Annotated in this window: 105 protein-coding genes and 2 tRNA genes (1 of these 107 running past the window's edge); 41 read left to right on the top strand and 66 right to left on the bottom strand. The window is 64.7% G+C overall.

Annotation, left to right across the window (positions count from 1 at the left end; all coding sequences use genetic code 11):
- Positions 1-631, top strand: partial view of a calcium/sodium antiporter gene (locus J2W49_RS11430; RefSeq protein WP_310315750.1) — the 3' portion only. It extends 344 nt beyond the left edge of the window; 631 of the gene's 975 nt are visible here — the last part of the coding sequence; its start codon lies beyond the left edge, outside the window; it ends in the stop codon at positions 629-631.
- Between the two features lie 18 nt (positions 632-649).
- Here J2W49_RS11430 and J2W49_RS11425 read toward each other — a convergent pair whose 3' ends face one another.
- On the bottom strand, positions 650-1567 hold the full coding sequence (locus J2W49_RS11425) for an SDR family oxidoreductase (protein WP_310315748.1): 918 nt from the start codon (positions 1565-1567) through the stop codon (positions 650-652).
- Positions 1568-1649: 82 nt separating this feature from the next.
- Between J2W49_RS11425 and J2W49_RS11420 the strand changes: the two genes are divergently transcribed.
- The gene (locus tag J2W49_RS11420) at positions 1650-2681 is read left to right on the top strand and encodes a CDP-6-deoxy-delta-3,4-glucoseen reductase (protein WP_310315746.1); all 1032 of its coding nucleotides are present in this window, start codon (positions 1650-1652) and stop codon (positions 2679-2681) included.
- Between the two features lie 44 nt (positions 2682-2725).
- A complete protein-coding gene (locus J2W49_RS11415; RefSeq protein ID WP_405001011.1) occupies positions 2726-3703 on the top strand; it encodes a Bug family tripartite tricarboxylate transporter substrate binding protein in 978 nt (325 codons plus the stop codon).
- A 166-nt stretch (positions 3704-3869) separates the two neighbouring features.
- Here J2W49_RS11415 and J2W49_RS11410 read toward each other — a convergent pair whose 3' ends face one another.
- From J2W49_RS11410 to J2W49_RS11390, 5 genes are all read right to left on the bottom strand, one after another.
- Positions 3870-4472, bottom strand: coding sequence for an SCO family protein (locus J2W49_RS11410; protein ID WP_310315744.1), 603 nt, complete (start codon positions 4470-4472; stop codon positions 3870-3872).
- A gap of 12 nt (positions 4473-4484) precedes the next feature.
- Entirely contained in the window at positions 4485-5390 is a 906-nt protein-coding gene (gene cyoE, locus J2W49_RS11405) for a heme o synthase (RefSeq protein WP_310315742.1), read from the bottom strand.
- Complete coding sequence (locus J2W49_RS11400) at positions 5387-6541, bottom strand: COX15/CtaA family protein (RefSeq protein WP_310315739.1); 1155 nt, start codon at positions 6539-6541, stop codon at positions 5387-5389. The genes cyoE and J2W49_RS11400 overlap by 4 nt, the downstream gene beginning before the upstream one ends.
- A 158-nt stretch (positions 6542-6699) precedes the next feature.
- Positions 6700-7374: a hypothetical protein gene (locus J2W49_RS11395; RefSeq protein ID WP_310315737.1), complete on the bottom strand. Its 675-nt coding sequence runs from the start codon at positions 7372-7374 to the stop codon at positions 6700-6702.
- Positions 7358-8041 (bottom strand): SURF1 family protein, encoded by a 684-nt coding sequence (locus J2W49_RS11390; RefSeq protein ID WP_310316318.1) that lies wholly within the window; start codon positions 8039-8041, stop codon positions 7358-7360. Before J2W49_RS11390 ends, J2W49_RS11395 begins: the two co-directional genes overlap by 17 nt.
- A gap of 99 nt (positions 8042-8140) precedes the next feature.
- Here J2W49_RS11390 and J2W49_RS11385 point away from each other — a divergent pair, with 99 nt between their 5' ends.
- Complete coding sequence (locus J2W49_RS11385; protein WP_310315735.1) at positions 8141-8386, top strand: twin transmembrane helix small protein; 246 nt, start codon at positions 8141-8143, stop codon at positions 8384-8386.
- Between the two features lie 105 nt (positions 8387-8491).
- Here the strand turns inward: J2W49_RS11385 and J2W49_RS11380 are convergent, their stop codons facing one another.
- From J2W49_RS11380 to J2W49_RS11345, 8 genes are all read right to left on the bottom strand, one after another.
- Positions 8492-9373 carry a cytochrome c oxidase subunit 3 gene (locus tag J2W49_RS11380; RefSeq protein WP_310315733.1) on the bottom strand — a complete coding sequence of 294 codons (882 nt, stop codon included), beginning with the start codon at positions 9371-9373 and terminating at the stop codon, positions 8492-8494.
- Between the two features lie 61 nt (positions 9374-9434).
- Positions 9435-9656, bottom strand: a complete 222-nt coding sequence (locus J2W49_RS11375) for a DUF2970 domain-containing protein (protein ID WP_310315731.1) — start codon at positions 9654-9656, stop codon at positions 9435-9437.
- Positions 9653-10261 (bottom strand): cytochrome c oxidase assembly protein, encoded by a 609-nt coding sequence (locus tag J2W49_RS11370; protein WP_310315729.1) that lies wholly within the window; start codon positions 10259-10261, stop codon positions 9653-9655. The genes J2W49_RS11375 and J2W49_RS11370 overlap by 4 nt, the downstream gene beginning before the upstream one ends.
- A gap of 34 nt (positions 10262-10295) precedes the next feature.
- Positions 10296-10409 (bottom strand): cytochrome oxidase small assembly protein, encoded by a 114-nt coding sequence (locus tag J2W49_RS11365; protein WP_310315726.1) that lies wholly within the window; start codon positions 10407-10409, stop codon positions 10296-10298.
- A 26-nt stretch (positions 10410-10435) separates the two neighbouring features.
- Complete coding sequence (gene ctaD / locus J2W49_RS11360) at positions 10436-12055, bottom strand: cytochrome c oxidase subunit I (RefSeq protein WP_310315724.1); 1620 nt, start codon at positions 12053-12055, stop codon at positions 10436-10438.
- A 41-nt stretch (positions 12056-12096) separates the two neighbouring features.
- A complete protein-coding gene (gene coxB, locus J2W49_RS11355; protein ID WP_310315723.1) occupies positions 12097-13272 on the bottom strand; it encodes a cytochrome c oxidase subunit II in 1176 nt (391 codons plus the stop codon).
- A gap of 140 nt (positions 13273-13412) precedes the next feature.
- Entirely contained in the window at positions 13413-14045 is a 633-nt protein-coding gene (locus tag J2W49_RS11350) for a DUF2244 domain-containing protein (RefSeq protein ID WP_310315721.1), read from the bottom strand.
- 54 nt (positions 14046-14099) lie between these two features.
- Positions 14100-14969, bottom strand: a complete 870-nt coding sequence (locus J2W49_RS11345; protein ID WP_310315720.1) for a methyltransferase domain-containing protein — start codon at positions 14967-14969, stop codon at positions 14100-14102.
- 310 nt (positions 14970-15279) lie between these two features.
- Here J2W49_RS11345 and J2W49_RS11340 point away from each other — a divergent pair, with 310 nt between their 5' ends.
- The 3 genes from J2W49_RS11340 to J2W49_RS11330 all read left to right on the top strand — a co-directional run bounded on the left by J2W49_RS11340 (position 15280) and on the right by J2W49_RS11330 (position 17000).
- Positions 15280-15867: a ComF family protein gene (locus J2W49_RS11340; protein ID WP_310315718.1), complete on the top strand. Its 588-nt coding sequence runs from the start codon at positions 15280-15282 to the stop codon at positions 15865-15867.
- 190 nt (positions 15868-16057) lie between these two features.
- Positions 16058-16531, top strand: a complete 474-nt coding sequence (gene trmL / locus J2W49_RS11335; protein ID WP_310315716.1) for a tRNA (uridine(34)/cytosine(34)/5-carboxymethylaminomethyluridine(34)-2'-O)-methyltransferase TrmL — start codon at positions 16058-16060, stop codon at positions 16529-16531.
- Between the two features lie 145 nt (positions 16532-16676).
- Entirely contained in the window at positions 16677-17000 is a 324-nt protein-coding gene (locus tag J2W49_RS11330; RefSeq protein WP_310315715.1) for a hypothetical protein, read from the top strand.
- Positions 17001-17033: 33 nt separating this feature from the next.
- On the opposite strand, the gene J2W49_RS11325 is transcribed toward J2W49_RS11330, so the two are convergent.
- From J2W49_RS11325 to J2W49_RS11315, 3 genes are all read right to left on the bottom strand, one after another.
- Complete coding sequence (locus J2W49_RS11325) at positions 17034-17489, bottom strand: MaoC family dehydratase (protein WP_310315713.1); 456 nt, start codon at positions 17487-17489, stop codon at positions 17034-17036.
- Between the two features lie 87 nt (positions 17490-17576).
- On the bottom strand, positions 17577-18194 hold the full coding sequence (locus J2W49_RS11320) for a nucleotide-binding protein (protein WP_310315711.1): 618 nt from the start codon (positions 18192-18194) through the stop codon (positions 17577-17579).
- 58 nt (positions 18195-18252) lie between these two features.
- Positions 18253-19002, bottom strand: coding sequence for a sulfite exporter TauE/SafE family protein (locus tag J2W49_RS11315; RefSeq protein ID WP_310315709.1), 750 nt, complete (start codon positions 19000-19002; stop codon positions 18253-18255).
- 61 nt (positions 19003-19063) lie between these two features.
- Here J2W49_RS11315 and J2W49_RS11310 point away from each other — a divergent pair, with 61 nt between their 5' ends.
- Complete coding sequence (locus tag J2W49_RS11310; RefSeq protein WP_310315707.1) at positions 19064-19702, top strand: trimeric intracellular cation channel family protein; 639 nt, start codon at positions 19064-19066, stop codon at positions 19700-19702.
- Between the two features lie 220 nt (positions 19703-19922).
- Here the strand turns inward: J2W49_RS11310 and pcaF are convergent, their stop codons facing one another.
- Positions 19923-21125: a 3-oxoadipyl-CoA thiolase gene (gene pcaF / locus J2W49_RS11305; protein WP_310315705.1), complete on the bottom strand. Its 1203-nt coding sequence runs from the start codon at positions 21123-21125 to the stop codon at positions 19923-19925.
- Between the two features lie 89 nt (positions 21126-21214).
- Here pcaF and J2W49_RS11300 point away from each other — a divergent pair, with 89 nt between their 5' ends.
- Positions 21215-21649 carry a DUF1841 family protein gene (locus J2W49_RS11300; RefSeq protein ID WP_310315703.1) on the top strand — a complete coding sequence of 145 codons (435 nt, stop codon included), beginning with the start codon at positions 21215-21217 and terminating at the stop codon, positions 21647-21649.
- 282 nt (positions 21650-21931) lie between these two features.
- Here J2W49_RS11300 and J2W49_RS11295 read toward each other — a convergent pair whose 3' ends face one another.
- Positions 21932-22582, bottom strand: coding sequence for a c-type cytochrome (locus tag J2W49_RS11295; protein WP_310315701.1), 651 nt, complete (start codon positions 22580-22582; stop codon positions 21932-21934).
- Between the two features lie 157 nt (positions 22583-22739).
- Here J2W49_RS11295 and J2W49_RS11290 point away from each other — a divergent pair, with 157 nt between their 5' ends.
- From J2W49_RS11290 to J2W49_RS11270, 5 genes are read left to right on the top strand one after another with little or no spacing between them, the layout of a single operon-like run.
- Positions 22740-23582: an AAA family ATPase gene (locus tag J2W49_RS11290; RefSeq protein ID WP_310315699.1), complete on the top strand. Its 843-nt coding sequence runs from the start codon at positions 22740-22742 to the stop codon at positions 23580-23582.
- 11 nt (positions 23583-23593) lie between these two features.
- Entirely contained in the window at positions 23594-24187 is a 594-nt protein-coding gene (locus J2W49_RS11285; protein ID WP_310316315.1) for a GNAT family N-acetyltransferase, read from the top strand.
- A gap of 25 nt (positions 24188-24212) precedes the next feature.
- Positions 24213-25400, top strand: a complete 1188-nt coding sequence (locus tag J2W49_RS11280) for a vWA domain-containing protein (protein ID WP_310315696.1) — start codon at positions 24213-24215, stop codon at positions 25398-25400.
- A gap of 7 nt (positions 25401-25407) precedes the next feature.
- Positions 25408-27453, top strand: coding sequence for an autotransporter assembly complex protein TamA (locus tag J2W49_RS11275; protein ID WP_310315694.1), 2046 nt, complete (start codon positions 25408-25410; stop codon positions 27451-27453).
- Between the two features lie 20 nt (positions 27454-27473).
- Positions 27474-31754 (top strand): translocation/assembly module TamB domain-containing protein, encoded by a 4281-nt coding sequence (locus tag J2W49_RS11270; protein WP_310315691.1) that lies wholly within the window; start codon positions 27474-27476, stop codon positions 31752-31754.
- 380 nt (positions 31755-32134) lie between these two features.
- Here J2W49_RS11270 and J2W49_RS11265 read toward each other — a convergent pair whose 3' ends face one another.
- The 10 genes from J2W49_RS11265 to J2W49_RS11220 all read right to left on the bottom strand — a co-directional run bounded on the left by J2W49_RS11265 (position 32135) and on the right by J2W49_RS11220 (position 41088).
- The gene (locus J2W49_RS11265; RefSeq protein WP_310315689.1) at positions 32135-32548 is read right to left on the bottom strand and encodes an ORF6N domain-containing protein; all 414 of its coding nucleotides are present in this window, start codon (positions 32546-32548) and stop codon (positions 32135-32137) included.
- A gap of 147 nt (positions 32549-32695) precedes the next feature.
- A complete protein-coding gene (locus tag J2W49_RS11260) occupies positions 32696-33829 on the bottom strand; it encodes an ABC transporter substrate-binding protein (protein ID WP_310315688.1) in 1134 nt (377 codons plus the stop codon).
- A gap of 3 nt (positions 33830-33832) precedes the next feature.
- Positions 33833-34819 (bottom strand): dihydroxyacetone kinase subunit DhaK, encoded by a 987-nt coding sequence (gene dhaK, locus J2W49_RS11255; protein WP_310315686.1) that lies wholly within the window; start codon positions 34817-34819, stop codon positions 33833-33835.
- Between the two features lie 16 nt (positions 34820-34835).
- Positions 34836-35465 (bottom strand): dihydroxyacetone kinase subunit DhaL, encoded by a 630-nt coding sequence (dhaL, locus tag J2W49_RS11250; RefSeq protein WP_310315684.1) that lies wholly within the window; start codon positions 35463-35465, stop codon positions 34836-34838.
- Positions 35466-35474: 9 nt separating this feature from the next.
- Entirely contained in the window at positions 35475-36512 is a 1038-nt protein-coding gene (locus J2W49_RS11245) for an ABC transporter ATP-binding protein (RefSeq protein WP_310315682.1), read from the bottom strand.
- Positions 36505-37608, bottom strand: a complete 1104-nt coding sequence (locus J2W49_RS11240; protein ID WP_310315680.1) for an ABC transporter ATP-binding protein — start codon at positions 37606-37608, stop codon at positions 36505-36507. The genes J2W49_RS11245 and J2W49_RS11240 overlap by 8 nt, the downstream gene beginning before the upstream one ends.
- Positions 37609-37614: 6 nt before the next feature.
- On the bottom strand, positions 37615-37809 hold the full coding sequence (locus J2W49_RS11235; RefSeq protein WP_310315677.1) for a hypothetical protein: 195 nt from the start codon (positions 37807-37809) through the stop codon (positions 37615-37617).
- On the bottom strand, positions 37806-38753 hold the full coding sequence (locus J2W49_RS11230) for a carbohydrate ABC transporter permease (RefSeq protein WP_310315675.1): 948 nt from the start codon (positions 38751-38753) through the stop codon (positions 37806-37808). Before J2W49_RS11230 ends, J2W49_RS11235 begins: the two co-directional genes overlap by 4 nt.
- Entirely contained in the window at positions 38750-39763 is a 1014-nt protein-coding gene (locus J2W49_RS11225) for a carbohydrate ABC transporter permease (protein ID WP_310315674.1), read from the bottom strand. Before J2W49_RS11225 ends, J2W49_RS11230 begins: the two co-directional genes overlap by 4 nt.
- Positions 39760-41088: an ABC transporter substrate-binding protein gene (locus tag J2W49_RS11220; RefSeq protein WP_310315672.1), complete on the bottom strand. Its 1329-nt coding sequence runs from the start codon at positions 41086-41088 to the stop codon at positions 39760-39762. The genes J2W49_RS11225 and J2W49_RS11220 overlap by 4 nt, the downstream gene beginning before the upstream one ends.
- A gap of 313 nt (positions 41089-41401) precedes the next feature.
- Here J2W49_RS11220 and J2W49_RS11215 point away from each other — a divergent pair, with 313 nt between their 5' ends.
- Positions 41402-42436, top strand: coding sequence for a LacI family DNA-binding transcriptional regulator (locus tag J2W49_RS11215; RefSeq protein ID WP_310315670.1), 1035 nt, complete (start codon positions 41402-41404; stop codon positions 42434-42436).
- 71 nt (positions 42437-42507) lie between these two features.
- Entirely contained in the window at positions 42508-43491 is a 984-nt protein-coding gene (locus J2W49_RS11210) for a dihydroxyacetone kinase subunit DhaK (RefSeq protein WP_310315668.1), read from the top strand.
- A 208-nt stretch (positions 43492-43699) separates the two neighbouring features.
- On the opposite strand, the gene J2W49_RS11205 is transcribed toward J2W49_RS11210, so the two are convergent.
- Entirely contained in the window at positions 43700-44344 is a 645-nt protein-coding gene (locus J2W49_RS11205; protein ID WP_310315666.1) for an FMN-dependent NADH-azoreductase, read from the bottom strand.
- 163 nt (positions 44345-44507) lie between these two features.
- Between J2W49_RS11205 and J2W49_RS11200 the strand changes: the two genes are divergently transcribed.
- Together J2W49_RS11200 and J2W49_RS11195 are read left to right on the top strand one after the other, a co-directional pair.
- Complete coding sequence (locus J2W49_RS11200) at positions 44508-45434, top strand: LysR substrate-binding domain-containing protein (RefSeq protein ID WP_310315665.1); 927 nt, start codon at positions 44508-44510, stop codon at positions 45432-45434.
- A gap of 43 nt (positions 45435-45477) precedes the next feature.
- Positions 45478-45552 (top strand) — tRNA-Arg (locus J2W49_RS11195).
- 66 nt (positions 45553-45618) lie between these two features.
- Here J2W49_RS11195 and J2W49_RS11190 read toward each other — a convergent pair.
- The 4 genes from J2W49_RS11190 to J2W49_RS11175 all read right to left on the bottom strand — a co-directional run bounded on the left by J2W49_RS11190 (position 45619) and on the right by J2W49_RS11175 (position 50329).
- A complete protein-coding gene (locus tag J2W49_RS11190; protein ID WP_310315663.1) occupies positions 45619-46032 on the bottom strand; it encodes a hypothetical protein in 414 nt (137 codons plus the stop codon).
- A gap of 176 nt (positions 46033-46208) precedes the next feature.
- Entirely contained in the window at positions 46209-47462 is a 1254-nt protein-coding gene (locus J2W49_RS11185) for a nucleoside recognition domain-containing protein (protein WP_310315661.1), read from the bottom strand.
- A 33-nt stretch (positions 47463-47495) separates the two neighbouring features.
- The gene (locus tag J2W49_RS11180; RefSeq protein ID WP_310315660.1) at positions 47496-48890 is read right to left on the bottom strand and encodes a GTPase/DUF3482 domain-containing protein; all 1395 of its coding nucleotides are present in this window, start codon (positions 48888-48890) and stop codon (positions 47496-47498) included.
- Positions 48887-50329, bottom strand: coding sequence for a DUF2868 domain-containing protein (locus J2W49_RS11175; RefSeq protein WP_310315658.1), 1443 nt, complete (start codon positions 50327-50329; stop codon positions 48887-48889). Before J2W49_RS11175 ends, J2W49_RS11180 begins: the two co-directional genes overlap by 4 nt.
- A 203-nt stretch (positions 50330-50532) precedes the next feature.
- On the opposite strand from J2W49_RS11175, the gene J2W49_RS11170 reads away from it, so the two are divergent.
- Positions 50533-50961 (top strand): VOC family protein, encoded by a 429-nt coding sequence (locus J2W49_RS11170; protein WP_310315657.1) that lies wholly within the window; start codon positions 50533-50535, stop codon positions 50959-50961.
- A gap of 52 nt (positions 50962-51013) precedes the next feature.
- On the top strand, positions 51014-51367 hold the full coding sequence (locus J2W49_RS11165; protein WP_310315656.1) for a nuclear transport factor 2 family protein: 354 nt from the start codon (positions 51014-51016) through the stop codon (positions 51365-51367).
- Between the two features lie 56 nt (positions 51368-51423).
- Here the strand turns inward: J2W49_RS11165 and J2W49_RS11160 are convergent, their stop codons facing one another.
- Positions 51424-53031, bottom strand: coding sequence for an ABC transporter permease (locus tag J2W49_RS11160; protein WP_310315654.1), 1608 nt, complete (start codon positions 53029-53031; stop codon positions 51424-51426).
- 199 nt (positions 53032-53230) lie between these two features.
- Between J2W49_RS11160 and J2W49_RS11155 the strand changes: the two genes are divergently transcribed.
- The gene (locus J2W49_RS11155) at positions 53231-54358 is read left to right on the top strand and encodes an ABC transporter ATP-binding protein (RefSeq protein ID WP_310315652.1); all 1128 of its coding nucleotides are present in this window, start codon (positions 53231-53233) and stop codon (positions 54356-54358) included.
- Positions 54359-54405: 47 nt separating this feature from the next.
- On the opposite strand, the gene J2W49_RS11150 is transcribed toward J2W49_RS11155, so the two are convergent.
- The 5 genes from J2W49_RS11150 to J2W49_RS11130 all read right to left on the bottom strand — a co-directional run bounded on the left by J2W49_RS11150 (position 54406) and on the right by J2W49_RS11130 (position 59896).
- On the bottom strand, positions 54406-56892 hold the full coding sequence (locus J2W49_RS11150; protein WP_310315651.1) for a penicillin acylase family protein: 2487 nt from the start codon (positions 56890-56892) through the stop codon (positions 54406-54408).
- A 114-nt stretch (positions 56893-57006) separates the two neighbouring features.
- Positions 57007-58419: a PepSY-associated TM helix domain-containing protein gene (locus tag J2W49_RS11145; protein ID WP_310315649.1), complete on the bottom strand. Its 1413-nt coding sequence runs from the start codon at positions 58417-58419 to the stop codon at positions 57007-57009.
- Between the two features lie 149 nt (positions 58420-58568).
- Entirely contained in the window at positions 58569-59042 is a 474-nt protein-coding gene (locus tag J2W49_RS11140) for a copper chaperone PCu(A)C (RefSeq protein ID WP_310315647.1), read from the bottom strand.
- Between the two features lie 42 nt (positions 59043-59084).
- Positions 59085-59447 carry a hypothetical protein gene (locus J2W49_RS11135; protein ID WP_310315645.1) on the bottom strand — a complete coding sequence of 121 codons (363 nt, stop codon included), beginning with the start codon at positions 59445-59447 and terminating at the stop codon, positions 59085-59087.
- 65 nt (positions 59448-59512) lie between these two features.
- Positions 59513-59896, bottom strand: coding sequence for a DUF2946 domain-containing protein (locus J2W49_RS11130; RefSeq protein WP_310315643.1), 384 nt, complete (start codon positions 59894-59896; stop codon positions 59513-59515).
- Between the two features lie 127 nt (positions 59897-60023).
- On the opposite strand from J2W49_RS11130, the gene J2W49_RS11125 reads away from it, so the two are divergent.
- Positions 60024-60674 carry a glutathione S-transferase gene (locus J2W49_RS11125; RefSeq protein ID WP_310315642.1) on the top strand — a complete coding sequence of 217 codons (651 nt, stop codon included), beginning with the start codon at positions 60024-60026 and terminating at the stop codon, positions 60672-60674.
- Between the two features lie 149 nt (positions 60675-60823).
- On the opposite strand, the gene J2W49_RS11120 is transcribed toward J2W49_RS11125, so the two are convergent.
- Together J2W49_RS11120 and J2W49_RS11115 are read right to left on the bottom strand one after the other, a co-directional pair.
- Positions 60824-62962, bottom strand: coding sequence for a TonB-dependent receptor family protein (locus tag J2W49_RS11120; RefSeq protein ID WP_310315640.1), 2139 nt, complete (start codon positions 62960-62962; stop codon positions 60824-60826).
- A gap of 7 nt (positions 62963-62969) precedes the next feature.
- Positions 62970-65102 (bottom strand): PQQ-dependent dehydrogenase, methanol/ethanol family, encoded by a 2133-nt coding sequence (locus tag J2W49_RS11115; RefSeq protein WP_310315639.1) that lies wholly within the window; start codon positions 65100-65102, stop codon positions 62970-62972.
- Between the two features lie 244 nt (positions 65103-65346).
- On the opposite strand from J2W49_RS11115, the gene J2W49_RS11110 reads away from it, so the two are divergent.
- On the top strand, positions 65347-66651 hold the full coding sequence (locus J2W49_RS11110) for a helix-turn-helix domain-containing protein (protein WP_310315637.1): 1305 nt from the start codon (positions 65347-65349) through the stop codon (positions 66649-66651).
- Here the strand turns inward: J2W49_RS11110 and J2W49_RS11105 are convergent.
- The 7 genes from J2W49_RS11105 to J2W49_RS11075 form a co-directional block, all read right to left on the bottom strand.
- A complete protein-coding gene (locus J2W49_RS11105) occupies positions 66627-67397 on the bottom strand; it encodes a lysophospholipid acyltransferase family protein (RefSeq protein WP_310315635.1) in 771 nt (256 codons plus the stop codon). The two genes, J2W49_RS11110 and J2W49_RS11105, sit on opposite strands and share 25 nt — an antisense overlap.
- Positions 67394-68731 carry a dihydroorotase gene (locus tag J2W49_RS11100; protein WP_310315634.1) on the bottom strand — a complete coding sequence of 446 codons (1338 nt, stop codon included), beginning with the start codon at positions 68729-68731 and terminating at the stop codon, positions 67394-67396. The genes J2W49_RS11105 and J2W49_RS11100 overlap by 4 nt, the downstream gene beginning before the upstream one ends.
- Positions 68728-69828, bottom strand: a complete 1101-nt coding sequence (gene hisC / locus J2W49_RS11095; RefSeq protein WP_310315633.1) for a histidinol-phosphate transaminase — start codon at positions 69826-69828, stop codon at positions 68728-68730. Before hisC ends, J2W49_RS11100 begins: the two co-directional genes overlap by 4 nt.
- A 22-nt stretch (positions 69829-69850) precedes the next feature.
- Entirely contained in the window at positions 69851-70813 is a 963-nt protein-coding gene (locus J2W49_RS11090) for an aspartate carbamoyltransferase catalytic subunit (protein ID WP_310316312.1), read from the bottom strand.
- Positions 70810-71337, bottom strand: coding sequence for a bifunctional pyr operon transcriptional regulator/uracil phosphoribosyltransferase PyrR (gene pyrR / locus J2W49_RS11085; RefSeq protein WP_310315631.1), 528 nt, complete (start codon positions 71335-71337; stop codon positions 70810-70812). The genes J2W49_RS11090 and pyrR overlap by 4 nt, the downstream gene beginning before the upstream one ends.
- Positions 71334-71738, bottom strand: a complete 405-nt coding sequence (ruvX, locus tag J2W49_RS11080) for a Holliday junction resolvase RuvX (RefSeq protein ID WP_310315630.1) — start codon at positions 71736-71738, stop codon at positions 71334-71336. Before ruvX ends, pyrR begins: the two co-directional genes overlap by 4 nt.
- 138 nt (positions 71739-71876) lie before the next feature.
- Positions 71877-72467 carry a YqgE/AlgH family protein gene (locus J2W49_RS11075; protein ID WP_310315628.1) on the bottom strand — a complete coding sequence of 197 codons (591 nt, stop codon included), beginning with the start codon at positions 72465-72467 and terminating at the stop codon, positions 71877-71879.
- 54 nt (positions 72468-72521) lie between these two features.
- Between J2W49_RS11075 and J2W49_RS11070 the strand changes: the two genes are divergently transcribed.
- Positions 72522-74003: a cryptochrome/photolyase family protein gene (locus J2W49_RS11070; RefSeq protein ID WP_310315626.1), complete on the top strand. Its 1482-nt coding sequence runs from the start codon at positions 72522-72524 to the stop codon at positions 74001-74003.
- A gap of 210 nt (positions 74004-74213) precedes the next feature.
- Here J2W49_RS11070 and J2W49_RS11065 read toward each other — a convergent pair whose 3' ends face one another.
- The 6 genes from J2W49_RS11065 to J2W49_RS11040 form a co-directional block, all read right to left on the bottom strand.
- Entirely contained in the window at positions 74214-80309 is a 6096-nt protein-coding gene (locus J2W49_RS11065; RefSeq protein WP_310315623.1) for a hybrid sensor histidine kinase/response regulator, read from the bottom strand.
- 35 nt (positions 80310-80344) lie between these two features.
- Positions 80345-82582: a methyl-accepting chemotaxis protein gene (locus J2W49_RS11060; protein ID WP_310315621.1), complete on the bottom strand. Its 2238-nt coding sequence runs from the start codon at positions 82580-82582 to the stop codon at positions 80345-80347.
- 57 nt (positions 82583-82639) lie between these two features.
- Positions 82640-83173 carry a chemotaxis protein CheW gene (locus tag J2W49_RS11055; RefSeq protein ID WP_310315619.1) on the bottom strand — a complete coding sequence of 178 codons (534 nt, stop codon included), beginning with the start codon at positions 83171-83173 and terminating at the stop codon, positions 82640-82642.
- Between the two features lie 30 nt (positions 83174-83203).
- Positions 83204-83569, bottom strand: a complete 366-nt coding sequence (locus tag J2W49_RS11050; RefSeq protein ID WP_310315617.1) for a response regulator — start codon at positions 83567-83569, stop codon at positions 83204-83206.
- Positions 83569-83964 carry a response regulator gene (locus tag J2W49_RS11045; protein ID WP_370690291.1) on the bottom strand — a complete coding sequence of 132 codons (396 nt, stop codon included), beginning with the start codon at positions 83962-83964 and terminating at the stop codon, positions 83569-83571. The genes J2W49_RS11050 and J2W49_RS11045 overlap by 1 nt, the downstream gene beginning before the upstream one ends.
- A 169-nt stretch (positions 83965-84133) precedes the next feature.
- A complete protein-coding gene (locus tag J2W49_RS11040) occupies positions 84134-84307 on the bottom strand; it encodes a rubredoxin (RefSeq protein ID WP_310316308.1) in 174 nt (57 codons plus the stop codon).
- A gap of 152 nt (positions 84308-84459) precedes the next feature.
- On the opposite strand from J2W49_RS11040, the gene thiD reads away from it, so the two are divergent.
- Entirely contained in the window at positions 84460-85401 is a 942-nt protein-coding gene (gene thiD, locus J2W49_RS11035) for a bifunctional hydroxymethylpyrimidine kinase/phosphomethylpyrimidine kinase (RefSeq protein WP_310315615.1), read from the top strand.
- 182 nt (positions 85402-85583) lie between these two features.
- Positions 85584-86891, top strand: a complete 1308-nt coding sequence (gene hemL / locus J2W49_RS11030; RefSeq protein WP_310315613.1) for a glutamate-1-semialdehyde 2,1-aminomutase — start codon at positions 85584-85586, stop codon at positions 86889-86891.
- 549 nt (positions 86892-87440) lie between these two features.
- Here the strand turns inward: hemL and purH are convergent.
- From purH to dusB, 3 genes are all read right to left on the bottom strand, one after another.
- Complete coding sequence (gene purH / locus J2W49_RS11025; RefSeq protein ID WP_310315611.1) at positions 87441-89027, bottom strand: bifunctional phosphoribosylaminoimidazolecarboxamide formyltransferase/IMP cyclohydrolase; 1587 nt, start codon at positions 89025-89027, stop codon at positions 87441-87443.
- Positions 89028-89206: 179 nt separating this feature from the next.
- Complete coding sequence (locus J2W49_RS11020; RefSeq protein ID WP_310315609.1) at positions 89207-89443, bottom strand: helix-turn-helix domain-containing protein; 237 nt, start codon at positions 89441-89443, stop codon at positions 89207-89209.
- Positions 89444-89618: 175 nt separating this feature from the next.
- Entirely contained in the window at positions 89619-90668 is a 1050-nt protein-coding gene (gene dusB / locus J2W49_RS11015) for a tRNA dihydrouridine synthase DusB (protein ID WP_310315607.1), read from the bottom strand.
- Positions 90669-90804: 136 nt separating this feature from the next.
- On the opposite strand from dusB, the gene J2W49_RS11010 reads away from it, so the two are divergent.
- Both J2W49_RS11010 and J2W49_RS11005 read left to right on the top strand, forming a co-directional pair.
- Positions 90805-91302, top strand: a complete 498-nt coding sequence (locus J2W49_RS11010) for a YqaA family protein (protein WP_310315605.1) — start codon at positions 90805-90807, stop codon at positions 91300-91302.
- An 88-nt stretch (positions 91303-91390) separates the two neighbouring features.
- Entirely contained in the window at positions 91391-92578 is a 1188-nt protein-coding gene (locus tag J2W49_RS11005; protein ID WP_310315603.1) for an MFS transporter, read from the top strand.
- Here J2W49_RS11005 and J2W49_RS11000 read toward each other — a convergent pair.
- Both J2W49_RS11000 and ychF read right to left on the bottom strand, forming a co-directional pair.
- Positions 92563-93336, bottom strand: a complete 774-nt coding sequence (locus tag J2W49_RS11000; protein ID WP_310315600.1) for an RNA pseudouridine synthase — start codon at positions 93334-93336, stop codon at positions 92563-92565. The genes J2W49_RS11005 and J2W49_RS11000 overlap by 16 nt on opposite strands.
- A gap of 9 nt (positions 93337-93345) precedes the next feature.
- Positions 93346-94437: a redox-regulated ATPase YchF gene (gene ychF / locus J2W49_RS10995; protein WP_310315599.1), complete on the bottom strand. Its 1092-nt coding sequence runs from the start codon at positions 94435-94437 to the stop codon at positions 93346-93348.
- A gap of 118 nt (positions 94438-94555) precedes the next feature.
- Between ychF and J2W49_RS10990 the strand changes: the two genes are divergently transcribed.
- The gene (locus tag J2W49_RS10990; RefSeq protein ID WP_310315597.1) at positions 94556-95230 is read left to right on the top strand and encodes a nucleotidyltransferase family protein; all 675 of its coding nucleotides are present in this window, start codon (positions 94556-94558) and stop codon (positions 95228-95230) included.
- 122 nt (positions 95231-95352) lie between these two features.
- Here J2W49_RS10990 and J2W49_RS10985 read toward each other — a convergent pair whose 3' ends face one another.
- On the bottom strand, positions 95353-96252 hold the full coding sequence (locus J2W49_RS10985) for an MOSC domain-containing protein (RefSeq protein WP_310315594.1): 900 nt from the start codon (positions 96250-96252) through the stop codon (positions 95353-95355).
- 61 nt (positions 96253-96313) lie between these two features.
- Here J2W49_RS10985 and J2W49_RS10980 point away from each other — a divergent pair, with 61 nt between their 5' ends.
- The 3 genes from J2W49_RS10980 (at position 96314) to J2W49_RS10970 (ending at position 100189) form a co-directional block, all read left to right on the top strand.
- The gene (locus tag J2W49_RS10980) at positions 96314-97492 is read left to right on the top strand and encodes an FAD-dependent monooxygenase (RefSeq protein ID WP_405001010.1); all 1179 of its coding nucleotides are present in this window, start codon (positions 96314-96316) and stop codon (positions 97490-97492) included.
- Positions 97493-97551: 59 nt separating this feature from the next.
- The gene (locus tag J2W49_RS10975; protein ID WP_310315589.1) at positions 97552-98265 is read left to right on the top strand and encodes a DsbC family protein; all 714 of its coding nucleotides are present in this window, start codon (positions 97552-97554) and stop codon (positions 98263-98265) included.
- A gap of 88 nt (positions 98266-98353) precedes the next feature.
- Positions 98354-100189: a M61 family metallopeptidase gene (locus J2W49_RS10970; RefSeq protein WP_310315587.1), complete on the top strand. Its 1836-nt coding sequence runs from the start codon at positions 98354-98356 to the stop codon at positions 100187-100189.
- Positions 100190-100319: 130 nt separating this feature from the next.
- Here J2W49_RS10970 and J2W49_RS10965 read toward each other — a convergent pair whose 3' ends face one another.
- From J2W49_RS10965 to J2W49_RS10945, 5 genes are all read right to left on the bottom strand, one after another.
- Positions 100320-100862, bottom strand: a complete 543-nt coding sequence (locus J2W49_RS10965) for an outer membrane beta-barrel protein (RefSeq protein WP_310315585.1) — start codon at positions 100860-100862, stop codon at positions 100320-100322.
- Positions 100863-100999: 137 nt separating this feature from the next.
- Entirely contained in the window at positions 101000-101530 is a 531-nt protein-coding gene (locus J2W49_RS10960) for a hypothetical protein (protein ID WP_310315583.1), read from the bottom strand.
- A gap of 145 nt (positions 101531-101675) precedes the next feature.
- Entirely contained in the window at positions 101676-102986 is a 1311-nt protein-coding gene (gene paaK / locus J2W49_RS10955; protein ID WP_310315581.1) for a phenylacetate--CoA ligase PaaK, read from the bottom strand.
- On the bottom strand, positions 102983-103429 hold the full coding sequence (gene paaI, locus J2W49_RS10950) for a hydroxyphenylacetyl-CoA thioesterase PaaI (protein WP_310315579.1): 447 nt from the start codon (positions 103427-103429) through the stop codon (positions 102983-102985). Before paaI ends, paaK begins: the two co-directional genes overlap by 4 nt.
- Positions 103426-104244, bottom strand: a complete 819-nt coding sequence (locus J2W49_RS10945) for an enoyl-CoA hydratase-related protein (RefSeq protein ID WP_310315577.1) — start codon at positions 104242-104244, stop codon at positions 103426-103428. Before J2W49_RS10945 ends, paaI begins: the two co-directional genes overlap by 4 nt.
- A gap of 182 nt (positions 104245-104426) precedes the next feature.
- Between J2W49_RS10945 and J2W49_RS10940 the strand changes: the two genes are divergently transcribed.
- From J2W49_RS10940 to J2W49_RS10900, 9 genes are all read left to right on the top strand, one after another.
- Positions 104427-105215, top strand: coding sequence for an enoyl-CoA hydratase (locus J2W49_RS10940; protein ID WP_310315576.1), 789 nt, complete (start codon positions 104427-104429; stop codon positions 105213-105215).
- 91 nt (positions 105216-105306) lie between these two features.
- Positions 105307-105383 (top strand) — tRNA-Met (locus tag J2W49_RS10935).
- A 45-nt stretch (positions 105384-105428) separates the two neighbouring features.
- Positions 105429-105989, top strand: a complete 561-nt coding sequence (locus J2W49_RS10930) for a YaeQ family protein (RefSeq protein WP_310315574.1) — start codon at positions 105429-105431, stop codon at positions 105987-105989.
- A gap of 84 nt (positions 105990-106073) precedes the next feature.
- Entirely contained in the window at positions 106074-106670 is a 597-nt protein-coding gene (locus J2W49_RS10925; protein WP_310315573.1) for a class I SAM-dependent methyltransferase, read from the top strand.
- Positions 106671-106841: 171 nt separating this feature from the next.
- On the top strand, positions 106842-107273 hold the full coding sequence (locus J2W49_RS10920; RefSeq protein WP_310315571.1) for a hypothetical protein: 432 nt from the start codon (positions 106842-106844) through the stop codon (positions 107271-107273).
- Positions 107274-107387: 114 nt separating this feature from the next.
- Complete coding sequence (gene miaB, locus J2W49_RS10915; RefSeq protein ID WP_310315569.1) at positions 107388-108755, top strand: tRNA (N6-isopentenyl adenosine(37)-C2)-methylthiotransferase MiaB; 1368 nt, start codon at positions 107388-107390, stop codon at positions 108753-108755.
- A gap of 12 nt (positions 108756-108767) precedes the next feature.
- Positions 108768-110186: a sensor histidine kinase gene (locus tag J2W49_RS10910; RefSeq protein ID WP_310315567.1), complete on the top strand. Its 1419-nt coding sequence runs from the start codon at positions 108768-108770 to the stop codon at positions 110184-110186.
- A complete protein-coding gene (locus J2W49_RS10905; protein ID WP_310315565.1) occupies positions 110176-110895 on the top strand; it encodes a hypothetical protein in 720 nt (239 codons plus the stop codon). The genes J2W49_RS10910 and J2W49_RS10905 overlap by 11 nt, the downstream gene beginning before the upstream one ends.
- Positions 110892-112325 carry a sigma 54-interacting transcriptional regulator gene (locus tag J2W49_RS10900; protein ID WP_310315563.1) on the top strand — a complete coding sequence of 478 codons (1434 nt, stop codon included), beginning with the start codon at positions 110892-110894 and terminating at the stop codon, positions 112323-112325. The genes J2W49_RS10905 and J2W49_RS10900 overlap by 4 nt, the downstream gene beginning before the upstream one ends.
- The last annotated feature ends 181 nt before the right edge of the window (positions 112326-112506 follow it).

Genomic DNA, 112506 nt, shown 5'->3' with positions numbered 1-112506 from the left:
CGGCGTGCTGGCCTGGAACGGCTCGCTTAGCCGCATGGATGGCGCCATTCTGCTGGGCGTGTTCGCCCTGCTCATGACCTGGTCGATTGTGGAAGGCATGCGAGGTGGCAACGACGCACTGGCATTTGAAACCTCGACCGAACTGCAAGCCCATGCCATGCCGTTGCCTCGCGCGCTGATGTGGCTGGCGGTGGGATTGATCGTGCTGATTGCGAGTTCGCGGTTGCTGGTGTGGGGTGCGGTGGCGATTGCGCAGTCGCTGGGCGTGAGCGATCTCATCATTGGCCTGACCGTGGTGGCCGTGGGCACCTCGCTGCCGGAACTGGCCTCGTGCGTGGCGGCGGCCCGCAAAGGCGAGCATGACATCGCGCTGGGCAATGTGCTGGGTTCGAACCTGTTCAACACGCTGGCCGTGGTGGGCATCGCCAGCGCCATTGCGCCCGTCGAAGTGGCCACTGAGGTGCTCTCGCGCGACTTCACGGTGATGGCCGGCCTGACGCTGCTCCTGTTCGTCATGGGCTGGGGATGGCGGGGCAGACCTGGCCGGGTCAACCGCGTGGAGGGCGCGGTGCTGGTAGCGATCTACCTGGGCTACACGCTGCTGCTGATGCGTTCCATCGGTGTGATCTGAGCCCAGAGATCAACGCTCCTAGCGCAACCCTTCGTTGACCGTCGGGTAGCGCAGCACGAGTCGAAGCTCGTCCTTCATGCGGCTGTTGGTCAGGCGGCGCGACTCGCTCATGAAGCTCAACAACATCAGCGACAGCTGTTCGCCTGCGCTGACCCGGGGCACGCGGGGCGGACGGGGCAGGCCATACAGGTCAGCAGCAAGATCAAAGTAGTCGCCCATCTTGAGCTGGGTGTCGTCGACCACATTCACGTTGCGCTGCGGCCGCCCGCGCCAGAGTGCCAGCACACAGGCGCGGGCCAGGTCGTCGGCATGGATGTGGTTGGTATAGACATCGTCTTCGGCCTGCAGCACCGGGGTGCCACGCAACAGGCGCTCGCGTGGTGTGCCACCTTCGCGATCCGGGGCGTAGATGCCGGGGATGCGCAGCACCGTGGTCCGCACACCGCTGGCGCGGCCCCAGCTGTGCACCGCCGCCTCTGCGTCCACCCGCCGCCAGGCGCGCGGGGTCAGCGGATGCGCCAGGGTCGACTCGCTCACCCACTGACCTTGCCGGTCGCCGTACACACCGGTGGTGGACCCGTACACCACCGCGCGCGGCGCGCAGCGCTGGGCCAGCGCGCGCGTGAGCGCCCGGGTGCGAGGATCCAGCCGCCAGTCGGCCAGCTCGCCCGAAGGGGGTGGCGCCAGGTGCAGCACGCGCGTGGCCAGGCCCGCCAAGCGTTGCAGGCTGCGCGGCTCATCCAGATTGCCCAGCAACGGTGTGATGCCTTGTGCGCGCAAGCCTGGCGCACGCAGGGACGATGAAGTGAGTGCCAGCAGACGCACCCGTCGGCCCTGGCCCAGCACGCGAGCGGTGCGCTGTCCCACGTCCCCACACCCGATGATCAACACCCGTTCACGCCGGAAGCGTGCGGGCAAAGCGCCAAGAAGGCTCATGCAATTTCCGAATTTGCGACAATGACGGGTTGCCAGGCGCCCGAACGTGCACTGGCGTGCCTGCAACCATTTTTCGTCCAGTATGACATTCACCATCACCGTCGAGCCCAGCGGGCGCACATTCACCGCAGAGCCCAACGAGGCCATGCTGGCCGCAGGCATCCGCCAGGGCATCGGACTTCCCTACGGATGCAAGGACGGCGCCTGTGGCTCCTGCAAATGCAAGCTGCTGAGCGGCTCGGTGGTCCACGGGGTGCACCAGTCCAAAGCCCTGAGTGCCGACGAGGAGGCCGCGGGCTACGTGCTCACCTGCTGCGGGGTGGCGCACACCGACGTGGTTCTGGAGTCCCGGCAGGTGACCGAGGCCGGCGCCTTTCCCATCAAGAAGATGCCGGTGCGCGTGAATTCGCTGGAGCGCGTGTCGCACGACGTGATCGTGCTGAACCTTCAGCTGCCGGCGAGCGACACCTTTCAGTACCACGCGGGACAGTATGTTGAATTCCTGCTGCGCGACGGCGACCGTCGCAGCTACTCCATGGCGAATGCGCCGCACACCCAGGTCGGCCAGCCACGCATGGAACTGCATCTGCGCCACATGCCGGGCGGCAAGTTCACCGACCATGTCTTCAGCGCCATGAAGGAAAAGGACATTCTGCGCATTGAAGGCCCTTATGGCAGCTTCTTCCTGCGCGAAGACAGCGACAAGCCCATGGTGTTGCTGGCCTCCGGCACCGGGTTTGCGCCCATCAAGGCGCTGATCGAGCACATGCAGTTCAAGGGCATCACGCGCGAAGCAACGCTCTACTGGGGCGGTCGCCGCCCCGCCGATCTCTACCAGAGCGCGTGGATCGAAGCCCGCCTCGCCGAGATGCCTAACCTGCGCTATGTGCCGGTGGTCTCCGACGCCCTGCCTGAAGATGGCTGGAGCGGCCGCACGGGTTTCGTTCACAAGGCCGTGCTGGAGGACATCCCCGATCTGTCGGGCCATCAGGTCTACGCCTGCGGTGCGCCCATCGTCGTGGAATCGGCCCGGGCTGAATACAGCACGCTGGCGGGTCTGCCCCCTGAAGAATTCTTTGCCGACTCGTTCACCACCGCTGCCGACAAGCTGTGACAGTGTTCTTGCCGCGCCCCCCTTCACCCCCAGGAGACAACACCATGATGAGACGCCGCCAACTGCTTGCACAGAGCACCCTGCTCGCCGCCAGCCTGGCACTGCCCGGACTGGGCCTGGCCCAGGGCAGCACCACCCGCATCATCGTGCCCTTCGCGGCCGGTGGCCCCATTGACGTGACGGCGCGCGTTTTGGCTGAGGCGGTCAAGGGATCGTTGGGGACCGTCATCGTGGACAACCGCGCGGGCGCTGGCGGGAACATCGGTGTGGGCGCTGCGGCCCGCTCGGCGCCCGACGGCCTGACGTTGGGCATCGCCACCACCGCGTCGCACGGCATCAACCCCTGGCTGTTCAGCAAGCTCCCCTACGACCCGGTCAAGGACTTTGCACCCGTCACCCAGATGCTCCGTGTGCCCAACGTGCTGGTGATCAACGCAGAAACGGCACAACGCCTGGGCATCAACAGCGTGGCCGACCTGATCCGCTATGGCAAGAGCAACCCGGGCAAGCTGAACTACGGCTCTGGTGGCAACGGCAGCGCCGGTCACCTGGCGGGCGAACTCTTCAAGAACCAGGCCGGTATTTTCGCGGTGCACATTCCCTACAACGGCGGCAACCCGGCACAAGCTGCGCTGCTGGCCGGCCAAGTCGACTTCAACTTCGACAACCTCGCCACCGCCGCCGGCAACATCCGCGCCGGGCGACTCAAGGCGCTGGCGGTGACCACCGCGCAGCGCTCTCCCGTGATGCCCGACGTGCCGACCGTTGCGGACACCTTGCCCGGCTTCGAGATCGACACCTGGTGGGGACTGGTGGTCCCCAGCGGCGTGCCGGCAGACACAGTGGCCAAACTCAACGCCGCTTTCACCGAAGCCTTGCGTTCGCCCGAAGTGAAAGCGCGCTTTGCGACGCTGATGGCCGAACCCGCACCCAGCACACCCGAGGCTTTCGACGCTTTCATGAACAAGGAACGCGCCAAGTACGAGCGCATGGTCAAGCTGAGCGGAGCGAAGGTGGACTAACACCCCCGCCGCGCTGTGCGCGACCCCCTCAAGGGGGCGATACCAGAGGCCCGGCAAAGCCGGTTCCTCGGTGCCTGCTGGACGGTGCACGCCTCGCCGGAGGCGGCCTTGGTTTTTTCGCCGTGTTGAGTAGGCTCCGTAACCAGGATCCACTACCTACCGAGCTTCACTGATCCAACAGCAGCTTGACGTCGTTGGCCAGAGCTTGTGCGCCGCTGCCGTACCGGTTGTACAGCCGGATCCGGCCTTGCGGGTCGTACACGTAGCTGCCCGCCGAGTGATCCATGGTGTAGCTGGTAGGCGTACTGCCCTCGACCTTTTTGTAGTAGATGCGAAACGACTTGGCCACGTCGGGCAGGGCTTCTGGTGCGGCGTACAAGGCAAGGAAAGTGGGATCGAAGCTTGCCATGTACTCGCGCATGATCTCCGGCGTGTCACGCTCGGGATCGACGCTGATGAACAGGCCCTGAAACCGGTCGCCATCGGCCCCCAGCAGGCGCTTGGCTTCGGCCATTTCGCTCATGGAGGTGGGGCACACGTCAGGACACTGGGTGAAGCCAAAAAAGACCACCACGACCTTGCCCTGAAAATCGGCGAGGGTGCGTGGCTGGCCATTGTGGTCGGTGAGTGAGAAACCGGTGGCGTAGTCGGCGCCCGTGATATCGATACCGGAGAAGGCGGGCTTGCTGTCGCAGGCTGCCAGGGTCAGGGCGAGTGCGCTGGCGACTGCCAGCAGGGTGCGGCGCCGAATGAAGGTGGGAAGGCCCATGGATGCTCGGATCTAAAGGTAGTGGTCGATCAGCAGCGCGGCAAAAAGCAGCGAAAGATGGATCAGGGAAAAGCGGAAGGTCTTGCGCGCCAAGGCATCGGAATAGTCGCGCCACAGCGCAAAGGCGTAACCTGAAAACCCGATGCTCAGCAGCACGGCAGACACCAGATAGAACCAGCCGCTCATGCGCATCATGAACGGCATCAGGCAGGCGGCGAACAGCACAAAGGTGTAGAGCAGGATCTGCAAGCGGGTGAATTCCGAACCGTGCGTGACCGGCAGCATGGGCAGACCCGACTTGCGGTAGTCCTCGACGCGGTACAACGCCAGCGCCCAGAAATGCGGCGGCGTCCACAGAAAGATGATCAGAAAGAGGATCAGCGATTCGGGTGAAACCACTCCCGTCATGGCGACCCAGCCCAACACGGGCGGCATGGCGCCGGAGGCGCCGCCGATCACGATGTTCTGCGGCGTGAGCGGCTTGAGGATCACGGTGTAGATCACCGCATAGCCCACAAAGGTGGCAAAGGTCAGCCACATGGTCAGCGGATTGACCCAGAAGTACAGCACAGCGGACCCCACTGCACAGAGCAACGCAGAAAAGCTGAGGGTCTGCAGGTTGGTCAGCTGGCCCTTGGCAGTGGGCCGCCACGCCGTGCGCTTCATCTTCGCGTCGATGCGCTGTTCCACCACGCAGTTGAAGGCGGCTGCCGCCCCGGCGACCAGCCAGATACCGAAGCAGGCGATGGCCGCCAGCTGGACCTGAGCCCAGCTGGGCACGCCAGGCACGGCCAGGACCATGCCGATCAAGGCGCAGAAGACGATCAGCTGGATCACGCGCGGTTTGGTCAGGGCATAGAACTGGCGCCACGTGGACGGCATCGCCCCAACAGCGGTGGAGGTAGGCGCGGCGCTCATCGGGACAACTTGGAAATATTGAATTGCGACATATGGAATTTGTCGTTGACCGAATGGCTGCCGGACAGCGCCCCCATGAGCACGATGACCAGCGCAGCCGCGCCGCCCGTGTGGGCCACGGCAGCCACCAGCGGCCACTCCAGCACCACGTTGCTCAAGCCACTGGCCAACTGCCAAAGCGCGATCAGCAGCAGTGAGCTGGCCGTGCTCCGCATGCCGGGCACCGACCACAGGCGCCGGGCCATCCAGAGCAAGGCCAGCAGTACGACATAGGCCGCAAGCCGATGCACGTAATGGATGGCGGTCAAGGCCGGGAAGGCGATGGCATCACCCGAGCGGTTCAGCCCCAGCTCGCGCCACAAGGTAAAGCCTTCGCTGAAGTGCATCACCGGCCACCAACTGCCCTGGCAGGTGGGAAAGTCGCGGCAGGCCAGCACCGCGTAGTTGGTGCTCACCCAGCCACCCAGCGCAATCTGCACCCAGACCAGCGCGAACACCAGCCAGAGCCAGAAACGCAGATTGCCCCCCAGCGGGACCGACATGGGTCCCCGGGGCTGAGCCAGCGTGTAGGCCACCGCCTGCGCCCGCAGCAGGGCGAGCAGCATCATGCCGCCCAGCAGATGGAGGGTCACGATCGCAGGAAACAGCTTCATGGTCACGGTCAGGGCACCAAAGGCGCCTTGCACACACACCCACACAAAAGTGAGAAACGGCCACCAGAACGAGACGGCGACATGCCTGCGCTCAACCCAGGTCACCGCCATGAGCACCATGATCAGCACCCCCACTGCGGTGGCCAGGTAGCGATGGATCATTTCGATCCAGGCCTTGGAGAACGTCACCGGCCCGGTGGGCATGGCTTCCTGGGCTGCTGCAATGGACGCACTCGCGCCGACGGGACTCACACTGCCATAACAACCCGGCCAGTCGGGGCAGCCCAGACCCGAATCCGTCAGCCGCGTGAACGCACCAAACAGCACCAGATCGAAAGTCAGAAACAAGGTGACCAGGGTGAGCATTCTCAGACGGTGCGCGGGTGTGGCATGCCGACTGCGCAACCACACCCAGGCCAGCGGCCCGATCGCAATCACCACACCCAGCAGCATGAGCCGGGCAACGGGTGCGAGGTCGTAAAGGGATTGGGTGTCCATGTCAGGGCATCGTCAATGGAGTGATCAAGACACACCGCGCTTTGCAGGAACGCTGTCAAAGAACACCGCGCGACCGGCTTCGCCGGCGCGCAGGTGTTGCCCCCCTCCCACCGAAGGCGAGAGAGAGGGGGGTGACGCGAAGCGGCGCGGGGGGTGGTTCATGGCCTTCCTGGCTTGTCCCAGAACGCGGACGCCCGCAACAACCGGTCCAGGTCCCGTTTGGCCTGTTTAGGGTCCACGTCGGCAGGAAAGCGCATCATCCAGTTGCCCAGGGGGTCGACCACATAGAGGTGGTCCTCGATGCGCCGACCTTCCGCCGGCGCCAGCCAGGCGGCCAGGGCATCGGCATCCACCAGCAACACCTCGGCCGCCGCAGTGGCCGTGCGCAGTGGTTCAGCGAGCTCGACCGATCCGGTGCGCAGCCAGACCCAGTCCAGGCGGTCTTTCTCGCGCCCCAGCGTCTCCCTGAGTTGGCGCTGCAGGTACAAATGTTTCTGACACCCTTCGTCGCATGCGCTGTCGGCCACACTGATGAGCAGCCACTGATCCTTCAGGGCGGTCAATGGCACCGATTGTCCCTTCGCATTGATACCCGTCAGGGCCGGTATCGGACGCTGCGGATCGATCAGTTCACCATAGTTGCGCCGGCCTTCAGGCCGGATCACGTAATAGGTGAAGTACGAAGCAATCACCGGAGCCGCACAGACCAGGAACAACAGCAACATCTTCCAGCGCCCGCTTCGTGTGCTGGCGGCTTCGCTTGTGCTGGCGGCATCCAGCCTTGGCATGCTGTGCACGGTCAAAGTCAAGGGTTCGTCAGGTGTCTGAGACATGGAGACTGCGCTTTCGGCGGGGGGAAATGAACTGGAACCAGACGTACAGGAAACCGGCAAGAGCGCACAAACCAAACCACTGGAATGCGTAGCCGTGGTGCTTTTGCACGCCAGCGGCAACAACGGGCCACTCCCGCCGCAAGCCATCGTCGGCGTCTCCGGTCTGAACAACCGACAGAGCCAGCAAGGGCACTCCCCATTCCTGGGTAAGCGCCTCAAGGTCGACATTTTGCCGGATCAGACCGGCGCCCGCCTTTCCGAGTTCGTATAGCTTGCCCGGCGGCGGGGCCAAGCGCCCCTCCACGCCAACCCCACCTTCGGGGGTCACCACCTCGGGCACGCGGCTGCGATCCTCGAAGTCCCTGGGTACCCAGCCCCGCTGCACCAGCACCGCCTGCGTGCTGCCCGCCAGGCGCAACGGCGTGATCACGTAAAAGCCCGGGCGCCCTTCCATCTGGCGGTTGTCCAGAAAAAGAGTGGCATTGGGCACCCATTCACCTGAAAGGCGCACCGCACGGTGTAAGCCAGCGTCTGGATCGGCCATCCTCAGCACATCGGCTTCGCTCCAGGCGGGCAGTGCGGCGCGCTCGTCAATGCTGGCCTGGAGGTTCCGCTTCTGCGCGGCACGGTCGAGTTGCCAAAGACCCAGTGCAGCGGTGACCGCCATGGTCAGCAACGTGGCCAAGGTCACCAGCCAGAACCGCCAGGTCGATCCCCTCACAGCGTCACCACATTCGCAATGCGTCGAACATCGATAATTGTGCCCATGAAGTATCTGGTCCTTGCAGGTTTTGTGGCGATCATCGGCAGCCTGGCCGTGGCGCTGGTGTTCATGCTGCGCGGCGACCGGGGTCCCGGTGCCGACCCGACCGACCCGGATGCCCCGCGCAACAAGCACATGGCACGTGCGCTGGCTTTCCGCGTCGGCTTCTCCATCTTGTTGTTTGTGGTGGTGTTGATCAGCTACCGGATGGGCTGGATTCAGCCCACCGGGCTGCCGCTGAGAGGCTGAAATCGGTCAAGCTCGGGAACCCTTCAAAACGTTCAAGAAAAAAAGCGCCAGGAGGCGCTTTTTTTCAAGGAGCTCCAAGCAGGCGATCCGCCGCCGGCGTCTTCATCACATCCAGTACACAAGGATGTACAGCCCCAGCCAGACCACGTCCACGAAGTGCCAGTACCAAGCAGCGCCTTCAAAACCAAAGTGGCTCTTGGCTGTGAAATGCCCCTTCTGCAGGCGCAAGGTGATGAACAGCAGCATCAACATGCCCACAAACACGTGGAACCCGTGGAAACCGGTCAGCATGAAGAAGGTCGAACCAAAGATGCCAGAAGACAGCTTGAGATTCAGGTCCGCGTACGCGTGGTAGTACTCATAACCCTGCACACAAAGGAAGATGACGCCAAGCAGCACGGTCATCCACATGAAGGCGATGGTCTTGGCCCGTTGACCGACCTGCAGCGCATGGTGAGCGATGGTCAATGTGACGCCGGAGGTCAGCAGCAATGCGGTGTTGATGGTGGGCAACCAGAACGGTCCCATGGTCTGGAATGGCTCGACGATGCCCGCAGGCGACGCGGTGGCGCCGGCCTGGGTACTGGGCCAGATGGCAGAAAAATCGGGCCAGATGATCGAGTTTTCGAAGTCGCCCAGGCTGGGGACCGACTGCACCCGGGCCCACCACAAGGCGGTGAAGAATGCGCCAAAAAACATCACCTCCGAAAAGATGAACCAGCTCATGCTCCAGCGGTAGGACAGGTCGATCTTGTGACCGTACATGCCACCTTCGCTCTCACTGACGGCATCGCGGAACCACTGGAACAGCACGACCAACCAGAACGCCAGGCCGAATGCCAGCGAATAGGCGCCCCAGCCCGCGCCATTGACCCACTGACCCGCGCCAAGGATCACGAAAAACAGGCCGATGGCGGCCATCACGGGATGACGTGAGGGGCCGGGGACGTAGTAGTAGGGCGTCGTACCGTGGGATGCTGCTGACATGCTCACTCCTAAATGCAAAGCGCTTGTTTGAATGTCTGAAAAAAGAAAATCGACGGGCGAATCAACCAGCCGAACCTGAGGCCACGACCCAGTTCACAAGAAAGATAAGACCCAGAACAAACAGGAACGCCATCAGCACACCCACGGCAATGATGTGCAGCGGGTTGAGCTTGGCGATGTCGTCCTGGTAGTCTGCATTGCGCCGCACACCCAGAAAGCCCCACAACACCGCCTTGACGGTGCCTGTCCAGGAGCCCTTGCGCTTGTGGATGGGCTGATTCATACCGACCCTGGTGCTTTCACTGCCACACCGTCGGCCACGGGCACATCGACCGGTGCCGCGGGCACCTTGCCCCCGACTTCGAAGAAGGTGTAGGAGAGCGTGATCGTGGTGACATCTTTCGGCAAGCGCGGATCGATCACGAAGGCCACGGGCCAGGCCTTCTTTTCGCCTGCTTCAAGGGTGTACTGGGTGAAGCAGAAGCACTCCAACTTATTGAAGTGGCTGGCCGACTGCCGGGGTGCATAACTGGGAATGGCCTGCGCGGCCATGGTGCGGTTCTGGATGTTCTGGAACTCGTACATCACCGTGGTGAGTTCGCCTGGATGCACCCGCAGCGAACGCACTTCAGGCTTGAAATGCCAGGGGCCACGCACATTGACATCGAATTCGACCGTGATGGTGCGCGACGCGTCGACCTGCGTGTTGGCCGGCAGAGAAGGGCGAACACCAGGCACTTCGCGCTCGGACAGCGCCAGGATGTTGATGCCTGTGACCTCGCAAATGGCACGGTAGATCGGCACCAGCGCATAGCCGAAGGCAAACATGCCCAGCGCGATCACGCCGAGCTTGCCCACCATCTTGAAGTTTTCGCGCTTCAGTCCCATGCGTTGTGCTCAGTAGCCATTGTGTTCAGGTGCCTCAGCCCCCGAGGTACATCATCTTGCCCATGAATCCCAGGAAGAACACCAGCGCCACGGACGCCAAGATCAACCCCAGGCGCAGGTTGTTTTTCTTTTGCTCGGGTGATTTCATGGTTGTGGCTCCGGTCAATGCGGCCATCAGCCAACGATCCTGGAGGCGGTCGCATCGAGCTTGGGTGGCGTCTCGAAGGTGTGGAACGGCGCCGGCGAAGGCACTTCCCACTCCAGACCCTCGGCACCTTCCCATGGCTTCTGAGCCGCTTTTTCCCCCTTGCCCTTCATGGCGGGCAGGATCACGGCGACAAAGAAATAAACCTGCGCAATGCCGAAGCCAAACGCGCCCACCGAAGCAATGGCGTTGAAGTCGGCGAACTGCATGGGGTAGTCGGCGTAGCGCCGAGGCATGCCGGCCAGACCCAGGAAGTGCATGGGGAAGAACGTGATGTTGAAGGAGATCATCGACCACCAGAAGTGGATCTTGCCGCGGGTCTCGCTGTACATCACGCCGGTCCACTTGGGCAACCAGTAGTAGATGCCGGCAAACATCGCAAACAGCGAACCAGCCACCAGCACGTAATGGAAGTGCGCCACAACGTAATAGGTGTCCTGCATCTGGATGTCGATGGGTGCCACCGACAGGATCAGTCCGGTGAAGCCCCCAATGGTGAACACGAAGATGAAGCCGACGGCCCACAGCATCGGGGTTTCGAAGGTCATCGAGCCCCTCCACATGGTCGCGATCCAGTTGAAGATCTTCACGCCCGTGGGCACGGCGATCAGCATGGTCGAGTACATGAAGAACAGCTGGCCCGTCACCGGCATGCCGGTGGTGAACATGTGATGCGCCCACACGACGAAGGACAGGATGGCAATCGACCCGGTGGCGTACACCATGGAGGCGTAGCCGAACAGCTTCTTGCGCGCGAACGCGGGCACGACCTGGCTCACGATACCGAAGGCCGGCAGGATCATGATGTAGACCTCGGGGTGGCCGAAGAACCAGAAGATGTGCTGGTACATCACCGGGTCGCCGCCGCCGGCGGGGTTGAAGAAGCTGGTGCCGAAGTGGCGGTCGGTCAGCGTCATGGTGATGGCGCCAGCCAGCACGGGCATCACGGCGATCAGCAGGTAGGCAGTGATCAGCCAGGTCCAGCAGAACATCGGCATCTTCATCAGCGTCATGCCGGGCGCGCGCATGTTCAGAATGGTGACGATGATGTTGATCGAGCCCATAATGGACGAGGCGCCCAGGATATGCATGGCAAAGATGCCGGCGTCCATCGAGGGGCCCATCTGCAGCGTCAGTGGCGCGTAGAGGGTCCAGCCGGCGGCGGGCGCGCCACCGGGCATGAAGAACGAGGCGACCAGCATGATGGCCGCAGGAATCATCAGCCAGAAGCTGAAGTTGTTCATGCGCGCAAAAGCCATGTCGCCAGCGCCGATCTGCAGCGGGATCATCCAGTTCGCGAAGCCCACGAAGGCCGGCATGATGGCGCCGAACACCATGATCAGGCCGTGCATGGTGGTCAGTTGGTTGAACAGGCCGGGGTTGACCAGTTGCAGGCCGGGCTGGAACAGCTCGGCACGGATCAGCAGGGCCAGCACGCCGCCCACCATGAGCATGGTGAAGGCAAACAGCAGGTAGAGCGTGCCGATGTCTTTGTGGTTGGTGGCATAGACCCAGCGCCGCCAGCCGGTGGGGGCGTGGTGATCGTGGTCGTGATCATGCGCATCGTGGTGGTCAAGAACTGCACTCATGGTCGATTCCTTTGAGACTCAATGTGTTTGGGGCAACCAGGTCACTGGCGGGCGGACTGCACGACGGCAGGCTGCACGATCTGGGCGGTCTGGTTGGACCAGTTGTTCTTGGCATATGTGATCACGGCGGCCAGTTCGGTGTCGGAAAGCTGCTTCCATGCGGGCATGGCACCGCCTGCGGCACCATTGAGCAACACACTGATCATCTTGCTGTGGTCGGCGTCGGTGACCAGTGCTGAACCATCCAGCGGCTTGATGGCGCCGGCACCCTTGCCGCTGGCCTGGTGGCAGGCCACGCAGTTGGCGACATAAACCGATTCACCGCGTTTGACCAGGTCGGCCAGTTCCCAGACCTTGCTTGGGTCGTCAGCGGCTGCGGCCATGGCTTTTTGCTGATCTGCCACCCAGGCGGAATAGGCCTCGGCCGACAACACTTTGACATGGATGGGCATGTAGGCGTGTTCCTTGCCGCAAAGCTCGGCGCACTGGCCGTAGAAGTCGCCGGTCTGTTCGGCACGGAACCAGGTGTCGCGCACGAAACCGGGAATCGCGTCCTGCTTCACGCCAAAGGCAGGCACCATCCAGGCATGGATCACATCATTGGCCGTGGTGATGATGCGGATCTTCTTGCCGACCGGCACCACCAGAGGGTTGTCCACCTTGAGCAGGTAGTCGTCGGTGGCATCCGGGCTGCCGCTGTTGGACATCACGCGGTGATTGTTGTCGAGCGTGGAGAGGAAGCCGATGCCCTCGCCTTCGCCCTTGATGTAGTCGTAACCCCATTTCCACTGCATGCCCGTGGCCTTGATGGTCAGGTCGGCGTTGGTCGTGTCTTTCTGGGCCACCAGCACCTTGGTTGCTGGCAAGGCCATGCCGATCACGATCAGCAGGGGAACGATGGTCCAGCCCAGCTCCACCCAGATGGGCTCGGCGAGCACCTGCGATTTGTGGCCGACCGACTTGCGGTGCTTGAGGATGGAATAGAACATCACCCCGAACACCACGATGAAAATGACGGCACAGATGCCCATCATGAACCAGTGCAGCCAGTGCTGTTCTTCGGCAATGCGCGTGACAGGCGGGGCAAAGTTGAGCTGGTTGACCGCCGGTCCACCAGGCAGGTCGTTGACGCGCTGGGCCGCAGCGCTCAGCCACACGCCGGCACTCAACGTCAACCCTGTCAACGCGGTTCTTGCCGCGCCCAGCTTGTGCCGCATGGAAACTTCTGCACCCGGACCCATCGTTTTCGTCTTACTCACTTTTCCGCCTCGAATATAAGTATTGATTTATATCAATGCCGATTAGAACAAACTTTCCAGCCCCGATCCACTCGGGATTCCATCTGCCTGACCCCCGCTCAACCTTCGCGAAGGGCCTGACGCAACTCTCTCGCCAGCACAGGTCGGAGTTCCGCGCGAACAAACCGCCCCAACCTGACCGAACGTCCGTCACCCGCCAACTCAACCAAGGCATACCCGCTGACAGGCTGCACACGCACCCGGTCAGCAACAAACTCACTCCTGTGAATCCTCCCTGCGGACTCCACTTCCACCACCAGCCGGCCTTCGTGGAGGCTGATTCGTTCTCCATCGGTGGCGTGCCTCGCGGTCGCAAGAAACGCAGCGCCAAGCGCCAGCAGCTCCAATGCAGCAAAAGGCAATACCAGCACAGCGCCCTGAAACCAGAAAAACGCTGCCACAGCCAAAGACAGTGCACTCAACCCCGCAAATACCCACGCCAGCTGGGCTGGCGCCATCGAACAGTTGCGGCGCAAGGACCAACTCCATCCGGTGTCAGACACCGAGGCCAACTGGAACCCATCGCTCACTGGATTCACATCCACCACCTCTAAAAGGCCGCGCCTGACCTCAGCCACGCGCGTTGGCGCTGGGAATATGCCCAGAATGCCCAGAAGTTTTTGACAATCGTCAATTGTAGCGAGGTCAAACAGGGCTTTTCCTGACCAAACTGCCACATCCGAGTCGGACAAGGTGGTATGGCAGGCCCTCGCTCAGGCAAGAAGCCTTGCAAGCTGCGTGCAGGCTCAGCGTCGGTTGGATCGCAACATGGCGCGCATTTCCTCGACCGACACCGTCTGGCTCGGCTTTGCCACGGGTTTGGGCAGTGGCTTGAATGCGTGACCGTAGATGATCTCGAATGTCAACAGCAGGCGCCCGTCCTGGTCCCGAGGCAGACCAGTTTCGATCGCCGCCTTCAATTGATCGTGCCAGGCACGCCCTCGCAAGCCCCTGAAACGGCCGCTCTGGAGATTGCGGCCCAGCCCGCGAAGATCGGCCAACAAAGGTGCCGCGCCACTGTATGAGAGCGTGATGCGCTCCATGTCCATGACCGGTTCGGCAAAACCACTGTGCACCAGCATGTCGCCCCAGTCGTGCATGTCCGTGAACGCGTGGGCCGGGTCCGGCCAGCCGGCCTGGCGGTACACCTGCCGCAGCTCGTGCAGGCTGTCCGGGCCGAGGCACGAAAACATCAGGAATCCGTCGGTGGCGATGTGATCGAACCACTTGCGCAGCAATGTCTGAGGCAGGGGTTCGAAGTGCAGGGCCATGTTGGCCCACAGCATGCCGACGACGGCGTCCGGGGCGGCAGCAACCACCTGCCGACTGCGTGTCCACTGGGCCGGATTCCAGAATGCTTTCGCCGGGTTTCGCGTCGCTTCCAGTGCCAGGGACAGATGTCTGGCACTCACATGACACTTGGCCTGCGGCAACCATTCCCTCACTTTGCGTTGCCCTTCCAGACCTCCGTTCACCGGCTCCCAATGCAACCAGCTGGTGGGCTTTTCCCGAAACCAGGGCAGTCGCTGCGCCATGCGCGAGGCCACCTCCTCATGCAACCAGGGGCTTTCCGTCCGGACGCCTGCCTGCCATCGGTGGGCCGCAACGACGTCCATTCCAGGCACTGCAATCTCGGGGGCGGGAGTGTTGCTCAAAACGGCGTGGCAAGGGTGGAGATCGGGCGGGGGACCAACCGGACAACGGAAACGGTCAACGTGAGGGGATGCGCCATCTGACAGGGGCAGACCCATGCCGGATGCGGCCCGTCAGTATATTGGCGCCATGCGTTTCCCGCTCTCGCTACAGGCAGACTGGCTTCCTTCGATTTGTGAGGTGTGTGGAAGCTGGCCGTCGCAACCGATTTGTGCAGCGTGCGCTCAGCGATTTGCTGCGCCGCGCTTGCGTTGCGCCTGCTGCGCGGCCCCCATGGCGGTGGACACCGGTCGCTGCGGCAGTTGCATCACACGGATCGAGCGGTCGGCCGTCGGGCAGTGTATTGCCGCCGTCGACTACGCTTACCCTTGGGACCACATCGTGGCCCAGTTCAAGTTCCGGCAGCAACCCGGCTGGGCACAGCCCATGGCGGCTCTGATGTTGCGCACACCACTGGCTCGCCAGTTGCTGTCTGACTGCGATGCCCTCGTTCCAGTTCCGCTCACGCCGACACGGCTGGCCATGCGCGGATACAACCAGTCCTGGGAACTGGTCAAGGCACTGCGGCTGCAAGCACTGCGCACCCAGGCACAGGTGGCACCCCCGCTCGGGCAAGCCTTGTTGCGCACAGGCGAAACACCCGACCAGCACAGCCTCTCACGCGACGAGCGCATGCGCAACTTGCGCGGCGTGTTCCTGGTGAATCCGCCCGAATTGCCACGATTGGCAGGATCACACGTGCTGTTGGTGGATGACGTCACCACCACCGGGGCCACGCTTCAGGCGGCGGGCCTGGCCTTGCTGGCTGCGGGCGCGCAACAGGTCAGTGCGCTGGTGTTTGCCCGCACGCCTGCGGCGTAGGACGCACTGCAGCACACGGTGCACAGGGGTTCACCCGCTCGTCTCGGACATCGGGGCATGCAGAGAAGACATGGCGCTTCACATCTCTACCTCCAGCCCGGGCGGTATCATCCCGCCACCTGCCGTTGGGCATCCATGCGCCCGCCGGACAACGCCGAAGCGGGTCCCTTCCCGCAACTGTTGATCTGACATGTTTCACGTGGTTCTGGTTGCGCCTGAAATTCCGCCCAACACCGGCAATGTGATCCGGCTTTGTGCCAACACGGGCTGTGTGTTGCATCTGATCGAACCCCTGGGGTTCTCCATGGACGACAAGCAGATGCGACGCGCCGGCCTGGACTACCACGAGTACGCAGAAGTTCGCCGGCACAGTGATTGGGAGAGTTTTCTGCAAGATGAGAGCCCGCAGCCGCACCGCATGTTTGCACTCACCACCCATGGTCAACACAACGTTTTCGATACCCTGTTCCGGCCCGGTGACTGGCTGGTTTTTGGCTCGGAAACCCAGGGACTCTCTGACGCAGTTCGCAACCAGTTTCCGTTTCCCCAGCGGCTCAGGTTGCCCATGAGGCAGGGGCAGCGGAGCCTGAATCTGTCCAATGCGGTGGCGGTGGTGGTGTTCGAGGCATGGCGGCAGCAAGACTTTGGAACAACGCCAGCGTGAAAAGCGTCACCTTTTTCATGGGGTGCCCCCCTCACGCCCGATGGCCACGGTGCGGCACAATTGGGAACTGCCTTTTGTGTGGCGCAGGTCAACCCAGGCGCTGCAGCGAGGCAAGTGCGATCCATCCGATCGCCCGGAGAACCCATTGATCACCACCATTGCCCGAATCATCCGGGTGTCCCTCAAGCCGGGCTTTCGAAAGTCCAGAACAGCTTCGCTCAAAGACCTTGCTGCAATCCGCAAGGCGCTCCTGCTCGCTTTCGAAGACTGTCTCAATCTGCCGGCGCAACGCCTGCGGCTGAAGATCGAAAACGCCAAGACCCCGAGCGAGCTCTGGATGCTGCGCAACGACATCTACCAGGTGATTTCCCAACAGCACGACCAAGGCATCGCGGCCGAGCGCATCAACGGGCTGGTCAGGGTGTTTGAAGGCTGGCTCGACCCCAAGCAGATCAACCGCATCAAGTAGGCCGCCGCCAAGCAGGTGGGAGCCTCTGATGCACTATGGGTAGCGCCGCACCAGCGACTCGGCCACGCACACGGGCTTTTCAACGCCTTCGCGCTCCACGCGCACTGACCAGGTCATCTGCACACCATCGTTGTCGATCGGCTCACTGGCCAGCAAGGTCATGCGGGCCCGCAATCGACTGCCCACAGGCACGGGTGCGGTGAACCTCACCTTGTTCAGGCCGTAGTTGACACCCATGCGCGACTGCGTCACCTCCATGGACGATTCGAAGAACACCGGCAACAGCGACAAGGTCAGAAAGCCGTGGGCGATGGGCGCGCCGAACGATCCCTGCTTTGCGCGTTCGACATCGACGTGAATCCATTGCTGATCGCCCGTGGCCTGCGCAAACAGGTTGACCTGTTCCTGGGTGATGGTCACCCAGTCGCTGACCGCCACTTCCTGGCCCACACATGCGGCCAGATCGGCCAAGGTTTCGAAAGTTTTCATGCCAGGCACTCTAGCGCTTGGCGGCGACGGCGACTGTCTGCGTCGGGACAGCCGGGCACGTTGCGCACGGCCCGGCCCGAGTCGGCGTCACTTTGCCAGCCACTGGCAGATGCCCTGCCACTGCTGCAGATCCTTTTCCACCCGGCCCGGGGCCACATCAAACAGCGTGAGTCCGCGTGCTGCGAGGTGGATGTAGTTCTGTGTGTCTCGCAGATGCCCCAGAACGGGAAGGCCCAGGCCTCCCACGAACTCCTGCAGCTTGTCGGCCGCGATGGTGCGTCCATCCACACGCATGCCCACGATGCCGATCTTGAGTTTGTCGGCGTGGCGGAATTCGGCAATCTCGTCGAGGAAGCTGCGCGTGGCGTAGATGTCGAAGATGCTGGGCTGCAGAGGCACGATCACCTTGTCGGCCATGCGCATCACATCCTTGAAGCGCCAGCCATGCAGGCCGGCCGGGGTGTCGAGCACCACATGGGTGACGTCTTTGGGCGGCCGGGCAATCAGGTCTTGCGACACCTCCCAGGTGCGGATCGGGCGGGCTGCGGCCGGGCGAAGCTGCAGCCACAGACGCGACGATTGCTGGCGATCGGCATCGCCCAGCATCACCGCATGACCCTGGCTGGCAAAGTAGCCGGCGATGTTGGTGGACAGCGTGGATTTGCCCACGCCGCCCTTGGGATTGGCAACCACCACGATGGGCATGACGACCTCCTCGGGACAGGGAAATGGACCCTATGTTACTTCCCTGCCAATGGCCCGATCATCCCCACGCATCCCAGAGCAGCTTGATGCCGGTCAGCAACATGCCCGTATAGATCAAGCGGTAGAACAGTTTCGGCTTGATGCGGTGAGCGATCCGCACACCCACCCAGACCCCGATCGGCGCAAATGGCAGCAGCACCAGCGAAGTGGTCATGTTGCGAAGGTCCAGCAGCCCCAGCCAGGCATACGGCACCCACTTGGCGATGTTGATGAAGAAGAAAAAGAACGCCATCGTGCCGGTAAACACCAAGGGGGACAGGCGCAGGGGAATGACGTAGGCGTTGATGGGCGGCCCGCCTGCGTGCGCCACGAAACTGGTGAAGCCGGATGCTGCGGTCAGCAACGCACCCACCCAGCGAGGCGGCGGGACCGAGTCGGGCCTGGGCGGAAACAGCAGCCGCTGCGCCAGAAACACCAGCGTGAATGCGCCTACGATTCCGGCCACGATACGCGCATCCAGCACCTTGAACAGCAGGGCGCCGATCACGATGCCCAGCAGCCCGAACGGCAACAGAAATTTCAGCAGGCGGCGATCCACATTGTTGCGAAAGGCGGCCATGCCCAGCAGGTCCATGACCAGCAGCACGGGCATGAGGATCGCTGCAGCCTGTGGCACGGTGACCGCCAGCGCCATCATGGGCACGGCCAGCGACCCGAAGCCGGCGCCGAAGCCGCTCTTGCTGATGCCGAGCAGCAGCACGGCGGGAATCGCCACCAGATAGAAGACCGGGTCGGTGATCAAGGGCATTTCAGAAACGGATCAAAAATGAAGGTCCCTGAGAGCACAAGGGCTCGGGGACAATGAGGCGATGCAAAACGTTCAATTCTGGGGCGAGACGCTGAGGCTGGTGGTTGAAATCGCTGCCACCGTGGCGTTTGCGATGTCTGGCGTGATGGAGGCCGCACGCAAGAAGCTGGACGCCGTGGGCGTGTGCGTGGTCGGTTTCCTCGCGGCGTTTGGCGGCGGCACACTGCGCGATTTGTTGCTGGACCAGCGCCCGTTCTTCTGGGTTCGCCATGTGGAGATGCTCTGGGGTGTGCTGGCCTTGTGCCTGCTGGCGATGGCGTTCATGCGGGGCCGCCATTTTGCGCCCACGGCCAAGGCCATCCAGTGGCCCGACGCGCTGGGCCTGGGCCTGTTTGCGGCCACGGGCGTCCATCAGGCCCTGTTGCTGGAGCTTCCGGCGCTGGTGGCGGTACTGATGGGCCTGATCACCGGCGTGTTTGGCGGCGTGCTGCGTGACGTGGTCTGCAATGAAATCCCCACCGCATTTCATGACCACCGCCCATACGCCGTCTGCGCCTTTGCCGGTGGCTGGATCTATGTGGGCCTGTGGCACATGGGGGCGCCCGGGTGGCTGGCGCTGGTGGCTTGTGTGGTGGTGACGGCGGGCCTGCGCGGCCTGGCGCTCTGGCGCAACTGGCAACTACCCGCTTGGAGGACATGAGGATGGAGCCCCCACGCTCCACCGCTACGTGGGAAGGGGTCGCCCACCCCCGCGCCGCGCTGCGCGCGTCACCCCCTCAAAGGGGGCGATACCAGTGGCCCGGCAAAGCCGCTTCCACGGTATCCCTGGAATGAGGCACCTCGCGCCGGAGAGCAGACATACCCCAGCAGCGCTTCGCTACCCTCTCAAAAGGGGCTGACCTTACTTTGGGCGGCCCTGATCAGACCCGCTCGATGATCAGTGCAATGCCCTGCCCCACGCCGATGCACATGGTGCATAGCGCGTAGCGCCCACCTGTGGCATGCAGGCGGTTCACCGCCGTGGTGGCCAGGCGTGCGCCGCTGGCGCCCAGCGGGTGACCGAGGGCGATGGCGCCACCCCAGGCGTTGACGCGTTGATCATCGTCGGCCAGGCCCAGCGTGCGCAGCACCGCAAGCCCCTGGGCTGCAAAGGCCTCGTTGAGTTCGATCACGTCCATCTGCGCCAGCGACAGGCCAGTGAGCGCCAGCACCTTTTGGGTGGCCGGTGCGGGGCCCATGCCCATGATGCGCGGGGCCACACCCGCCGTGGCCATGCCGACAATGCGCCCGCGTGGGGTAAGGCCGTTCTTTGCCGCCGCAGCTTCATTGGCCAGCAACAGGGCGCAGGCGCCATCGTTCACGCCGCTGGCGTTGCCCGCGGTCACGGTGCCATCCGGACGCACCACCCCTTTGAGTTTGGCGAGCGACTCCAGCGTGGTGGCACGGGGGTGCTCGTCGGTGTCCACCACCAGGGGATCACCCTTCTTCTGCGAAATGCTCACCGGGGTGATCTCGCGCGCGAGGTGCCCGGCCTGTTGCGCGGCCACCGCCTTCTGCTGACTGGCCAGGGCCATGCGGTCTTGCGCCTCGCGCTCGATCTTGAACTCCGTGGCCACGTTCTCTGCGGTCTCGGGCATGGAATCCACGCCGTACTGCGCCTTCATCAGCTTGTTCACAAAGCGCCAGCCGATGGTGGTGTCGTACACCGCATTGGCGCGACTGAAAGCCGTCTCTGCCTTGGGCATCACAAAGGGTGCGCGGCTCATGCTTTCCACCCCGCCTGCGATCATCAGCGAGGCTTCGCCCGACTTGATGGCACGCGCGGCCGTGCCCAACGCGTCCAGACCCGAGCCGCACAGGCGGTTGATGGTGGCGCCGGGCACTTCCATCGGAAGGCCCGCCAGCAGGCTGCTCATGTGAGCGACGTTGCGATTGTCTTCACCGGCCTGGTTGGCGCAGCCGAAGATCACGTCGGTCACGGCCGCCCAGTCCACGTTCGGATTGCGCTGCATCAGCGCCTTCAAAGGAATGGCACCCAGATCGTCGGTGCGGACGCTGGAGAGTGCGCCACCATAGCGACCAATGGGGGTGCGGATCGCGTCGCAGATGAATGCTTCGTTCATGGGGTGTCTCCTGGGTTTGCTGTGTACCTGGGGGTGAACTGTAACCAAGCCCGGGGCCAGGGTTCGCTGCCTGCGAGACAATCCCCTCCATGTTCAGCCCTACCCAAGCCGATGTGCGCCGCTTTTTCTGTGCGGTGCATGCGAAGTCAACACAAGACCAGCCCATGGAGGCCATCGAGACACTGGCCGCGCAGTGGATCGCCGAGCACCCTGAATACCATGGCGAACTGGGCGACGTGGACGCCGCACTGGCGCGCATGGGTTCGACTGCGCCAGAGACCGACAACCCCTTCCTGCACCTGTCCATGCACCTGTCCATCAGCGAGCAGTGCAGCATCGACCAACCCCCAGGCATTCGCCAGGCGGTGGAGTTGCTGACCGCCCGCCGAGGCGACCTGCACAAGGCGCACCACGAGGTGATGGAATGTCTGGGGCGCATGCTCTGGGAAAGCCAGCGTTCGGGGCGACCGCCCGACGGGCAGGCGTACATCGAGCATGTGCGACAGCGCGCGACGCAGGACTAGAAGCACCCCCGCCGAGCTTCGCTCGACCCCCTCAAGGGGGCGACACCAGTGGCCCGGCAAAGCCGGTTCCACGGTATCTCTGGACTGAGGCACTTCGCTCCGGAAACTGAAGCGAAACACGCGCCTGCGTTGGTGGCAAGAACCGCAACGAGAGCTGTGTCCCCATCCAGGGGCATCAAGGGTCCGGCTCCGCCGGCCCGAGATGCCGTCCCCCCTCCAAGCGCCGCAAAGCGGCACGCCAGAGAGGGGGGAAGCCGCGTCAGCGGCGCAGGGGGGTGCGCTCTACTTGAACCGCGACTGGGGCACGACCTTGAGTTCACCTTCCACGGTGGACAGGTACTTGGCCAGGGCGCGCATTTCGGCGGGAGAGAATTGGCTGGCGATGCCGGCCATGATGCCGTTGGAGCGGCCCACGAAATTGTTGCCCTGGACCGTGTAGGACTTCAGGGCCACGAACAGATAGTCGGCGTGCTGGCCGCCGAGCTTGGGATAGCTGGGGTCAATGGGCTTGCTGAAGTTGGCGCCATGGCAGGAGGCGCAAGCGCCCTTTTCAATCAGCGCAGCCACTTCCACACTGGCGGCACGCGGTGCCTCGGCTGCGGTCTTGTCGGCGTGGGAAGCGTAGAAAGCGGCCAGGTCGGCCATGTCCTGGTCGGTCAACGAGCCAGCAATGCCGCGCATGGTCGGGTGCTTGCGATCGCCCTTTTTGTAGGCAGCCAGCGAGGTGGCGATGAACTTCTCGGACTGGCCGGAAATCTTGGGCACCTTGTGGATTTCGGGGAAACTGTTCTGGTAACCGGGGATGCTGTGGCAGCCGATGCACATTTCGGCTTTGCTCTTGCCGGCGTCCACATCACCCGTGATGTCCTGGGCTTGGGCGGCCATGGCAACCGCAGAAAAGGTCGCAGCGGCGACAAGGGAACGGACGGTCATGGGGAACAGTGGGTTCATTTTGCAAGCACAATGAAATGTCAATTGATCAAAATCAACGGGCGATTATATAGACCCGGTGATCAGCCAAGACTTGTTGTCCCGCTCATTCCGCTCGCCCTTGACAGGGCATGTCCCGCCATTCCGTTGAGAAACCTCCATGAAATTCCAAGGCTCAGAGAACTACGTCGCCACCCAGGATCTGATGCTGGCGGTCAACGCCGCCATCACCCTCAAGCGCCCGTTGCTGGTCAAAGGCGAGCCCGGCACCGGTAAAACCATGCTCGCGGAGGAAGTGGCGCAGGCCTTGAACGTGCCGCTGCTGCAATGGCACATCAAGAGCACCACCAAGGCGCAACAAGGTCTGTACGAATACGACGCTGTGAGCCGCCTGCGCGACTCGCAGCTCGGTGACGAAAAGGTCAAGGACATCCACAACTACATCGTCAAGGGCGTGCTGTGGCAGGCCTTCACCGCCGATCAACCGGTGGCGCTGCTGATCGACGAAATCGACAAGGCCGACATCGAATTCCCGAACGACCTGCTGCGCGAACTCGACCGCATGGAGTTCTACTGCTACGAAACCCGGGAGCTGGTGCGCGCCAAACACCGCCCGTTGGTGTTCATCACTTCGAACAACGAAAAGGAATTGCCCGACGCCTTCCTGCGCCGCTGCTTTTTCCACTACATCAAGTTCCCTGACGCCGAGACCATGCACAGGATCGTGGATGTGCACTTCCCCGACCTCAAGCAAGACCTGCTGAAGGCCGCGATGAAAACCTTCTACGACGTGCGCAACCTGCCCGGCCTGAAGAAGAAGCCCAGCACCAGCGAACTGCTGGACTGGCTCAAGCTGTTGATGGCCGAGGATATTCCACTGGAAGCCCTGCAAAGCGCGGACAGCAAGGTCAGCATTCCGCCGCTGGTGGGCGCGCTATTGAAAAATGAGCAGGACACGACCTTGTTCGAGAAGCTGGTGTTCATGAACCAGAGGAACCGTTGAAAGTCCGCGTCATGGCTTTTGTCGAACCCGTCATCCTTCGTGCCAACGGCATTGCCCTGGTGCCCCTGTCGCTGGACCATGAAGCCGGCCTGCGCGCCGCTGCCGCCGACGGTGAACTGTGGAAGCTGCGCGTGACCTCGGTGCCCGAGCCCGAGCAGACGCGCGCCTACATCGAAACTGCGCTGCAAATGCGCACCGAAGGCCACCGCTTCGCCTTCGCCGTGACCGAAGAAGCCAGCGGCAAGGTGCTGGGCTGCACCAGCTATCACGACATCATTCCGTCCGTGAAGCGCGTGGAAATCGGCTGGACCTGGTACGCGAAAAGCACACAGCGCACGCACGTCAACACCACCTGCAAGCTGCTGATGATGGGCCACGCCTTCGACACCCTGGGTTGCCACGTGGTGGGCTGGCGCACGGACAACTACAACTTCGCCTCGCAAAAAGCCATCGAGCGGCTGGGCGCCAAAAAAGACGGCGTGATCCGCGGCCACGCACTGCGCCGCGACGGCACCATCCGGGACACGGTGATGTACAGCATGCGGGCGGGCGAATGGCCGGAAGCCAAGGCACAGTTGCTGTATTTGCTGGCGCACCACTCTTGAAACCACCCGGCCACAGGGGATCCCCATGCTGATCGACTTCTTCTACACCTTGCGTTCGGCCAAGCTGCCGGTGTCGGTCAAGGAGTACCTGGTGCTGCTGGAGGCCTTGCAGGCCAACGTGGTGGGGCCGACCAACCCCGAAGCCTGCAGCATGGACGACTTCTACTTCCTGGCCCGCACGTCGCTGGTGAAGGACGAAAAGCACTTCGACAAGTTCGACCGCGCCTTCGCCGCCTACTTCAAAGGCGTGGAGATGATTGCGGATTTCACCAAGCCCATCCCGGCCGACTGGCTGCGCCAGGAAATGGAGCGCATCCTGTCTGACGAGCAGAAAGCCAATGCGCCCAAGATGGACTGGGACGAGCTGATGGAGACGCTGAAGAAGCGGCTGGAAGAGCAGAAAGAGCGCCACGAAGGCGGCAGCAAGTGGATCGGCACGGGTGGCACCTCTCCGTTTGGCAACAGCGGCCAGAACCCGCAGGGCATCCGCATTGGCGGCAAGGGCGGGAACAAGACCGCCGTGAAAGTGTGGGACCAGCGCGCCTACCGCGACTACGACGACACGCAGGAACTGGGCACGCGCAACATCAAGGTGGCATTGCGCCGCCTGCGCAAGTTCGCGCGCCAGGGCAACGAGCTGGAGCTGGACCTGCCCGACACCATCCGCTCCACCGCGGCCAATGCCGGCTGGCTGGACATCAAGATGATTCCGGAGCGCCACAACAATGTGAAGGTGCTGCTGCTGATGGACGTGGGCGGCACGATGGACGAGCACATCCAGCGGGTGGAGGAGTTGTTCAGCGCGGTCAAGACCGAGTTCAAGCACCTGGAGTTCTATTACTTCCACAACTGTGTCTACGACTACATGTGGAAGAATAACCGCCGCCGTTTCGCCGAGAAGTTCGACACCTGGGACATCATCCGCAAGTACAACAAGGACTACAAACTCATCTTTGTGGGCGACGCCACCATGAGCCCCTACGAAATCCTGCAGCCCGGCGGCAGCGTGGAATACAACAACGAAGAGGCCGGTGCCGAATGGTTACAGCGGCTGACAAATGCTTTCCCGAAGTTTGCGTGGATCAATCCGGAACCACAGGGCGTGTGGCAGTATCGACAGAGCATCAGCGTCATCCAGCAACTCATGGGCCAGCGCATGTACCCGCTGACCTTGAAGGGCCTGGAAGACACCATGCGCATGCTGTCGAAATAAACCCTGAATGAATCTGTTTGACCCGCGCTGTGTGCGACCCACACAGCTGTTGCTGCTGGCCGCTTTGAGCATGTCCCCTCTGTGGACGCAAGCGCAGCCACGGCCTGACGATGCCGCCCAGCCCGCCACCGGGTCACCCGACCCTGCCGCTGAGGCGGCGGACGCGGAAGCGGCATCGCCTGCGTCCGCATTGCCGGGCGCGGTACAAGGGGGTGCTGCCGCGCCAGACCGCGCCAACCGCTCGCGCCGTCCGCCGGCTGAGGCCCGCTTTGACATTCAGGTGAACACCGCCGAGAAAGAACTGGCGGAATTCCTGTCGCGCAACCTCGAACTCCAGCGCTACCAGCGCCTGCGCGACCTCGATGACACCGAACTTGGGCGCCTGCTGGCCAACGCCCCTGCCAACCTGCGTGATCTGCTGGGTACCCTGGGTTACTTTGAACCGGTGATCGACATCGTGCTGACACCCCCGGCGCCGGGCGCCACCACCCATCCCCTGGGCACGGTGAAAATCCAGGTCGACCCAGGGCCCGAAACCCGGATCGCTTCGTCCAACGTGTACTTCAAGGGCGACATTGCCGACGCAGTCGCGGCCGCCCAGCAGCGGGAAACCATTCGCGCGAACAGCGAAAAGGCGACTGGGCTGGCCTTCACACAACCCACCTGGGACCGCGTCAAATCCGGTGCCTTGCGCGAACTCACGGCACAGCGCTACCCCCGCGGCCGCATCGCCAACAGCCTGGCCGACATCGACACCACCACAAAAAGTGCGCACCTGCACGTCGAGCTCGAATCGGGTCCACCGGTGCAGATCGGCGACATCCGGGTGGAGGGCGCAGAGCGCTACGACGCCGTCAGCATCGAGCGCATGGCGCGCCTCGCCGGCCTCACGCCGGGCAGCGACTACGACCTGGAAAAACTGCAGGCCGCGCAGCAGCGTGTGGCAGACAGCGGCTACTACGGGTCGGTGTTTGCCTATGTGGACCTGGACAGCGGCGAAGCCACGGCGCCCGTGGTGGTACAGGTGCGCGAGAACCTGAAACAAAAGCTGACCCTGGGCGTGGGTGGCAGCACCGACAACGGACCGCGCCTGTCGGCCGAACACACCAACTTGCGGGTGCCTGGCCTGGGCTGGCGCGCCCACAGCAAGCTGCAGTACGAGCGCAACGACCAGTTGCTTTCGACCGACTGGAGCGCACCCCTGGAAGCCGACGGTTGGCGTTGGGGAATAGGTGCCCGCGCCGCGCGCCAGGTCGACGACTTCACCACCACAACCAGCCAGCGCCTCACAGTGGGCAAGTCGCAAGAGACGCCCGACCTGGACCGCACCCGCTTCGTTCAGTACGACCGCGCCGTGGCGGCAAACACGGTGCTGCGCTTGGCGGAAGGCGAGGATGCGAAAGAGGCGATTTCCGCCAATGTGGGCTGGACGCGGCGCAGCTTTGACAGCGTGCCATACCCCAACAGCGGCTACGGCCTCGGCGTCACCCTCGGCGCGGGCACCACACTGGGCTCGGTGCAGCGCCCCTTCCTGCGGACCGAGCTGCGTTGGCTTGGTTACCTGCCCCTGGATGCCGTGGAGCGACTGGCCAAGTCGGCCCTTGCGCCAACCGATAACACCGCCACCACCGGGCGTGCGGGCCGCCTGGCCTTGCGCGTGCAAGGGGGCGCCGTCACGGCGGCCGACGACGCGCCCCTGCCACGCACCCTGCTCTTCCTCGCCGGTGGCGACAACAGCGTGCGCGGCTACGGCCTGCGCGACATCGGCGTTCCGCAGCCCGACGGCGGCGTGGCACCCGGGCGCTACATGGCCGTGGGCAGCCTGGAATGGCAGCGACCCATCTGGCGCGACGGCGTGCGCACCCCCTGGGAAAGCGTGGTGTTTGTGGACGCTGGCGCTGTGGCCGACGAAGCGACCGATCTGCGCGCCAAAGTGGGCGTGGGCGCCGGCGTTCGGTACAACAGCCCGGTGGGGCCGCTGCAAGTCGACCTGGCCTACGGCGTCGACACCAAGCGGGTCCGCCTGCACCTCAGCGTCGGCTTCAGCTTCTGAGCGCGAGACTGAACACCCCCATGAGCGCGCCCACTCCACCCCACGACCACACGGCATCCGACCCGGCAGCAAAAGGACGCAAGCAACCAGGAAGCCGGTGGTGGCTGTTGCTGTGGCTGCCCGGTGTGCTGCTGGGCCTGGTGCTGGCAGCAGCCGTGGTGCTGTGGGTATGGGCGGCCACGCCGGGCTCCCTGGCACAGACGCTGGCCTGGGCACAGAGCTGGACGAAAGACCGCGCTGAAAGCGTGGGCCAACTCGATATTCAGCAGGTGCAAGGCAGCCTGCGTACGGGGGGGCGCATAGGCGATCTGAGCTGGTCGCTGGATGGATTGAGTGTTCAGGCACGCGGCGTGCGCATTGACTGGAACAATGCCCTCTGGCTCAACGCCCTCATGGGCCGGGGCGTGCACCTGCAAGGGCTGGCCATTGAGGAACTGCGGGTCAACGACCAGCGCCCCCTTGATCCCGCAACTGCCGACCCTTCCAAGCCGCTGCAAGAACTCACCCTGCCCATGCCACTGAGCCTGCCCTGGTCGGTGGACCGCTTTACGCTCGAAGGCAGCACCGCACTCACACTGGGCGGCGCCAAGGGGCTGTACCGCTACGGCCCGGTGCCGGTGGAGGGCACGCCAGCTTTGCCAGACACACACAACGCGCACGCAGCCACGGGCACACACCAGCTCGTGCTCGACGCCCTTGAATTCGCTGGCGGGCGCTACCGCGCACAGCTCACGCTGGGCGGGGCGGCGCCCATGCCCCTGGCACTTGATCTGCAGGGTGAGCTTGAAACCACCGTGCCCGGCGCCGAAACTGCCGCCACCGCTGAAACCACGGCCAGCACCCGTGCCATCACCCTGCAGGCTTCGGCCATGGCCCGCGGCACGCTGGGCGGGGCAGACGCCGTGTTCAACATCACCGCAGAGGTACAAAGCGCCCCAGGCGCCACCGCAGAAGCCAGCACCGCCCCGGCACTGCAGGCCGTCGCACGCGTGATGCCGTGGGCGACCCAGCCCCTGCTCAGCGCCAACGCCACCACGCAGGCGCTGGATCTGGCCATGCTCTGGCCGCAGGCGCCCACCACCTCGTTGTCTGGCTCGTTGAAGGCCGAACCCGACGGCGAGACCTGGCGCGCCCAGCTCGACCTCAGCAACGCCAACAGCGGCCCGGCCGACCAGCAACGTCTGCCCCTGGATCGTCTGCAAATGGACCTGACCCAGGCCGGCACACGCTGGACGGTGGAGCGCCTGGAAGCGCAACTGGCGGGCGGCCAACTACAGGGCACTGCGCAAGCCGACGTGACCACCGATGCAGACGCCACCGAGGTGACCAACTGGCAAGGCGCGCTGCAGGCCAGCAACATCCAGCCCTCGCTGCTCTGGAGCGAGTTGGCCGGTGGTGCGCTGAGCGGCGAATTCAGCGCCCGTGCGGTGGATGGCAACGCACAGGCGGTCGACCTTCAGGCACGCGTGCAACCCGCTGCCAACCCGCCCCGCAGCAACACCGCCAACACCACCAACGGCAACCAGCCATTGAACGAATTGCGCCTGGAAGAACTGCGCCTGCAGGGCCGCTGGACGCCCGCCGCGGGTACGCCCACCCAAGGCGTGCTTGATCTGCAAACGGCGCGTCTGACCGTGGCCGGTGCCACCCTGAACGCACAAGGCCGGCTGGACACAGCCGCCCTCGCCTACTCCGGCCAGTTCGACGCCCAACTGCCCGGCGCCAGCGCCCAATGGAAAGGCGAGCTGGCCCACGCACAAGGCAATGGCGCTGCCACCGTGCAACTCAGCGACGCCGCCCGTGTGCTGGCATGGCTGCGCGGCCTGCAAACCCTGCCCGTGGTGGGGCCGCCGCTGAAGGCGTTTCTGGACACCCAACCCGGGCTCGACGCCTCCGGCAGCGCCCGACTGGAAGCGAAGTGGCAAGGCGGCCTGGGTGCCCTGGGCTATCCCACTCCAGCGGGTCGAGCGGCCTCCGCAGCTGCGCCTTTGCCCCGCGTGCAGGCTTCGCTGGCAGTGCCCCGGCTGCAGGTGCAGACCGATGCCACCGGCACGGCCACGCTCAGCGAGCTTCAGTTGCAGGCCCAGGGCGGCCTGAACGACCTGCAACTTGACCTCAACGGCACGGCCACCCGAGCCCCTTGGCGCGCCAATCTGCAAAGCAGCGGCCAGCTCACCCAAAGCAACGGCACATGGCAAAACGGTCTGCTGGCGCTGAGCCGCTTGCAGTTGCGTGTGGATCAGCCCGAGCAGGCGACCGCCGCGTCGAGCTGGACCTTGCAAACCGCCCAACCGATCCGCCTTCAATGGGAAAGCGATGCCCAGGGCCTTGCCCTGAACGCGGGCGCTGGCCAACTGCAGGTGCGGCCCGACAACGCGTTGGACCGCAACGGCACGGCCACCGCCACCGCACCCACACTGGCCTGGGAAAGCCTGGTGTGGCGAGCGGGCGCCCTGCAGACCAAAGGTCAGGTGCGCGGCCTGCCCCTCTCGTGGGTGGACAGCCTGAGCGCGGTCGATGCCAGCGGGCAGCCGCCCCTGCGCGCCGCCGGCCTAGGTGGCGACCTGGTGTTTGATGGCCAGTGGGACGTGCTCTTGCCCAGCGACCCCGCCCAGCCCTTGCGGCTGACCGCGTCCCTGCAGCGCAGCAGCGGCGATTTGTTGCTGCTGAGCGACCGCGCCGTGGCCATGGCAGGCGCCACACAGGCCGGCTCCAGCCGCACGAACACCAATGGCCGTGCCACCGTCACCATTCCCGCCACCAACGGAACCAATGGCAGCCAGCCCGTGGCCGCGGGCGTGCGCGAAGCGAGCATCGACATCGGCGTGCAAGGCCGCACCGTGCAGGCCCGCCTGCGCTGGAACAGTGCGCAACTGGGCGAAGCCAGCGCCGACCTCTCCACCGAACTCGCCGCACCCGCTGCTGCCGGCGCCCCCGCCGTGGAAGATGCGCTGGAGCGCTGGTGGCCCGCCAGCGCGCCGGTCAGCGGCACCGCCAGCGCGCGGCTGCCGCAGGTGGGCGTGTGGTCTGCCCTTGCGCCGCCCGGCTGGCGCGTGCGCGGCACCCTGGCCGCCGACGCCACCCTGAGTGGCACCCGCAGCGCTCCTGAATGGCGCGGCAACCTGCAGGCCGACGACCTCGCTGTGCGTTCCGTGGTGGACGGCTTCTTTTTCTCGGGCGGGCAGCTGCGTGCCACGCTGGCAGGCGAACGCGTCACCATCGAACGCTTCAGCCTCAATGGCCCGCGCGGCGCCGAAAGGGGCGGCACCCTCACCGCCACCGGCACGGCCGAATGGCGGCGGGTGGAAGGCAGCGTCCTGCGCCAGCCCTTCATCGATCTCACCGTCAACGCCAACCAGTTGCGCGTGGCGGCCCGCGCCGACCGCAGGCTCACCCTGACCGGCGAGGTCACGGCCGCGCTGGCCGGGCCGCAGTTGCAGCTGCGCGGCCAGCTCAAGGCAGACTCCGCCCTGTTTGTATTGCCAGACGAGACCACGCCCAGCCTGAGCAGCGACGTGGTGGTCCGCACCACCCGCACGCTGGAGGTGCAACCCACCCTGGCCGAACGCGTGAAGGCCGACGTGCTGGTGAACCTGGACCTGGGTGATCAATTCATGGTGCGCGGCCAGGGCCTGGAAACCCGGCTGGCCGGCGCGCTCAATGTGCGCAGCACCCCGGACACGCCCACCCCCCGCGTCACGGGCGAAGTGCGCACCGTCAGCGGCACCTACCGCGCCTACGGCCAGCAGCTTGCTATCGAAAACGGCGCCCTGCGCTTCACCGGCCCGTACGACAACCCCTCACTCGACATCCTGGCCGAACGCAAACTGCCCGAAGCCACCGGCCAGCGCGTGGGCGTGCAGATCACCGGCAGCGCACAGGTGCCACGCGTGCGCCTGTTCTCAGACCCCGAACTGCCCGACAGCGAAAAACTCGCCTGGCTGGTGCTGGGCCGCCCCGCCTCTGCCGCAGGTGCCCAGGTGTTCGTGCTGCAGCAGGCCGCCCGCGCCCTGCTCGCCGGCAACCAGGAAATGGCAGACAGCAACCTCGCCAAAAGCTTCGGCCTGGACGAGGTTGGCTTCCAGGGCGAAACCACCGCCGCCGACGGCAGCACCACCGAAGCTGCCTTCACTTTGGGCAAGCGCCTCTCGGAAGACTTCTACCTGAGCTACGAACACAGCCTCTCCAGCGCCATGAGCACCGTGTCCATGTTCTACGACCTGTCGCGCCGGCTGACTTTGCGGGCCCGGGCGGGGACGGAGAATGCGGTGGATTTGATTTTTACAGTGCAGTACGACTGAATGCCTCGGTAGGCTGACCAGCACCTGGGTGCCACCAGGTTTTGAGGTTCATCGTCGTTTGATCTATGCATTGACATGCCAGCCTCGTTTTTTTGCATCGCGCTCCCGGGCTGTTGCGGCCTGCCAGACAGGTACGGTTTGTAAGGCCACATCCATTAACGGGCCATGATGGCTTGGCGGCATTGTTGCACTTTGACCTTAAATCCAGCCTGAGGGGTTGCGGGTGGCTTGTTTGTTTAGCCGCTGTGCTGCTGGGTTACGTCGCCTTCTTGCTGTTCCCTTCGGTGGATTCTTTGGGCTTGTCCTTCGTGTCCTCGGGCGTGATGAACTCGATAGGTCGCTTGGTCGGATCAGGCGGCATGGTCAGCTTGCGCAGCGCATCAAACCTGGCGCAACTGGTTGCGGGTATCGCGGCTGAAGGTGTCACGCAACATGGCCAGCGCTCCGGTCTTCTCCTCCAGGCTGGAGAGCCGCTCGAACAGGTCCTTGTGCTGCATCGCCGCCTCGCGCAGCCGAAGAAAGGCTCGCACCACGTAAGTCGATACCTCCACGGCGCGCGCACTGTTCAAGATCATCGCGGCCATGATCGCGCCGTGCTCGGTGAACGCAAAAGGCCGATAGCGCCGACCGCCCCGGCCCGCGTTTGAGGCCGCAAACTGCGACCTCAAAGCCTCCCACTCGTCTGTGTCGAGCTGAAACATGAAGTCGGCCGTAAACCGCGCCGCATTGCGCTTCACTGCTTCATTGAAGCGCTTGGTCGGCACCTCGTAGAGTGTGGCCAGATCAGCGCCCAATCACCCGCTGGCCGCGCCGCACCGCATCTCAGACCACCACCAACCATCCAATTGCCACTGCCCAGCGCTTCCTGCCCGACACACCCCAGAGCCAGAGCAATCCTCGGTCTTGCGGGTTTCGCTCCCACGCCGTCTGCCACACAGCCCCTACCGGATGAAGCGCAGCTCACGATTGATGGTGGCCAGTTCAACGAAGCGGGAGGCCGAGCGCAGACCAGGTTCGAGCGCGAGGCGAAAGCCGCCGAGTTCCAGAGGTGGTGCACCTTGAAACGCCAGCTTCAACTCAGCAGGCTTCGTGGTTCTCTCAACCACATGGGTCAGCCAGCGCGCCGCCAGATAGCCCTCCAGGGAAGCGAAATCAGGCTGTATCGCGTGGCGCTGGGAAAAGGTCAGGAAGTCGGCTGTGACCCGGCGGGATTTCGACCACGGGTAGGGCACGGCCTGCACGAAATGAACCCCGACCGCCTGGGAGGTGATGGTTTCGACCAGGCGGTTGGCGTCTACCGTGGACAGGGCATAGAAGGCACCGCCAAAACCCGCCGCCCGGAAGGCCTCAATGAAGGCACCAGAAACCGCATGGCTGCAGGCCAGGATGATCGCCTCCGATTTGCTCGGCGACAACCTGGCCACGGCCTGGCGCACGTCGTCGTCCAGACGGGCCATGGACACGGAGCGGTGGCGCAGAATGTTTGCGTGCTGGCAGGCCTCCTCGAAGCTGTTGCGGATCGAGAATCCCTGCGCGTTGTAGTCGAACAACAGATCGATGCGCTTGTATCCGATGGTGGCTCCGTGCTTGACGACCTGGCGCACCTCGTCGTCGTGGCTGGGGCGCATCAGAAAAGTCGATGGCAGTGAGGCTTCGCGAAGCGCGCTGGAACCGGTCACCGGCGCCACGAACAGCACGCCCTCCTGTTCAGCGATGCGGGCACAGGACAAGCAGGCGCTGGCACCCATGAACCCGAACAGGGCGTGAGCGCCGTGCTCTGCGACCAGCAGTTTCGCGTTCACCTCGCCCTGCTCCGCCCAACCGCTGTCGTCCAGCGTCTGCATGCGAAATGCACGCCCCTTGATGCCGCCCCTGTCGTTGACCTGCTTCAGCCATGCCAGCGCACCCTGGTTGAACTGTGTGGTCGTCTTGGCCAGCGGGCCGGTCAATGGCGCGGACTGCCCCAGCAGGATGTCGCCGGCCAAGGCGCTTTCAGCGGTCAGCGCGTTCGAGGAAGCCACCGCCATGCAGCCACCCACCAAGCGTTGCAATGCGCGTCGGCGATCCGGGCGCATGGTTCAGCTCCAGTTCAGGCTGGCGGTGCGCACCGGCGCATCCCAGAGCTGCAGCAGCTCCGGATCCATCAAGGTCACGGTGAGCGAAGCGCCTGCCATGTCGAGCGCGGTCGTGTAGTTGCCGACCAGCGAGCGGACCACGTTGACACCGCGGGCGGCGAGGGTCTTTCCCGCACAGTGGTGCAGCAGGTACAGCTCCATCAAGGGCGTGGCGCCGAAGCCGTTGACATGCAGCAGCACGTTGGCACCAGGCGCCGGGTTCAGGTCGGTCAAGATGCAGTCCAGCAACTCGTCCACGATGGCTTGGGCGGGGCGCACCGGCTCGCGGCGGCGTCCCGGTTCACCGTGGATGCCGACGCCGAATTCCATCTCGTCATCATCGATGTCGAAGGTGGCGCGCCCTGCGGCGGGAACGGTGCAACTGGTGAAGGCCACGCCCATCGAGGCGGTGGCGCGGTTCACGCGATCGCCCACGGCCTTGCACTGCGCGAGGTCCAGGCCGGTCTCTGCAGCAGCGCCGACGATTTTCTCGACCACCAGGGTGCCAGCCACGCCTCGGCGACCGGTAGTGTGGGTGGAGTTCTGCACCGCCACGTCGTCGTTCACCATCACGATGGCGTTTTCGATGTCCAGCATCTCAGACGCCATCTGGAAATTCATTGAGTCACCGGCGTAGTTTTTCACGATGAACAGAACGCCCGCGCCTGTGTGCACCGATTCGGCTGCGGCCAGCATCTGATCGGGGGTGGGCGACGTGAACACCTGCCCGGTGCAGGCCGCGTCGAGCATGCCTTTGCCCACGAAGCCGGCATGCAGCGGTTCGTGACCGGTACCCCCGCCGGAGATCAGCGCCACCTTGCCCGGCCTGGGCGCGGTGCGGCGCACGAAGGTCGGGTCGAAATGCACCGTGAGGATGTCGGCGTGCGCGGCCTGCAGTCCGCTGAGCGACTCGTGCAGCACCTGGTCCACATGGTTGATGAATTTTTTCATGATCGGTCTCCGGGGTTCAGCGATGGGTCATGAGGTCGCAGACGGCGTGGATCGCGACCTCGCAAGACTTGGAACCGGGGTCGATGTGGCCGATGGCGCGCTCGCCCAGGAAGTGCGCGCGCCCTTTGGTGGCGACCATGTCGCGCGTGGCCAGCATGCCCTGCGTGGCTTCCTGCTTGGCCGCCACACACAGGTCGGCGAGCGACGCGCCCTCTTCGTTCAGGCGCACCAGCAGGCGCGCCACCGGAATCAGCGTGTCGAGCATGGTCTTCTCGCCGAGGTCCGCTTTGCCGCGCGATTTGATGGCGTCCACCCCGGCCACGAACGCGGCGGCAAACTGCCGGCGGTCGGGTTCGGCTGCGCCTTTGAGCGTGGCCGCCATGCTCAGGAAGAAGCTGGAGATCAGTGGTCCGGAGGCACCACCGATGGTGGACAGCAGCTTCATGCCAATGCGGTTGAGCGCATCAGCAGGCGTGAGCCCTTGCAGGGAAGGCGACAGCTCGGCCATGACCTCGCAGCCCCGGCGCACGTTGATGAAGTGATCGCCGTCACCGATGGCACGGTCCAGCGCCTCAATGTCTGGCTCGTGGCGCAGTATCGAAACCTGCACCGCCGCGATCGATTGGAGGATGTCTTGGGTGTTCATGTGAGGGTCCTATGAAAGGGAGGCGTGGTTGACCGGGCGGTCGTTCATGCGAAGGCCCTGGGCATCGAAGTAGAGGCAGCGGGAGGAATCGCAGCGGATGGAAACGGTGTCGCCCGGGTGGAACACGGCATCGGGCGCGGTGTGCACGTGAATTTCAATGCCGTCGCGCTCCACCACCATCTCGTGCTTGAGAAGCGAGGCCTCGATCACGCGACAGGCCAGCGCACCATCCAACTGGGCCACCTGCACGTCTTCCGGGCGGATCGCGGCATGCACGGCGCCGGTTGGTGAATTCAGGCCGGCCCAGTCGGCAGGCAAAGCGTTGATGACGGGCGAACCCAGGCGCTGAGCCACCTGCAGCGTTGCCGGTTGTTCATAGATCTCCATGGGTGTACCCACCTGCTGGACCTTGCCCTTCTCCAGGATGCCAATGCGATCGGCCATGGTGGTGGCTTCGACCTGATCGTGTGTGACATAGATGACGGTGGAGCCGGTGCGCTTCTGGATGCTCCTGAGCTCGACCCGAAGCTCTTCGCGCAAGCGCGCATCCAACGATGACAGGGGCTCGTCCATCAGGAAGACCTTGGGCGAACGAACCAGCGCCCGGCCAATGGCCACGCGCTGCATCTCGCCACCCGACAGGGCGGTGGCCTTGCGCTCCAGCTTGGACTCGATGTGCAGCAGCGACGCGACTTCGTGCACGCGCTCGCGCACCTTCGCCTCGGGCGTCTTGCGCATGGGCGAGCGCAGCGGAAAGGCGATGTTGTCGTACACGCTCAGATGCGGGTAGAGCGAGTACTGCTGGAAGACAAAGGCGCAGTCGCGGGCCGCCGGGAAATGGCCGGAGATGTCCTGCCCGTCCATGAAGATTTGCCCGGCGTCGGGCCGTTCCAGGCCGGCGATGAGGCGCAGGGTGGTTGTCTTGCCTGCGCCGCTAGGACCAAGCAACACGAAGAATTCACCGTTCTGGATGTCCAGATCGATCCCTTCGATGGCGGTGGTGGGGCCAAAGCGCTTGGTCATGCCCCGGATCGAAATGCTAGCCATGAGACATGCCCTGTTTGTGGTGGGAGGTGGTGGCGCTGTCGAGCAGCAACTCGGTGTCTTTGTTGAACATCACAATGCGTTCGGTCTGGAAGCTCAGCCCGACGTGGCCACCCACCGCCGGCACCACCCCTTTGGGCGACACGGCCTTGATACGGCCGGTGGCGGTCTGCACGTCGGCGATCCAGTGCGAACCGAAATACTCCACGTGCGACACCTCGCCGCGCACGGGGCCGCTGTCGCTCATTCGCACATGCTCTGGGCGAATGCCGAGCACGGCCTGCGAACAGGTCTCGTCCAGGCGGGGCACCTCGACCGGCGCTCCATTCACCTGGATGACGTCTTGCCCCTGCAGGACCGCTTCCCTGATGGGCACGAAGTTCATCGACGGGCGCCCAATGAAGCTGGCCACGAACATGCAACTGGGGAAGTGGTAGATGCCTTCGGGCGTGTCGGCCTGCAGGATCTGGCCCCCGTTCATCACCACGATGTGATCGGCCAGCGCCATCGCCTCGTTCTGGTCGTGCGTGACGAACACGGTGGTGGTTTGCAGGCGATCGTGCAGCCTGCGCAGCTCCACGCACATGAGCTCGCGGAACTCGGCGTCCAGGGTGCCCAGGGGCTCGTCCATCAGAAAGGCCTTGGGCTTGCGCACGATGGCGCGGCCCAGTGCCACGCGCTGGCGGTCACCGCCAGAGAGTCCACCGACACGGGCGTTCATCAGATGCTCGATGCGCAGAATCGCGGCCACTTCCTCCAGGCGGCGGTGAATCTCGGCTTTGGGCAGGCCTTCGTTCTTCAGCGGGAAGGCGAGGTTCTCGCGCACATTGAAGTGCGGGTACAGCGCAAACAGCTGGAACACCATGGCGATGTCGCGCTCGCGCGGCCGGCGGTAGGTGACGTCTTCCCGGTCCAGCAGGATCTGCCCACTGGTGGGAAATTCGAGCCCGGCGATCATGCGCAGGGTGGTGGTCTTGCCGCAACCGCTAGGGCCAAGCAGGACGACGAACTTGCCGTCCTCCAGGATCAGCGACGAGTTCCGCACCGCCGTGAAGTCGCTGAACGTCTTCTGCAGGTTCTTGATCTGAATCTGTGCCATGGTGCTTCAGCTCGGTGGCAGCTTGCCGGCGACTGTGTAGCCGATCACACCGACCAGCAACACAGAGAAGGCGTACGAGTACACGCTCAGCGAGAAGGGCTGCATGAGCATGACCAGGCCGATGGCGATCAGCGCCATGGTGCCGGCCTCCCACGGCCCTCTGCGGTACCAGCGCTTGCGGGGTTTGGATGAGGGGTTCATTTGCGGATGGCTCCGAAGGTGATACCGCGCAGCAGGTGCTTGCGCAGCAGGACGGTGAAGAACAGCACCGGCAGCAGGAACAGCGCGGTGCCGGCGGCCATGGCGGGCCAGTCCAGGCCACCCTCGCCGATGATGGTGGGAATGAACGGCGGCGCGGTCTGCGCGGTGCCACTGGTGAGCAGCAGCGCAAAGGCGTACTCGTTCCACGAGAAAATCAGGCAGAAGATGGCCGTGGTGGCGATGCCGGTGGCCGCCTGCGGCAGCACCACCTTCACGAAGGACTGCCAGCGGGTGTAGCCGTCGACCATGGCCGCCTCTTCGTACTCGCGCGGAATTTCGTCCATGAAGCCCTTGAGCAGCCAGACCGCGAGCGAGAGGTTGACCACCGTGTACATCATGATCAGCCCGAGGTGGGTGTCGCTGAGCCCCACGTGGCGGAACATCAAGTAGATCGGAATGGCGATCGCGATCGGCGGCATCATCCGCGTGGAGAGGATGAAGAACAGCAGGTCGTCCTTGCCCGGCACCCGAAAGCGCGAGAAGGCGTAGGCCGCCAGCGTGCCCAGCACCACCGACAGCAGCGTGGAGCCGAAGCCGATGATGAGCGAGTTGCTGTAGCGGTCGGCAAAACGCGAGGGGCCAGCGAGAATCATCTGCTGCTCGCGCACCTGCTTTTCGTACCAGGTGGCTGGCGGCGGCAGCGCGGCGAGTTCGTCTGCGCCGACGCGCGAACGCGTCGTGAACAGGTTGACGTAGCCGATCAGCGACTGCTCGGCCACCAGCTTGGGCGGGTAGGCGATGGCATCGCTGTGCGTGCGGAAGCTGGTCATGAAGATCCACGCCAGCGGGATCAGCGAGATCAGCGCATACGTGATCACCACGCTGCCAGCGAACCACTTGGAGCGTGCGCTCGGCTCCAGCGGAGAGTGAACCTGTGTGTTCATCTTTGTTTCACCCGTTCAAGGAAACGCACCGCCACCAGCGACAGGCCGTAGATCGACACGAAAAGAATGATGGCGAAGGCCGAGGCATAGCCGGTGCGCCACTTCTCGAAGGCCTCGCGCTTGAGCGAGATGGAAGCGAGCTCGGTCACCGAGCCTGGGCCGCCGTTGGTCAACTGGTCCACCAGGTCGAACATCTTGAAGTTCTCGATGGTGCGAAACAGCAGCGCGAGGATGATGAAGGGCATCACCATCGGCAGCGTGATGCGCCAGAACCTGGTCCACTCCGAAGCGCGATCTATCTCCGCCGCCTCGTAGAGGTAAGAGGGAATGGAGCGCAGCCCGGCCAGCAGCAGCAGCATCACGTAGGGCGTCCACATCCAGGTGTCCACCAGCACGATGGCCCAGGGCGAGAGCTGTGTGTCGCCCAGCATGGTCAGGTTGCCCGGGCCGCCGAAGAATTCGACGAAGCGGTTGAAGATGCCGTATTGCGGTTCGAAGAAGTATTTCCAGAAGGTGCCCACCACCGCCGGCGCCAGCATCATGGGCAGCAGGATGGCGGTGCTCCAGAAGCTGTGCGAGCGGAACCTGCGGTTGAGCAGCAGGGCGAGACCGAAGCCGAGCAGCAGCTGCAGCGTGATGGACCAGCACAGGAAATGGGCGGTGGCACGCATGTGCTCCCACATCGCCTCGTCGTTGAGCACGCGGCTGTAGTTCTCGATGCCCAGCCATGAGACTTCGGCATTCGGGCGGTTGGCCCGGTAGTTGGTGAACGAGAGGTAGATCGTCCACAGCAGGGGAAAGATGTTGAAGGCCAGCAGCAGCAGGATGGTCGGGCCAACGAACAGCCACGCCAGTGCGCGATCCGACAGGCCTTGCGGGCCGAACAGGGATTTGCGGGTGAGGCTGGAAGGGTCCGGAGACCGAAGGGCAGCGCCCTTCGATCCCCACGAACCCGCCGTGGGCGCCATGGCTGAGCGCGTGACCCACCGCGTGAACGCTTCTGGTTTCACTTGATTTTCCCGTCTTCCTTGAAGACCTGGACCCAGTCCTTCTCCAGCGCGTCGAGCGCAGCCTTGGCCGTGCCCTTGCCGGCGACGACGTAGTCGTGCACGCGGCTTTGCATCGCCAGCAGCAGCTGTGCGTAGCTCGGGTCGGCCCAGAAGTCCTTGACCATCTTCATGGAGTCCTGGAACACCTGGGCGTACGAGGTGCTCGTTGCAAAACCAGGCTGGTTCAGGATCTCGTTCAGGCAGGTGAAGCCGCCGCCTTCCCACCACTTCTGCTGGACGGCTGGCTGTGCGAACCACTTCATGTACTCCAGCGCCATGTCCTGCTTGTCGGAGTACTTGACCACCGAGATGCCCTGGCCGCCGAGCTGTGCGTGCTGCACGCTGCCCTTGGGGATGGCAAAGAAGCCGGTCTTCTCACCGCCCACCTGCGGGTCCTTGGAGATGCCCGGGAAGAAGGCAATGAAGTTCATCTGCATCGCCACCTGGCCCGACTTGTAGGCGTCCAGGTTCTCCGTCATGTAGGCATTGGAGTGCCCGGGCGGCGTGACGGTGTCGTACAGCTCCTTGTAGAGTTCCAGGCCCTTGACGGCGCCCGCCCCGTTGATGAAGCCATTCATGTCGTACGGCTTCTTGGGGTTGGCGTAGTCCATGCCGTGGGCGTACATCGCGTTGGTTGCGCCCATGGTGATGCCTTCGGAGCCGCGCTCGGTGTAGAGCGCCGCGCCATAGACCTTCTTGCCGTCGATGGTGCGGTTCTGGAAGAACTGGCCGACCTGCTTGAACTCGTCCCAGGTCTTGGGTGCAGCCAGGTCGCGGCCGAACTTCTGCTTGAACTCAGCCTGCAACTCGGGGCGCGCGAACCAGTCCTTGCGGTAGGTGAACGCCACCGCGTCGCCCATGGCCGGCAGCGCGTAGTAGTTCGCCGTGCCCTTGGGCCAGGTCGAATAGCCTTCGACCGTGGCCGGCGCGAAGTCGGCCATCTTGATGCCGCTCTTGTCGAAGAACTCGTTGAGCTTGACATAGTGACCTTCGGTGGCGGCCGAACCGATCCACTGGCTGTCGCCGATCAACAGGTCGCACAGCTTGCCCCGCGAGTTCAGCTCGTTGAGCATGCGCTGCGCGAAGTTCGGCCAGGGCACGAACTCGTACTTCATCTGAATGCCGGTCTTGGCAGTGAAGTCTTTCGACAGCTCGACCAGCGCGTTGGCCGGGTCCCAGGCGGCCCAGCACAGGGTGAGTTGTTTTTGCTGGGCGAATGCGCTGCTGGAGCACATGCCCATCGCCACAGCGGCCACGGCCGCCAACAGTTTCGGTTGCAGTTTCATGTTTGTCGTGTCTCCGGGTTGTCGTGGCATGGCCACAGGGCTCGTCTCGAACGTATCTGCGGTCGCTCCGGTCCTTGCCGCTGTTGATTCGATGACGTGATGTGAATAATAAATAAATCAATCAATAAATCACTCAGGAAAACCCTAAGCCATCAGTCGTCAGCCGGCAGGCGATAGAAATCGAGGGTTTACCCGTGTTTTTCCGGGTTTTTCTGCGAAAAAACTCTGGAATTTGGCGGACGAAGCGGCGTGATCGCTATGCTTCAGGCATCGGTTTGATGGACCAATCCATCAAAAAAGCAATCACACACCCATGGCAACCACTTTCACCATCCCCCAAATTGCCGAGGCTGCCGGCGTCAGCACAGCGACAGTGGATCGCGTGCTGAACAACCGCCCCGGCGTGGGCCAGGCCACGGTGGAGCGCGTGCGCACCGCGATGGAAACACTGGGCGCCATGACCCCGGTGCGCGGGCGCCCGCGGTCCAGCCAGAGCTTCAAGTTCGCGTTCGTGCTGCCGGCGGCCAGGCGCGGCTTTTTTGACCTGGTGGACCGGGTGATCGCGCAATCGGCCGGCGACTTCCGCCACAGGCACATCGCGGAGCTGACCCACCGCATCCAGGCGCACGACGGCAACGCGTTCGCGGCTCAGTTGGCGAAGCTCGGCGATGTCGACGGCATTGCACTGCTTGCCCCGGACGTGCCGGCCGTCAAGCTGGCCATCAACGAGCTGGTGCGAAGCGGCGTGCACGTGGTCACCCTTTTTTCGGACGTGGCGGGCTCGCTGCGCGAAACCTACATTGGCGCCGACAACAAGGCGGCCGGCCGCACGGCGGGCCTGCTGATCGGACGCGAGCTGGCGCACATCGCCGCGCCGCGCTGCGCGCTGCTTTCGCCGCAGACGCGCTACGCCTTCGAGATCGACCGGGCGGTCGGGTTCGAGCAGGTGACCCAGGAGCGCAGGGCACACATCGAATTGCTCCGGTTCGGCGACATGCCCGAAACCGAAGACGAAACCCGGCAGTTCGTGCGCCAGATGCTTCCCGCTGCGTCATCGGCCGCTGCGCTGCACGCCGTGTACAGCGTGGGCCCGGGCTCCTTCGGGCTGAGCCGTGCCCTCACCGATCTGGGCTACGACACGCAACTGACCGTGACCATTCACGATCTGCTGGAAGTGAACCGCCCGCTGCTCATGTCGCACGCGGTCACTTATGTGCTGCACCAGGACGTGCACTACGCGGTGCACACGGCGGCCAAGGTTCTGCGCGATCTGTGCGAGGGCGTGCGTGGCGCCTTGTCGGTGAGCAACCCCAGGGTCGAGATCCTGACCCCGGAGAACCTCGCTTGATTGCCGGCTCCGAAAGCCGCAACATGGATCAAAGTTCAAACTGCAATTGCCTGCCGCTGCGGCCAACACCCATGAAGAAGTTCCAGAACAGCGCCCACACCTTCGTGCACGAATCCCTGAGGGGTCTTGCCGAGGTCCACGCAGACATTCTTGCGGTGCATCTGGACCCGACCTATGTGGTTCGGCGCGAGAACACACCGGGGCAAGTGGCGGTGATTTCCGGCGGGGGCTCCGGGCACGAACCGCTGGACGTCGGCTATGTGGGGCAAGGCATGCTGGCAGCCGCCTGCCCGGGCGAGATCTTCACCTCATGCACTCCCAACCAGATCGTGGCGGCGGCGCAGGCCGCAGAACAAGGCGCTGGCTGCCTCTTCATCGTGAAGAACTACCGTGGTGATCTGCTGAACTTCGAGACCGCGCTGGACATGCTGGACTTCGATTGCAGCACCGTCGTGGTGGACGACGACGCATCAGTGGACACCTCGCCACATTCGGTTGGTCGCCGGGGGGCGGCCGGTACCCTGATCGTGCAGAAAGTGGTGGGCGCAGCCGCCGCTGCGGGCGCCAGTCTGGCTGAATGCAAGACCGTGGGCTGCCGGGTGAATTCGCAGACCGCTTCGGCCGGAGTGTCCTTCCAGGGCTGCATGGACCCGATCACAGGATCGCCCACCTTCGTCATCGGCGCCGACGAGATCGAGTTCGGAGTGGGGTTGCATGGCGAACCAGGCCGCCAACGCATTCCCATGGCATCCGCAGAAAATCTGGCGGCCCGCATGCTGGACACCATCATGCGCGACCTCAAGCCCAAACCGGAGCACCGCCTGCTGCTGTGCGTCAACGGGTTTGGCGCGACGCCCCTGTCCGAGCTCTATGTGCTCTTCAATGCCGCCTCCGGACACCTGAAAGCCCGAGGCCTCAACATTCACTGCTCCCTGGTGGGCAACTACGCCACCTCGCTGGACACGCCTGGTGGTTCGATCACGGTCACGGTGCTGGACGACGAAATCGCATCGCTCTGGCTCGCGCCCGTGCACACGGCTGCCCTGCGTTGGTAGTCATCGCCAGGGGCGCAGGGCGCTCGGGAAAACCGGGAGCGGCTGCGGCCAGCGCTTCGGAGCCCATCACTTCGCAGCAAACACACCGGTATCGAGGTGGGGATATTGCTTTTGCAGGGCATGCAGCCCTTCAATGACTCTTTGATGCCATCCGGGACCCCCGCTGATCAAGTCAACACGACAGATGCAGACCCGGCCCCGAACAAACTCAAGCCACCTGCGCCACCACAGCCTGGTTCGCCGCCACACCCGTGTGCGCACGCAGCTCGCCTTCGGCCGTGCTCAGGGCCTGTGCCTTGGCATCCGGCCCCATGGCCACGCCTTCGGCGCGCACAAAGCGCACATCGGTGATGCCGAAGAAGCCGAACACGGTCTGCAAATAGCTTTCCTGGTGTTCCATGGCGCGGCCGGCTTCGCTGGTGGAGTACACGCCGCCGCGGGTGATGGCGACGATCACGGTCTTGCCGCCGGCCAGGCCTTTGGGGCCTTGTTCGGTGTAGGTGAAGGTGCGGCCAGCCTGGGCCACGCGGTCGATCCAGGCCTTGAGCTGGGTGGGAATGGTGAAGTTGTACAGCGGGGCGCCAATGACGATCACGTCGGCGGCCAGGAACTGGCTCACCAGTTGTTCAGACAGGGCGTTTTCCTGGCGTTGGATTTCGGTGGTGGCGTCCTGGCCGGTGCGAAAGCCCAGCGCGTCTGCGCTGAGGTGGGGCGGGGTGTTCTTGGCCAGGTCAAGGTGTTCCACCTGGGTGCCGGGGTGGGTGGCTTGCCAGGCGGCCACGGCCCGGGCGGTGAGCTGGCGGGAAACGGACTGGTCGCCGGTGATGGCGGAATCGATGTGAAGCAGTTTCATGGGGTTCTCCGAAGGGGTTGAGAAGCAGGGCCACCGCAACGAGCGGCGTTGGATAGATTGTGGATTCCAGCCCAATCCTTGATAAGGCGGCAACTTCGAGACAAATCGTTCCAGAATCAGGACAATCATCCCAACCGATCACCTCCAAACCCAAAGGACGCCCATGCAAGACCTGAACGACATGCTGCTGTTTGCCGAGGTGGTGGAGCGCGGTGGCTTTGCCGCAGCGGGCCGGGCGCTGGGCATGCCCAAGTCGCGGCTGTCGCGCCGGGTGGCGGGGCTGGAGGCGCAGCTGGGTGTGCGCCTGCTGCAGCGCACCACGCGCAAGCTTTCGTTGACCGAGGTGGGCGAAACGTTTTTGCGCCACTGCCAGGCCATGCGCGAATCGGCGCAGGCCGCGGCCGACGTGGTGGCCAATGCGCAGACCGAGCCGCGCGGCACGATCCGCGTGGTGTGCCCGGTCACGCTGGCGCAGACGGTGCTGGCCGACGTGATGCCGATCTACCTGGCGCGGCACCCCCAGATGCGCGTGGAGATGGAGGTGAACAACCGGGTGGTGGATCTGGTGAAGGAAGGCGTGGACGTGGCCTTGCGCGTGCGCCTGTCGCTGGAGGAAAGCGGCAGCCTGGTCATCAAGCGGCTGGACGACGCCCGCTCCGTGCTGGTGGCCAGCCCGGCGCTGCTGGAACGCCAGGGCACGCCGGTCACCCTGGAAGAAGCCAGCCAGCTCGACAGCGTGGCGATGTCGGCCACAGATGGGCAGGTCAGCGTGCGTCTGACGCACACCCAGGGCCGGGAGGCCATGCTGCAGTACCGGCCCCGCTACATCGCAGACGACCTGCTCACCCTGAAGCGCGCCGTGCTGGGCGGCAGCGGCATGTGCTGGCTGCCAGACTACATGTGCGAAGACGAGTTGCGCGACGGCCGCCTGGTGCGCCTGCTGCCGGATTGGTCCATGCCGGTGGGCGTGGTGCACGCGGTGTTTCCTTCCCGCCGCGGGCTGTCACCGGCGGTGCGCAGCTTTCTGGACTTCCTGGGCGAATACGTACCGGTGTGCGGCAAGCTGCTGCGCCAGGCCCCATCACCTTAGCCGACACAGAGCGGCCCCGTACAATGCGGGCTCTCCATTTTTCGCCGCCATAGTTCAATGGATAGAACGAGCGCCTCCTAAGCGCTAGATACAGGTTCGATTCCTGTTGGTGGTACCAAATTGAAAGCCGGAACGGTCCAAAGCCTTCCGGCTTTTTGTTTTTGGGTTGCCGGAAGGGGTGAAGTCACCGGCGCGTACTGGGTACCGGTGCCACAGGCTGCGGGTCGCGCCCCTTCTTGGAGACAGGCACGTCCGTCGGGCCGATGGGACTGTCCTTCCTGGTGGAGCGACCGCTCGCGCCGGGCACATCTTGCGCGCGCTTCTCGGCATCCAGGCCGGGCGTAGCGCGCATATCGGTGTCAACCTGGCCGTTTTCAATGTCCTTGGCGGCTTGCTCCATGACACGTTGGGGCTTGCCATCAGTCATCTGCGTGTTCTGGTCGCGCTCGTGTGGCAGTTGCAGGTGTTCTTCGTCAGCTTCGGCCGGTTTTGAGCCTGGGGCACGGGGGGTGCGGCTGACCATGTTGGCCGGGCTGGGCGGCTGCTTGCTGGGCAGGTCAGAGGGCTTGTGGGGCGGTGGAACGGGTGGTTTTGACATCGGGTGGGACTCCTTGAATCAGGGTGGTGCGATGAGTGGGTGGCAGCGACACGGCCCACGCGGCGAGGATCGATTCGCCCTCCCCCGCCATGGGCCCGCCCAAGCCGGATCCCCATTCTGCGGGAGTCGAGGTTTTGAAATGTCTGCCGCCCCAAACAGGCGTTTGAACCATGCCTTCAGCGCAGCATGGCGTACCCCACGCCAATCGCGGCAAACAGGCCCACCACATCGGCGAACAGTGCACACGCCAGCGCATGCCGCGTGTGCTTCACCCCCACACTGCCGAAGTACACGGCCAGCACGTAGAAAGTGGTCTCTGTGGAGCCCTGCACGATGGCGGCGAGGCGCCCGGCGAACGAGTCCACCCCGTGCACCTGCATCACGTCGATCATGAGCCCGCGCGCACCGGCGCCAGAGAGCACCTTCATCAAGCCCACTGGCAGCGCGGGCAGAAAGTCGGTGTCCAGTCCCAGGGCGGTCACCCCGGCGCCAATGACCGCCAGCAGGTAGTCCATGCAACCGGCCGCGCGAAACAGCCCGATGGCGATCAGGATGGCAATCAGGTAGGGGACGATCTGGATGGCCACGCCGAAGCCTTCCTTGGCCCCTTCGATGAAGGCGTCGTAGGCGTTGATGCGGCGCCACGCCGCGGCAAGCAGAAACAGCATCACGATACCCAGAATGGCCACCGCGCCGGTGGTACCGGCGATGCGCGAGGCCTGTTCGGCCGGCAAGCGGGCCAGTGCAGCCACAGCCGCCGCCAGCAGGCCGCCCACGGCCAGCACCGGTACCAGAAAGCGCGCACGCCACAGCGGCAGGCGCTGGGCCACCGCCACGGCCAGCACACCAGCCAGCAGCGCCGTGAACGTCACCAGCAGGGTGGGCAGAAAGATGTCGGCCGCGTTGAAATCCGCGCCCAGCCCCTGTTTGACTGCCATGCTCTGGCGAATGGCGATCACCGAGGTGGGAATGAGCGTGAGGCCCGCCGTGTTCATGACCACGAACATGATCTGCGCCTGGCTGGCCGTGCCGGCCGGCTCGGTGTTGAGGCTCTGCAGTTCCTGCATGGCCTTCAGGCCCAGAGGCGTGGCCGCGTTGTCCAGCCCCAGCAGGTTGGCGGAAATGTTCATGGTCATCGCGCCCTGCGCAGGGTGGCCTTGCGGCACGCCAGGGAACAGGCGCCGCAGCAGCGGCCCGGCCGCGCGGGCGAGCAGTTCGATCATGCCGGCGCGCTCGCCCACACGCATCAGCCCCAGCCACAGAGCCATGATGCCGGCCAGGCCCAGGGAAATCTCGAAGCCGGTTCGAGCGCTGTCGAACAGGGCTTTGAGCAGCGCCTGGAAGATCGCGTCGTCGCCCAACAGCCAGCGCGCCGCCGCGGTGGTGAATGCGACAAGGAAGAAACCGATCCAGATCCAGTTCAGCGCCATGGAGGGAGATGGTAGCCGCAGGGCGCTCGGCGGTCAGTCGAGCATGCTTTCGACACGCTGGGCGACGGTCTGGCGCAAGGCTTCTCGGCGGCCATCGGTGTCGGCCGGGCTCCCGTGGGCCAGTTCCCATTCGGGGTGGCTGCGGGCGGGGGCCAGGTCGGCCAGCAGGGCTTTCAGGTCGGCACGGTAGCTGTCGCCGGGCGCTAGCCGAACGGCCAGGGGTTCCAGCGCCGCGTGGCCGCGCGCCTGCAGGCGTTGGCAGAGTTGCAGCAGGCCGTCGGCCAGCACGGCGAGCACGTCGTCCTGCAGGGTGAGTTCTTCGATGCGCATCACGCGGTTGCGCAGCTTGCGCGGCAACTGGCCCCAGCCCTGCCCCACCACACCGCCAATGGCCGCGCCCAGCACGGTGCCGGTGCCCAGCGACAGGCCGGCCAGGGCAATGTCCAGTGTGAGACCCACCGCCGCACCGGCGGCCGCGCCCTGGCCCAGCAGGCGGCCCACGCTGGCCAGGGCTTCCGGGTTGAACAGGTCGGTGGCCCAGCGCCCGCTGGCCCAGGCCATCACGTCGAGTTGCGCATCGTCCCTGGCAAAGCCGTGCAGTGCCAGCAGGTCGTTCACGGCCAGCTGCAGGCTTTGCACCAGCTCGGCACGGAAAGCGGTCACAAAGGCGCTGCGGGCTGCTGCGTCGGCCACGGTGTCGCCGGGCGCTTCGCGGCGCATGGCAGCAGCGCTGATGAGCGCATCGGCCACGCGGCGGGCGCTGGCGGTGCGGCGCGCCTGCGCTTGCTGGTCCAGCTCGGTCAGCACGGCTTGCAGCGTGGGGCGGTGGTCGCGCAGCAGCGTGCCCAGGTCTTCGTAAAGCTGGCGCTCTGAGCCCACGAAGGGCGCCACCGCATCAAAGCGCACGGCGGCGTGCAGTCCGTAGGCGGCCAGCAGTTCGCGCCATTCGGGTTCACGGCCACCTTCGGCGCGCACGAAGTTGAGCACCGGCATGATGGGTCGCGCGCAGCCGGTGAGCACCTCGATTTCGCTGCGGTATTTGGGCAGCACGGGTTCGCGGCAGTCGATGACGACGATCGCGGCGTCGGCCTGCAGCAGTTGCCGCAGCACCTTGACTTCCTGCTCGAACACGCCGTGCGCTTCCGGACCATCCAGCAGGGCGCGCACGCGCTGGGGCGGCGTGAGTGCTTCGGGCATCTGCTTCAGGTGGTGCTGCAGCGCCACCGAGTCTTCCAGGCCGGGCGTGTCGAAATAGCGCACACGGGTGACACCGTCGACCTGCAGGCCAATGGCTTCGACGTGGCGGGTGGTGCCGGGCCGATCAGACACTTCGCCGAAGCGCGCCTGGCGCGTGAGCGTGCGCAGCAGCGAGGTTTTGCCGGCGTTGGTGTGGCCTACCACGGCGATGTGGATGGCTTCCTGGGTCATGTTGTGCCCGTTGGCAGGCTTGCCGCGTCGCTGGCCAGCCATTGGGCAGCGTCGGCCGATGTGGCACAAAGCTGCACAGCAGACAGCTCACTGGCTTTGAGCCAGTCGGCCCAGCGCCCAGGCTTGTCGCCTTCGATCCATGCACCGCCCGGCCCGCGCCCCAGTGGCAGCAACGCGCAGCGGTGGGTGTGGCTGCAGAGCTGCCGCAAGAAGCGTTCGGCGCCCCGGTCCGGGCTGGCGGCTGCGGCGCACACGAACACGGCGTCTACCGCGGGCGCAGATGCCAGCGTGGTCAACAGGTGCAGGCGCTCGGACATGGTGCCGGCAACCGTGTGCACGGCATGCACCTGCGCGGCCAGCGCCGCGGGGGGCCAGACCATTTCAGACGGGAGTTCAAACCCGATCAGGACCCGGCCCACGGCCTCACCGGGAGATCGGGGCCGGAACGCCTGCGGGCCTTGCACATGCGGTGGTGCGTGTTCGGCGTCCACCACCTGGGGTGGGTCCATGGCCTGGAAGCGGGTGAGCAACTGGCGAAAGTACGGATCACTCATGTCCAGCGACAGCCGCATGGCGCGCCGCTGCCACACCAGCGCGCACACCACCAAGGCGACCAACCGGGGCACCAGGCCGTAGAACAAGGCGCTGGCCAGCAGCCACCAGGCCATGGCCTGCGCGCCCTGAGCGCTGGGCGGTGCGTTCACGGTCACCGCATCTGGCACCGGAAAACCCAGCGCGCGCGGCAGCCAGCCTGTGACTTGCAAAAAGCCCTCAAAAAAGGCGGGGCTCAGGATGGTGGTTTCCCAGGTGAGCGACCAGGATTGAAAGGCAAACAGCATCAACAAGCTGGCCAGCACCAGCGCAAACGCCAGTGCCCACAGCAGGTGGCTGAGCGCACCGAACACCCACAGACCAAGCCGGTGTTCGCGCAGCACCGCGTTCACGCCGCGCAGCAGGCTCATCGCGTGCGGGCCATGCAGGCCAGGAAGGCGCGCGGCCAGGCCCAGCGCCAGCTTCCCCAAGGACCATGGCCCCGCAGCACGGGCCGATCCGGCCGACGCCAGTGCCCACAGCACCCACACCAGCAAGGCCACCACCGGCACGCCCAGCATGGCCACGAAGGCGAAAGCCGCGTTCACCGTTTGCCCGCTGCCCAGCGCACGGGTGAGCAAGCCACCCGCCAGCAAAAAGGCCAGCACGCCCAGCAGGCCGCCCGCCACCCACAGGCCGGTGCGCAACCGCGCCCATTCGTCCACCAGCCCGAGTCGCTGTGCCAGCAGGCGCGCACGCTCCAACAGCCGGCCTTGGTCGCTGGTGTGGCGGGCGTGCGCCAGCGCCATTTCACCGGCATCGTCCAGCGCGCCACCCGCCTCGATGGCCTGCATGGCGTGCGCCAGGGCCAGGTCGCGAAATTCGGCGGGTTCGGGGCGGGTGCTCACAAACAGCGGTCTCAGGTGGCTTTCGGGAAGAAGGGCAGCAGCAATGCTACCCGGCGGGCGGTGGCACGTTGCGGGCAAGCATTCGGTGACGTGGGTGCCCGCCTGTCATCTGGCAAAAAAAGATGGCGCCTGATGTCGAATCAGGGCAACCTGGTTCGTCGTGGTGTTGTCAGCCCATTTCAACAATCCTGAAAGGAAATCCCATGCCCCAGCTGTGTGCCTACCTGTCCTTCGACGGCACCTGTGCCGAAGCCATGAAGTTCTATGCCCAGGTGCTCGACGCCAAGCTCGAAGCCCTGATGACCTACGGGCAGATGCCCGACGGCGAACCGGTGCCCCCCGAGCATGCAGACAAGATCATGCACGCCTACCTGGTGCACCCGGACTTCGCGCTCATGGCCGGCGACGCCATGCCCGGTGTGCCCTTCGACGGCATGAAGGGCGTGATGCTGGCCATCACCTACCCCACAGCAGCCGAAGCCGAACGCATCTTCAATGCCTTGGTTGACGGTGGCAGCGTGCAGATGCCCCTGGGCGAGACCTTCTGGGCCGAGCGCTTTGGCATGCTGACCGACCGGTACGGCACGGCCTGGGCGGTGAATGGCGGGCCGCGGGAGATGCCGAAGGATTGACCATTGGCACCTTGCGCCCATACGGAAAGCACCCACAAACAGCGAGTTTCAGATGTCAAACCCCAACACCATTGCCGAGAGCATCCGCGCGTACTTTCGCGCCTACGAACGCAAGGACCGGGCTGCACTGGAAGCGCTGTTGAACGAGGGGTTCACCTTCGGCAGTCCGCACGACCCGCACCTCGACCGCAGCACCTACTTCGAACGTTGTTGGCCCAACAGTCAGCGGACCGAGGCGTTCGAGATCATCAAACTGATGGTCGAGGGAAACGACGCTTTCATTCTCTACTCAGCCACGGCCAAAGATGGCTCCACATTCGCCAACACGGAGTATTTCCGGTTTGAGAACGACAAGGTGAGCGAAGTGCGGGTGTTCTACGGGTCATTGCCGAAGCCAGCGGAGTAGCGCACAGCGCGGCAGGGCCACCACCGACCAGGGGGCTCAGTTGCCCGTCGACCCCATCACCGCGCCCGCAGGGTTCGGCTCAGCAGGATCACCGGCAACAGCCCCACCAGCACCAGCGTGAGCGCGGGCAGCGCGGCTTCGCCCAGCCGCTCGTCGCGGGCCAGTTGGTAGGTGACCACGGCCAGGGTGTCGCTGTTGAAGGGGCGCAGCACCAGAGTGGCGGGCAGTTCCTTCATCACGTCCACAAACACCAGCAGCGCGGCCGCTGCTGTGGAGCGCTTGAGCAGCGGCCAATGCACGCGCAAGGCCAGGCCCAGGCCGGTGGTGCCCAGCATGCGGGCGGAATCGTCGAGGCTGGCGGGAATGCGGGCGTAGCCGCTCTGCATGGACTGCAGCGCCACGGCGGTGAAGCGCACCAAATAGGCCCAGACGATGCCGAGCGCGGTGGCGGTGATGAGGTAGCCCACGCGCGTGTCGGGCTGTGCGGCCTGCACCCAACCGATGGGCAGCAAGATGCCGACCACGATCACCGCGCCGGGCACGGCATAGCCCAGGCTGGCGAGCTGCACCACGCCGCGCGTGAGCGGGCCGGGCCGGGCGCGCAGGGCAAAGGCCAGCGCCAGTGCGATGGCGGTGGCCAGCGTGGCGCTCAGGCCGGCCAGCCACACGCTGTTGCGTGACCACTGCACGAAGCTGCTCCAGGGCAGGTCGTCCCAGCCGCCAATGAGCGGGCGCAACATGAACAGCACCGGCAGCAGAAAACCGAAGGCAATGGGCAAGCTGCACACCACCACGGCCCATGCGGCGCGGCCGCCGCGCAGGCGCACGGGCTGGGCTTCCGCACTGCCGGCGCGCTGACCGCGCAGCGTGGCAAAGCGCATGCGGCGCTGGGCCCGATGTTCCAGCCACAGCAGCAGCGCCACCAGGGCCAGCAACATGGTGGCCAACTGGGCAGCGGCCAGCGGCATGTCCATCGACAACCAGGCCTTGTAGATGCCGGCGGTGAAGGTCTGGATGCCGAAATAGCTGGCCACACCAAAGTCGGCCAGGGTTTCCATGAGCGCGAGCGCCACACCGGCGGCCACGGCCGGGCGGGCCAGCGGCAAGGCGACTTCGCGGATGCGGCGCGCCAGCGGGGCGCCCAGCAGGCGCGCGGCTTCCATGAGTTGCGCGGCGCGTTCTGCCAGCGCGGTGCGCGCCAGCAGGTACACATAGGGGTACAGCGAAAAGGTGAACACCCACACCGCACCCGGCGTGTTGCGGATTTCCGGGAACACGCGCCCGCTCAGGCCAAAACTTTCGCGCAGCCACACCTGCAGCGGGCCGCTGAACTGCAGGAAATCGGTGTAGGCGTAGGCCACCACGTAGGCCGGCATGGCCAGGGGCAGCAGCAGCGCCCACTCAAAGAGTCGGCGGCCGGGAAAGTCAAACAGCGTGACGGCGCTGGCCGTGGCCATGCCCACCACCGCCACGCCCACCGCCACGGCCACGCAGAGCCACACGGTGGTGAACACGTACTCGGGCAACACGGTCTGGGCCATCTGGCTCAGCACCTGGCACGCCACCGCGTCAAACTGAAACCACGAAGCGCCCAGTGACAACACCGGCAGGGTGAGCATCAGCGCGAGCAGGAGCAACAGGGCCGGGGCCAACCAACGCAGCATGGGCTAGGTGGAATGAATGGAAAGTACGGAGGAAGACCCGTCGCCGGGCGCGAAGCTGCGCCTGGGTGGGCCGGGGAACGCATCATGGCACGGCGACCAGGCCCTGCTCTGCCCCGGTTCCATTGACCCACGTCAACACAAATGAGAATTGTAGTTATCTACAATGAGAGCCCCACCGTTCGGAAACCCGGGTTTCACCATGTTCCTCAACGTCTCGCAACTCAGCGTGCGCTACCCCGGTCTTTCGCAGGCTGCGGTAGATGGCGTCTCACTTGGTCTGCGCGCGGGCGACATCGGGGTGCTGATCGGCCCCTCGGGCTGCGGCAAGACCACGCTGCTGCGCGCCGTGGCCGGGCTGGAGCGGGCCAGCGCCGGCAGCATTTCACTCGACGGCGAAACCGTGAGCGGCATGAGCGACGGCCAGCAGCACCACATGCCGGCCGAGCAGCGGCGCATTGGCATGGTGTTTCAGGACTACGCCCTGTTCCCGCACCTGAACGTGGGCAAGAACATCGCCTTCGGCATCGACCGCCTGCCCCGCGTCGAGCGCGATACCCGCGTGGCCGAGGTGCTCAAACTGGTGGGGCTGGACGACATGCAGGCCCGGTTCCCGCACGAGCTCTCTGGGGGCCAGCAGCAGCGCGTGGCCCTGGCCCGTGCGCTCGCCCCCCGCCCCCGCCTGCTGTTGCTGGACGAACCGTTTTCCAACCTGGACGTGGACCTGCGCGAGCGTCTGGCGCACGAGGTGCGCGGCATTCTGAAAGCCGCCAACGCCACCGCGCTGTTCGTCACTCACGACCAGCTGGAGGCGTTTGCCATTGGCGACGTGATCGGTGTGATGCACGAAGGGCATCTGCACCAGTGGGAAGACGCCTATGCGCTCTACCACCGCCCGGCCACGCGCTTTGTGGCCGAGTTCATCGGGCATGGTGTGTTCGCGCCCGCCCAGATCCGGCAGGACGGCAAGGAAGTCTCGGTGCAGACGCCGCTGGGCGCGCTGCAGGACGTGGACGAATGCCCGCTGCCCAGCGCCTACGACGCCGGTTTGTGCGACGTGCTGCTGAGGGCCGACGACATCGTGCACGACGACGATGCGCCGGTGAAGGCGCAGATCCTTCGCAAGGCGTTTCGCGGTTCGGAATTCCTGTACACGCTGCGCCTGGCCAGTGGCGAAGTGCTGATGACGCACGTGCCTTCGCACCACAACCACGCGGTGGGCGAATGGATCGGCATCCGCGCCGAGGTGGACCATGTGGTGACATTTGCGCGCGGCGGGGCGGCGATGTCACCGCCAGCCCCGGCCGTGGTGCGGGGCATCGTGGGCTGAGGGGTCTCCCCTGCCCGCTTTTCCCATGCCGATGCGACGGGCGCAGCTCAGGGCCTGAGCGTCAACCGATGACTGAACGCCGGCGGGTCCATGCGCAAGGGCCGGTACTGCACCGCTGCCCATTCCGCACTCATGTCTCTGTAGCGCTCAGAAAACACCAGGCCGCTCTGCCCCGTCTGGTAGATGAAGCGCGAGTTCTCCAGATCGCCCAGGTCGTACAGCGCACGCAGCGACGGGCCGTGGCGGTTGGCGAAGGGTTCTTTGGCGTGGTTTGCGTGGAAGTGGCCCATGTTGACGGTGAAACGGTCGCCACCCGTGGGCACGCGCACGTCGAACACCTTGGCCAGCGGCCCCACGTTGCTGAAGGGTTTGTGGGCAGACAGCGCGGGATGGGCCTTGCCCCATTGCCAGGCTGACACGTCATTGCCCTGCCAGGTAGCGATGCGGGTCAGCGAGCGTTCCAGTGCCTGACCACTGGCCACGGCGCAGCCGGCGGCACCGCACCAGGCGGTGTCGTTGCGCGCCAGGATGCCTTCAATGGCGGGCCGGAACACGCGCCGGCCGTACATGCCCATGAGGCGTTCCTCGCCCAGCCGGCCGCCGATGACGCCGCGGGTGAACTCGTCGGTCCACACGGCAAAGATGAGCGCGCCGGCGCTGTCGGCACGCAGTTCGCCGTTGAAGGTGGTGAGCGCCGACTGCGCGGCATCGGCCAGCGGATGGCCGACCGGCGCACCCAGCAGGTGCGGCAGCAGCACCCGTGCGGACTCGGACACCACATCGGCGTGGATGGCGCTTTGTGATGCCAGATCGTGCTGCCCGCGAGCGGCGATCAAGGCATCGATGCGGTCCTTGCGGTACGGAATTTCCCAGTCCTGGGTGATGAAGTGGGGGTAGTCGGCGTCATGCACGCGCTGGTTGGCGGTGGACCACCAGCCAGCGGCGGTGATGGTGGCGTGGTCGACCTCGGGCGTGTCGGCGTAGGGCAGCCAGCCTTGCCAGTCGTAGCGGGCGTCCCAGCCGGGGGAAGGCGCCACGCCCATGATGTCGTTGTCGGGGTGGCGCAGCGGCACGCGGCCGGTGGCTTTGAAGGCCACCTGACCAGCCGTGTCGGCCATGACCACGTTCTGCATGGGCGCGTGAAAATCTTCGTAGGCGGCCATCAGCTCGGCCACCGACTGCGCGCGGTTGCTGCGAACGCCGGCCACGACGGCCCGGTTATCGGTGTCCAGCGCGGTCCAGCGCAGGGACAACACATAGCGGCTGGTGTCGATCAAGGCCTGGTGCGAGGCCTGTGCGTCGCTCACCACCGGGCCGTGGCGGGTGTGGCGCACGGTGTGCACCACATCGGGCTGGCCCTTGACGCGGATGGTTTCCTGGCGCGTGGTGAAGTCGGCCCAACCGTCGGGCGTCTGGTAGCGCGCAGGGTTCGCGGGATCGATGCGCTCGATGTAGAGGTCTTGCACATCGGGCGCGGTGTTGGTGAAGCCCCAGGCCACGTGGCGTGTGCGGCCCAGCAGGATGAAAGGCAGGCCGGGCACGCTGGCGCCGGCCACGTCCAGGCCGGGCGCTTTCAGGCGCGCGAAGTACCAGATGGCCGGTGCGCTGAGCGAGAGGTGGGGGTCGTTGGCGACGATGGGCTTGCCACTGACCGTGCGTTCGCCGGCAATCACCCAGTTGTTGCTGCCCTTGCCGTCGACCGTGCCCAGGTTGTTGCTGAAGTCGTTGGCCCAGGCGGCCAGGTCGCTCTGCATGGCAGCGGTCAGCAGGCTGCCCGGCGGCTGGGGCAATGGCTCGGCCGGTGCCAGCGACTGGGTGGTGGGTGCGCGGTACACGCCCAATTCGGCGTACAGACGGGCCAGATCGGCGCGGGCCACCGGGCGTTCGCCGGGGTACGGTGGCAGGAATTGCCAGAGAGCCTCGGTGTCGAGCACCTGCAAGGCGCTCAGGCGCGTGAATTCGTTGCCCATGTTGCCGCCCAGGTCCAGCGCCATCATGATGGCCCAGCCCACGCTGTCAGCCGCCGTCCAGGCCACGCCGGATTCGCCACCCGGGCGCGTGCCCAGCACATGGAACTCCGGCGGCAAGGCCTGTGTGCTGGTGGCGTAAAACGCGTTGATGCCATCGGCATAAGCCTGCACCGCCCGCTGCGCATCGGGCGGCAAAGCCGCCAGTTGCCGGTTCGCTGCTTCCAGCACACCCAGGGTGCGCAGCAGCTTGTCGGTCTCCAGCGTGGCTTCGCCCAGGATCTCGGACAACTGACCGTGCATCACACGGCGGTTGAATTCCAGTTGCCAGCCACGCTCCTGCGCGTGCACATAGCCCAGCGCAAACCAGGCGTCGCGTTCGCTGGTGGCTTCGATGTGGGTCACATCGGCGTCGTCGCGCGACAACTGCACCGGCTGGCTGAGGCCGGGAGCGGCCAACTCACCGTCCATGACCGGCAGTGCGCGATACACATACACACCCAGCGCCGCGGCCAGCGCCACCAGCAGACTCAGGGCGCCCAGCCCGATGCGTCGAAACCATTTCATGTTGTTGTCTCCGGCATGCCACGTCACACCGCCGTCGGTGGCACTGGCACAGCTGGCATCGTAGCCGTGAAATGCAGACGGGCGGTGGTGTGCGGAAACGCCTGCCGACGTCCCTCAGTTCAGTGCCGCCTTCAGCGTGGACCAGCGAGACATCAACAACGCGTCCAGCAACCATACGACCAACAGCGCCACGCCCGTGAGAGGAAACAGCACGCCCGTCACGCACAACAGCACAACGCCGGTTTTCCAGCGCGCCGCGTTCGCGGGGAGCGGCGGAGCAAACAGGTGGGCCGTGCCTGCAGGGCGCCGCTTCCACCACATCACCATTCCGCTGATGCACAGAAAGACCACGCCAGCGCAGAACAACAGGTTCAGCCAGGCGTTCCACAGGCCCAGGTCACCCTGGTGGAAGGCGGTGGCCACCGCCATGAACTGGGCCACCGCGCTGTATTCCTCGAAGGCGGCTTCGGCCAGCACGCGACCGGTATAACGGTCCACATGCACGGTGCGGTCCTGGGTGGGGTCGGTGAGGTCGCCGCTCATGCTGTCGGCCGAAATGGAGAACACACCGGTATCGTCTTGTGGCCAGCTGATGTGGTGCTGTCCCTTGAACCCGAGCTGCCTGGCCAGTTGGGCCACCGTGTCGATGGTCACCGCATGGCCCGCGGGCACGCCAGGTGTGCCCTGCATCGACCCTGAAGCAGGCAGCGGCGTCTGTTCCAGCCCCCACGGCACCTCGTGCTGGCCCGCGCTGTTGAGCGTGGCGTGGGTCGCCTCAGACAGCGGAATGTCGGACCACTTGGTGGTCGGGAAGGTGTTCCAGGGTTGCACCAACTTCGCGCCCCACACGCCGGTCCAGGCCATGCCGGTGATCAGGAAGGTCAACAGCACGGCGCTCAGCCAGAAACCCAGGCTGGCGTGCAGCGAGCGCCACCACAGGCGACCGCGCGCACGCAGGTTCGGCACCAGCACCTGTGCAAAGGGGGTGCCACCACGCGGCCACCACATGTAGACGCCGGTGACCAGCAACACAATGCCCAGGCCGGCTGCGATCTCGATCAGTGCGTCGCCCACCGGACCGAGCAGCAGCGTGCCGTGAATGGCCTCGGCCCAGGCGAAGACGGTGTTGTCCTTGTCCACCACCTTCATCACTTCGGCTGTGAAGGGGTTGACCGCCACGGCGTGGGTGGCGCCGTCGTGCTTCAGCTCGAACCAGCTGGCCAGCTCAGGTGTTTTGGGCGCGGTGTAGGTGGCGAGCGTGGCCTCTGGAAACCGGGTCAGCGCGGCTTGCGCCTGTTCGCTCACCGGCAGCACCGCGTCCTGTAGTGCCACATTCACCGGCAAGCCCAGGCGGGTCTGAAATCCGGTGAAAAACACCATGACCGCGCCGGTGATGGCCAGCATGAGAAGGAACGGCACCACGTAGAGGCCTGCATAAAAATGCCAGCGCCAGGCCGTGGCATGAAAGCTTGAAGATCTGGGCGGAACAACGGACCCAGGCGCATCCGCGGGGGAAGAAGAAATCACGGTCTCGATTCCAGAAAGGAACAGGCGAAAGAAGCCCCGCCAACGACGGCGCTGGTTTCAGGTGTGTACAAGGGCCGACGCACCGCACAACATGGCTGCGTAGCAAAGCGCAGCCAGGGCGAAGGCGTGTCGGCGCTGGCCGTCGAGGCTCAGTGCTTGTGATCCATGCCGGGCTTCATGGGCATGGCCGACTTGCTGCCCAGCGCGGTCACGGGCGCCTTGATCTCCTGTGTGAAGCGCTGCTTGGCGGCGTCTTCAAAGATCAGCGTGAGGGGCACGCTCTCGCCGCTCTTGAGTGGCTGCTTCAGGTCCATCAGCATGACGTGAAAGCCGCCAGGCTTGAGCTCCGTGGTGCGACCGGCCGCCAGGTCCAGCCCGGGCACCTGGCGCATTTTCATGACATCGTTTTCCATCGCCATTTCGTGGATTTCCACCACGCCGGCGACGGGCGATTCGACCGCCACCAGACGGGCGTTGGCCGAAGGCGTGAGGCGCATGAAGGCGCCCGAGGCCTTTTGCGTGGCCACGGTGCCGCGCACCCAGGCGTCTTCGACCTTGACGGTGGTTTGTGCCCAGGCACCGGCGGTGACGGCGAGCAACGAAGCGATAAGCAGTTTTTTCATGGGAACTCCTGTTGAGAAACGTTGAAAGGGGAAAAAGAACCTTCAGACCGGCTTTTCGGCCAGCAGCCGCCGGATGTCGGCCGTGTAGTCGTCGACCGTCTGTTCATGGCGCAGGGCCACACGGAGTCGGCCGTCGCGGTCGAACAGGTAGATCACCACCTGGCCGCGGTTGTCGGCCAGGGTACGTGGCTGGCCGTTGAAATCGGTCAACGCGAACTCGCGCCCGTAGGTGGCGCTGGTGATGTCGATGCCCTTGAACACCGGGGAGGTCGCGCCTGGCGAAGGCTGATCACAGCCCGCCAGCAGGCCAGTCACGCCAAGGGCCAGCCCGCCCAGCCACAAGGTGGCCGCGCGGCGCAAGGGATCGGCGGGCACGCCCGCACAAGAAACGGGAAAACGAGGCATGGGGCCTCCCGAACATCAGGGAACACACGCAGCACCCACGAACGGGGTGTGCAACCGTGGTGAGTTCAGGCGGCGAGTGGAGGCGCGCGGGCCAGGCCAGAGGCCCAGGTGCCGCGCAGAGCGGCGGTGCGGAAATAGACGGGGAGCGGTTCGGCCTGCTGTTGCAATGGCCCGGTGCTGGCCAACACCGGTGGCAACCCGGCTGCACCACCGTGCACGCTGCACCAGGGGCAGTCCATGCTGCTGGCGGACATGGGGCTCTCACCTTGGGCCGGGTCGGCGTCGATCTGGACCCACACCATGCCGCTGACGCTGCACACCTGCACCCAGCCGTCGCGGTCCGAAGACGCCACGACCGCCTGCGCCACGGTGGGCGCCAGCGCACCCAGCACCATGGCGAGCATGGCCAGCCAGGCGGTGAGTTGACGATGAGCGCGAACGTACGGCATCGGCGCAGTTTATCAGGCAGCCAGAATCTGGCTGATGCTGTTGCCTGCGCGACCCCCGCAAGCTGTGCCGGGCCGATACGATGCAGAACCCAAGCACCTGCTTCCATCAGCCCCCCGGAGACAACCCATGCTCAAGCTTTGTGGCTTCGCCGCCAGCAACTACTACAACAAGGTCAAACTCGCCCTGCTCGAAAAAGGCGTGCCGTTTGAAGAAGAACTCGCCTGGATCGGCGAAACCGACAAGACCGCCAGCCCGCTGGGCAAGGTGCCCTACCTCAAGACCGACGCCGGCCCGCTGTCGGAATCCACCGTGATCCTCGAATACATCGAGCAGGCCTTCCCGCAGAACCCGCTGATGCCGTCCGACGCCTTTGCTGCAGCCAAGGTGCGCGAACTGGTGCGCTACCTGGAGCTGCACCTCGAACTGGTGGCACGCAACCTCTACCCCGAGGCCTTCTTCGGCGGCAAGGTGAGCGACGCGGCCAAAGAAAAAGTGAGCCAGCAACTGGAGAAGAACATCACCGCCTTCGCCACGCTGGCCCGGTTCTCTCCCTTCATCGCTGGCGACAGCTTCACCCTGGCCGACTGCGCCGCCGCCGTGCACCTGCCACTGGTGAGCGGGACCACCAAGATCATCTACGGGCGGGACTACCTGGCCGATCTGCCGGTGCGCGACTACCTGAAACGGCTGGGTGAGCGCCCCACGGTGCAGCAGGTGAACGCCGACCGCAAGACCAACACCGAACTCATGCTGCAACGCGCCCGCGCCAAGGTGTAGGCACGGCTGACCTGCCGAGCGCTTCAACCCACAGGCCCCACGCACGAGATGACTTGAGGTCCAGAGACACCGCGGAACCGGCTTTGCCGGGCCGCAGGTGTCGCCCCCCTTCAGGGGGGTGGCGCCGAAGGCGACGCGGGGGGTGTTCTCTATTTCACGAGTTCCAGCCCGACAAAGATCGAGCGGCCCGCGCCCGGCTCATAAAAGCGCCCATTGCCTTCATTGACGATCACCGAACCCACATGCTTGCGATCGGTGAGGTTGTCGATGCGCACGAACTCGCGCCAGGTCCAGTCACCCCGCTTCTGCTCAAAACGCACGCCCAGGTTGAACAAGGTGCTGGCGCCAGCGAATTCCGTGTTGCGGTCGTTCACGGCCATGCGGCCGGTGTGACGCGCGTCCAGCGTGACCGTGCTGCCGGCCCAGCCGGTGTCCCACAGCACCTGCACCGCCGCCTGGTGTTTTGAGAGACCGGGCATCTGGTTGCCCGCGGCCACGGGCAACGTGGGCGCCAGGCATGGCGTGCCCGCGCAGGCCAGGAAGCCGTCGCGGTAGCGCGCGTCCAGCCAGGTGTAGGCCGGGCTGATGACCAGCGGCCCCCAGGCGAAGTCGGCCGCGAGCTCCAGACCATACCGGCGTGTGCGGCCCGCGTTCTGGAAGGTGGAGCGGCCGCCGCTGTTGGTGAGCACCACGATTTCGTCTTCGGTGCGGGTGTCGAACAGCGTGGCGCTCCAGGCGCCCCAGCCGTGGCGCCCACGCAAGCCCGCTTCCGCGCTGCGGCTGGTGGCGGCCGACAGGTTCTGGTTCAGTCCGGTGAGGCCCGACGGTCGGTACGCCACCTCGTTGAGCGTGGGCGTTTCCAGCCCTCGACCAAAGCTGGCAAAGGCCTGAACCTGGTCAGAAAGCGCATGTCGCACACCAAGCACCGGGCTGGTGCCGCTGAAGCGCACGCTGCCGCTGTCGTCCGGGTTGCCGGGGCCGATGTAGCGGTCGCTGGACTCGAAGCGCACGCGCGAGTGACGCAGGCCGGCGGTGAGGGTCCAGTCCCGGGAGGCCCATTCGGCCTGGGCGTAGGGATCGAGCGTGCTGGCGCGGTTGGTTTCGTCCCGGCGCAGACGCCCCTGCACACCCAGCGTGCTGCCAACGAAGTTCTCAAACCCCAGCCGATCTTCGCTCTGCCGGTCGCCCGCCAGCCCTGCCGTGACGGTGAGTGTTCCGTCGCCATAAGACTTGTCGAGCCGCCAGCGCGCATTCCAGCCGCTGTAGTCGCGGTCGAGATCGATCACGCCGCCCGCGCTGCCAGGCGGTATCTGCGCGCCGGTGGGCACGGCCTGGAACTGGCGCACCGCGCGCTGGCCGGCGTAGCCCATGAGTTCGACGCGGTGCCCGCCACCCAGCGCCTGTTCCCACGCCAGGCCGAGCTGGCTTTGCGACACACTTTTGCGGGTGTTGAAGTTGATGGCCGCCGCGTTGGTCTGTTGCGGGTCTTCATCGAACTCGGCGCGCGTGAGGCCCAGCGGGTCCAGCGCCTGGCTGGTCTGTCGGTTGAACACCAGCACGGTCCGGCCGCCTTCGTGCGGGCGGCTGAGCTTGAGGTTGCCGGTGCTGCGCGACGCGGCCGATTGCGCGCGTGCGCCATCGGTTTCGAAGGTACTGCCGTCCAGCGTGTACGACCAGCCGCGCTCGCCTTCGGCACCGGTCTGGCCGGTGAGCTGGCTGGAGAAGCGCCACAGGCCATCGGACCCTGCCGCCAACCCGGTGCGCCACTCGCCGGGCCGTTGACCGTCCTGCGTGTAGAGCGCGATCACGCCGCCGGCCGACGCACCGTACAACGCCGAATACGGCCCCCGCACGATCTCGATGCGTTCGGCACTGCCAATCGGAAAATTCGCCGCCTGGCCCTGCCCGTCGGGCGCACTGGCCGGAATGCCATCAACGAACAGGCGCACGCCGCGCACGCCGAAGGGCGAGCGCGCGCCAAAGCCGCGCACCGAAATCTGCAGGTCCTGGGCGTAGTTCTGGCGGTTGCGCACCACCAGCCCCGGCACCCGGCCCAAGCCTTCAGACAGGTTGATCTGCAGCTGGCCGGCGCGCAGCTCCTCGCCGTCGACCACATCCACCGACCCCGGCGAGCGCCAGCGCTCCTCGAAGCTGCCCTGCCCAGTGATGACCACCGGCGCGAGAGCGCCAGCGGTGTCGGTGTTGCCGGCGGCAGACTGGGCCTGCAGCGCCGTGACCATCACGCACAAGCCGCAGGCCACGGCCAGTGCATGAGGGCGCGGGATCAAAAACAGACTACTTCTTCGGCCGAATGGCATCGGCCGTGCCTTGAATGAAAGCCTTGATTTTCTGAACGTCATCGTTGCTGAGTTTTCCGGTGAAGTCAGGCATGCCACGCGCGGTGGCGGGGCCCTTGAAGACAAACTTGTCGAGGTTCTCGATGAACGAAGTGTCCATGTATCCGAGGTTGGGAATGTTGCCTCCCCGGTCCACGCCCGGCACGCCGTGGCAGAACACGCAGTTGCTCACATACAGCGCGGTGCCGGCCGGCACATGCGCCGGGTCGTATTTCACACCCTCGACCAGTTTGCCCAGCTGGTAGGCCACGTGTGCCGGTGGCTGCGCATTGCCCCCCACTGCGAAGGTGTACACCGTGCCGGGGCCGGTTCGGTCGGTGGCGCGCTGGGCCAGGCCGTACACGCCGCCCCAGCCCACCGCAATGGACACGTACTGCTTGCCGTCCACCAGGTAGGTGGAAGGAGCGGCGATCACGCCGGTGCCGGTGGGGGCCTCCCACAGCTGTTCGCCGGTGGTGGCGTTGTAGGCGATGAAGCGTCCGTCGGCCGTGCCCTGGAACACCAGGTTGCCGGCGGTGGTGAGCGTGCCGCCGTTCCAGGGCGAGATCTGCTCCTTGGTCCACGCGGCCTGCTGCTTCACCGGGTCCCAGGCCACCAGCCGGCCAAAGGGCTTGCTGGTGGGCGGTTCCACGTTGGCGAAATTGGCTGTGTTCCAGCCCATGTTGGAATGCGGTTCCCCGGGGCGCTCGGCGTTGAACTTCCAGTCCTTGTTGTCCATGAGCGTGAGCGGCACGCCCTGAACCGGCATGTAGACCAGGCCTGTGGCCGGGTTGAACGACATCGAGTGCCAGTTGCGCGCACCGAAGGCGCTCGGGATGATTTCGCGGGGGCGGTCGCCGGTGCGTGCGATCGCGGTCTCGATGGGCCGGCCGTTTTGGTCATAGCCCGTGGCCCAGTTCACATCCACAAAATTCTTCGCCGAAATGAACTGGCCGTTGGTCCGGTCGATCACGAAGAAGAAGCCGTTCTTGGGCGCGTGCAGGATCACCTTGCGCGGCTTGCCGTCCAGCGTCAGGTCGGCCAGGATCATGGGCTGGGTGGAGGTGTAGTCCCAGTTGTCCCCGGGCGTTTCCTGGTAGTGCCACACGTACTTGCCGGTGTCCGGGTTGAGCGCCACGATGGACGCAAGGTACAGGTTGTCGCCGCCGGCCGGGCTGCGTTTGTCACGCTGCCAGGGGGAACCGTTGCCGGTGCCGATGTACATCAGGTTCAGCTCGGGGTCGAAGGCCATGGCGTCCCAGGCGGTGCCGCCGCCACCGGCTTCCCACCATTTGCCGGCGTGGTCCCAGGTCTTGGCCGCGCGCTCCATCGACTCGTCTTCGAACGGCTTGGACGGGTCGCCCGGCACGGTGAACCAGCGCCACTTCTGTGCGCCGGTTTTTGCGTCGTAAGCGGTGATGTAGCCGCGCACACCGTATTCGGCGCCGCCGTTGCCGATGATCACGTTGCCCTTGAACACGCGCGGTGCACCGGTGATGGTGTAGCTGAACTTGCGGTCGATGATGGTGTCCTGCGCCCACACCTCCTTGCCGGTGGCCGCATCCAGCGCAATCAGCCGCCCGTCGTAGGCCGCCACGAACACCTTGCCCTCGTGCAGCGCCACGCCGCGGTTGACCACGTCGCAGCAACCCTTGTAGCCGGCCTCGCGCGGCACCTTGGGGTCGTATGTCCAGATGCGTTTGCCGGTGCGCACGTCCACCGCGTGCACGATGCTCCATGACGCGGTGACGTACATGATGCCGTCGACCACCACCGGAGTGGACTCCACGCCGCGCCTGGACTCGAGGTTGTAGGACCACACCAGCCCCAGGTCCTTCACGTTGTCCGTGCTGATCTGGTTGAGCTTTGAATGGCGCGTTTCCGCATAGTCGAGCCCATAGCTGGGCCAGTCGGCGGTCTGCGTGGCGTTGCTTTGCATGAAGGCCGCGTTGACCTTCCCGACGGCGGCCTTGATGTGGGCCGGCGTGCCCTTGGCGGGCGCCTGCGCCCAGGCGGAAGTGCTGAACGCCAGAGCGGCCAGCAGACCCACGGCCAGGCGGCACCGGGTGGTGGTGAAGTGGATCGGGTTCATCGTGTCTCCTGAATCAGCCTGCTGCGGCAGACTTGTTGTGGGTTGGCTGCATTGACCCCTGATGTGCTGGGTTCTTCATATGTCAGCCTGCCGATGCTCGCCCCGCAGCCCGGGAAATTCACCTTCGGGTTTTCCCTGAAGGTGAAGTGTTCCGCCGTGGAACACACGCCCGGGCTTGCAAGGGCTAACCCCATGCCCGACCCGCAGAAGGCCGCCGATACTTGAAACGGAAAAGGAGCCCGCCATGCCCCAGCCCGCCAGCCAACGCGCACGGACACCCCAGCCACTTTTTTTCCAGACACCCGACCAGCGCACCGCACTGGCCCGGGAGCGCTTCTTCGAAGAAGGCATTCGCCCTTCAGGACTGGTGGCTGAGGCGGTGCTGCAATCCTGGTTGCGTTGCTGTTCGGCACGTCAGCAACCCCGTGACGCCGTGAGCTTCGAGCCGGTGAGCAGAAGTCGCGTCCACGCCAGCCTGAGCCGCAACCGGCAGTTGCTGCAGGCCGGCAACTCCGAGCTCGGTCACATGGAAGCCGCCCTCGGTGGCACCGACTGCCGCGTGCTGCTGACCGACGCGCAGGGCGTGATCATCCACGCCACCGACCTGCCTCAGGCCCACGACCAGCCGCTGCTGCGTGCGGCGTCGCGCGTGGGCGTGAACATCGCCGAGAGTCATATCGGCACCAGCGCCCCCGGTATCGTGGTGCGCACCGGCGAGGCCTCCAGTGTGGCGGGTGGCGAGCACTTTCACCAGTGCCTGCATAACCTGTATTGCGCCGCCGCGCCAATCCACGACATCCACGGCCAACTCGCCGGTGTGCTTGATGTGTCGGTGGAAGGCGGTCGCTTTCCGTTCGACGCTGCGGCGGTGGTCGGCACCTACGCCACCACCATCGAAAACCGGCTGCTGCAACTGCAGTCCACCGGCCAGTTGCTGCTGCATTTCCAGGCCAGTCCCACTTTCCTCGACACGCCGCTGGAGGCGCTGGCTGGAATCAGCCCGCAGGGCCGCGTGCTCTGGCTCAACGGCGCCGGGCGCCGGCTCACGGGTTGCCACATGGAGGACGCTCCCACCGTGGACAGCGTGTTCGGGACATCGATCGAGCGGCTGATGGATCTGCACCGGCAAAAACGGATTCAGACGCTGCGCCTGCCCAATGGCCTGGGCGTGTGGATCAAGGGCCGCCTGAGCGGCGGCGATGGGGCGGACTTCAACCACGCGGTGGCCGTGGAAGGTTTGCCAGCGCCCTCACCCGGCCCTCAGGATCATGCGCACAAGGCGCACACCGCTGCTACTGCGGGCGCGGTCGTCGATGCACCGGCGGCTGTCGTCCTTGCGCCCTCACCCGCCACGCGGGCCACCCTGGTGGACCACAGCCAGCGCCTGATCGAGGTCACGCTGGCCGAATGCGGCGGCAACATCGCCAAGGCGGCCAGGGCCCTGGGCGTGTCGCGTGGCATGCTGTACCGGCGCCTGCAGAAATCCGCAAGCCAGCACGCGCCGGCCAGCACCCTGGGTGAAGCTCAGTCGGGCGACGCTTCGGCTTGATCCGCCTGCGGCAGCCCCAGCAGGCGCTGCACTTCTTCGCGCACATCGTTGGCCCAGGTTCGCCGGTCGCGTCCCTGAAACGTCTGGGGTTCGCCATAGTGCACCACCGCGCGCAAGTGGCTGGCGCGCAAGGTGGTCCAGATGGATCCGATCAGCGTGGTGTCGCCCACATACACCGGCGCATCGTGCGGCTCGCCGGTGCGACTGTCGACAAATCGCAGCGCCACTGGCACCACTGGTGCGTTGGCCGAAATGGCGGCCTGCAGCAGGTTGGCATGAAACGGCAGCAGCGAACGGCCGTCGCCGGTGGTGCCTTCGGGGAACACGCTGAGGATGTCTCCCTCGCGCAGGCGATCGGTCATGCGGTGCACCACGCGCATGGCATCGCGCCGGTTCTCGCGCTCGATGTAGAGCGTGCCCGCAGCGGTGACGAGGGTGCCCAGCAGGGGCCAGTGTCTGGCATCGGCCTTGGACACGAAGCGCGTGGGGTGAGCGGCGTTCATGACCAGGATGTCGAGCCAGGACATGTGGTTGGCCAGTTGAAGCAGGGGGCCGCGATCGGGCGGCGCTCCTTGCACCACCAGTTCCACTTGCAGGATGCGCAGCATCTGGCGGGTCCACTCGCGCAGCAGCAGCTGGGTCTGCGCTGGGGTGAGGCGGGCGTATTCAGTGCGGATGATCCAGAGGGCCCGCAGCACGTGCAGGCATGCCCGCAAGGCACGCCCGAGCGCGCGCAAGGTGTTCACGCGGTCACGGCACGGTCGGCGTCGGCAGACCAGTGCGCCAACTGCCCCCCCACCAGCGTGGCGCGAACGCTCACGGGCAGTTCGTGGCCGCCAAATGGCGTGTGCTTGCCCTGGCTGCGCAACACCGAAGCCTCCACCATCCAGGGCCGGTTGGGATCGAACACACACACGTCGGCCACGCCCCCCACCGCCAGTTTGCCCGCGCTGGCCTGCAAGGTGCCCAGGCTGGCGCCCAGCACGTTCTGCGGGCCTTCGGTCAGCACGGTGAGCGCCTGCATCAGGCCCAGGCCGTCCTGCTGCGCCCATTTGCAAGCCAGGCCCAGCAACAGTTCCACTGCCGTGGCACCGGGCTCGGCCTCGGCAAAGGGCAAGGTCTTGGCATCACTGTCCACCGGGTTGTGGTCCGACACCAGCGCGTCAATGCTGCCATCGGCCAGGCCGGCACGCAGCGCGTCGCGATCGCGTTGCTGGCGCACGGGCGGCTGCAGACGCAAGCGGCTGTCGTAGTAGCCGATGTCCACATCGGTCAGCAGCAGGTTGTGCACGCTCACATCGCAGGTCACGGGCAGACCTTCGGCCTTGGCCTGGCGCACCAGTTCCAGCCCGGCCGCGCTGCTGATGCGGCACAGGTGCACCCGCGCACCGGTACCGGCCTTGCCTTGCACCGCACGCATCAGTTCAAACAGGGTGTGCAAGGCAATCGTCTCGGCAGCCGCCGGCACACCGGCCAGGCCCAGGCGCGTGGCCAGCGGTCCACTGGCGGCCACGCCCTTGCCCAGCCAGGCGTCCTGCGGCCGCAGCCAGACGGTGTAGCCGAAGGTGGCGGCGTACTGCAGCGCGCGCTGCAGCACCTGTGTGTTCAGGATCGGCACCTCGGCCTGACCAAAGCCGATGCAGCCGGACTCGGTCAGCTCGGCCATTTCGGTCAGCACCTCGCCGTGCAGGCCGCGGGTGAGTGCGCCCAGCGGGAACACGCGCGCCAGATGCAGTTTTTCGGCGCGGAACTTGAGCATGTCCACCAGGCCGGGCTCGTCGAGCACAGGGTCCGTGTCGGGCGGGCACACCAGCGAGGTCACGCCCCCGGCCACGGCGGCGGCCATTTCGCTTTCCAGCATGCCGGCGTGTTCCTGACCTGGCTCGCGCAGGCGCACGGCCAGATCCACCAGGCCCGGCGCGACCACGCAGCCAGTGGCGTCGATGCTGCGGTTGGCGTGGAAGTCGGCGGCCACGTTGCCAATGGCGATGATGCGGCCAGCCGCAATCGCCACATCGGCCATTTCGTCGCGCCCTGTCGCCGGGTCCATGACGCGGCCGTTCTGGATCAGAATCTTCATGCGGATGCCACCTCGTTGGCGTTTTGAATGGGCGCGAGCAGATCGCTCAGCGCATCGACCAGCGCTTCGCACTCGGCCTGCGAACCCACAGTGATGCGCAGGTGGTCGGCGATGCGTGGCTGGTTGAAATGGCGCACCAGGATCTTGCGCTCGCGCAAGGCCTGCTGCAATTGCGCTGCGCTGCGTTGCGGGTGCCGTGCCAGCAGAAAGTTGGCGCTTGACGGCAGGCACTCGAAACCCAGTGCCGCGAGCCGGGTGGCCAGCCATTCGCGGCTGGCGACGATGCGCTGCGTGGTATCGGTGAAGTGCGCCTGATCCGCGAGCGCAGCCTGCGCGCCGGCCAGGGCGACCCGGTCGAGCGGGTAGGAGTTGAAGCTGTCTTTCACCGTCGTCAGTGCACGGATGAGGTCGGCATGACCCAACGCAAAACCCACGCGGAGGCCGGCCAGTGCGCGCGACTTGGACAGCGTCTGAATCACCAGCAACTGGGGGAATTCGTTGATCAGCGCAGCAGCGCTTTCGGCGCCGAAATCGACATAGGCCTCGTCGATCACCACCACCGACTCGGTATTGCGCTCCAGCAGCCAGCGCAGCGCATCCAGTGGCAAGACGATGCCGGTGGGTGCGTTCGGGTTGGGCAACACGACGCCCCCGTTGGGCTGCAGGTAGTCCGCCACGCGCACGCGGAAATCGTCGTCCAGCGGCACTTGCTGGCAGGTGATGCCGTAGAGCCCGCAGTAGACCGGGTAGAACGAATAGCTGATGTCGGGCACCAGCACAGGCCGGCCATGGCGCAGCAGTCCCATGAAGGCATGCGCGAGCACTTCGTCCGAACCGTTGCCCACGAAGACCTGATCGACCTGCAAACCGTGCTGGCCCGCGATCGTCTCGCGCAGCGCGAGCGCCTGCGGGTCCGGGTACAGACGCAGGGAATCGTTCACCACCTCGGCCATGCGCTGCAGGGCCAGCGCCGAGGGCGGGTAAGGGTTCTCGTTGGTGTTGAGCTTGATCCAGCCATCGCCCTGGGGTTGCTCGCCCGGTGTGTAGGCGCGCAAGCCTCGGAGCGCCGGACTCCAGAAGCGGTCGGTGTCTTTCACTGGATTACCCTCCGTGCTGCGCTCATGCCTCGTTGCCCGCCACGATGCCCATCACCGCCATGCGCACCGCGATGCCGAAAGTGACCTGCGGCAGGATCACGCTTTGTGGGCCGTCCACCACGGCGGAGTCGATCTCCACGCCGCGGTTGATCGGGCCCGGGTGCATCACGATGGCGTCGGGCTTGGCCCAGCGCAGGCGTTCGGGCGTGAGGCCGAAGCTTTTGAAGTACTCCTGGCTGGAGGGCAGCAAGGCGCCGCTCATGCGTTCGTTCTGCAGCCGCAGCGTGATCACCACGTCGCAGTCTTTGATGCCCTCTTCCAGCGTGTGGCACACACGCACGCCCATGTGCGACAAGTCGCCCGGCACCAGGGTGCGTGGGCCGACCACGCGCACATCGGGGCAGCCCAGTGTGGTCAGGGCGTGGATGTCAGAGCGCGCCACCCTCGAATGCAGCACGTCGCCCACGATGGCCACCGAGAGCTGGGTGAAGTCCTTCTTGTAGTGGCGGATGGTGTACATGTCCAGCATGCCCTGCGTGGGGTGGGCGTGGCGCCCGTCACCGGCATTGATCACGTGCACGTGAGGTGCCACGTGCTGGGCGATCAGGTAGGGCGCACCCGACTCGCTGTGGCGCACCACGAAGATGTCGGCCGCCATGGCGCTGAGGTTGGAGATGGTGTCGAGCAGCGATTCGCCCTTGGCGGTGGAGCTGCGCGCAATGTCGAGGTTGATCACGTCGGCGCTCAGGCGCGTGGCGGCGATCTCGAAGGTGGTGCGGGTGCGGGTGCTGTTCTCGAAAAACAGGTTGAACACACTCTTGCCACGCAGCAGCGGCACCTTTTTCACTTCGCGGTCGCTCACACTCACGAAGTTGCCGGCGGTATCGAGGATCTTGGTCAGGATGTCGCGCGAGAGGCCCTCGGTGGAGAGCAGGTGGATCAGTTCACCGTTCTTGTTGAGTTGGGGATTGCGTGCCACGTTCAGATCTTCCTGTTTTCCAGTACAAAACTCAGGCGACCCTGCTCGTCTCGCGCCAACTCAAGCAACTGGTCGTCAGGCAAGCTCAGCGTGGTCACGCACAGGTTGGGCTCGATGGGCAGTTCGCGCCCGCCGCGGTCCACCAGCACCGCCAGCTTGACACTGGCCGGGCGACCGTAGTCGTACAGCTCGTTGATCACAGCACGCAGGGTGCGGCCGGTGTAGAGCACGTCGTCGATCAGCAGCACATGGGCACCATTGACCTCGAACGGCAAACTGGTCTGCGCACTGCTGGCCAGGCCGCGCTTCGAAAAGTCGTCCCGGTGCATGGCCGACGAGATCACGCCGGCCGCGCCTGGCAGCCCCAGGTCTTTTTGCAGGCGCTCGGCAAGCCATGCACCGCCCGAGGTGATGCCAACCAGCACCAGGGGAACGGGTGAGTCGGCCATGAATTGCTTGACCGCGCTGCGCAACCCTTCGTAAAGGACTTCAGCGTCAAGCTCGGCAGCCGGGGGCGGCGGGTGGGTCAAGGCAGGCTCCTCAAAAACTGTTCCAGGATGATGCAAGCCGAAACGGCGTCGGCATCTTTGGCGCCCAGGCTGTGCGCCTCGGTGGTGGAGTAGCGCTCGTCCACCTCATACACCGGCAGCCCATGGCGCCCCCGCAACTGGCGCGCAAACTTCAAAGCACGGGCGGTATTTTCGTGCGCAGCACCGTCCGGGTGGTAGGGCACCCCCACCACCAGGGCATCGGGCTGCCACTCTTTCAGGCGCTGGGCAATCTGCACAAAGCGCGATTCACCCTCGGCGGTAATCGTGGTCTGTGGCGTGGCGCTGCGGGTGATGCGGTTGCCGCTGGCCACGCCGGTGCGTTTCAGGCCGTAGTCAAACGCCAGGAACGTCTGTGCGGCAGTGTCAAGGACCGTCGGCATCGACTGTTCACCTCGGCGCGAAGTCGCGCCATCCAGCACACACCACGGAACCGGCTTTGCCGGGCCGCAGGTGTGGCCCCCCTCCCGCCGAAGGCGAGAGAGGGGGGTGACGCGAAGCGGCGCGGGGGGTGTTCATCCTCACCCATGCCCCGCGTCAGGCGAGAGCATCCAGGGTTGCAGGCCCAGCAAGGCCATGGCGCGTTCGTAGCGCTCGGCCACGGGGGTATCAAAGATCAGGTCAGGATCGGCCTCCACGGTGAGCCAGCTGTTCTCCGTGATTTCCGACTCCAATTGCCCCTGACCCCAGGAGGCATAGCCCAGCGTCACAAACACCCTGCGCGGTCCGGCGCCGGAGGAGATGGCCTCCAGCACGTCCTTGGACGTGGTCATTTCGAGCCCGCCGGGAATGGACAGGGTAGACGCGTATACGGACTCACCTTCACCACCCTCGACCGCGTCGTGCAGCACGAACCCGCGTTCGGTCTGCACGGGACCGCCCTGAAACACGGGCTGGTCGGACAGGTCTTCCCTGCCCAGGGAAAGGTCGATTTTTTCAAACAGGCGGGGCAGAAGGATGTCGCTGGGCTTGTTGATGACCAGGCCCAATGCGCCTTTGTCACTGTGTTCACACAGAAACACTACGCTGCGGCCGAATAGCTCGTCACTGAGGGCGGGCATCGCAATCAGAAAATGATTGGTCAGGTTGGTGGGGGCAGAATCGGCAGACATCGCGGGATTTTAAGCCGCGCCACCCATTCGGCCGCTCGCGCGCCGGACGCCACCATGAACACCTACGACAAAGGCCTGATGTGGTTCCGCCGCGATCTTCGGGCAGAGGACAACGCTGCCCTGCACCACGCGCTCAAAGCCTGCAAGCAGGTCTGGTGTGTGTTCGTTTTTGACACCGACATCCTCGACCCGCTGGCCCGTGTCGACCGCCGCGTCGAGTTCATCCGGGAATCGCTGGTCGAACTGGATGAGCGCTTGCGCAGTCTGGCCGAAGCACACGGCATCAAGGGCGGTGGTCTGATCGTGCGCCATGCCCGCGCCCAGACCGAGATCCCTGCTTTGGCGCAACAGCTGCAGGTGCAGGCGGTCTTCGCCAACCACGACGACGAGCCTGACGCACTGGCCCGAGACGCCCAGGTGTTCGGTAGCCTCGCGCACGCAGGCATCCTGATGCACAGCCACAAGGACCATGTGATCTTCGAGCGCCGCGAGGTGCTCACCCAGGCCGGACATGCCTTTGGGGTTTTCACACCCTACAAGAACGCCTGGCTCAAGCAGCTCACCCCGTATCACCTGAAAGCCTATCCTGTTGAGAAATACGGATCCTCTCTGGCCCCTGTGCCTGCGGATCTGGCCGCCCCCGTGCCCAGCCCGGCATCGCTGGGCTTTGAGCCCAGCAACCTGTCGCAGTTGCCCATGCCCACGGGCAGCAGCGGTGGCCACCACCTGTTCGAAGACTTTGTCCAGCGCATCGACCGCTATGAAGAGGCCCGCAACTTCCCGGCGATCAAGGGGCCCAGCTACCTCAGTGTGCACCTGCGGTTCGGCACCCTCTCGATCCGGCAGGTGGCGTCGGTGGCCTACCAGTTGCATCTGCAGGGCATCGGCGGCGCCAGCACCTGGCTCTCTGAGCTGATCTGGCGCGACTTCTACCACCAGGTGCTGGCCAATCACCCGCATGTGGTGCACGGCGCCTTCAAGCCCGAGTACGACCACATCCGATTCGAGCATGGCAAACATGCCAAGACCCTGTTTGCGGCCTGGTGCGAAGGGCGAACCGGTTACCCCCTGGTGGATGCCGCGATGGCCCAGATCAACCAGACCGGCTACATGCACAACCGCCTGCGCATGGTGGTGGCCAGCTTCCTGGTCAAGGATCTGGGCATCGACTGGCGTTGGGGAGAGCGCTATTTTGCAGAGCACCTGATCGACTTCGACCTCGCCGCCAACAACGGCGGCTGGCAGTGGGCCAGCTCCAGCGGTTGCGATGCCCAACCCTACTTCCGCATCTTCAACCCCATCACGCAAAGCGAGAAATTCGATCCCGGCGGCAGGTTCATCCGGCGCTACCTGCCGCAGCTCGCCGGTCTGCCCGACGCAGCCATCCATGCGCCATGGAAGGCCAACGAGATTGAGAAAGCCGCGGCGGGTCTGGTGTTGGGTGAAAACTACCCTTTGCCCATCGTGGACCACGCAGAAGCCAGGGAAGCCACGCTGACGCGCTACGCGGTGGTCAAGAACCCCAAAAAGATTTGAGGTTTGGCCCGCAACCTTTCCGGCGAGCTATGTCCTCACCCAGAGATACCGTGGAACCGGCTTCGCCGGGCCACTGGTATGCCTTGCAGGCCGCAGCCTCGCCAGAGTCGAGGCTTCTTCGGGCTGTCCAAGCCTGCGCAGGCAGGCTTGGAGCCGCGGCCCTCAGCCCCCTTGAGGGGGTCGCGCAAAGCGCGGCGGGGGTGGACCCTGTCAAGCCTGTTCCGCCGCCAGCTGGGCGTAGTGACCGATGAGGGCCAGCAGCTCGTCTTCGGCGTAAGGCTTTCCGAGGTAGTGGTCCACACCCAGTTCCCGGGCATGCTCGCGGTGCTTTTCCGCGATGCGCGAGGTGATCATGATCACCGGCAGACCCGCCAGGCGGGCGTCGCCCCGGATGTTGCGCACCAGGTCAAAGCCATCCATGCGCGGCATCTCAATGTCGGACAGCACCACGGTCGGCCGCTCCTGCTGCAGGCGCTCCAGCGCCTGCAGGCCATCCGCAGCCAACGACACCCGATAACCTTCGCGCTGCAGCAGACGCTGTGTGACGCGACGCACGGTGATCGAATCGTCCACCACCAAAATCAGCGGCACCGCGTTGGTGGCCAGATCGGCGGCAGAAAGGGTGTCGCCCTGTGCCGGCTGAGGCGTGTGTGCCTGGGCGGCCACCCATTCATGCACTTGCGCGCCGTACACGGTCGCCAGGGCCACCGGGTTGTAGATCAATGCGACGGCGCCCGAGGCGAGGATGGACATGCCCGCCAGACCCGGCAGACGCGACAGCTGCGATCCCAGGTTCTTCACCACGACTTCCTGGTTGCCCAGGACCGCGTCCACGTGCATGGCAACGCGCTGGGCAGCGCTTCGGAAGATCACCACAGGCAGCGTGCGGGCGGTTTCCACCGATCGCGGCGAGGACTGCAGCAGGGCACCGGCCCAGTAGAAGGGAATGTCTTCCGCACCCGCGTGCAGAGTGCCCGTCTCGTACGCCTTGGCCAGTTCCTCTGCGCTGACCCGGCGCACCAGTTCCACGATGTTGGACGGCACACCCAGCGTGAGGGCACCCGCCCGAACCATCACCACCTGCGTCACAGCGGTGGTGAGCGGCAACACCAGTTTGAAGCTGGCCCCCTGGCCTCGCTCGCTGCTGGTTTCAATCCGGCCGCCCAGTGCCACCACGTCGGCACGCACCACGTCCATGCCGATGCCACGCCCGGCCAGCTCGGAGACTTCCTGAGCCGTGCTCAGGCCTGCCTCGAACACCAGTTGGGCGGCTTCTGCATCCGAGAGGCTGACCCCGGGTTGAACAAGCCCTTGAGCCAAAGCCTTTTCGCGCAGGCGATCCAGATCCAGGCCGGCGCCATCATCGCTGAACACCACCGACACGTCATTGAGTTCCTGAGCAAGGCGAATCTCGATACGCCCTTCGTGCGGTTTGCCTGCGGCGGCCCGCTCATCGGGCGACTCGATGCCGTGCACCACGCTGTTGCGCAGCAGATGTTCAAAAGCGGCGGTCATCCGGTCCAGCACACCCCGGTCCATTTCGATGTTGCCGCCGGTGATATCGAGACGCACCTGCTTGTGTGTTTCTTTCGAGGCCTGACGCACCACACGGTACAGCCGCTCGGAAATGCCTTCAAACTCCACCATGCGCGTGCGCAGCAGGTCGCGTTGAAGCTCCCGGGTCTGGCGCGCCTGCGCCACGAGGCCGTCTTCGGTCGCTTCCACGGCGCGCTGCAGGTTGCGCTGCACCGTGGCCACGTCGTTGACCGACTCGGCCATCATCCGGGTGAGTTCCTGAACGCGGGTGAAACGGTCGAACTCCAGCGGATCGAACGACTGATCGGCATCGCGGGCCTGCGCCAGTCGCGACTGCATCTGGGTCTCGGCCTGAAGCTCGATGTCGCGCAGCTGCATGCGAAGGCGATCCAGGTTGCCTGTGAGATCCTTCAGCGATCCTCGCAGGGTCACCAGTTCGGACTCCATGCGCGAACGCGTGATGATGACCTCACCCGCCTGGTTGACTAGGCGGTCCAGGAGCTCAGGGCGCACGCGCACGGCAGCACCGGCGCGGGCCTGGGCCACCATGGGAATGCGGGGCAGCGTGAGATTGGACAAGCTCTCTGCGACAGGGCTTGCTGGTGTTGATGTTGCGGTCTGCTCCTCGGCCTGGGCTTCTGGGGCGGCGTCTTCAGGTGCCACCAGCGCAATATCGGCTGGTACCACGATCTCGGCCAGCGGGGTCAGGTCTTCCGAAGGATGTTCGGCATGCCGCAGCACATCAAAGCGGGCGGTGATGGCATCGAAGGCTGCTTCGAGGGGTTCCAGATCCGCGCTTCGCTTCACATCCGAGCCCATGCGCTCGGCGTCGGTCTCCATGCGGTGGGCCATTTCACCCAGTCGCAAGGCGCCTGCCAAGCGGGCACTGCCTTTGAGCGTGTGCAGGTTGCGCAGCACTTCCGCACGGGCGCTGTTGTTGTCTGGACGTGCCACCCACTGGCGTAATGCGCCACCCAGCTGGGGCAGAAGCTCCAGCGCCTCTTCCGTGAAGATGGGGAACAGGTCGGCGTCAATGGTGTCGAGCACGTCGATGTCGTCATCGATGTCTTGAACGACAGCATGATCGGCATGGTCTTCGGGAGCGTGCAGGGGCTCGAACTCCGTCACCATCAGCGACGGTGCGGAGATGTCGGCGTCCGATGGTGCGATCGGGACTTCAGGGGCCTCCACCACCAGATCCGCCGCTGCTTCAGGCCACGGCTCGTGCACCACGCGGTACAACGCGTCGAGCAACTCGGCGTTCGGTTCCTTGATGAAGCCAGCTGCGAACTGGTGCAGCAGCCGTCGAATGTCTTCCGAGGCATCCACGAACAACTGTGCGTGCTCGGCGGAGGCCTGTTGCCCGCCTTCCTGATGCTGGCTCACCGTGTTGAGCGCATGTTCCAGCGCACGGGCAATGCGTGAGAGCGATTCGAATCCGACCGTGGCCGAACTGCCTGCCAGCGAGTGCGCGAGGGATTCCGCGTCGGCGGTCAATGGCTCGTGCCGCTCAAGCGCCCATTCGCCCAGACAATTCACCAGACGCCGGGACCATTCGTCCGCTTCGTTGAGGTAGACGTTGTAGAGCTTGATGCCGATGCGGAGATCCCCGATGACCTTGGTCTGGTCGTCAGGCACCTCGTCCAGCAATTCAGGCACGTCGACCGGAATATCGTGCGCTCTGCTGCCTTCTTCGGACACTTCAACGGCGTGAAGCACCGGAATACCGTCATCCACCGGCAAGGCTTCTTCAACCGCCAGATCAACGCCGGATTCAAAAATGGGCTGCGCGTCGGCCGTGACTTCAATGGCCTCAACGGGGGCGTCATCCGCAGGTGCTTCGGCCGCTGGCGTGTGCTCGGCGACCGGCGCTTCGGGCGCTGCAAAGGAAGAGAAGCGGGAAAGGCTGGCCATGTCGATGTCGCTGAACATCGGTTGCGATGCGACATTGCCAGGGACCTCAATGAAAACGGGATCCGAAGCCATCCCGAGATCGCCACCAAAGGTCGAGGTATCGACAAAATCCGCATGGCCATGCAGGGGAGGCAGCTCGTCTCGCGAAGCTTCTGGCGTTCCAGCGTCCAGCTCAATGCCTTCAGACAGCAGTTGCTCCGCCGCGTCGCCTTGCTCGCTCGCTTCCACCGCCAAAGGCGCCGCATCTTCATGCTCTGGCAGCGCCGCCACGTCCACCGCCTCAACGGCAACCACATCGGAACCTTGCGCCAGTTCCAGGGCAAACGGATCGGCTTCCGGTTCCGCGACCGAAGCGGTTTCTACCGCGGCAGCCTGCGCCTCGGGCAAAACCAGTGGGCGGTACACCGCTTGGTTGCGCCACGATTCGGCGCTGTCCCTGAACGGCTGAGCGCTCCATGGAACGCCGGTGCGTCCCTCGATGTCTTGAACCCAGCGCGAAAAGCCGGCCATGGCTTCGCCAGCCAAGCGGAGCATTTCGGGCTTGGAGGCGCCTTGTTCGGCCAGGGCCGCGTTGAGCATCTGCTCCATGGCCCATGCCGCGTCACCGAATTCGATGAGGCCGACCATGCGCGAGCTCCCTTTGAGGGTATGGAAAGCGCGGCGCAAGGTGGTCAGGTGCTCGAGGTCGGCAGGCTGCGCCTGCAGCTGGCTCACGGCCTCCTGGCCGTTGTGCACCACTTCGCGCGCTTCTTCCAGGAAGATGTCGAGCAGATCGTCTTCTTCGCCCAGTGCGTCGTCCACCGGCATGTCGCGGGGCTCGCTGGGGGCTTGTGCCGAGGCGATGGAAAGATCGACCAAGGCTTGCGCACCGGCTTTGGGGTCGTCATGAATGACCGCCTGGGCAGCTTCACGTGCGGCGCGTGCCACCTCCGGCTGTTCGGCCAGCGAGGCCTGTGAAGCCAGGGTGTCGAGCTGTTCGCTCAGATCAGCCAGGTTGACGCCGTCCTGGACACCTTCCACGACGCGCTGCACACCAGCGTCGATGGCCTGGGCGTCTTCTCTGGCGGGCTGCTCGGGCAACTTGTCGGCCAGCGTGCGGCCCATCAGGGGCAGCAGTTCGCCCTTTTCTTCATCAAAGACAAACAGCTTCTTGGCCAGCGCAGGCTGGTAGTTGAGCATGTCCACCAGGAAACTCAGGGCACTGAGGTTGTTGCCCAGCTGCTGGAAGGTACCGGCTTCGCGGGCCATCGCTTCGTCGACCTCGGTGTCGAGGATCTGGTCCACGACGGTGCGCATGCGCGCCACGGTCTGTACCGCCTGATCGAGACCCAGCACCGACAGCACGCCCCGCATTTGTCCCAGCTGGGAAACCGCCACATGCAGGCCTGCTTTTTCGACAGGAGCCCGGAAGAACTGGTCGAGCGACTTCTCCGCTTCGGTCAGCGAAGCCTTCAGTTCGCCCACCACGCTGCCCATCGTCTGGCGGTCGCTCACACGGCGGTAGAGCTGCTCCATCCAGGTGTCCAGCGGTTGGGCCGGCTCACCTGCAAGCACGCTTTCAAGTCGCGCGGCCAACGCTTGTGTGCGCTCGGTGAGCTCATGGGCATTGGGATCAAAATCTTCGAATGCGGCCTCGAGGTACAGCGTGGTCGTGGCCACTTCCATGGCCAGCTCCGGCCGCACGCCACGGATTTCGCGCGTGGCTTGCTCGGCCGCCTTGACGAGCGCCTGTGCGAGCACGGTGCTGGCGGGATGCAGCTTCAGAAGCGAATCGGCCACGAGACCAAACTGGTCCACCACTTGCCGCGATCGGCTGGCGTCGCCACCCGAGAACAGCGACCAAGCTTCCTTGGCGGTGTGAATGCGTTTGCGTGCCTGAGCCAACACAGCTGGGTCGTAACGACCCAAGGTGGCCTGGTGGTAGTTCACCGGCCGTTCGTCAACCAAACCAAAGGCCTGCTTGACGGCCAGCAGGTTGGGCGCCTGTTCTGGCGATCCATTTTCGGACTGGGCGCACAGAAACAACAGATCGTGCAACAGCGTTTCAGAGACCTGCGTTTTGCCCTGAACGAAAGAAGCAAACTGCAGCAGGATGCGGGAGGTCGCACGTTTGGCGTACAGATCGGGTGGCAGGAACTTGTACCCCAACGCCTCGAAATAGCCAGCGACCACACGCCAGAAGGTTTGTTCACGCGCTTCCGAGGCGCCTGCAGACAGCGACGCACTCAACTTGGCCAGTTGCAGGGCGGCCGCCGGGCTCTGGGTCTTGACCACCAGCAGCACGAGACGATCAAACATCGATCGCAGCGTCGCGTTGCACTGTTTGGGACTGACGTCCTGGGGCGGTTGCACATGCGTGCCGCGGTGCTCAAAATTCCAGAGGTCCGCAGGGTGCACCCGCTCGGCGCCGGCCAGCTCCTGCACTTCCCGGTACTGCGGGAACAGGGCGACCGCGTGAACCGGCTTGTTGTTCAGTACCGCTTCAAGGTATTCGATCAGCGCAAAGCTGGCTCGCTCGATCTTGTCAGCGGCCTCCGTGGTGCAGATCTGGGGGCGCTTCACGAACCTTTGAACGGCCGCCTCCATGGCACGCAGAACCTGCGCGGGCGCCACGAGGCCCACCATTTCGAGCGCGCCCACCGCCTGATGAAGCTGCTGGCGAGCCAGACGCAGCGAACCCGGATCAACCGCTTCCAGGTCGTCGTACCGGGATTGTTCGGTCTCGCGAACGAACCGACGGATCGCCTTGTTCGCACCATCGAAGGACTTGCGAAGTTCTTCAAACACCCAGGCCAGCGGGCCGAGGTCGGCGAGCGGTGCGTCCGTCTGCGAACTGTCGGCGAGCTTGTCTAGCATGTTGGTATTGATCCGTTCGGAGGCTCGGAGGGGGTTCAGGCGATCTTGAATCGGGCCACAGATTGACGCAGTTCTTCGGCCATGGCAGACAGTTCACGAACCTGATGGGCCGTCGAACGGGTACCTTCACCGGTTTGTTCGGTCACCGCAAAAATGTGCTGAATGCTGCCGGCCACCTCGTTGGCGGACTCGGCTTCGCGGGAAGCGGCATCGGAAATCTGCTCAATCAGTTCGGCAAGTCGGCGCGACACGCGGTCGATTTCGGACAGGGCGGTACCGGCGTTGTCCGACAGCTTGGCCCCTTCCACCACACCCTGCGTGGATCGCTCCATGGCGGCCACCGCGTCCTGCGTGTCGGTCTGAATGGCTTTCACCAGTGCCGAGATCTGGCGCGTGGCGTCTGCGGAGCGCTCAGCCAGTCGCTGCACCTCTTCCGCAACCACCGAGAAGCCTCGTCCGGCTTCACCGGCAGACGCTGCCTGAATGGCGGCGTTCAGTGCCAGCACGTTCGTTTGTTCGGTAATGTCGGAAATCAGTTCGGTGATCTCACCAATCTCCTGCGAAGACTCACCCAGTCGCTTGATGCGCTTGGAAGTTTCCTGGATCTGGTCCCGGATGGCGTTCATACCGCCGATGGCGTCCTGCACGGCCTGCAGACCGGATTCGGCAGCTTCCAGAGAAGTGCGCGCCACAGAGGCCGATTCCTGCGCCTGACCAGACACCTGGTTGATTCGCTGCGCCATTTCCAGCACCGACTGGCCGGTTTCGCGAATCTCGCGCAGCTGTTCGGTGGAGGCGGCCAGCAGTTCGGTGGAGGTGCTCTCCACCGCCGACGTCGTTTGTGCGACTCGGGTGGCCGTGGCCTGCACGTTGCCCACCAGCGAACGCAGTTCTTCCACCGTGTAGTTCACCGAGTCGGCGATGGCGCCGGTGATGTCTTCGGTCACCGTGGCTTCCTGCGTCAGATCGCCTTCAGCCACCGTCTGCAGTTCGTTCATCAACCGCAAAATGGCCGCCTGGTTGGCATCGTTGACGCGCTTGGCGTCCTGCTCAAGCGATTCGGCTTCCAGTCGCTGGCTTTCTGCCACCAGTTGGCGCTGACGGCTGTCAAGCAGCTGCACATAGGCCAGTCCGGCCGCACAAAGCAGAGAAAACAAGGCCGCAATGATCAGGACAGCGAGTTCACCCGCGCCGATACCGGAACGCGTTGAAAGATCGCCCTGCAACTGCTGCAACCCCAGTCGCAGTGGCTCACTGTCGGCAATGATGCCTGCCTGGGCCTCACGCGCCGACACCAAGCCCTGCAGGTTGCCCAGGATGGCACCGGCTTCCGTGCGGGTGTCTTCGTACAGCTTCAACAAGGCTTCCAGGCTTTCCCGGATCTGCGGGTCCCGCGCCGGCGCAAGCCGCAGCTCTTCACTGCCGTTGAGCAAACCTTCGGAAATTTCCTTGAAGGTGTTCAAGTCCTTGCCCAGCAGGAACACGGCCTCGGGGCTCACGCCTTCAAGCGTCAGGAATTCGTTGGCCGACTTACCGATGCGCTGGGTCAACATCACCAGCTGACCCGAGGCAGCGATTTCCACCGCTGGGGCGCTCTGCTGAAGCTTGAGCGATGAAATGGTTTCAGCGATCTCCAGCAGATCAGATGACTGCCTGTTGATGGTGCCCAGCGCGGCGCCCACCTGGGTCAGCACCGCCTCCTGTTGGAGCACGGCCGATGCGTTGCGCTCGGCCTGGTCCACCTTGGGCAGCAACTCGGTCAACAGGGGATCAAACGCGGCACCGACTGCATCGATGCCCAGTTCGTTGTCGCCTTGTTGCAGACCGCGCACGTTGCGAGCCAACACGGAGGAACTGTCCTTGACTTCGGAGAAGGCTTCAGGGCTGCCCACCAGAGCCTGAGACACGCTCTTGGCCAGACGTTGCGACTGCATCAGGGCCTGACCGCTGGCGGCCACCTGCTGACTGATCTTGTCTGTCTGGCTCAAGATGAAGAAGGTCAGGGCACCCAGGAAGATGAGGCCCACAGCCAGCAGGACGGCCAGGGAGCGCTGGTGCTGGTCAGCGGGTTTGGTGCCCAGCAGCGGCAGCGAGACCAGCCCGGCCGAACTTCCCTCGTTTTCTGAAGAATACGGTTCGGACCCATCCAAGGGCTGCGGCGAAAGCCGCGCGGCCGCCATCTCGGCGATCTCTTGATCGGTGGCATTCGACAGGTCTGGCTCGTCACCCGTATTCTTTTTGAACAGTCCCTGGAATCGATCGATCGTGGCCATGAAAAAACCTTCCAACAAAAATAAAGTCTGAACCCGCGGCTTGTGACGCAACAGGCTTCAGGCTGCAATGGCCAGAAACTCCGGCTCCTTCGACAGTTCCTGGAGATCAATTTCTAGCCATGTCTGTCCCTGCATGTCGAGCAGACACCGGGAAACATAGGTGGGCGCGCCCTCAGGCACCTGGGCCAGCGTGCTGAAGTTGACCGGGTTTCTCAAACCCAGCAACCGGTCAATCAGCATCACGGCGTTGATGCCGAGCGCGTGATGAAAACTCACCAGCCGGGACTCGGAGGTGATCCGTTCGGTGTGAGGGGTATCCCCTGCGCTGCCACCCACGAGCCGGGCCAGGTCGATCACGCCATGCAAGCCACCACGCAAGCTGGCCACACCCAGGTACCAAGGCTTCGTGTAGGGGACTTCCTGCACAGCTGACCACGGGAAAATTTCCCCGGACTGAACAAGCGGCAGGAGGAAGCGCTGACCGCCCGCTTCCACAGCGAGCCACGAAGCAGTAACGGCCTCGGTTTTGGCTGCCGACAGACGCTGAGCCAGTCGTTCCTGAAGGTCTTTGAGTGACTGTCTGTTGGCCATGCTCGGTGTGCGAGGGTCGCGCTCGGGGCTTCAGCCCAGCGCCCGAATCTTGGACATCAGTTCCTCGGCATCGACCGGCTTGGTGACGTAGTCACGAGCGCCCTGGCGCATGCCCCAGACGCGGTCGGTTTCCTGATCTTTGCTGGTGCACATGATGATGGGAATGTTGGAATACTGCGGATCCCGGGTGATGGCCCGGGTCAACTGAAAGCCATTCTGACCGGGCATCACAACGTCCATCAGGATCAAATCAGGCTTTTCCTCGCTTAGCCGACGAAAGGCTTCATCCGCATTCTCGGCGGTGCGCACGCTGTAGCCGTTTTTACTCAGCAGATCGGACAGCACCATGAGCTCGGTTTTCGAGTCATCAACAACAAGGACTTTTTGAATAGGCATCAGACTGCTCCGGTGAGGTTGGCTCCATACTGCTGCACGGCTTGCAACAACTGGTCTTTTGTGAAGGGTTTGGTGAGGTAGTCCTGCGAGCCGACCATGCGGCCACGAGCCTTGTCGAACACACCGTCCTTGGACGAGAGCATCACGACGGGAATGTTGGCGAACCTCGCGTTGCGCTTGATGATGGCGCAGGTCTGGTACCCATCGAGCCTGGGCATCAGGATGTCGCAGAACACCAGGTCGGGCTGGTAGTCGTTGATCTTGGCCAGCGCATCGAACCCGTCGTCTGCCAGCAGCACTTCGTGCCCGCCTTGCTTCAGAAAAATCTCGGCACTTCGGCGGATGGTGTTGCTGTCGTCCACCACGAGGACTTTGTATGCAGGTGTCGTGCTCACGATCAGGTCACTCCAGTAAACGGACAGGGCGGGAGGCGCACAGCCTGGGCGGCGTTGCTGGCGGTCAGGCCAGCCATGGTCGGCGAGATCATATCTGCATCAATTGCAGACCGGGACCATGGCGCGTGAACATTGCGGACGAAGCGTTAAATATGAGGCAATTCAAAAGTCAGATTTGCACCATCTCAAAGTCTTCCTTGCGGGCACCACACTCCGGACAGGTCCAGTTCATGGGTACTTGCGCCCAGGGGGTCCCTGGAGCGATGCCGTGCTCGACTGCGCCTGCGGCTTCGTCGTAAATCCAGCCGCAAATCAGGCACATCCAAGTCTTGGTTTCGATCATGTTCATGGGGGGCATTGTCATAGAATGTGGCGATTGTATCGAGCAGGTTACCGCCCGTCGGGGCCCTGTCCGACCAGTGACACGCTGGACCTTCCGATGTGCGTCGGCAACTGCCCAGGCTTTGTGGCCGGGACCACTCCCCTCACCCTCTCATGCCCGACATTCCCGAAACCCCAGCAGCCAAGCCTGTGATCGAGCCAGGTGAGGCGTCACTGCCCTGCGTCATGGTGTTCAACGCCAACGATCCCAGCGGAGCCGGGGGACTCAGCGCCGACCTGACCGCCATGTCGAGCGCGTCTGCCCACGTACTCCCCGTGGTGACCGGCGCCTACATCCGCGATACCTCGGACATTCACGACCACATTGCGTTCGATGAAGAGGCGCTCACCGATCAGGCCCGCTGCGCCCTGGAAGACATGCCGGTGCAGGCCTTCAAGGTCGGCTTTGTCGGCAGCCCGGAGAACCTCAGCGCCATTGCTGAAATCACGACCGATTATTCGGATGTGCCCGTCATCGCCTACATGCCCGACCTGTCGTGGTGGGACGAACTGGCGATCGAGACCTACCTGGACGCGTGCACCGAACTGCTGCTACCGCAGACCACGGTGCTGGTGGGCAACCACAGCACACTGTGCCGATGGCTGTTGCCCGACTGGGAAGGCGACCGCCCGCCCAACGCACGGGAAGTGGCCCGGGCCGCTGCGGTGCACGGCGTGCCTTACACCCTGGTGACCGGCTTCAACGCAGCCGACCAGTACCTGGAAAGCCATCTCGCCTCACCCGAGACCGTGCTGGCCAGCGCGCGCTACGAACGCTTTGAAGCCACCTTCAGTGGTGCCGGAGACACTTTGTCTGCCGCCTTGTGCGCGCTGATCGCGGCAGGCGCCGATCTTCAAACCGCTTGTGCCGAGGCCCTGACCTATCTAGACCAGTGCCTCGACGCCGGATTTCAGCCGGGCATGGGACACGCCGTGCCCGACCGTCTGTTCTGGGCCCATGAAGATGAGGACGAAGAATCCACCGAAGCGGGCGAAAGCGCGTCAGACAGCACCCTGGATGCCGAGGACTTTCCCCTGGACACGACGCGGCATTGATTGGAGCCCCCCCGCGTCGCCTTCGGCGCCACCCCCCTGAAGGGGGCGACACCTGAGGCCCGGCGAAGCCGGTTCCTCGGTGTCTCTGGATCAGGCGCCTTCATCCAGGGCTGTTCAATCTCCGGTACCGTCCCGAACCCGAGCACCGGCCGCATCTGAAACCCATCACCCTTGACCACACCATGACCTCTACTGACCGCAACCTGCAACTCTTTGAGCGCGCCAAGGCCCTGATCCCTGGTGGCGTCAATTCGCCCGTGCGCGCGTTCCGTGCAGTGGGCGGCACACCCCGGTTCATCCAGCGCGCACAGGGCGCGTATTTCTGGGACGCCAATGGTCAGCGCTATATCGACTACATCGGTTCATGGGGTCCGATGATCCTGGGCCATGGCCACCCAGCCGTGGTGGAGGCGGTGCAGAAGGCGGTGCTTGAGGGCTTTTCTTTTGGCGCACCCACAGAACGCGAAGTCGAGCTCGCCGAAACCATCATCAACCTGGTCCCCAGCATCGACATGGTGCGACTGGTGAGTTCCGGGACCGAAGCCGGCATGAGCGCGATCCGCCTTGCGCGCGGCGCGACCGGCCGCAAGAAGATCATCAAATTCGAGGGCTGCTACCACGGCCATGCCGATGCGCTGCTGGTCAAGGCGGGTTCTGGCCTGGCCACCTTTGGCAACCCGACCAGCGCCGGCGTCCCGCCCGAAGTGGTACAGCACACCATCGTGCTGGAATACAACAACATCGAACAACTGGAGGCCGCGTTCGTCGAGCACGGCCCTGATGTGGCCTGCCTGATCATCGAGCCGATCGCCGGCAATATGAATTTCGTGCGCGCCAGCGTGCCTTTCATGAAACGCTGTCGCGAACTGTGCACGCAGCACGGTGCCTTGCTGGCATTTGATGAAGTCATGACGGGTTTCCGGGTCGCACTCGGCGGCGCGCAGAGCGTCTATGCGCAACTGATTCCCGGGTTTGAACCCGACATGACGGTGATGGGCAAGGTGATCGGCGGCGGCATGCCACTGGCGGCCTTTGGTGCCAAGCGCGCGGTGATGGAACAGTTGGCGCCGTTGGGCGGCGTGTACCAGGCGGGCACGCTGAGCGGCAACCCTGTCGCAACAGCATGCGGACTGGCCACGCTGAAGGAAATCAGCAAACCGGGCTTCTTCGAGCAACTCACGGCCACCACGCAATCGCTGGTCAGCGGCCTCACATCAGCTGCTGCAGCTGAAGGCGTGCCGCTGTGCGGCGACAGCCAGGGCGGCATGTTCGGCTTCTTCCTGTTTGAGGAACTGCCGCAGAATTACGCCAAGGTCATGACCACAGACGGCCCGCGCTTCAACACCCTGTTCCACGGCCTGCTGGACCGCGGTGTATACATTGCGCCCGCGCTGTACGAAGCCGGGTTTGTGAGTGCGGCTCACACGGCGCAAGACATTGCCGATACGGTTTCGGCTGCGCGGGACGTTTTCAGGCTGCTGGGCAAGTAGGCAAGGGGGCTCTGTCTCGGCAAGAGCCTCGCGCTTCAACAGATTTCAGGCCAGTGCCTTGCGCCAGGCGGATGGTGGAGCTGCCGTTCTCCGGCTCACCTCGCGGGCGGCTGCTTCAGGTGCGCCTACATGGGTTCGTCAACTGCACGGTGGGCCCGCCGTCTGCGTGGCAACCGCGAATGGAGCCTGCGCCCGTCAGCCCGCACCACCCACCTTCAAATGCATGTGAGCACGCCTGCAAAAGGCCGTCCCGGCACACGAAAGACTTTCCTGCAAGCGCACCCACCCGTCAGCGGGGCGGGGGGTTGGGGTAGTCCGGTCGCAGGCTCCATTCGCGGATGCCACCGAGGTCGAGCGCTCACACAGTGTTCACGAAGAAGCAGACGTGGGCCCAACCAGTCGCCCGCGAGGTGAGGCGGAGAACGGATGCCCCGACGCCCCGCCCACCTACCATGCAGGCGAGAATCAGCATCCCTGAAGAAGGGCCGCAGGAAACCAAAGAGCCCCGTAGACCCCATCCTCCCAGCGTGAGAGGGAACAAGACAGTGGTCAGTGCCTGAAGTGGCGCACGCCCGAATACACCATCACCACACCGCGCTCATCCGCCGCGTCAATCACTTCCTGATCGCGCATGGAGCCACCGGGCTGGATCACGCACGAAGCGCCCGCGTCCACCACCACATCCAGGCCATCGCGGAACGGGAAGAAAGCGTCACTGGCCACCGCCGTGCCCTGCAGAGACAGCTTGGCATGGCCAGCCTTGATGCTGGCGATGCGGGCCGAATCCAGGCGGCTCATCTGCCCGGCGCCCACGCCCATGGTCATGCCGTCCTTGCAGAACACGATGGCGTTGGACTTGACGTACTTGGCCACCTTCCACGCGAACAGCAAGTCTTCGACTTGCTGCTCGGTCGGCTGCAGCTTGGTCACCACCTTGAGGTCGGTGCGCTGCAACACGTGGTTGTCAGCACTTTGCATCAACAGGCCTGAGCCGATGCGTTTGATGTCGGTGAGATTCAGCCCCTTGTCCCACGCGGTAGGGCCACCTGGTGGCAATGCGATTTCCAGCACCCGCACATTGGCCTTGGCTTTGAACACCTCGAGCGCTTCCGGCGTGTAGCCGGGCGCCATGAGCACTTCCACGAACTGCTTGCTGATGGCCTGGGCACCTGCGCCATCGAGCACGCGGTTCAGGGCAATGATGCCGCCGAAGGCACTGGTCGGGTCGGTCTGGAAGGCCTTGCTGTAGGCCTCCAGCGCGTCCTTGCCCACGGCCACGCCACAGGGGTTGGCGTGCTTCACGATCACGCAGGCCGGCACGTCAAAGCTCTTGACACATTCCCAGGCGGCGTCGGCGTCGGCAATGTTGTTGTAGCTCAGTTCCTTGCCCTGCAACTGCTTCGCCGTCACCAGCGACCCGGGGGCCGGGTACAGGTCGCGGTAGAAGGCGGCGGTCTGGTGCGGATTCTCGCCGTAGCGCAGGTCCTGCAGCTTGACGAAGCGGCCGTTGGTCTGGGCCGGGTAGACACTGCGCTTGGGCACGGCCGCACCTTCTTCAAACTCGATGCTGGAAAGGTAATCGCTGATGGCGCCGTCGTAATTGCTGATGCGGTTGAACGCCGCCACCGACAGGGCAAAGCGCGTCTTGTCGCTGAGCTTGCCGCTGGCCTTGAGCTCATCGATCACAGCGGGGTATTGGGCGGCGTCCGTCAGCACCGCGACGTCTTTCCAGTTCTTGGCGGCACTGCGCACCATGGCTGGACCGCCAATATCGATGTTCTCGATGGCATCTTCCAGCGTGCAGCCGGGCTTGGCCACGGTGGCTTCAAACGGGTAGAGGTTGACGACCAGGAGGTCGATGGTGTCGATGCCATGCGCCTTGAGCGCAGCCATGTGCTCGGGCAGATTCCGGCGCGCCAGCAAACCACCGTGCACCTTGGGGTGCAGGGTCTTGACCCGGCCGTCGAGCATTTCAGGGAAGCCGGTTACCTCGGCCACCTCGGTCACCGGCAAGCCCTTTTCGGCCAGCAGCTTGGCGGTGCCGCCAGTGGAGATCAGGGGCACACCCAGACCATGAAGGGCCTGTGCGAGTTCGACGATGCCGGTTTTGTCGGAGACGGAGATGAGTGCGCGCATGGAAGTTTTTTTTAAAGGGTTTCAGATCAGTGGCCGAAGAGCGAATGGCCTCGCATGCCAGAACGCCCTCCAGGGGCACCGAGGATCCGGCTCTGCCGGGCCTGGGGTGCCGCCCCCTTCCCGCCGCAGGCGAGAGAGGGGGGTGACGCGAAGCGGCGCGGGGGGTGCTTCATCCCCCTTCATTCGATCAAGTGGTGTTCGAGCAGCTTCTTGCGCAAGGTGTTGCGGTTGAGCCCCAGCCATTGCGCGGCACGCGACTGGTTGTTTTGTGACTGCTGCATCACGACTTCCAGCAGCGGCTTCTCCACGGCCTTGACCAGCATCTCGTGCAGACCGGCCGGATCCGTGCCGTTGAGGTCGCGGAAGTAAGCCTCCATGCTGGTGCGAACGCAGTCGTGCAGGTTGGGGGTACTCATAAAAGGCCTTGTTGCTCCGTTCTGCATTGTTCTTGCGCTGCGCTCACTGACACCCCTTCGCTCTTCGAGCTGCGGTGCGAGCTGGCTTGGGAACGGTCCGGCGCTGCGCTCACTGGAACACCTCCGCTCTTCGAGCTGCGGTGCGAGCTGGCTTGGGAACGGCCCGGCGCTGCGCTCATGCCGCCATCTTCCATGGTGTGTCGCTGTCGGCATGTTCCGCGCCCCATGTGACTTGTGCGTCACGCCATTCGTCCAGGCTCTCGCTCACGCAGCGAAGCTGCGCCTCACAGCTCGTGAGCTCGTTGATGCGGTCGCGGAACACCGCAGCCGCACCGGGTGGCAAGGGCAATGCCCTGGCGTACCAGCCCAGATGTTTGCGGGCACTGCGCACACCGGTGAATTCGCCATACAGCGCGTAATGATCTTCCAGGTGCTCCAGCAGCCAGGTGCGCACCTCCGCCAGATCAGGCGGTGGCAGTTCCTCGCCAGTGGCCAGGAAGTGGGCAATCTCGCGAAAGATCCACGGGCGCCCCTGGGCAGCCCGTCCGATCATGATGGCGTCGGCCCCGGTGCGTCGCAGCACTTCCTGGGCCTTTTGCGGTGTGTCGATGTCGCCGTTGGCCACGACCGGAATGCGCACGCGGCTCTTGATGTGGGCCACGGTGTCGTGCTCAGCCTGGCCCTTGTAGCCTTGTTCGCGGGTGCGTCCATGCACGGTCAGCATCTGGATGCCGACCGACTCGGCCGCCAACGCCAGTGCGGGCGCATTGCGCCCGGAGGCGCACCAGCCCGTGCGCATCTTGAGCGTGACCGGTACGCGGTGGGGCTCGCAGGCGGCGACCACCGCCTGCACGATCTCGATCGCCAGGGCCTCGTCCTGCATCAGCGCGGAACCCGCCCACTTGTTGCACACCTTCTTGGCCGGGCAACCCATGTTGATGTCGATGATCTGGGCGCCACGATCGATGTTGTAGCGCGCCGCGTCGGCCATCATCGCCGCGTCCGTGCCGGCAATCTGCACGGCGATGGGATCGCTCTCGCCCTCGTGGTTGGCACGGCGCGACGTCTTCAGACTGTCTTGCAGGTCAGGGCGCGAAGTCACCATTTCGCTCACCGCATAACCCGCGCCCAGCCGCTTGCAGAGCTTGCGGAAAGGACGGTCCGTGACCCCGGCCATGGGCGCGGCGAACAGGGCATTGGGCAGGGTGAAAGCCCCGAGTTGCATGGCGGTGGGAGAATCCGGTGGGAGCGAAGACGAAGCCGGGATCGAATAACGGATCGGCGAAAGCGGACTCGCATTGTATCTGCCTGTTTTTTCAGCAGGCGATAAATTCATTCAACTGAACAGGCCTCACTTCAACGTGCAACCCCCCCTGCCCGACTGGATCGTCACGCTGACGCATTGGCTCGCTTTGCCCGAAGTCGGGTTGAGCACGGTGTTCGTGGTGGCTTTCGTCTCTGCCACGCTGCTGCCCATGGGTTCGGAGCCCGCCGTGTTCGCTCTGATCAAGCTCAACCCGGAGCTGTTCTGGTCGACCATTCTCGTGGCCACGGCTGGCAATACCGCGGGTGGTGCTTTGTCGTGGCTGATGGGCCTGGGCGCCCACAAGGCGGTGGACAAGATGCGCCATGGCACCCCCACCAACGCGCGCGCGCTGCGCTGGCTGGAGCGATTCGGTCCCAAGGCCTGTCTGCTGAGTTGGCTGCCGGTGGTGGGCGATCCGCTGTGCGCCGTGGCGGGCTGGCTGAAATTCCCCTTCTGGCCCTGCCTGATCTACATGGCCATCGGCAAGTTCGCCCGCTACCTCACCATGACGGCCGCCCTGCTCTGGGTGTTCCCTGGGGGACTCCCCTTCTGACGCCAGGGCATCGCTTCGCGGCGATACTGCCGCAGGCCATGGATCCGGTCGCCCCCCGATCCAGGCCCACACCACCTCGCACCGCTTCATGACCACCACCCTGTCGACCACCGGCGCCTCCAGCGCAGCCTTGCCTCGCGCACTGTGGGCGCTGATGGTGGGCAACTTCGTGATCGGCACCGGCGTGATGGTGGTGCCCGGTACGCTCAACGACATCAGCGCATCACTGGGCGTGTCGATTCCCCAGGCAGGCCAACTGATCACCGCAGCGGCCATCCTGATGGGCCTGGGCGCGCCGGCCTTTGCCACCCTGGTGGCTGGCTGGGATCGGCGGCGGCTGTTGACATTGTCCTTGCTCTGGTATGCCGCCCTCATGGGTATCTGCGCGCTGGCGCCGACCTATGGTGCCCTGTTGCCCTTGCGGGTGCTGGCCGTGATTTCACCGGCCATCTTCACGCCGCAGGCTGCCGCGTGCGTGGGCTTGCTGGTGCCCCCGGCGCAGCGTGGTCGCGCCATCACCTTCGTGTTCCTGGGCTGGTCGGTGGCATCGGTCATGGGCATGCCGCTGTCGGCCTGGATCGGCAACGAACTGGGCTGGCGCTGGGCTTTTGGCCTGGTCGCACTAATGTCGCTGGGCAGCGCCGCCTGGGTGTGGCGCGACATGCCCGATGGCATCAAGCCCGCAGCGCTCTCACGCCAGGCATGGGGGCGTGCACTGAGCTCACCCGCATTGATGATGGCGGTGGGTGTCACCCTTTTGTCTGCCTTCGGGCAGTTCACGCTGTTCTCGTATCTCGCTCCCTACTTCGCACAGACCCTGGGCGCGGGTGGGAGCGCGTTGGCGACGATGTTCCTGTGGTTTGGCGCTTTCGGACTGGTGGGCAACGTGGTGGTGACGCGCTTCATAGACCGCATTGGCGCACCCGCAGCGGTACTGATCACGCTCGGCTTCATCGCGCTGAGCCTGCTGCTGTGGCCGCTCGGGCGTCACGCGTTCTGGGCGATGGGCCTGGTCGTCATTCCCTGGGCGCTGGGGTGTTTTTCATGCAACTCGGCGCAACAGGCACGCCTGGTGCACATTTCGCCCGAACTGGCTTCGGCCACGGTGGCACTGAACACCTCGGCCATGTATGGCGGTCAGGCTTTGGGCGCGGCGCTGGGCGGCGTGATGATCGCCCAGGGGCAGATGCTGCGCCTGCACGAGGTCGGGCTGGCCGTGATGCTCCTGGCCATGGGGCTGAGCCTGTGGGCCGAGCGGGCTCAGAAACGCTCGTAGGGCATCAGAAAGCGCCACTCGCCCACGGGCAGACCAGCCAGCGAAACGCGGCCCAGCCGGAGGCGGCGCAAGGCGGTGAGCTGCAGGCCCGCGCGCTCACACAGGTGCGCCACCTGGCCTGGCCGGTTGCCCTTGATGGCCAGACGCAGGCGCAGCTCGCTCTGCCAGCTGGCGCGGGCCGAAGGCACGGCCCAGCCATCAAAGAACAGCGCCTTGCCCAGCGACTTGAGCACCGCGTCGCGCCGGGCATCGTCTTCCAGCTCGGGATCGCTCGCCACCTCGGCCAGCCACTCGTGTTCCAGCTGTCCTGCGTCGTCGGTCATCTTGCGGGCCACGGCCGGGTTCTGGGTGAACACCATCAGCCCGCTGGCCTTGGTGCCCAGGGGTGACACCGGCAACAGCTTGTGCAGGTGCGCCTTGAGCAGGCGCACCCCGGAGCGGTCGCCCTTGAAGCGGTTGGCGTCGGTGAACCATTTGGCGGCCAGGGGATCCGGCAGCAAGGGCTCGTCGGGCAGCACCCGGTTGGCGGGTTTGTGCCAGATCAGCGTCATCGAAGCCAACGGCTCCAGCCTGGCCTTGGGATCCAGCTGCACGGTCTGGTCGTCGCGCACACGTTCCATAGGCTCCTGCACGACCTTGCCGTCCACCCGCACCCAGCCGCCTGCGATGTAGAGCTCGGCGTCGCTGCGGGAACAGGGCAACTGGGCTGCCAGGCGTTTGGCCAGACGCTGGGGTTCAGGCCGGCCGGTATCGGGCATTTTTCCGGCTCAGCTGCTGAAGAGGAAATTCATCACGTCGCCATCCCTGACGACATATTCCTTGCCTTCGGCGCGCATCTTGCCGGCGTCTTTGGCGCCCTGCTCACCCTTGTAGGTGATGAAGTCGTCAAAGCCGATGGTCTGGGCGCGGATGTAGCCCTTCTCGAAGTCGGTGTGGATCACGCCGGCGGCCTGTGGCCCGGTGTCGCCCACGTGGATGGTCCAGGCACGCACTTCTTTCACGCCAGCGGTGAAGTAGGTCTGCAGGCCCAGCAGCTTGTAGGCGGCGCGGATCAGGCGGTTCAGGCCGGGTTCGTCCTGGCCCAGTTCCTGGAGGAATTCCAGCCGGTCGGCGTCGTCCATCTCGGCCAGTTCGGCTTCGATCTTGGCGCAGATGGCCACCACCGGCGCGTTCTGCTTTTCTGCGAACGCGCGAAGGCGGTCCAGGAAAGGGTTGTTCTCGAAACCATCTTCGGACACATTGGCCACGAACATGGCGGGCTTGGCGGTGATCAGGAAAAACTGTTTGAGCTGGGCCTGTTCTTCCTTGCTGAAGTCGATGGTGCGCACCGGCTGCGTGTCGTTCAGCGCGGTCTGGCACTTCTCCAGAATGGCGAGTTGTTTGACGGCCTCCTTGTCACCGGAACGGGCGATCTTGCTCACGCGGTGAATGGCCTTTTCCACCGCGGCCAGATCGGCCAAGCAGAGCTCGGTCTGGATGACTTCAATGTCGGCGATCGGGTCGACCTTGTTGGCCACGTGGATCACGTTATCGTCTTCAAAACAGCGCACCACGTTGACGATGGCATCCGTCTCGCGGATGTGCGCCAGGAACTTGTTGCCCAGGCCTTCACCCGTGCTGGCGCCAGCCACCAGGCCGGCGATGTCCACGAACTCCACAATGGCCGGGACCACCCGTTCGGGCTTGACGATCTCCGCGAGCTGTTGCAGACGCGGGTCAGGCACTTCCACCACGCCGGTGTTCGGCTCGATGGTGCAGAACGGGTAGTTTTCGGCCGCGATGCCGGCCTTGGTCAGGGCGTTGAATAGCGTGGATTTGCCGACGTTGGGCAGGCCCACGATGCCGCATTGGAGACTCATGAATTACCTCGAAAAACAGCCCGCCAGTGTATGCGATGGGTGGCAATGGGGTACGCTGCATGCAGTCGGTGGCCTGCTCACGACCGCCTGAATGCCTTCATCCACTCGCACAGATCCCATGAACCCAACCGCTGGCAATACCGTCTCCCCGCAGCCCTTGGTGGGCGCGGTGCTGCTTGCCGCCGGTGCCGGTTCGCGCATGGGTCACCGGCCAAAGTGCCTGCTTGAACTCGACGGCACCCCGCTGATCCGTCGCCTGATCAGCGCGCTTCTGGACGCCGACGTGCATGAGCTGGTGGTGGTGCTCGGCCACCATGCCGAACGCATTGCGCCGGTGATCGGCGCACTGCCCGTCACCGTGGTGCGCAACCCCGATCCCCAGACCAGTCAGAACACCTCGCTGCATGTCGGCCTGCGTGCGCTCTCGCACCAGCCCGACGCCGTGCTCGTCGCCCTGGCCGACCAGCCTTTGATCCGCACACAGGACATCAGCGAGCTGATCAGCGCGTACCACAAGCGGCCGGCCCACACGCAGGTGTTGCAGCCTCAGGTCAACGGCTTGCCCGGCAACCCAGTGGTGTTCAGCGCAGCGGTGCGCGAGCAGATCCTGTCAGGCGACACCGACGCCGGCTGCCGCCAGTGGCAGGCTGCCCATCCGGAAGCGGTCTGCCGCTGGGCAACGACCAACCAGCACTACCGAACCGATATGGACACGCTGGACGACATTGAAGCGCTGGCCGCAGGCACCGTGCACCGCCTGTGCTGGCCCGCTGACCTCGCGGTCAAATCATGAGCGCCGCGCCGGGCCGCTCCCAAGCAAGCTCGCACCGCAGCTCGAAGGGCGAAGGTACTCCAGTGAGCGCCTGACAGCGCACCCTCCCATGCACCAGGCGTCGGGCGCGTGGAAACCCAACCTCAGTCGAACTTCCAGTCAGCGCCCACCACCTGGCCCACACGCAGGATCAGACCATCGCCTTCCAGCACGATGGCGTTCATGCCGAAGGTGATGGCGCCGTTCAGGCGCTGGTCTTGCCGGTAGGTCTGCAAGGTGTCACCCACCGCCGGGCTGGACTCGGCCGTGGCCGGGTCGATGTTGGGAATGGGGCAGCGTGCGCACGGCTTGACCGTCTCGATGCGGGCCACGCCGCCTTCGGTGACGATCTGCATCGGGCCCAGCCGGTCTTCGTCATGGGCCTCCAGGCCACCCAGCACGATGTTGGGGCGAAAGCGGGTCATTTCCACAGGCAGGTGACCCGCCTTTGCCAACCGTTCATTCAGGTCGGCCAGTGAAGCCGTGCTGGTCACCAGCATGGCGAACCCGTCGGCAAACTGGGTGGTGGCTTCGCGTCCGCCGGTCCACTTCAGGCTGCTCAGGCGGCGCACCTCGGGGTCGAAACGCACCAGTCGCAGGCGCTTGAGGTTGGCGGGGGCGTCAGGCCCCAGAAAGTCGCTGAACCATTGGGCGGCCAGATCACCCATGTCGTAGGCGGGCACTTCATCGTCCCAGACCCGCACCTTGACGGGCCATTCGGCGGCATCAAGCGCCAGGTGCAGCGCCAGCATGCCCGGCGCGCGCAGCACCAGTTGCCCCATCTTGAAGGCGGGCGTGATCAGGGCCATGCGCGGCAGTTCGCGCTGGGTCACGAATTCGCCTTCGTCGTCCACCACCATCCAGGCGCGGTCCCAGGCCAGCCCGGTCTCGGTCAACTCTGCTTCGGTCATGGCCATGGCGCCACAGGACTTGACCGGGTAGATCCAGAGCTGTTCGATGGTGGCCTGGATCTCGGATGGGGGAACGGCACTGGCAGAAGTCATGACAACAGCGGTGGGTGGGCCAAAAAGCAGAGTGAATCGCAGATTGTGCCCTGCTCCTAAAATGCCCCTCATGTCATCCCCCTCTACCCGCCCTGCCTCCCAGCGCCGTTTTGACGTGACCATTCGGGGGGGCGGTGTGGTGGGTCAGACACTGGCCCTGTTGCTGGCGCGCGACCGCCTGAAGGTGGCGCTCGTGGAGCCCGCTGTGCCACAAGGCCAGGCACCGCGAACCGATGTGAGGGCCTACGCCCTCAACGCCGCGTCGCGCGAACTGCTTCGGTCTGTGCGCGCTTGGCCGGAAGCTGGAGCGGCCGAGAACGGATCGCCCACCACCGTCACCCCGGTGAGCGGCATGCACGTCTGGGGCGACCAGGGTGGCGCGGTGCATTTCGAGGCGCACGATCAAGCCCTGGACGCGCTCACCTGGATCGTGGATGTACCGGCGCTGGAGCGGCGGCTGGCCGATGCGGTCAGCTTCCAGGCCAGCATCGAACGCTTCCATGAAGCGCCGCCCGCCGCACTGACCGTGGTCTGCGAAGGCAAACGCAGCCAGACACGGGAAGAGGTCGGGCTGGATTTCCACGTTCGCCCTTACCCCCACAAAGCGGTAGCAGCCCGTCTGCGCTGTGAACGTCCCCACGGTGGTGTGGCACGCCAGTGGTTTCAGGACGGCGAGATCATGGCCCTGCTGCCGCTCGAAGGCGCCCAGGGGAACTCCGTGGCGCTGGTGTGGTCTGTTCCAACGCAGCAGGCGGATGCCTGGCTGGCCGAAGCCGGTCAGCACCTGGCCCAGGCCGTGCAGTCGCGCTGCGGCGAGGTGCTGGGTGAAATGTCGCTGGAAAGCCCGCCGCAGGCATGGCCGCTGGAACTCTCGAAAGCGCAGCGCTGGATCGCCCGCACGGCACAAGGCAGCGTGGCACTGGCGGGTGACGCCGCACACGCCATGCACCCCCTGGCCGGTCAGGGGCTCAACGTGGGCCTGGCCGATGCGGCAGAGCTGGCCCGGGTGCTGCACGGCCGCGAGTACTGGCGTGACCTGGGCGACCTGAAGCTGCTGCGGCGCTACGAGCGCGCCCGGGCCGCCGACGTGGGTGCGATGAGCTGGGTGACAGACGGCCTGTTCAGCCTGTTTGCCCACCAGGACAGTCGCATTCAGGCGCTGCGCAACTGGGGCATGAAGGGATTCGAGCGCAGCGGTGCGCTCAAGCACTGGATGGTCCGCCAGGCCGCCGGGCTGTGAGACACAACCTCTATCTGTTCTTTTCTGGCTTTTTCTGGAACCCGGCAACGGGCACACACATGACTCCCTTCAAGACCCTCCTGGTGACCCTGCTGGCGGCGTTTTCCCTCGGCGCGCTGGCGCAGGAAGCGACCATTCGCAAGAACCTCGCCGAACGCCTGCCCAACCTGCCCAAGATCGACGAGATCAGCAAGACGCCGATGAACGGTCTGTATGAGGTGCGGGTCAATGAGAGCGACATCTTCTACACCGATGCCCAGGGCAACTTTCTCATCCAGGGCTCGCTCATCGATACGCAGGCGCGGGTCGACCTCACCGCCCAGCGCTTGGACCGCCTGACCTCCATCGCCTTCAAGGACCTGCCTCTGAAGGACGCTTTCACCATCGTGCGCGGCAAAGGCACGCGTCAGATGGCGGTGTTCGAAGACCCCAACTGCAGTTTCTGCAAGCGCTTCGAACGCGATCTGCTCACCATCGACGACGTGACCGTGCACGTGTTCCTCTACCCCATCCTGGGCCCCGACTCGGCCGACAAGTCGCGCAACATCTGGTGCGCCAAGGACAAGGGCAAGGTCTTTCTGGACTGGATGGTGCGCAACGTGACGCCTGCCCCGGCCAAATGCGACGTCGCCGCGCTGGAGCGCAATGTCGAATTCGGACGCAAGTACCGCATCACCGGCACGCCGGCCAGCTTCTTTGTGGACGGGCGCCGCGTGCCCGGCGCAGTGGGAGCCGACCAGATCGAACAGGCGCTGGCCACCGCCAAGCCCTGAGTCCGGTCTTCTACCTAACGCCCGCTGACTGCGCCCGCCGACCGTCGCGTCGCCGAGCTGGGCGCACGCGCACTCTGAACCTCATGTCATGACCCTGTCCAAACGCGCCTCCGCCGCCTCAGCCCGCAAAAACAGGCGCGCGTCAGCGGCGCCGGCGCTGAGCTACCGAATCTCTGTGCTCAACGCCCATGCGCACCTGTTCGCCATCACCCTGACCATCGATCAGCCCGCGGCGCGCCAGCGGGTGGGTCTGCCGGTGTGGATCCCGGGCAGCTATCTGGTGCGCGAGTTTTCTCAGCATCTGCAGCACCTGCAGGCGATCCAGGGCGCAGAGCCCGTGCCATTACGTCAGATCGACAAGCACCAGTGGGAGATCACTGCGGCGCCCGGTCAGCCGCTGGAACTCCACTACGAGGTCTACGCCTTCGACGCCTCGGTGCGCACCGCCTACCTGGATGCCCACCGTGGTTTCTTCAACGCCACCAGTCTGTGCCTGCGTGTGGCTGACCAAGAAGACCAGCCCCACGCGCTGGTGGTAGAGCCCGGTGAGTTCACCACCGGGTGGCAGGTCGCCACCGGCTTGCCAGCAAAGGATGTGGACGCGGCCGGTTTTGGCCGGTACGAGGCGGCGCACTACGACGAACTGGCCGATTGCCCCTTTGAAATGGGCCATTTCTGGAGCGGCGAGTTCGTCGCCCGCGGTGTGCCTCACCGTTTTGTGGTGAGTGGCGCAGGCGCATGGGTGGACTTTGATCGGCTGCTGGCCGACACGCAGCGCATCTGTGAAACCCAGATCGGTTTCTGGCACGGCGACCAGTCTCCCCCCTTTCAGAACTATTTGTTCATGCTGTACGCCAGCGCCGACGGCTACGGTGGGCTGGAGCACCGCAATTCCACCGCCTTGATCTGTGAGCGCAGCGATCTGCCCAGGCTTGCGGATTCGTCATCCACGCCCGCGCCGGCGTTGAAGGCCACCGACGGCTACACCACCCTGCTCGGTCTGATCAGCCACGAGTACTTTCACACCTGGAACGTGAAGCGGCTGCGCCCGGCCGAGTTCAAACGCTACGACTACACCGGCGAGAACTACACCGAACTGCTGTGGTTCTTTGAAGGGTTCACCAGCTACTACGACGACCTGATGCTGCGCCGCGCCGGCCTGATCGATGACGCGGCCTATCTGAACCTGATCGCCAAGACCATCAACCAGGTGCACCAGACCCCTGGTCGCCAGGTGCAGAGCGTGGCGCAGGCCAGTTTCGACGCCTGGGTGAAGTACTACCGCATGGGCGAGAACACGCCCAACGCCACGGTCAGCTACTACACCAAGGGCTCGCTGGTGGCGCTGTGCCTGGACCTCACCCTGCGCAGCGAAGGGCACAGCCACCTCGACGCCGTGATGCGCGAACTCTGGCAGCGCAGCGAAGGCGGCCCGATCCGAGAGGCCGACATTGCCCGTGCGCTCAAGCGCCTGGGCAAACGCAGCTATGAGCGGGAACTGCGCGACTGGGTGCACGGCACTGCCGACCTGCCGGTGGTGGCTCTGCTGGAGGCCCATGGCGCCAAGGCCAAGGAGGAAAAGGCGCCCCTGGCGCAGAAGCTGGGTCTGCGTGTCACCGAAAAAGACGGCATTGCCCTGAAGACGGTGCTGCGCGGCGGGGCCGCCGAGGCAGCCGGCATGGCAGCGGGCGACGAATGGCTGGGCGTGGAATTCGCACCCGCCAAGCGCGGTCAGGCCGCCGAGGCCTGGCGGGTGCACAAGCTGGACGAGGTGGCCGGCCTCAGAGGGCGGCGAGAGCAGCTCACGGCCGTGATCGCTCGCGACAAGCGACTGCTGCGCTGCAAGCTGACCTGGCCCGCCGAGTCGCACACGGTGCGCTTGCAGGTGGGTGAGGCGGCCAAGCTGAAGCCCTGGATGGCATGAAGTGAACACCCCCGCGCCGCTTCGCGTCACCCCCTCAAGGGAGCGATGCCAGTCGTCCGGCAAAGCCGGCCCGACGGCATCTCTGGATGAGGCCCTTCCCTCCGGAAAGGCTCGTGAACCCCGCCGAGCCTCAGAACTTCAGGCCCAGGCTGAGCGTATAGCCGTCGATCTTCACGCCGCTCTTGTCGAGATAGTTCATGTAGTCGAGGCTGAGGGTGAGCTTGTCGGTGGGCAGCAGGCGCACACCGGCACCGTAGGAAAAGCCGCTGTCGCTGCCTGTTCCCAGCCCTTCGAAGCGGACCCGTGTCTCGGCCACGCCAGCCCGTCCAAACAGCTCCACCAGGCCCAGGTTCAGGCGCGAGGCGAGGTAGACGCCCAGAAATTCGTCCACCTTCACGCGGGAGTCGATGCCCCCGCTGCCGCGCAGACGGTCGTCGCGCACGCCGGTCCCGATCATGCCCTCCACCCCCAGGCCAGCGAAGGGAGAAATGCCGAGCATGGCGCGCGCCATGGCGGGCTCCGATTTGACGGACACGCCCAGCACCGGCACCGACACACTGGCAGACAAGGCGGTATAGCCCAGTTCACCGTAAATGGATTGCGCCTGAGCGGCAGGCACTGCCATCAGCCCCGCGAGCCCGGTTGCATAGGCGAGATGACGCAGCTTGTTCATGAAGAAGTCCTTCCTGGAATGGATAAAACCTGCATTCTAGGAAAGAGGCCCATCAGGCGAGCCCCTTGAGGACTTTGAAACACCGGTCAACCGCGTGTCGGCGTGGCATGACACATGCCACCGCTGCCGCAGCCCACTCAAGCGGTGGGCAAATGGATCGCGATCTCCTGGTCGAACTGTTGCACCGTGGCCGAGTTCTTGAAATTGCGCAGGCCATCGCGGATGCGTGGCAAGGCAGCCTGCAGATCGGCGGCATTCTTGCAGGACTCCACGCGCATGGCCAGGGTCTCGCCCATGGGGCCGAGCTGGTCGTTGATGAAACGCACGACCCGCCGACGGGCATCCGGGAACGGCCATGCTGCGTCGACAAAGGGGGGCAGCGTGTCCACCGCCGCCTGCCCCCCGCCGGCCTCTGCACTGGCTGCCATCGGTGGTGATGTCGTGGGGCCGGTGCCGGCCTGGCCTTGCACCCAGCCCTGGGTGACCAGTTGATCCAGCAAAGGGCCCGCCGCGCCATCGGCACCCAGCATCTTGTCGAGCTCGGCCACGGTCCGCTTGCCGTCGGTCATGATCAGCAGCGAACGCAGCCGGGGCGTGAGACCTGGTGGACGGCTGGTCAGAGCCTCCCGCCCTTCATCCGTCTTGGAGAAGACCGCAGTTTTGTCCATCTGGAAACTTCCTTTGAGCAGGAATGTAGCGACAGCCCCCTGGAACGGCTAGGGGGTTTGACCCCAGGCGTGACAACTACGAGACGGACAAATTTCACGCCGAGGCCAAGAAGTTCCGATACACCCCGTTCCCGAGAGGCCTGAGCTACGCACGGTGGCCTAAGCGCGACCGCTGGTCCACCACCCGCTTGGCCTTGCCCTGACTGCGCTCCACCCCGCCTTCGGGCCTGAGCTCCACCTCCACACTGCTGCCCACGAACCCCTTCACTTCGTGCTGCAGCATCTTGGCAGCAGCGCGCGCTTCGATGCTGTCGGGCGCCAGGCCCGGCCGTGTCTCCACGATCACCGTCAGGTTGTCCATGGGCCCTTCGCGGGTCAGCAGGCACTGGTAATGGGCCGTGAGCTCGGGGCGCTTGAGGATGAGTTCTTCGATCTGGGTGGGAAACACGTTGACGCCGCGCACGATCATCATGTCGTCGCTGCGGCCGGTGATCTTCTCCATGCGGCGCATGGTGCGCGCGGTGCCAGGCAACAGGCGGGTGAGATCGCGCGTGCGGTAGCGGATGATGGGTAGCGCCTCCTTGGTCAGGCTGGTGAAGACCAGTTCGCCCATCTCGCCGTCGGCCACCGGTTCGCCCGTTTCGGGGTGGATGATCTCAGGATAGAAATGGTCCTCCCAGATGGTCGGTCCATCTTTGGTTTCCACACATTCGTTGGCCACGCCCGGCCCCATCACTTCAGACAGGCCATAGATGTCCACGGCATCGATGTTCATGCGCGTTTCAATCGCCACGCGCATGTCGTTGGTCCAGGGCTCGGCGCCGAAAATACCCAGGCGCAAACTGCTTTCGCGCGGGTCGATGCCCTGCCGCTCGAATTCGTCGGCAATCGCCAGCATGTAGCTGGGCGTGACCATGATGATGTCGGGCCGAAAATCCTGGATCAGTTGCACTTGGCGTTCGGTCTGCCCACCACCGAAAGGCACCACGGTGAGGCCCAGCTTCTCGGCGCCGTAGTGCGCGCCCAGACCACCGGTGAACAGGCCGTAGCCGTAGCTCACGTGCACCAGATCGCCGGGCCGGGCACCGCTGGCACGGATGCTGCGCGCCACCACGGTGGCCCAGGTGTCAATGTCCTTGAGGGTATAGCCCACCACCGTGGGTTTGCCGGTGGTGCCGCTGCTGGCGTGGATGCGCGCACATTTTTCACGCGGCACGGCAAACATGCCGAAGGGATAGCTGTCGCGCAAATCCTTCTTGGTGGTGAAGGGAAACTTCGCCAGATCGGCCAGGCTGCGGCAGTCGTCCGGATGCACGCCCGCCGCATCGAACTTGGCCCGGTAGACGGGTGAGTTGGCATAGGCATGGCGCAGCGTGGCCTGCAGGCGTTTGAGCTGCAGCGCGCGCAACTCGTCGACGCTGGCCTTTTCAATCGGTTCGAGCGGGAAGTGGTTCATGCGCCCACCTCTTCAGGGAATACGTGACCAGGTATTTGCGCGCTCTTGCCCCGGAACATGGCCACCACCTCGCCTTTCTGGTTCGTGACCTTCATGTCGTAAATGCCGTGCCGGCCCTGCAGGGTCTGCTCCAGGCCTTCGCAGGTGAGCACATCGCCTTGATGGCCGGGTTTGAGGAACTCGATGCTGCAGCCGGCCGCCACCGCGTTTTTGTTGTAGCTGTTGCAGGCGTAGGCGAAAGTGGTGTCGGCCAGGGTGAAGATGAAGCCACCGTGGCAGATCTGGTGGCCGTTGAGGTGCAGCGGCTGGACAGCCATGCGCATCACGGCACGCCCGGGCGCCACACTCACCAGCTCAATGCCCATGGTCTCGCGTGCCGCCACGTCTGCCGAGAACATCGTCTCACCCACCCGGGTGGCGCGGTCTTGAGGTGTCACCGTCATTCCCCTTTGAACCGCGCCGGGCGTTTTTCGCGAAACGCCATCACGCCTTCGATGTAGTCGTGGGTCTTGCCCAGTGCCGACTGCGTGTCTCGTTCCATATCCAGCTGTTCACTGAAGCTGCGCGTGCCCGCCTCGCGCAACAGTGCCCGGGTGGCCACCAGGGCCTTGGTCGGCATGGCAGCGAGCTTGTCTGCCAAGGTGAGGGCCGCGGCCACCGGGTCGTCAGCCACGTCCCAGATCATGCCCCAGTCCTTGGCCTGCTGAGCAGGCAGCTTGTCACCCGTCATGGCCAGCGCCATCGCCCGCGCCAAGCCCAGACGCTCAACCAGCAACCAGCTGCCACCGGCGTCCGGGATCAGGCCGATCTTGCTGAATGCCTGGATGAAACTCGCGCCGGGTGCGGCAATCGCCATGTCACAACACATCGCCAGCGAAGCGCCCGCCCCCGCCGCCACGCCATTGACGGCGGCGATGCTGGGCATGCGCAGGTTCTGAAACCGTCTGGCCGTCGGGTTGAAGGCCTGCTCGATGACCGGGCCGGGGTCGGCGCGCTGCACCAGGTCGGGTCCGGGCTCAAAGTCGAATTCGGCCAGATCGGCACCCGCGCAGAACCCACGGCCCGCACCCGTGATGACCAAGGCCCGGATCGCGGGATTGCCTTCGGCGCGGTCGAGTGCGGCCCAGAGTTCGCGATGCATGGCGCGCGTGAAACTGTTGAGGGCATCGGGTCGGTTGAGCGTGACCAGGGCCACCGCGCCACGCTCCTCATACAGGATGGAACTCGCCGGTGGCGTTGCCGTTGACGGGGCATTCATGTGATGTTGTCTCCTCGGATGCAGGTGCTTGGCACCCTGTCGGTTGATGCTTGAAGCCAATTTACCATTAACCGACCCAACGGTCGGCTAATGTTTTCCCTTGGTGGAGGCCGCTATAGTCGACCTTGACATTGACGTACACGTCAATTCACCCCACCACCCTACTCCAGCAGAGGAAAGCCATGAGCGAGACAGCCACCCCCGAACTCATCACCGTGCGCACCGAAGGGCGCGTGGGCATCGTCACCCTGAACCGCCCCAAGCAGCTCAATGCCCTGAACAACCAGCTCATGGACGAGCTGGGCGCGGCCCTCAAGGCCTTCGACGCCGACGAAACCATCGGCTGCATGATCGTCACCGGCAGCGAAAAAGCCTTTGCGGCCGGCGCCGACATCGGCGCCATGGCCACCTACAGCTTCGCCGACGTCTACAAGGGCGACTACATCACCCGCAACTGGGAAACCATCCGCAGCGTGCGCAAGCCGGTGATTGCTGCGGTCAGCGGTTTCGCCCTGGGCGGCGGCTGCGAACTCGCCATGATGTGCGACTTCATCATCGCCGCCGACAACGCCAAGTTCGGCCAGCCCGAAATCAAGCTCGGCATCATCCCCGGCGCGGGCGGCACCCAGCGCCTGCCTCGCGCCGTGGGCAAGGCCAAAGCCATGGACATGGCCCTGACCGGCCGCATGATGGACGCCACCGAGGCCGAGCGCGCGGGCCTGGTCAGCCGCGTGGTGCCGCTGGACAAGCTGATGGACGAAGCCCTGGGCGCCGCCCTGCAGATCTGCGAGTTCTCGCTGCCGTCGGTGATGGCTGCCAAGGAATGTGTCAACCGTGCCTTTGAAGGTGGCCTGTCGGATGGCGTGATGTTCGAACGCCGCCTGTTCCATGCGATGTTCGCCACCGAGGATCAAAAAGAAGGCATGGATGCGTTCGTGAACAAGCGCAAGGCGGTGTTCAAGCACAGCTGAACCTGTTACCCCCATACCCCGCCGCTGCCCGGTAGCCCGCGTCACTGGCGGTGTGAAGAGGTTCAAAAATCTGGCTATAATTCCGGGCTTCGGCGATATAGCTCAGTTGGTTAGAGCGCAGCATTCATAATGCTGATGTCGGTGGTTCAAGTCCACCTATCGCCACCAAATTTCAGAAGCGGACTCCGGCGACGGGTCCGCTTTTTTGCATTCATGGCCCTCAAATCCACCATCTTCAAGGCACACCTGCAGGTGGCCGACATCGACCACGGCTACTACGCCGACCACGCGCTCACCCTGGCCCGCCACCCCAGCGAGACCGACGAGCGCATGATGGTTCGGCTGGTGGCACTGGCCATTCACGCGCACGAACTGCAGGACACCTGCGGTGGCGACGGCACGCTGGCTTTTGGCGCCGGCCTGTCAGACCCGGAGGATCCGGACGTGTCGCTCACCGACTTCACCGGTCGCAAGCGCATCTGGATCGAAGTGGGCCAACCCGAAGACAAGCCGCTGTTGAAGGCCTGCAGCAAGGCCGACGCGGTGTTCGTCTACGCCTTCGGCTCGGCGGCTGATGTGTGGTGGCGCGGCATTGAAAACAAGCTGACGCGGCTGGACAAGCTGCAGGTGTGGCGACTGCCCACCGAGGTGGCACCTGCGCTGGCCGCGATGGCTGAACGCAGCATGCAGTTGCAGGCCACGGTGCAGGAAGGGGTGCTCACGCTGTCCAGCACGCAGGGCAGCGTGCCCATCGAGCCGCTTCGCTGGAAATAAGGCTTTCGCAAAGCACCTACGCCAGCGGGATCGCCCATGCACTGTCCGGTTTGCGAACACACGCAGTGCCAAGCATTTCAGACCGTGGGAGATCGCAGCTACTGGCGCTGCTCCAATTGTCTGGCTACCTTTCTGCATCCCGAGCAGCGCCCAGGGCCGGACGCCGAACTCGCCGAATACCGGCTCCACCAGAACGCAGAAGACGACGCGCAGTACCGCCAGTTCCTGAAAAAGCTGAGCGACCCCTTGCTGCAGCGCTTGCCACCCTCCAGTCAGGGCCTGGACTATGGCTGTGGCCCGGGACCGGTACTGGCCGCCCTGCTGCGTGAAGGCGGGCACGCGGTCGCGCTGTACGACCCGTTCTTTCATCCAGACCGCTCGGTACTGTCTGTCACCTACGGCTTCATCACCTGCACCGAAGTGATCGAGCACTTCCATCAACCTGCCGTTGAATTCCGCCGGTTTGACTCACTGCTGTCGCCAAGCGGCTGGCTGGCGCTGATGACGAATTTCCAGACCGACGACAACCGGTTTGCCGGCTGGCACTACCGCCGTGACCCCACCCACGTGGTGTTCTACCGCGAGGCCACGCTGCAATGGCTGGCGCAACACCACGGCTGGACGTGCGAAATCCCCTGCCCCAACGTGGCCCTGATGCAAAAGCCGGCCAGCGGGCCGTGAACGTGGTGCGTCACCCCGCGTGCTTGCCTGGCTGCCAACCGCGACGTGTGGCGCCTCATTCTGCGCAAATGCGCGCGGCCTGACGAGCCTTGGGGCGACGGCCGTCGTGCGACAATCCACGCCTGTTCGCCACCGGCGTTCCGCCTTTTCCACAGCCTCTGGACACATACCATGAACCGCTGCCTCGCTGCTCTCTCCGTCACCTCATTTCGCGCACACGCGCTGGCTGCCACGCTGGCGCTGATTGCTTCGCCGTGGGCCGTTGCCCAAACCCAGCCCGTGCGCAACTTCCCAGACAGCGCACTGCGCGCCAAGATGGTGGTGGTGCAGCCACCCGAGATCACGCTCAATGGCGAACCGGCCCGCCTCTCACCAGGTTCGCGCATCCGCAACCAGAACAACACGCTGGTGCTGTCTGGTGCCCTGGTCGGCCAGGAGGTGCTGGTGAACTATGTGCGTGACGGCCAGGGCCTGATCCACGAAGTCTGGGTGCTCAACCCTGCGGAAGCGGCCGAAAAGCGCGCGGGTGCGGCCGCCGAGCGCAATTTCCGTTTCTCGTCAGAGTCGGCGCCCAACCCGAACGCCCCCGCCAGGTCCAACTGAGGCCTGTCGCCAGCATTGCGCTCGCGCTGCGAAACGCGTGCGCCCCGACCCTTCCGCGCGAAGGGGTCCAATCAGGCCCTGTTCAGGGCCAAAGCGTGATACCCGGATTCCCCCATGAGCAAAAAAGTCTTCATCAAAACCTTTGGCTGCCAGATGAACGAGTACGACTCGGACAAAATGGCCGATGTGCTGGGCGCCGCCCAGGGCTACGAACCCACGCAGGACGTGGAAGAGGCCGACCTGATCCTGTTCAACACCTGCTCGGTGCGAGAGAAGGCTCAGGAGAAGGTATTTTCTGATCTGGGCCGCATCAAGCACCTGAAGGAAAAAGGCGTGCTCATTGGCGTGGGTGGCTGCGTGGCCAGCCAAGAAGGCGCCGAGATCATCAAGCGTGCGCCGTATGTGGACGTGGTGTTCGGCCCGCAGACGCTGCACCGCCTGCCCGAGATGCTGAACCAGCGTGCGCGCCTGTCAACGCCGCAGGTCGACATCAGCTTCCCTGAGATTGAAAAGTTCGACCACCTGCCGCCCGCCAAGGTGGACGGCGCATCGGCCTTCGTCTCCATCATGGAAGGCTGTTCCAAATACTGCAGCTACTGCGTGGTGCCCTACACGCGCGGCGAAGAGGTGAGCCGCCCGTTTGACGACGTGCTGGTGGAAATCGCCGGCCTGGCCGACCAGGGTGTGAAGGAAGTGAACCTGCTGGGCCAGAACGTCAACGCCTACCGTGGCCCCATGGGTGACACGGGTGAGATCGCCGACTTTGCCCTGCTGCTGGAATACGTGGCTGAGATCCCGGGCATCGAGCGCATCCGCTACACCACCAGCCACCCCAACGAGTTCACGCCCCGATTGATCGAGGCCTACGCGAAGATCCCGAAGCTGGTGAACCACCTGCATCTGCCGGTGCAGCACGGCAGCGACCGCATCCTCATGGCCATGAAACGCGGCTACACCGCCATGGAATTCAAGAGCACGGTGCGCAAGCTGCGCGCCATCCGGCCCAACCTGTCCATGAGCAGCGACTTCATCGTGGGCTTCCCCGGCGAGACCGACGAAGATTTCGACAAGATGATGAAGCTCATCACCGACGTGGGCTTCGACGCCAGCTTCAGCTTCATCTTCAGCCCGCGGCCCGGCACACCTGCTGCCAACCTGCCCGACGACACGCCGCACGCGGTCAAGCTCAAGCGGCTGCAACACCTGCAGGCCACCATAGAAGAGAACGTGAAGCGCATCAGCGCCAGCCGCGAAGGCACGGTACAGCGCATCCTGGTGGAAGGGCCATCGCGCCGGCCGGGCAAGGATGAGGACGGGAATCCCAGGGCAGAACTCATGGGCCGCACCGAATGCAACCGCATCGTCAATTTCGACGGCGGACCGAACGCCGCGCGTCTGGTGGGCCAGCTCATCGACGTGCTGATCACCGAAGCCCGGCCCCATTCGCTGCGTGGCGAGGTGCGGGTACGCGAGACCCACTGACATTCAGATGTTGTGAGAGCGCCTCGCTTCTCCTTTCCACAGCTGCTGCTGGTTGCCTTCGTGCTCATCGGCGCGTTACTGGGTGCTGCGGCCGTGCGTGCCCTGTTCACGCTCGACACCCTCATGGCACAAAGCCGCGAAAGCGCCGCCCAAGCGATTGCCCTGACCACCGCCGCACAGTCGCTGAGCGAACGCAGCCTGAACATGGAACGCGCTGCGCGCCAGTCGCTGGTGTTGCGTGACAACCAGCTGCGGCTGCGATTTGAGGAAACAGCGGCCAATGCCGCCGACATCCTCGCCAGCCTTGAGAGCAACGAGCTTCCTCCTGAACAGGCCAGCGCCTGGCGCAACCAGCTGGCATCAATCGCCGGTCTGCTCGAAGGCACGCCCGAGACGGCTCTGGACCGCGAACGCGATGTGACGCTGGCGTTCCGCGACCTGGACGTGCACAGCGGCGCCATTGCACAAACCGTTCAGAACATCATCGGCAACCGCAACGATGCCTTGCAGGCCCGTTTTGCGTCCAGCCGCCAGCAACTCACCCGCCAGGTCCTGGGATCGATCGGGGTGGCGGTCGTGATGGCGCTGGGGTTCGGCATCTGGCTGGCTCGCCCTTTCAAGCGGCTGGAAAAGGCGATCAAGGGCCTGGGCGAAAACCGGCTGGACGTGCCGATCGACATCGCAGGTCCTTCAGACGTGCGGCGTGTGAGCCAGCAACTGGAATGGCTGCGACTGCGGTTGACCGAGCTCGACGCCGACAAGGCGCGCTTTCTGCGCCACATCTCGCACGAGCTCAAGACGCCGCTGGCCTCGCTGCACGAAGGGGTGGCGGTGCTTGGCGACGGCGTGGCCGGGCCGCTCAACCCCAGTCAGGCCGAGGTGGTGAACATCCTGCAGCACAACACCCAGATGCTGCAGGGCCAGATCGAAGCCTTGCTGCGGTTCAACGCGGCCGCGTTTGAGGCACGGCAACTGCGACGGGAAAGAACCGACTTGCGCGAGCTGCTGGAAGAACAGGTCGATGTGCAGCGCCTGCACTGGCAGTCCCACGCCCTGACCGTGCGCATCGAGGGCCCTTCCCTGGTGCTGCAGGTGGACCGCGAAAAAATGGCTTCGGCAGTGGGCAACCTGCTGTCCAATGCCATCCGCCATTCCCCCCGCGGCGGCCATATCCGCCTCACGCTCTCGGATCAAGCCGGGCTGGCCTGCATCGACATCGTGGATCAAGGTCCCGGCGTGGCAGAGGCTGATCGTGACCGCATTTTCGAACCCTTTTTCCGCGGAGAACGCCAGCCTGAAGATGCCGTTCGTGGCACGGGTATCGGTCTGTCCATCGTGCACGAGTACATTGTGGCCCACGGCGGTCGGGTCTTTCTGCTGCCAGACAGTGCCAGCGCCCACTTTCGCATCGAGTTGCCCCATGTTCAATGACTTCTGTCGGGTCACGACCGCCCTTCGGTCGCAAGCCCGCTTGACGCGCCCCGCCGCACTGTTGCTGGCCTCGGCGATGAGCCTGGGCCTGGCGGCCTGTGCCAGCTCCAAAGCGCCAGACTCGGTGACTGCTCCACCGGCCTCCACGGTTCCTGCGCCCGTGATGGAGCCCCCACCGATTGCCGCCCCATCGCCTCCGGTCACCAGCCCGACGCCTGCAGAGCCCGCACCCGTGCCGACCCCGGCGATCACGGGAACCCAACTGCTTGCACTCGGGGATTTGATTTCCCTGTTGGAGCATGCCGAACGACTGCGCAGTTTCACGCCGGCGGAACTGCAAAATCACATTTCAACGATGGGTGACCCGGGCAGCAACCCGGTGCGGCAAATGCAATTGGCCCTGGCCTTGTCCTTCACCCATCAACCGCCTGACACGGCTCGTTCATTGGGCCTGCTGCAAAGGGTCATCAACCACACCTCGCCAGAAAGCGCCACGCTCAAGCCGCTGGCGCGCCTGCTGGCTGCCAATCTGATGAACCAGCGCCGGCTGGAAGACACCGTGGACAGACAGTCACAACAATTGCGCGACAGTGGGCGCCGCATTGAACAACTCAATGAGCGACTGGAAGCCATGCGCGCGATCGAACGCAGCCTGATTCCGCGCCCACCACCGCCAGGCAGCAACGGCAACCGTCCTTCCCCTCAATGAGTGCCACCTTTGAACCCCACGCAGCTCCACCAAGCAAACCGCGCGCCCGTATTCTGGTGGTGGACGACGACGCCGACATGCTGCGCCTGCTGGCCATGCGACTGGGGGCGGCGGGCTACCAGGTCACGTCGGTGGGATCGGCCGAAGCGGCATTGAGCCAGCTCGACATTGAACGGCCCCAACTGGTGCTTTCCGATGTGCGGCTTCCAGGCAAGGATGGTCTGGCCCTGTTCGACGAAATCCGCTCGCGCCACCCTTCATTGCCGGTGATCCTGCTCACCGCCCACGGGACCATTCCCGACGCGGTCGAGGCCACCGCGCGGGGGGTGTACACCTACCTCACAAAACCCTACGACGCCAAGGAACTGCTGGAAAAAATCGCACAGGCCCTGGCGCTGGGTGCGCCCACCAGCCCCAGCTCGCAAGCCGATGAAGAGTGGCGGGCGGACGTGATCAGCCGCTCCAACCGAATGGCCGACCTGCTGGCTGAGGCCCGCATGATCGCGCAGTCGGACGCCAGCGTGCTGCTGCGTGGCGACAGCGGCACCGGCAAGGAAATGCTGGCGCGCGCCATCCACCGCGCCAGTCCTCGCGCCAAGAAGCCCTTCATTGCGGTGAACTGCGGCGCCATTCCCGAAGCCTTGCTCGAATCCGAACTCTTCGGTCACGTCAAAGGCGCCTTCACCGACGCGGTGACCAACCACAAGGGCCTGTTCCAGACCGCCGATGGCGGCACACTGCTGCTGGACGAGATCGGTGACATGCCGCCCGCGCTGCAGGTGAAACTGCTGCGCGTGCTGCAGGAACGCGCCATCCGGCCGCTGGGCTCCAGCCAGTCGATTCCGGTGGACGTGCGCATCATCTCGGCGACCCACCGAAACCTGGAAGAAGCCATGGCCGAGGGCCAGTTCCGCGAAGACCTTTACTACCGGCTCAACGTGGTCACGCTCACCTTGCCCACCCTGGCCGAACGCCGCGAAGACATCGCCCTGCTGGCCAACCACTTCCTGGCCAAGCTGGCCAGGAAGTACGGCAAGCGCAGTTCCGGCTTTGCACCCGAGGCACTGAAGGCGCTGACCATGGCTTCATGGCCAGGCAACGTGCGCCAGCTCTACAACGTGGTCGAGCAGGCGTGTGCGCTGACCACCACACCGCTGGTGTCGCTGGCGCTGGTGCAGCGCGCGCTGCGCACCCCGTCGACCGAGGTGCTCAGCTTCACTGACGCCCGCCAGCGTTTCGAACGCGACTACCTGGTTGGCCTGCTCAAGATGACCGACGGCAACGTGGCAGACGCCGCGCGCCTGGCGCAGCGCAACCGTACCGAGTTCTACCGGTTGCTGCAAAAGCACGAACTCACCCCTGGCCTGTTCAAAAGCGACGGATCGGGCGTTGCCACAGGACCCCACGACGATCCTGTCGCTGATGAGTGACAGCGCCAAGTCCTTGTTTTTAAAAGCCTTCCCCCTCGAACCCAGGTGAATTGTCGCCGTTTGGCGACAAAAACAGGGGCATTGAAGCGCCTAATCAGGCCTGGCCTCGGGAAAACCCGCGAACCGCGTGTACAAGCCTTTGATTTCAAAGCCTTTTCAGCGCTTGGCACGGGCCTTGCCC

This window comes from Hydrogenophaga palleronii (assembly GCF_031457455.1).
Taxonomy (GTDB): domain Bacteria; phylum Pseudomonadota; class Gammaproteobacteria; order Burkholderiales; family Burkholderiaceae_C; genus Hydrogenophaga; species Hydrogenophaga palleronii_A.
The sequence above is the reverse complement of the archived record's forward strand: the minus strand, read 5'-3'. Positions and strand labels throughout refer to the sequence as shown.

What these genes read in the sequence shown, in the direction of transcription:
- J2W49_RS11425 (WP_310315748.1), bottom strand. Translation starts at nt 1,567, where the DNA reads ATGAGCCTTCTTGGCGCTTTGCCCGCACGCTTCCGGCGTGAACGGGTG.
- J2W49_RS11420 (WP_310315746.1), top strand. Translation starts at nt 1,650, where the DNA reads ATGACATTCACCATCACCGTCGAGCCCAGCGGGCGCACATTCACCGCA.
- J2W49_RS11415 (WP_405001011.1), top strand. Translation starts at nt 2,726, where the DNA reads ATGATGAGACGCCGCCAACTGCTTGCACAGAGCACCCTGCTCGCCGCC.
- J2W49_RS11410 (WP_310315744.1), bottom strand. Translation starts at nt 4,472, where the DNA reads ATGGGCCTTCCCACCTTCATTCGGCGCCGCACCCTGCTGGCAGTCGCC.
- cyoE (WP_310315742.1), bottom strand. Translation starts at nt 5,390, where the DNA reads ATGAGCGCCGCGCCTACCTCCACCGCTGTTGGGGCGATGCCGTCCACG.
- J2W49_RS11400 (WP_310315739.1), bottom strand. Translation starts at nt 6,541, where the DNA reads ATGGACACCCAATCCCTTTACGACCTCGCACCCGTTGCCCGGCTCATG.
- J2W49_RS11395 (WP_310315737.1), bottom strand. Translation starts at nt 7,374, where the DNA reads ATGTCTCAGACACCTGACGAACCCTTGACTTTGACCGTGCACAGCATG.
- J2W49_RS11390 (WP_310316318.1), bottom strand. Translation starts at nt 8,041, where the DNA reads ATGGCGGTCACCGCTGCACTGGGTCTTTGGCAACTCGACCGTGCCGCG.
- J2W49_RS11385 (WP_310315735.1), top strand. Translation starts at nt 8,141, where the DNA reads ATGAAGTATCTGGTCCTTGCAGGTTTTGTGGCGATCATCGGCAGCCTG.
- J2W49_RS11380 (WP_310315733.1), bottom strand. Translation starts at nt 9,373, where the DNA reads ATGTCAGCAGCATCCCACGGTACGACGCCCTACTACTACGTCCCCGGC.
- J2W49_RS11375 (WP_310315731.1), bottom strand. Translation starts at nt 9,656, where the DNA reads ATGAATCAGCCCATCCACAAGCGCAAGGGCTCCTGGACAGGCACCGTC.
- J2W49_RS11370 (WP_310315729.1), bottom strand. Translation starts at nt 10,261, where the DNA reads ATGGGACTGAAGCGCGAAAACTTCAAGATGGTGGGCAAGCTCGGCGTG.
- J2W49_RS11365 (WP_310315726.1), bottom strand. Translation starts at nt 10,409, where the DNA reads ATGAAATCACCCGAGCAAAAGAAAAACAACCTGCGCCTGGGGTTGATC.
- ctaD (WP_310315724.1), bottom strand. Translation starts at nt 12,055, where the DNA reads ATGAGTGCAGTTCTTGACCACCACGATGCGCATGATCACGACCACGAT.
- coxB (WP_310315723.1), bottom strand. Translation starts at nt 13,272, where the DNA reads ATGCGGCACAAGCTGGGCGCGGCAAGAACCGCGTTGACAGGGTTGACG.
- J2W49_RS11345 (WP_310315720.1), bottom strand. Translation starts at nt 14,969, where the DNA reads ATGGACGTCGTTGCGGCCCACCGATGGCAGGCAGGCGTCCGGACGGAA.
- J2W49_RS11340 (WP_310315718.1), top strand. Translation starts at nt 15,280, where the DNA reads ATGGCGGTGGACACCGGTCGCTGCGGCAGTTGCATCACACGGATCGAG.
- trmL (WP_310315716.1), top strand. Translation starts at nt 16,058, where the DNA reads ATGTTTCACGTGGTTCTGGTTGCGCCTGAAATTCCGCCCAACACCGGC.
- J2W49_RS11325 (WP_310315713.1), bottom strand. Translation starts at nt 17,489, where the DNA reads ATGAAAACTTTCGAAACCTTGGCCGATCTGGCCGCATGTGTGGGCCAG.
- J2W49_RS11320 (WP_310315711.1), bottom strand. Translation starts at nt 18,194, where the DNA reads ATGCCCATCGTGGTGGTTGCCAATCCCAAGGGCGGCGTGGGCAAATCC.
- J2W49_RS11315 (WP_310315709.1), bottom strand. Translation starts at nt 19,002, where the DNA reads ATGCCCTTGATCACCGACCCGGTCTTCTATCTGGTGGCGATTCCCGCC.
- J2W49_RS11310 (WP_310315707.1), top strand. Translation starts at nt 19,064, where the DNA reads ATGCAAAACGTTCAATTCTGGGGCGAGACGCTGAGGCTGGTGGTTGAA.
- pcaF (WP_310315705.1), bottom strand. Translation starts at nt 21,125, where the DNA reads ATGAACGAAGCATTCATCTGCGACGCGATCCGCACCCCCATTGGTCGC.
- J2W49_RS11300 (WP_310315703.1), top strand. Translation starts at nt 21,215, where the DNA reads ATGTTCAGCCCTACCCAAGCCGATGTGCGCCGCTTTTTCTGTGCGGTG.
- J2W49_RS11295 (WP_310315701.1), bottom strand. Translation starts at nt 22,582, where the DNA reads ATGACCGTCCGTTCCCTTGTCGCCGCTGCGACCTTTTCTGCGGTTGCC.
- J2W49_RS11290 (WP_310315699.1), top strand. Translation starts at nt 22,740, where the DNA reads ATGAAATTCCAAGGCTCAGAGAACTACGTCGCCACCCAGGATCTGATG.
- J2W49_RS11285 (WP_310316315.1), top strand. Translation starts at nt 23,594, where the DNA reads ATGGCTTTTGTCGAACCCGTCATCCTTCGTGCCAACGGCATTGCCCTG.
- J2W49_RS11280 (WP_310315696.1), top strand. Translation starts at nt 24,213, where the DNA reads ATGCTGATCGACTTCTTCTACACCTTGCGTTCGGCCAAGCTGCCGGTG.
- J2W49_RS11275 (WP_310315694.1), top strand. Translation starts at nt 25,408, where the DNA reads ATGAATCTGTTTGACCCGCGCTGTGTGCGACCCACACAGCTGTTGCTG.
- J2W49_RS11270 (WP_310315691.1), top strand. Translation starts at nt 27,474, where the DNA reads ATGAGCGCGCCCACTCCACCCCACGACCACACGGCATCCGACCCGGCA.
- J2W49_RS11260 (WP_310315688.1), bottom strand. Translation starts at nt 33,829, where the DNA reads ATGCGCCCGGATCGCCGACGCGCATTGCAACGCTTGGTGGGTGGCTGC.
- dhaK (WP_310315686.1), bottom strand. Translation starts at nt 34,819, where the DNA reads ATGAAAAAATTCATCAACCATGTGGACCAGGTGCTGCACGAGTCGCTC.
- dhaL (WP_310315684.1), bottom strand. Translation starts at nt 35,465, where the DNA reads ATGAACACCCAAGACATCCTCCAATCGATCGCGGCGGTGCAGGTTTCG.
- J2W49_RS11245 (WP_310315682.1), bottom strand. Translation starts at nt 36,512, where the DNA reads ATGGCTAGCATTTCGATCCGGGGCATGACCAAGCGCTTTGGCCCCACC.
- J2W49_RS11240 (WP_310315680.1), bottom strand. Translation starts at nt 37,608, where the DNA reads ATGGCACAGATTCAGATCAAGAACCTGCAGAAGACGTTCAGCGACTTC.
- J2W49_RS11235 (WP_310315677.1), bottom strand. Translation starts at nt 37,809, where the DNA reads ATGAACCCCTCATCCAAACCCCGCAAGCGCTGGTACCGCAGAGGGCCG.
- J2W49_RS11230 (WP_310315675.1), bottom strand. Translation starts at nt 38,753, where the DNA reads ATGAACACACAGGTTCACTCTCCGCTGGAGCCGAGCGCACGCTCCAAG.
- J2W49_RS11220 (WP_310315672.1), bottom strand. Translation starts at nt 41,088, where the DNA reads ATGAAACTGCAACCGAAACTGTTGGCGGCCGTGGCCGCTGTGGCGATG.
- J2W49_RS11215 (WP_310315670.1), top strand. Translation starts at nt 41,402, where the DNA reads ATGGCAACCACTTTCACCATCCCCCAAATTGCCGAGGCTGCCGGCGTC.
- J2W49_RS11210 (WP_310315668.1), top strand. Translation starts at nt 42,508, where the DNA reads ATGAAGAAGTTCCAGAACAGCGCCCACACCTTCGTGCACGAATCCCTG.
- J2W49_RS11205 (WP_310315666.1), bottom strand. Translation starts at nt 44,344, where the DNA reads ATGAAACTGCTTCACATCGATTCCGCCATCACCGGCGACCAGTCCGTT.
- J2W49_RS11200 (WP_310315665.1), top strand. Translation starts at nt 44,508, where the DNA reads ATGCAAGACCTGAACGACATGCTGCTGTTTGCCGAGGTGGTGGAGCGC.
- J2W49_RS11190 (WP_310315663.1), bottom strand. Translation starts at nt 46,032, where the DNA reads ATGTCAAAACCACCCGTTCCACCGCCCCACAAGCCCTCTGACCTGCCC.
- J2W49_RS11185 (WP_310315661.1), bottom strand. Translation starts at nt 47,462, where the DNA reads ATGGCGCTGAACTGGATCTGGATCGGTTTCTTCCTTGTCGCATTCACC.
- J2W49_RS11180 (WP_310315660.1), bottom strand. Translation starts at nt 48,890, where the DNA reads ATGACCCAGGAAGCCATCCACATCGCCGTGGTAGGCCACACCAACGCC.
- J2W49_RS11170 (WP_310315657.1), top strand. Translation starts at nt 50,533, where the DNA reads ATGCCCCAGCTGTGTGCCTACCTGTCCTTCGACGGCACCTGTGCCGAA.
- J2W49_RS11165 (WP_310315656.1), top strand. Translation starts at nt 51,014, where the DNA reads ATGTCAAACCCCAACACCATTGCCGAGAGCATCCGCGCGTACTTTCGC.
- J2W49_RS11160 (WP_310315654.1), bottom strand. Translation starts at nt 53,031, where the DNA reads ATGCTGCGTTGGTTGGCCCCGGCCCTGTTGCTCCTGCTCGCGCTGATG.
- J2W49_RS11155 (WP_310315652.1), top strand. Translation starts at nt 53,231, where the DNA reads ATGTTCCTCAACGTCTCGCAACTCAGCGTGCGCTACCCCGGTCTTTCG.
- J2W49_RS11150 (WP_310315651.1), bottom strand. Translation starts at nt 56,892, where the DNA reads ATGAAATGGTTTCGACGCATCGGGCTGGGCGCCCTGAGTCTGCTGGTG.
- J2W49_RS11140 (WP_310315647.1), bottom strand. Translation starts at nt 59,042, where the DNA reads ATGAAAAAACTGCTTATCGCTTCGTTGCTCGCCGTCACCGCCGGTGCC.
- J2W49_RS11135 (WP_310315645.1), bottom strand. Translation starts at nt 59,447, where the DNA reads ATGCCTCGTTTTCCCGTTTCTTGTGCGGGCGTGCCCGCCGATCCCTTG.
- J2W49_RS11130 (WP_310315643.1), bottom strand. Translation starts at nt 59,896, where the DNA reads ATGCCGTACGTTCGCGCTCATCGTCAACTCACCGCCTGGCTGGCCATG.
- J2W49_RS11125 (WP_310315642.1), top strand. Translation starts at nt 60,024, where the DNA reads ATGCTCAAGCTTTGTGGCTTCGCCGCCAGCAACTACTACAACAAGGTC.
- J2W49_RS11115 (WP_310315639.1), bottom strand. Translation starts at nt 65,102, where the DNA reads ATGAACCCGATCCACTTCACCACCACCCGGTGCCGCCTGGCCGTGGGT.
- J2W49_RS11110 (WP_310315637.1), top strand. Translation starts at nt 65,347, where the DNA reads ATGCCCCAGCCCGCCAGCCAACGCGCACGGACACCCCAGCCACTTTTT.
- J2W49_RS11100 (WP_310315634.1), bottom strand. Translation starts at nt 68,731, where the DNA reads ATGAAGATTCTGATCCAGAACGGCCGCGTCATGGACCCGGCGACAGGG.
- ruvX (WP_310315630.1), bottom strand. Translation starts at nt 71,738, where the DNA reads ATGCCGACGGTCCTTGACACTGCCGCACAGACGTTCCTGGCGTTTGAC.
- J2W49_RS11075 (WP_310315628.1), bottom strand. Translation starts at nt 72,467, where the DNA reads ATGTCTGCCGATTCTGCCCCCACCAACCTGACCAATCATTTTCTGATT.
- J2W49_RS11070 (WP_310315626.1), top strand. Translation starts at nt 72,522, where the DNA reads ATGAACACCTACGACAAAGGCCTGATGTGGTTCCGCCGCGATCTTCGG.
- J2W49_RS11065 (WP_310315623.1), bottom strand. Translation starts at nt 80,309, where the DNA reads ATGCTAGACAAGCTCGCCGACAGTTCGCAGACGGACGCACCGCTCGCC.
- J2W49_RS11060 (WP_310315621.1), bottom strand. Translation starts at nt 82,582, where the DNA reads ATGGCCACGATCGATCGATTCCAGGGACTGTTCAAAAAGAATACGGGT.
- J2W49_RS11055 (WP_310315619.1), bottom strand. Translation starts at nt 83,173, where the DNA reads ATGGCCAACAGACAGTCACTCAAAGACCTTCAGGAACGACTGGCTCAG.
- J2W49_RS11050 (WP_310315617.1), bottom strand. Translation starts at nt 83,569, where the DNA reads ATGCCTATTCAAAAAGTCCTTGTTGTTGATGACTCGAAAACCGAGCTC.
- J2W49_RS11040 (WP_310316308.1), bottom strand. Translation starts at nt 84,307, where the DNA reads ATGATCGAAACCAAGACTTGGATGTGCCTGATTTGCGGCTGGATTTAC.
- thiD (WP_310315615.1), top strand. Translation starts at nt 84,460, where the DNA reads ATGCCCGACATTCCCGAAACCCCAGCAGCCAAGCCTGTGATCGAGCCA.
- hemL (WP_310315613.1), top strand. Translation starts at nt 85,584, where the DNA reads ATGACCTCTACTGACCGCAACCTGCAACTCTTTGAGCGCGCCAAGGCC.
- purH (WP_310315611.1), bottom strand. Translation starts at nt 89,027, where the DNA reads ATGCGCGCACTCATCTCCGTCTCCGACAAAACCGGCATCGTCGAACTC.
- J2W49_RS11020 (WP_310315609.1), bottom strand. Translation starts at nt 89,443, where the DNA reads ATGAGTACCCCCAACCTGCACGACTGCGTTCGCACCAGCATGGAGGCT.
- dusB (WP_310315607.1), bottom strand. Translation starts at nt 90,668, where the DNA reads ATGCAACTCGGGGCTTTCACCCTGCCCAATGCCCTGTTCGCCGCGCCC.
- J2W49_RS11005 (WP_310315603.1), top strand. Translation starts at nt 91,391, where the DNA reads ATGACCACCACCCTGTCGACCACCGGCGCCTCCAGCGCAGCCTTGCCT.
- J2W49_RS11000 (WP_310315600.1), bottom strand. Translation starts at nt 93,336, where the DNA reads ATGCCCGATACCGGCCGGCCTGAACCCCAGCGTCTGGCCAAACGCCTG.
- ychF (WP_310315599.1), bottom strand. Translation starts at nt 94,437, where the DNA reads ATGAGTCTCCAATGCGGCATCGTGGGCCTGCCCAACGTCGGCAAATCC.
- J2W49_RS10990 (WP_310315597.1), top strand. Translation starts at nt 94,556, where the DNA reads ATGAACCCAACCGCTGGCAATACCGTCTCCCCGCAGCCCTTGGTGGGC.
- J2W49_RS10985 (WP_310315594.1), bottom strand. Translation starts at nt 96,252, where the DNA reads ATGACTTCTGCCAGTGCCGTTCCCCCATCCGAGATCCAGGCCACCATC.
- J2W49_RS10980 (WP_405001010.1), top strand. Translation starts at nt 96,314, where the DNA reads ATGCCCCTCATGTCATCCCCCTCTACCCGCCCTGCCTCCCAGCGCCGT.
- J2W49_RS10975 (WP_310315589.1), top strand. Translation starts at nt 97,552, where the DNA reads ATGACTCCCTTCAAGACCCTCCTGGTGACCCTGCTGGCGGCGTTTTCC.
- J2W49_RS10970 (WP_310315587.1), top strand. Translation starts at nt 98,354, where the DNA reads ATGACCCTGTCCAAACGCGCCTCCGCCGCCTCAGCCCGCAAAAACAGG.
- J2W49_RS10965 (WP_310315585.1), bottom strand. Translation starts at nt 100,862, where the DNA reads ATGAACAAGCTGCGTCATCTCGCCTATGCAACCGGGCTCGCGGGGCTG.
- J2W49_RS10960 (WP_310315583.1), bottom strand. Translation starts at nt 101,530, where the DNA reads ATGGACAAAACTGCGGTCTTCTCCAAGACGGATGAAGGGCGGGAGGCT.
- paaK (WP_310315581.1), bottom strand. Translation starts at nt 102,986, where the DNA reads ATGAACCACTTCCCGCTCGAACCGATTGAAAAGGCCAGCGTCGACGAG.
- paaI (WP_310315579.1), bottom strand. Translation starts at nt 103,429, where the DNA reads ATGACGGTGACACCTCAAGACCGCGCCACCCGGGTGGGTGAGACGATG.
- J2W49_RS10945 (WP_310315577.1), bottom strand. Translation starts at nt 104,244, where the DNA reads ATGAATGCCCCGTCAACGGCAACGCCACCGGCGAGTTCCATCCTGTAT.
- J2W49_RS10940 (WP_310315576.1), top strand. Translation starts at nt 104,427, where the DNA reads ATGAGCGAGACAGCCACCCCCGAACTCATCACCGTGCGCACCGAAGGG.
- J2W49_RS10930 (WP_310315574.1), top strand. Translation starts at nt 105,429, where the DNA reads ATGGCCCTCAAATCCACCATCTTCAAGGCACACCTGCAGGTGGCCGAC.
- J2W49_RS10920 (WP_310315571.1), top strand. Translation starts at nt 106,842, where the DNA reads ATGAACCGCTGCCTCGCTGCTCTCTCCGTCACCTCATTTCGCGCACAC.
- miaB (WP_310315569.1), top strand. Translation starts at nt 107,388, where the DNA reads ATGAGCAAAAAAGTCTTCATCAAAACCTTTGGCTGCCAGATGAACGAG.
- J2W49_RS10905 (WP_310315565.1), top strand. Translation starts at nt 110,176, where the DNA reads ATGTTCAATGACTTCTGTCGGGTCACGACCGCCCTTCGGTCGCAAGCC.
- J2W49_RS10900 (WP_310315563.1), top strand. Translation starts at nt 110,892, where the DNA reads ATGAGTGCCACCTTTGAACCCCACGCAGCTCCACCAAGCAAACCGCGC.